The organism is Shewanella canadensis (assembly GCF_003966225.1).
GTDB lineage: Bacteria > Pseudomonadota > Gammaproteobacteria > Enterobacterales > Shewanellaceae > Shewanella > Shewanella canadensis.
Window position 1 is genome coordinate 1 of record NZ_RXNU01000003.1, and the last position, 115,343, is coordinate 115,343.

The 115,343-nt window shown below is 45.3% G+C and carries 97 protein-coding genes and 2 tRNA genes (1 of these 99 running past the window's edge); 68 read left to right on the forward strand and 31 right to left on the reverse strand.

Translation table 11 applies throughout. The annotated features are described in order from the left end of the window. The first annotated feature begins 49 nt into the window (after window positions 1-49). Window positions 50-125, forward strand: a tRNA-Glu gene (locus EKG38_RS06140). 40 nt (window positions 126-165) lie between these two features. Next, window positions 166-241: transfer RNA gene (locus EKG38_RS06145), tRNA-Ala, on the forward strand. Window positions 242-546: 305 nt separating this feature from the next. On the opposite strand, the gene EKG38_RS06150 is transcribed toward EKG38_RS06145, so the two are convergent. Then, window positions 547-2,376 carry an ABC transporter ATP-binding protein gene (locus EKG38_RS06150; RefSeq protein ID WP_126519418.1) on the reverse strand — a complete coding sequence of 610 codons (1,830 nt, stop codon included), beginning with the start codon at window positions 2,374-2,376 and terminating at the stop codon, window positions 547-549. A 179-nt stretch (window positions 2,377-2,555) separates the two neighbouring features. Between EKG38_RS06150 and EKG38_RS06155 the strand changes: the two genes are divergently transcribed. The 8 genes from EKG38_RS06155 (at window position 2,556) to EKG38_RS06190 (ending at window position 11,990) form a co-directional block, all read left to right on the forward strand. Beyond that, window positions 2,556-4,091, forward strand: a complete 1,536-nt coding sequence (locus EKG38_RS06155; RefSeq protein WP_126519419.1) for a DNA-3-methyladenine glycosylase 2 family protein — start codon at window positions 2,556-2,558, stop codon at window positions 4,089-4,091. Then, complete coding sequence (locus EKG38_RS06160) at window positions 4,088-4,714, forward strand: methylated-DNA--[protein]-cysteine S-methyltransferase (RefSeq protein WP_126519420.1); 627 nt, start codon at window positions 4,088-4,090, stop codon at window positions 4,712-4,714. The genes EKG38_RS06155 and EKG38_RS06160 overlap by 4 nt, the downstream gene beginning before the upstream one ends. Window positions 4,715-4,853: 139 nt before the next feature. Continuing rightward, on the forward strand, window positions 4,854-6,152 hold the full coding sequence (locus EKG38_RS06165; RefSeq protein WP_126519824.1) for a DEAD/DEAH box helicase: 1,299 nt from the start codon (window positions 4,854-4,856) through the stop codon (window positions 6,150-6,152). Window positions 6,153-6,243: 91 nt separating this feature from the next. Continuing rightward, window positions 6,244-6,714, forward strand: a complete 471-nt coding sequence (locus tag EKG38_RS06170; RefSeq protein ID WP_126519421.1) for a dual specificity protein phosphatase family protein — start codon at window positions 6,244-6,246, stop codon at window positions 6,712-6,714. A 126-nt stretch (window positions 6,715-6,840) separates the two neighbouring features. Continuing rightward, window positions 6,841-8,364 carry a phospholipase D family protein gene (locus EKG38_RS06175; RefSeq protein WP_126519422.1) on the forward strand — a complete coding sequence of 508 codons (1,524 nt, stop codon included), beginning with the start codon at window positions 6,841-6,843 and terminating at the stop codon, window positions 8,362-8,364. A gap of 93 nt (window positions 8,365-8,457) precedes the next feature. Continuing rightward, the gene (locus EKG38_RS06180; protein WP_126519423.1) at window positions 8,458-9,345 is read left to right on the forward strand and encodes a chemotaxis protein CheV; all 888 of its coding nucleotides are present in this window, start codon (window positions 8,458-8,460) and stop codon (window positions 9,343-9,345) included. A 475-nt stretch (window positions 9,346-9,820) separates the two neighbouring features. Then, the gene (gene sstT / locus EKG38_RS06185) at window positions 9,821-11,044 is read left to right on the forward strand and encodes a serine/threonine transporter SstT (protein ID WP_126519424.1); all 1,224 of its coding nucleotides are present in this window, start codon (window positions 9,821-9,823) and stop codon (window positions 11,042-11,044) included. 544 nt (window positions 11,045-11,588) lie between these two features. Then, window positions 11,589-11,990, forward strand: coding sequence for a hypothetical protein (locus EKG38_RS06190; protein WP_126519825.1), 402 nt, complete (start codon window positions 11,589-11,591; stop codon window positions 11,988-11,990). Between the two features lie 117 nt (window positions 11,991-12,107). Here EKG38_RS06190 and EKG38_RS06195 read toward each other — a convergent pair whose 3' ends face one another. Together EKG38_RS06195 and EKG38_RS06200 are read right to left on the reverse strand one after the other, a co-directional pair. Then, window positions 12,108-12,764 carry an RluA family pseudouridine synthase gene (locus tag EKG38_RS06195; RefSeq protein ID WP_126519425.1) on the reverse strand — a complete coding sequence of 219 codons (657 nt, stop codon included), beginning with the start codon at window positions 12,762-12,764 and terminating at the stop codon, window positions 12,108-12,110. A gap of 113 nt (window positions 12,765-12,877) precedes the next feature. After that, window positions 12,878-13,471, reverse strand: a complete 594-nt coding sequence (locus tag EKG38_RS06200; RefSeq protein WP_126519426.1) for an acyl carrier protein phosphodiesterase — start codon at window positions 13,469-13,471, stop codon at window positions 12,878-12,880. Window positions 13,472-13,632: 161 nt separating this feature from the next. Here EKG38_RS06200 and EKG38_RS24890 point away from each other — a divergent pair, with 161 nt between their 5' ends. The 10 genes from EKG38_RS24890 (at window position 13,633) to EKG38_RS06245 (ending at window position 21,934) form a co-directional block, all read left to right on the forward strand. Beyond that, the gene (locus EKG38_RS24890) at window positions 13,633-13,794 is read left to right on the forward strand and encodes a hypothetical protein (RefSeq protein WP_185826817.1); all 162 of its coding nucleotides are present in this window, start codon (window positions 13,633-13,635) and stop codon (window positions 13,792-13,794) included. 71 nt (window positions 13,795-13,865) lie between these two features. After that, a complete protein-coding gene (gene queA, locus EKG38_RS06205) occupies window positions 13,866-14,903 on the forward strand; it encodes a tRNA preQ1(34) S-adenosylmethionine ribosyltransferase-isomerase QueA (RefSeq protein ID WP_126519427.1) in 1,038 nt (345 codons plus the stop codon). A gap of 172 nt (window positions 14,904-15,075) precedes the next feature. Beyond that, a complete protein-coding gene (tgt, locus tag EKG38_RS06210) occupies window positions 15,076-16,209 on the forward strand; it encodes a tRNA guanosine(34) transglycosylase Tgt (protein WP_126519428.1) in 1,134 nt (377 codons plus the stop codon). A gap of 29 nt (window positions 16,210-16,238) precedes the next feature. Continuing rightward, on the forward strand, window positions 16,239-16,571 hold the full coding sequence (gene yajC / locus EKG38_RS06215; protein WP_012143228.1) for a preprotein translocase subunit YajC: 333 nt from the start codon (window positions 16,239-16,241) through the stop codon (window positions 16,569-16,571). A 17-nt stretch (window positions 16,572-16,588) separates the two neighbouring features. Then, window positions 16,589-18,439, forward strand: coding sequence for a protein translocase subunit SecD (secD, locus tag EKG38_RS06220; protein ID WP_126519429.1), 1,851 nt, complete (start codon window positions 16,589-16,591; stop codon window positions 18,437-18,439). Between the two features lie 12 nt (window positions 18,440-18,451). Continuing rightward, on the forward strand, window positions 18,452-19,399 hold the full coding sequence (gene secF / locus EKG38_RS06225; RefSeq protein WP_126519430.1) for a protein translocase subunit SecF: 948 nt from the start codon (window positions 18,452-18,454) through the stop codon (window positions 19,397-19,399). 219 nt (window positions 19,400-19,618) lie between these two features. After that, on the forward strand, window positions 19,619-19,936 hold the full coding sequence (locus EKG38_RS06230) for a putative signal transducing protein (protein ID WP_126519431.1): 318 nt from the start codon (window positions 19,619-19,621) through the stop codon (window positions 19,934-19,936). A 69-nt stretch (window positions 19,937-20,005) separates the two neighbouring features. Continuing rightward, on the forward strand, window positions 20,006-20,365 hold the full coding sequence (locus EKG38_RS06235; protein WP_126519432.1) for a rhodanese-like domain-containing protein: 360 nt from the start codon (window positions 20,006-20,008) through the stop codon (window positions 20,363-20,365). A 13-nt stretch (window positions 20,366-20,378) separates the two neighbouring features. After that, window positions 20,379-21,290 (forward strand): precorrin-2 dehydrogenase/sirohydrochlorin ferrochelatase family protein, encoded by a 912-nt coding sequence (locus tag EKG38_RS06240; protein ID WP_126519433.1) that lies wholly within the window; start codon window positions 20,379-20,381, stop codon window positions 21,288-21,290. 104 nt (window positions 21,291-21,394) lie between these two features. Continuing rightward, window positions 21,395-21,934, forward strand: coding sequence for a YaeQ family protein (locus EKG38_RS06245; protein ID WP_126519434.1), 540 nt, complete (start codon window positions 21,395-21,397; stop codon window positions 21,932-21,934). A gap of 75 nt (window positions 21,935-22,009) precedes the next feature. On the opposite strand, the gene EKG38_RS06250 is transcribed toward EKG38_RS06245, so the two are convergent. From EKG38_RS06250 to EKG38_RS06260, 3 genes are all read right to left on the reverse strand, one after another. Then, window positions 22,010-23,446: a carbon starvation CstA family protein gene (locus tag EKG38_RS06250; protein ID WP_126519435.1), complete on the reverse strand. Its 1,437-nt coding sequence runs from the start codon at window positions 23,444-23,446 to the stop codon at window positions 22,010-22,012. Between the two features lie 240 nt (window positions 23,447-23,686). Continuing rightward, the gene (btsR, locus tag EKG38_RS06255; protein ID WP_126519436.1) at window positions 23,687-24,397 is read right to left on the reverse strand and encodes a two-component system response regulator BtsR; all 711 of its coding nucleotides are present in this window, start codon (window positions 24,395-24,397) and stop codon (window positions 23,687-23,689) included. Then, window positions 24,394-26,070 carry a sensor histidine kinase gene (locus EKG38_RS06260; RefSeq protein WP_126519437.1) on the reverse strand — a complete coding sequence of 559 codons (1,677 nt, stop codon included), beginning with the start codon at window positions 26,068-26,070 and terminating at the stop codon, window positions 24,394-24,396. Before EKG38_RS06260 ends, btsR begins: the two co-directional genes overlap by 4 nt. Before the next feature lie 163 nt (window positions 26,071-26,233). Here EKG38_RS06260 and EKG38_RS06265 point away from each other — a divergent pair, with 163 nt between their 5' ends. Then, window positions 26,234-26,476 (forward strand): YecH family metal-binding protein, encoded by a 243-nt coding sequence (locus EKG38_RS06265; RefSeq protein WP_126519438.1) that lies wholly within the window; start codon window positions 26,234-26,236, stop codon window positions 26,474-26,476. A gap of 75 nt (window positions 26,477-26,551) precedes the next feature. Here the strand turns inward: EKG38_RS06265 and EKG38_RS06270 are convergent, their stop codons facing one another. The 6 genes from EKG38_RS06270 to suhB form a co-directional block, all read right to left on the reverse strand. Continuing rightward, window positions 26,552-26,902 carry a replication protein RepA gene (locus EKG38_RS06270; protein WP_126519439.1) on the reverse strand — a complete coding sequence of 117 codons (351 nt, stop codon included), beginning with the start codon at window positions 26,900-26,902 and terminating at the stop codon, window positions 26,552-26,554. Continuing rightward, window positions 26,889-27,557, reverse strand: a complete 669-nt coding sequence (locus EKG38_RS06275; RefSeq protein WP_126519440.1) for an AAA family ATPase — start codon at window positions 27,555-27,557, stop codon at window positions 26,889-26,891. The genes EKG38_RS06270 and EKG38_RS06275 overlap by 14 nt, the downstream gene beginning before the upstream one ends. A gap of 100 nt (window positions 27,558-27,657) precedes the next feature. Continuing rightward, window positions 27,658-27,972, reverse strand: a complete 315-nt coding sequence (locus EKG38_RS06280; protein WP_126519441.1) for a PilZ domain-containing protein — start codon at window positions 27,970-27,972, stop codon at window positions 27,658-27,660. A 153-nt stretch (window positions 27,973-28,125) separates the two neighbouring features. Then, window positions 28,126-28,530, reverse strand: coding sequence for a phosphate-starvation-inducible protein PsiE (locus EKG38_RS06285; RefSeq protein ID WP_126519442.1), 405 nt, complete (start codon window positions 28,528-28,530; stop codon window positions 28,126-28,128). A gap of 294 nt (window positions 28,531-28,824) precedes the next feature. Then, on the reverse strand, window positions 28,825-29,997 hold the full coding sequence (locus EKG38_RS06290; protein ID WP_185826795.1) for an NnrS family protein: 1,173 nt from the start codon (window positions 29,995-29,997) through the stop codon (window positions 28,825-28,827). Window positions 29,998-30,245: 248 nt separating this feature from the next. Continuing rightward, window positions 30,246-31,049, reverse strand: a complete 804-nt coding sequence (suhB, locus tag EKG38_RS06295; protein ID WP_126519444.1) for an inositol-1-monophosphatase — start codon at window positions 31,047-31,049, stop codon at window positions 30,246-30,248. Window positions 31,050-31,379: 330 nt separating this feature from the next. On the opposite strand from suhB, the gene trmJ reads away from it, so the two are divergent. From trmJ to EKG38_RS06360, 12 genes are all read left to right on the forward strand, one after another. Beyond that, entirely contained in the window at window positions 31,380-32,144 is a 765-nt protein-coding gene (trmJ, locus tag EKG38_RS06300) for a tRNA (cytosine(32)/uridine(32)-2'-O)-methyltransferase TrmJ (protein ID WP_126519445.1), read from the forward strand. Window positions 32,145-32,158: 14 nt separating this feature from the next. Then, window positions 32,159-32,980: a serine O-acetyltransferase gene (gene cysE / locus EKG38_RS06305; protein ID WP_126519446.1), complete on the forward strand. Its 822-nt coding sequence runs from the start codon at window positions 32,159-32,161 to the stop codon at window positions 32,978-32,980. Between the two features lie 217 nt (window positions 32,981-33,197). Beyond that, complete coding sequence (gene iscR / locus EKG38_RS06310; RefSeq protein ID WP_126519447.1) at window positions 33,198-33,659, forward strand: Fe-S cluster assembly transcriptional regulator IscR; 462 nt, start codon at window positions 33,198-33,200, stop codon at window positions 33,657-33,659. A gap of 75 nt (window positions 33,660-33,734) precedes the next feature. After that, the gene (locus EKG38_RS06315; protein ID WP_126519448.1) at window positions 33,735-34,949 is read left to right on the forward strand and encodes an IscS subfamily cysteine desulfurase; all 1,215 of its coding nucleotides are present in this window, start codon (window positions 33,735-33,737) and stop codon (window positions 34,947-34,949) included. A 36-nt stretch (window positions 34,950-34,985) separates the two neighbouring features. Next, a complete protein-coding gene (iscU, locus tag EKG38_RS06320) occupies window positions 34,986-35,369 on the forward strand; it encodes a Fe-S cluster assembly scaffold IscU (protein ID WP_126519449.1) in 384 nt (127 codons plus the stop codon). Window positions 35,370-35,383: 14 nt separating this feature from the next. After that, entirely contained in the window at window positions 35,384-35,707 is a 324-nt protein-coding gene (iscA, locus tag EKG38_RS06325; RefSeq protein ID WP_126519450.1) for an iron-sulfur cluster assembly protein IscA, read from the forward strand. Window positions 35,708-35,726: 19 nt separating this feature from the next. Beyond that, window positions 35,727-36,251: a co-chaperone HscB gene (hscB, locus tag EKG38_RS06330; protein WP_126519451.1), complete on the forward strand. Its 525-nt coding sequence runs from the start codon at window positions 35,727-35,729 to the stop codon at window positions 36,249-36,251. Window positions 36,252-36,337: 86 nt separating this feature from the next. After that, a complete protein-coding gene (gene hscA / locus EKG38_RS06335) occupies window positions 36,338-38,200 on the forward strand; it encodes a Fe-S protein assembly chaperone HscA (protein WP_126519452.1) in 1,863 nt (620 codons plus the stop codon). Between the two features lie 19 nt (window positions 38,201-38,219). Then, a complete protein-coding gene (fdx, locus tag EKG38_RS06340; protein ID WP_126519453.1) occupies window positions 38,220-38,558 on the forward strand; it encodes an ISC system 2Fe-2S type ferredoxin in 339 nt (112 codons plus the stop codon). Between the two features lie 384 nt (window positions 38,559-38,942). Next, window positions 38,943-39,140: a Fe-S cluster assembly protein IscX gene (gene iscX, locus EKG38_RS06350; protein WP_126519454.1), complete on the forward strand. Its 198-nt coding sequence runs from the start codon at window positions 38,943-38,945 to the stop codon at window positions 39,138-39,140. A 280-nt stretch (window positions 39,141-39,420) separates the two neighbouring features. Continuing rightward, window positions 39,421-39,852 carry a nucleoside-diphosphate kinase gene (ndk, locus tag EKG38_RS06355; RefSeq protein ID WP_126519455.1) on the forward strand — a complete coding sequence of 144 codons (432 nt, stop codon included), beginning with the start codon at window positions 39,421-39,423 and terminating at the stop codon, window positions 39,850-39,852. A gap of 945 nt (window positions 39,853-40,797) precedes the next feature. Further along, window positions 40,798-43,419 carry a TonB-dependent receptor plug domain-containing protein gene (locus EKG38_RS06360; protein WP_126519456.1) on the forward strand — a complete coding sequence of 874 codons (2,622 nt, stop codon included), beginning with the start codon at window positions 40,798-40,800 and terminating at the stop codon, window positions 43,417-43,419. A 159-nt stretch (window positions 43,420-43,578) separates the two neighbouring features. Here the strand turns inward: EKG38_RS06360 and EKG38_RS06365 are convergent, their stop codons facing one another. Continuing rightward, entirely contained in the window at window positions 43,579-43,935 is a 357-nt protein-coding gene (locus EKG38_RS06365; RefSeq protein WP_126519457.1) for a TraR/DksA family transcriptional regulator, read from the reverse strand. 217 nt (window positions 43,936-44,152) lie between these two features. Beyond that, the gene (gene dusC, locus EKG38_RS06370) at window positions 44,153-45,079 is read right to left on the reverse strand and encodes a tRNA dihydrouridine(16) synthase DusC (protein ID WP_126519458.1); all 927 of its coding nucleotides are present in this window, start codon (window positions 45,077-45,079) and stop codon (window positions 44,153-44,155) included. Between the two features lie 446 nt (window positions 45,080-45,525). Here dusC and EKG38_RS06375 point away from each other — a divergent pair, with 446 nt between their 5' ends. From EKG38_RS06375 to EKG38_RS06410, 7 genes are all read left to right on the forward strand, one after another. Then, the gene (locus tag EKG38_RS06375) at window positions 45,526-46,020 is read left to right on the forward strand and encodes an HvfA family oxazolone/thioamide-modified RiPP metallophore (protein WP_126519459.1); all 495 of its coding nucleotides are present in this window, start codon (window positions 45,526-45,528) and stop codon (window positions 46,018-46,020) included. Window positions 46,021-46,191: 171 nt separating this feature from the next. Beyond that, a complete protein-coding gene (locus EKG38_RS06380) occupies window positions 46,192-47,028 on the forward strand; it encodes an HvfB family MNIO-type RiPP peptide maturase (RefSeq protein ID WP_126519460.1) in 837 nt (278 codons plus the stop codon). Further along, on the forward strand, window positions 47,028-47,771 hold the full coding sequence (locus tag EKG38_RS06385; protein ID WP_126519461.1) for an HvfC family RiPP maturation protein: 744 nt from the start codon (window positions 47,028-47,030) through the stop codon (window positions 47,769-47,771). The genes EKG38_RS06380 and EKG38_RS06385 overlap by 1 nt, the downstream gene beginning before the upstream one ends. A 702-nt stretch (window positions 47,772-48,473) precedes the next feature. After that, window positions 48,474-48,842 (forward strand): YbaN family protein, encoded by a 369-nt coding sequence (locus tag EKG38_RS06395; protein ID WP_126519463.1) that lies wholly within the window; start codon window positions 48,474-48,476, stop codon window positions 48,840-48,842. A 217-nt stretch (window positions 48,843-49,059) separates the two neighbouring features. After that, window positions 49,060-49,611 (forward strand): adenine phosphoribosyltransferase, encoded by a 552-nt coding sequence (apt, locus tag EKG38_RS06400; RefSeq protein ID WP_126519826.1) that lies wholly within the window; start codon window positions 49,060-49,062, stop codon window positions 49,609-49,611. Window positions 49,612-49,720: 109 nt separating this feature from the next. Continuing rightward, window positions 49,721-52,633, forward strand: coding sequence for a DNA polymerase III subunit gamma/tau (gene dnaX, locus EKG38_RS06405; protein ID WP_126519464.1), 2,913 nt, complete (start codon window positions 49,721-49,723; stop codon window positions 52,631-52,633). A gap of 84 nt (window positions 52,634-52,717) precedes the next feature. Beyond that, window positions 52,718-53,047 carry a YbaB/EbfC family nucleoid-associated protein gene (locus EKG38_RS06410; RefSeq protein ID WP_012143188.1) on the forward strand — a complete coding sequence of 110 codons (330 nt, stop codon included), beginning with the start codon at window positions 52,718-52,720 and terminating at the stop codon, window positions 53,045-53,047. Between the two features lie 195 nt (window positions 53,048-53,242). Here the strand turns inward: EKG38_RS06410 and EKG38_RS06415 are convergent, their stop codons facing one another. The 4 genes from EKG38_RS06415 to EKG38_RS06430 all read right to left on the reverse strand — a co-directional run bounded on the left by EKG38_RS06415 (window position 53,243) and on the right by EKG38_RS06430 (window position 55,835). Further along, complete coding sequence (locus EKG38_RS06415; protein WP_126519465.1) at window positions 53,243-53,662, reverse strand: hypothetical protein; 420 nt, start codon at window positions 53,660-53,662, stop codon at window positions 53,243-53,245. 106 nt (window positions 53,663-53,768) lie between these two features. Continuing rightward, on the reverse strand, window positions 53,769-54,431 hold the full coding sequence (locus EKG38_RS06420) for an NrsF family protein (protein ID WP_126519466.1): 663 nt from the start codon (window positions 54,429-54,431) through the stop codon (window positions 53,769-53,771). 169 nt (window positions 54,432-54,600) lie between these two features. Continuing rightward, window positions 54,601-55,257: an NrsF family protein gene (locus EKG38_RS06425; RefSeq protein ID WP_126519467.1), complete on the reverse strand. Its 657-nt coding sequence runs from the start codon at window positions 55,255-55,257 to the stop codon at window positions 54,601-54,603. Then, window positions 55,257-55,835: an RNA polymerase sigma factor gene (locus EKG38_RS06430; RefSeq protein WP_126519468.1), complete on the reverse strand. Its 579-nt coding sequence runs from the start codon at window positions 55,833-55,835 to the stop codon at window positions 55,257-55,259. The genes EKG38_RS06425 and EKG38_RS06430 overlap by 1 nt, the downstream gene beginning before the upstream one ends. Before the next feature lie 344 nt (window positions 55,836-56,179). On the opposite strand from EKG38_RS06430, the gene recR reads away from it, so the two are divergent. The 6 genes from recR (at window position 56,180) to EKG38_RS06460 (ending at window position 63,562) form a co-directional block, all read left to right on the forward strand. Then, window positions 56,180-56,779 carry a recombination mediator RecR gene (gene recR / locus EKG38_RS06435; RefSeq protein WP_126519469.1) on the forward strand — a complete coding sequence of 200 codons (600 nt, stop codon included), beginning with the start codon at window positions 56,180-56,182 and terminating at the stop codon, window positions 56,777-56,779. Window positions 56,780-56,974: 195 nt separating this feature from the next. Then, on the forward strand, window positions 56,975-58,891 hold the full coding sequence (gene htpG / locus EKG38_RS06440; protein WP_126519470.1) for a molecular chaperone HtpG: 1,917 nt from the start codon (window positions 56,975-56,977) through the stop codon (window positions 58,889-58,891). 143 nt (window positions 58,892-59,034) lie between these two features. After that, entirely contained in the window at window positions 59,035-59,880 is an 846-nt protein-coding gene (locus EKG38_RS06445) for a tetratricopeptide repeat protein (RefSeq protein ID WP_126519471.1), read from the forward strand. 198 nt (window positions 59,881-60,078) lie between these two features. Beyond that, a complete protein-coding gene (gene adk / locus EKG38_RS06450) occupies window positions 60,079-60,723 on the forward strand; it encodes an adenylate kinase (RefSeq protein WP_012143184.1) in 645 nt (214 codons plus the stop codon). Window positions 60,724-61,087: 364 nt separating this feature from the next. After that, a complete protein-coding gene (gene hemH / locus EKG38_RS06455; protein WP_185826796.1) occupies window positions 61,088-62,083 on the forward strand; it encodes a ferrochelatase in 996 nt (331 codons plus the stop codon). 174 nt (window positions 62,084-62,257) lie between these two features. Beyond that, entirely contained in the window at window positions 62,258-63,562 is a 1,305-nt protein-coding gene (locus EKG38_RS06460) for an inosine/guanosine kinase (RefSeq protein ID WP_126519473.1), read from the forward strand. Between the two features lie 131 nt (window positions 63,563-63,693). Here the strand turns inward: EKG38_RS06460 and EKG38_RS06465 are convergent, their stop codons facing one another. After that, a complete protein-coding gene (locus EKG38_RS06465) occupies window positions 63,694-65,007 on the reverse strand; it encodes a dicarboxylate/amino acid:cation symporter (protein WP_126519474.1) in 1,314 nt (437 codons plus the stop codon). A 216-nt stretch (window positions 65,008-65,223) separates the two neighbouring features. Between EKG38_RS06465 and EKG38_RS06470 the strand changes: the two genes are divergently transcribed. Further along, window positions 65,224-67,740: an Ig-like domain-containing protein gene (locus EKG38_RS06470; RefSeq protein ID WP_126519475.1), complete on the forward strand. Its 2,517-nt coding sequence runs from the start codon at window positions 65,224-65,226 to the stop codon at window positions 67,738-67,740. Window positions 67,741-67,818: 78 nt separating this feature from the next. Here the strand turns inward: EKG38_RS06470 and astB are convergent, their stop codons facing one another. Continuing rightward, window positions 67,819-69,156, reverse strand: a complete 1,338-nt coding sequence (gene astB, locus EKG38_RS06475; protein WP_126519476.1) for an N-succinylarginine dihydrolase — start codon at window positions 69,154-69,156, stop codon at window positions 67,819-67,821. A 530-nt stretch (window positions 69,157-69,686) separates the two neighbouring features. On the opposite strand from astB, the gene topA reads away from it, so the two are divergent. Next, window positions 69,687-72,356: a type I DNA topoisomerase gene (gene topA, locus EKG38_RS06480; protein ID WP_126519477.1), complete on the forward strand. Its 2,670-nt coding sequence runs from the start codon at window positions 69,687-69,689 to the stop codon at window positions 72,354-72,356. A gap of 432 nt (window positions 72,357-72,788) precedes the next feature. Here topA and EKG38_RS06485 read toward each other — a convergent pair whose 3' ends face one another. Next, entirely contained in the window at window positions 72,789-73,562 is a 774-nt protein-coding gene (locus EKG38_RS06485; RefSeq protein ID WP_126519478.1) for a hypothetical protein, read from the reverse strand. A gap of 224 nt (window positions 73,563-73,786) precedes the next feature. Between EKG38_RS06485 and cysB the strand changes: the two genes are divergently transcribed. Next, window positions 73,787-74,761 carry an HTH-type transcriptional regulator CysB gene (cysB, locus tag EKG38_RS06490; RefSeq protein WP_126519479.1) on the forward strand — a complete coding sequence of 325 codons (975 nt, stop codon included), beginning with the start codon at window positions 73,787-73,789 and terminating at the stop codon, window positions 74,759-74,761. A gap of 99 nt (window positions 74,762-74,860) precedes the next feature. On the opposite strand, the gene EKG38_RS06495 is transcribed toward cysB, so the two are convergent. After that, window positions 74,861-76,237 carry an L-serine ammonia-lyase gene (locus EKG38_RS06495; protein WP_126519480.1) on the reverse strand — a complete coding sequence of 459 codons (1,377 nt, stop codon included), beginning with the start codon at window positions 76,235-76,237 and terminating at the stop codon, window positions 74,861-74,863. A gap of 322 nt (window positions 76,238-76,559) precedes the next feature. Here EKG38_RS06495 and nagZ point away from each other — a divergent pair, with 322 nt between their 5' ends. The 3 genes from nagZ (at window position 76,560) to EKG38_RS06510 (ending at window position 79,267) form a co-directional block, all read left to right on the forward strand. Then, a complete protein-coding gene (gene nagZ, locus EKG38_RS06500; RefSeq protein WP_185826797.1) occupies window positions 76,560-77,573 on the forward strand; it encodes a beta-N-acetylhexosaminidase in 1,014 nt (337 codons plus the stop codon). A 92-nt stretch (window positions 77,574-77,665) separates the two neighbouring features. Next, window positions 77,666-78,205, forward strand: a complete 540-nt coding sequence (ycfP, locus tag EKG38_RS06505) for an alpha/beta hydrolase YcfP (RefSeq protein WP_126519481.1) — start codon at window positions 77,666-77,668, stop codon at window positions 78,203-78,205. A 786-nt stretch (window positions 78,206-78,991) separates the two neighbouring features. Beyond that, the gene (locus EKG38_RS06510) at window positions 78,992-79,267 is read left to right on the forward strand and encodes an acylphosphatase (protein WP_012143172.1); all 276 of its coding nucleotides are present in this window, start codon (window positions 78,992-78,994) and stop codon (window positions 79,265-79,267) included. A 131-nt stretch (window positions 79,268-79,398) separates the two neighbouring features. On the opposite strand, the gene EKG38_RS06515 is transcribed toward EKG38_RS06510, so the two are convergent. The 3 genes from EKG38_RS06515 to EKG38_RS06525 form a co-directional block, all read right to left on the reverse strand. After that, entirely contained in the window at window positions 79,399-80,346 is a 948-nt protein-coding gene (locus EKG38_RS06515) for a peptidoglycan binding protein CsiV (protein ID WP_126519482.1), read from the reverse strand. Between the two features lies 1 nt (window position 80,347). Then, on the reverse strand, window positions 80,348-83,821 hold the full coding sequence (gene mfd / locus EKG38_RS06520) for a transcription-repair coupling factor (RefSeq protein WP_126519483.1): 3,474 nt from the start codon (window positions 83,819-83,821) through the stop codon (window positions 80,348-80,350). A 136-nt stretch (window positions 83,822-83,957) separates the two neighbouring features. Continuing rightward, window positions 83,958-84,563, reverse strand: coding sequence for a hypothetical protein (locus tag EKG38_RS06525; RefSeq protein WP_126519484.1), 606 nt, complete (start codon window positions 84,561-84,563; stop codon window positions 83,958-83,960). 97 nt (window positions 84,564-84,660) lie between these two features. Between EKG38_RS06525 and EKG38_RS06530 the strand changes: the two genes are divergently transcribed. The 3 genes from EKG38_RS06530 (at window position 84,661) to lolE (ending at window position 87,969) form a co-directional block, all read left to right on the forward strand. Continuing rightward, window positions 84,661-85,893: a lipoprotein-releasing ABC transporter permease subunit gene (locus EKG38_RS06530; RefSeq protein WP_126519485.1), complete on the forward strand. Its 1,233-nt coding sequence runs from the start codon at window positions 84,661-84,663 to the stop codon at window positions 85,891-85,893. A 124-nt stretch (window positions 85,894-86,017) separates the two neighbouring features. After that, complete coding sequence (lolD, locus tag EKG38_RS06535) at window positions 86,018-86,713, forward strand: lipoprotein-releasing ABC transporter ATP-binding protein LolD (RefSeq protein WP_126519486.1); 696 nt, start codon at window positions 86,018-86,020, stop codon at window positions 86,711-86,713. Continuing rightward, the gene (gene lolE, locus EKG38_RS06540; protein ID WP_126519487.1) at window positions 86,710-87,969 is read left to right on the forward strand and encodes a lipoprotein-releasing ABC transporter permease subunit LolE; all 1,260 of its coding nucleotides are present in this window, start codon (window positions 86,710-86,712) and stop codon (window positions 87,967-87,969) included. Before lolD ends, lolE begins: the two co-directional genes overlap by 4 nt. A 192-nt stretch (window positions 87,970-88,161) precedes the next feature. Here the strand turns inward: lolE and EKG38_RS06545 are convergent, their stop codons facing one another. Then, a complete protein-coding gene (locus EKG38_RS06545; RefSeq protein ID WP_126519488.1) occupies window positions 88,162-88,668 on the reverse strand; it encodes a DUF2062 domain-containing protein in 507 nt (168 codons plus the stop codon). A 31-nt stretch (window positions 88,669-88,699) separates the two neighbouring features. On the opposite strand from EKG38_RS06545, the gene EKG38_RS06550 reads away from it, so the two are divergent. The 4 genes from EKG38_RS06550 to EKG38_RS06565 are packed head-to-tail and all read left to right on the forward strand — an operon-like array spanning window position 88,700 to window position 94,079. Continuing rightward, window positions 88,700-91,003 carry a DNA internalization-related competence protein ComEC/Rec2 gene (locus tag EKG38_RS06550; protein ID WP_126519489.1) on the forward strand — a complete coding sequence of 768 codons (2,304 nt, stop codon included), beginning with the start codon at window positions 88,700-88,702 and terminating at the stop codon, window positions 91,001-91,003. A 32-nt stretch (window positions 91,004-91,035) separates the two neighbouring features. Continuing rightward, window positions 91,036-92,850 carry a lipid A export permease/ATP-binding protein MsbA gene (gene msbA / locus EKG38_RS06555; protein WP_126519490.1) on the forward strand — a complete coding sequence of 605 codons (1,815 nt, stop codon included), beginning with the start codon at window positions 91,036-91,038 and terminating at the stop codon, window positions 92,848-92,850. Continuing rightward, a complete protein-coding gene (gene lpxK / locus EKG38_RS06560) occupies window positions 92,851-93,864 on the forward strand; it encodes a tetraacyldisaccharide 4'-kinase (RefSeq protein ID WP_126519491.1) in 1,014 nt (337 codons plus the stop codon). It begins immediately after the preceding gene. A gap of 32 nt (window positions 93,865-93,896) precedes the next feature. Then, window positions 93,897-94,079, forward strand: a complete 183-nt coding sequence (locus EKG38_RS06565) for a Trm112 family protein (RefSeq protein WP_126519492.1) — start codon at window positions 93,897-93,899, stop codon at window positions 94,077-94,079. 159 nt (window positions 94,080-94,238) lie between these two features. Here the strand turns inward: EKG38_RS06565 and EKG38_RS06570 are convergent, their stop codons facing one another. The 5 genes from EKG38_RS06570 to EKG38_RS06590 all read right to left on the reverse strand — a co-directional run bounded on the left by EKG38_RS06570 (window position 94,239) and on the right by EKG38_RS06590 (window position 104,460). Then, window positions 94,239-95,102 (reverse strand): MBL fold metallo-hydrolase, encoded by an 864-nt coding sequence (locus EKG38_RS06570; RefSeq protein WP_126519493.1) that lies wholly within the window; start codon window positions 95,100-95,102, stop codon window positions 94,239-94,241. Between the two features lie 172 nt (window positions 95,103-95,274). After that, the gene (locus EKG38_RS06575) at window positions 95,275-98,358 is read right to left on the reverse strand and encodes an efflux RND transporter permease subunit (RefSeq protein WP_126519494.1); all 3,084 of its coding nucleotides are present in this window, start codon (window positions 98,356-98,358) and stop codon (window positions 95,275-95,277) included. Beyond that, entirely contained in the window at window positions 98,355-101,618 is a 3,264-nt protein-coding gene (locus tag EKG38_RS06580; RefSeq protein ID WP_126519495.1) for an efflux RND transporter permease subunit, read from the reverse strand. Before EKG38_RS06580 ends, EKG38_RS06575 begins: the two co-directional genes overlap by 4 nt. 13 nt (window positions 101,619-101,631) lie before the next feature. Further along, window positions 101,632-102,711, reverse strand: coding sequence for an efflux RND transporter periplasmic adaptor subunit (locus EKG38_RS06585; RefSeq protein ID WP_126519496.1), 1,080 nt, complete (start codon window positions 102,709-102,711; stop codon window positions 101,632-101,634). Between the two features lie 462 nt (window positions 102,712-103,173). Next, window positions 103,174-104,460: a citrate synthase gene (locus EKG38_RS06590; RefSeq protein WP_126519497.1), complete on the reverse strand. Its 1,287-nt coding sequence runs from the start codon at window positions 104,458-104,460 to the stop codon at window positions 103,174-103,176. Between the two features lie 408 nt (window positions 104,461-104,868). Between EKG38_RS06590 and sdhC the strand changes: the two genes are divergently transcribed. The 9 genes from sdhC to EKG38_RS06635 form a co-directional block, all read left to right on the forward strand. After that, complete coding sequence (sdhC, locus tag EKG38_RS06595) at window positions 104,869-105,264, forward strand: succinate dehydrogenase cytochrome b556 subunit (RefSeq protein WP_086022450.1); 396 nt, start codon at window positions 104,869-104,871, stop codon at window positions 105,262-105,264. Continuing rightward, a complete protein-coding gene (gene sdhD / locus EKG38_RS06600) occupies window positions 105,258-105,605 on the forward strand; it encodes a succinate dehydrogenase, hydrophobic membrane anchor protein (RefSeq protein ID WP_126519498.1) in 348 nt (115 codons plus the stop codon). Before sdhC ends, sdhD begins: the two co-directional genes overlap by 7 nt. Continuing rightward, entirely contained in the window at window positions 105,606-107,372 is a 1,767-nt protein-coding gene (gene sdhA, locus EKG38_RS06605; protein WP_126519499.1) for a succinate dehydrogenase flavoprotein subunit, read from the forward strand. Between the two features lie 10 nt (window positions 107,373-107,382). Further along, the gene (locus tag EKG38_RS06610) at window positions 107,383-108,090 is read left to right on the forward strand and encodes a succinate dehydrogenase iron-sulfur subunit (RefSeq protein ID WP_126519500.1); all 708 of its coding nucleotides are present in this window, start codon (window positions 107,383-107,385) and stop codon (window positions 108,088-108,090) included. 180 nt (window positions 108,091-108,270) lie between these two features. Further along, on the forward strand, window positions 108,271-111,093 hold the full coding sequence (gene sucA, locus EKG38_RS06615) for a 2-oxoglutarate dehydrogenase E1 component (RefSeq protein ID WP_126519501.1): 2,823 nt from the start codon (window positions 108,271-108,273) through the stop codon (window positions 111,091-111,093). Window positions 111,094-111,122: 29 nt separating this feature from the next. After that, on the forward strand, window positions 111,123-112,316 hold the full coding sequence (gene odhB, locus EKG38_RS06620) for a 2-oxoglutarate dehydrogenase complex dihydrolipoyllysine-residue succinyltransferase (RefSeq protein WP_126519502.1): 1,194 nt from the start codon (window positions 111,123-111,125) through the stop codon (window positions 112,314-112,316). 113 nt (window positions 112,317-112,429) lie between these two features. After that, entirely contained in the window at window positions 112,430-113,596 is a 1,167-nt protein-coding gene (sucC, locus tag EKG38_RS06625; protein WP_126519503.1) for an ADP-forming succinate--CoA ligase subunit beta, read from the forward strand. Further along, window positions 113,596-114,468 (forward strand): succinate--CoA ligase subunit alpha, encoded by an 873-nt coding sequence (sucD, locus tag EKG38_RS06630; protein WP_126519504.1) that lies wholly within the window; start codon window positions 113,596-113,598, stop codon window positions 114,466-114,468. The genes sucC and sucD overlap by 1 nt, the downstream gene beginning before the upstream one ends. Before the next feature lie 139 nt (window positions 114,469-114,607). Beyond that, window positions 114,608-115,343: the 5' portion of an AEC family transporter gene (locus EKG38_RS06635; RefSeq protein ID WP_126519505.1), read on the forward strand. Its footprint extends 191 nt past the window's final position; 736 of the gene's 927 nt are visible here — the first part of the coding sequence; it begins with the start codon at window positions 114,608-114,610; its stop codon lies beyond the right edge, outside the window.

A 115,343-nucleotide genomic window follows, 5' to 3' on the forward strand; every position in this document is an offset into this window, starting at 1 on the left:
TACAAAACTTAATGAGTATTCACTCTTTGCAGAGTCTAATGCAGTCCGGGTCCCCATCGTCTAGAGGCCTAGGACACCGCCCTTTCACGGCGGTAACAGGGGTTCGAATCCCCTTGGGGATACCACTTTTTCAAAATTTCATGCTTATATTCCAGTGCATGAAATGGGGCCTTAGCTCAGCTGGGAGAGCGCAACACTGGCAGTGTTGAGGTCAGCGGTTCGATCCCGCTAGGCTCCACCATTATTCTTATTGTTAGTTTTGTATAAATTAACGAGAGACATGAAACCACCTTAGGGTGGTTTTTTTGTACCTGAAATTTGTGTCCAAACAGAGCGTTCAAAAGAGTGTGATGAGACAGTGCATAGCGTGGGTAATAGGTAACATCAGCTTTCTAGCTGATATCGTTATGCTTATGGTATTCGTATCAGCAATATTCATCCGCCGACAGAGCTTTAACTTTCTGCCCACTGAACAGACGATTAATTAAGTTGATAGTTGAAAAAACCACCCAAAGGTGGTTTTTAGATTTAAAGATGAATGGCTGATTAATCGATACCCAAAAAGCCTCCGGTTTGATGCGCCCAAAGTTGAGCATAGATACCACCGGATTGAGTTAACTCATGATGAGAGCCCTGTTCGACAATTTTACCCTCATCGATGACAATAAGCCTGTCCATTGCTGCAATCGTCGATAAGCGATGGGCAATAGCGATCACAGTCTTACCTTCCATTAATTGATATAAACTCTCCTGAATGGCCGCTTCAACTTCTGAGTCCAGGGCTGATGTGGCCTCATCTAGCAGGAGAATTGGGGCATTTTTCAGCAAGACGCGGGCGATGGCGATACGTTGACGTTGACCGCCCGATAGTTTTACGCCGCGCTCCCCCACTTGAGCATCCAAACCTCGATTACCTTCCGGGTCACTAAGGGTTTGAATAAACTCATAGGCTTGAGAGTGTTTAATCGCTTTGAGTAACTCCTCTTCACTTGCATCTGGGTTGCCGTAAAGAATATTTTCACGAACGGAGCGGTGAAGAAGAGAGGTGTCTTGTGTCACCATGCCTATATGTGCGCGCAAGGAGTCTTGTTGTACGTTTTTAATATCTTGTTTGTCTATTTGAATCGAACCTTGTTCGACATCATAGAAGCGCATTAACAAGTTCACCAGCGTCGACTTTCCTGCTCCGGAGCGACCTACCAGGCCTACTTTTTCGCCGGCTTTAATATTCAGATTTAGATTATCTATGATCCCGCTGCTTTCGCCGTAATGAAAACTTACATCGGCAAAATCGATACACCCTTGGGTAACCGTGATTGGCTTTGCATCGATACAGTCTTCAATTTCAGTAGGTTTAGATAAGGTGTTCATACCATCGGTCACGGTGCCGATATTTTCAAACAATGAGCTGATTTCCCACATGATCCATTGCGACATACCATTTAGACGAAGCGACAGGCTGATTGCGATGGCGATAGCCCCTACGGTAATTGCGCTGCTCGTCCATAACCAAATAGAAACAGCAGCTATAGTAAATGCGAGAAGGTAATTGATAATCTGCACGCTGACATTGATGCCTGTAACCAGTCGCATTTGCCGATAAACAGTATTGAGAAACACTTTCATGCTGCCTCGAGCATATTCAGCTTCTTTTTGTGTGTGGGAAAACAGCTTTACCGTTGTGATATTGGTATAGCTGTCTACAATCCGCCCGGTCATGGTTGAGCGGGCGTCGGCTTGCTCAGTAGAGACCTTCTTTAGCTTAGGTAAAAACATGAATTGCAGGCTTATGTATAACCCCAGCCAGATCAGCATAGGGACCATTAGTCTTAGATCCGCATTCGCAATCATGACGACCATCGAGGTGAAATAAACCAAAATATATACCAGTACATCTAAGAGCTTTGTCACGGTTTCCCTGACAGCCAGTGATGTCTGCATGACCTTGGTCGCAATTCTTCCTGCGAAATCATTCTGGTAGAAAGAGACACTCTGTTTGAGCAGATACCTATGTGCTAACCAGCGGATTGACATAGGATAATTGCCAAGAAGTCCCTGATATACAATTAAGGCATGCAGAAGAACCAGGGTGGGGATGATGACTAATACCAAAACAGTCATTCCAATTAGCTTCTGACCTTCTTTCTCAAATAAGGTTTGAGGGTCATTAGCGATGAGCATATCAACCAACTGTCCCATGAAACCAAATAGTGATACCTCTAAAATGGCTAAAATCGCGGTTAAAATCGACATGAGGACAAGAGGAAGTTCAAATCCTCGGGTGTAATGACGACAAAATGCATATATCCCTTTCGGAGGTTGTACCGGTTCTTCAGGAGGCAGGGCATTGACCCAAGATTCAAATCGTTTAAACATCTATGTTCTCAATGATTATTATATTTTGCTAACACTGTTGTTAGCATATCTTAAAAATAAAACATTAGGTTAACATTACTGATTTATATAGAGTTCCGTTTTCCGCTAGTTTAGATAGTCGTTATTAAGTAAAGTAAGGCTTAATCATTTTCCAAATTACGGATTAGGCCCGCTTAAGAATGGATCATTACCTCGAAACCTTAACCGTTGAATCTTGCCGTAAAGCGAGACACTCAAAAGATGCCCGTTTCGATGGCCAGTTTTTTGTTGGTGTGACCACGACGGGAATTTTTTGTCGTCCTATATGTCCTGCTGTATCGCCAAAAGAGAAAAACGTCAGGTATTTTGATTCTGCAATTCGCGCCGTTAATGCCGGATTAAGGCCCTGCCTGCGCTGCCGCCCAGATAGCGCGCCAGATTCATTTGCATGGAAAGGGACACAAACAACAATAGAGCGCGCCTTGAGATTAATTGATACCGGTGTTATGTCTGGTGATAACGGATTGAGTATAGAGGCGCTGTCTGAAAGGCTGGGGATCGGTAGCCGATATTTACGTCAGTTATTCAATAAGCATTTGGGGACATCGCCTAAGAAGTATGCACAATTTCGTCAACTGATGTTTGCAAAACAATTATTGCATCAAACAGATCTACCGGTAATTCAAGTCGGCTTGGCTGCTGGCTACACCAGCATCAGGCGTTTTAATGAAGTATTCAAAGAAACATTACAATTAACGCCAACAGAGTTAAGAAAAAATAGAGGTAATAAACAACCGCTCGCGGTGAAGGACGTTAGCTCAGGTAGAGGGCTCTGTTTAAGTTTACAATTATCATATCGGCCTCCACTAAATTGGAGTCATCTGTCTGAATTTTATCAATTGAGAATGGTTGATGGAATGGAATGGCTGAATGACTCACAAAGCTATGGACGTACTTTTCAATTAGGCTCTGCTAAAGGCTTTTTTGAAGCCGTGCACTATCCTGAAAAAAATCGATTCAAGGTTACTATTCATTTATCAACAGCCCAAGATTTAGCAGTGCTTAAGGATATTGTCATGCAGATCCGTAGGCTATTAGATCTCGATGCGGATATGAATAAGATAGAGAGCTCGCTTGCATCAATCTCATTGATATGTGACCAGATGAATGAGGGGTTAAGGCTACCAGGTACCTGGTCTGCCTTTGAGGCGGGCTGCAGGGCGATATTAGGGCAGCAGGTCAGCGTCATTCAAGCCACCAAATTGCTTAATAGCATGGTAAAGGCAAATGGAGAGGAGTTGAGTCTGTCGGGTAGAACGCTTCGTATGTTTCCTACGCCAGCCAAGCTTGCCAAAGCCAATTTGGATGAGCTTAAGATGCCCGGAGCAAGGAAAGCGGCGATCAATGCCTTTGGTTTATATGTGGCCACCAACCCGGATGCCGATCTTGATGAATGGTTAACCATTAAAGGCATAGGCCCCTGGACGGTAGCGTATGCCAAAATGCGCGGATTAAGTGATCCCAATATTTTATTATGCACAGATCTGGTGGTTAAAAAGAAAGTACTCAAGATGTATGAACTGGATAGGTTATCCGTGAATACAACAAAGTCAGGATATCAACCTGATTCAATGTTGGGTGATGCGGTAGATTATGACACATTGGCAGAGTCACTTCGTCAGCAGGCAACGCCCTGGGGCAGTTATTTAACCTTTCAACTATGGAACCTGACATGACAGTATTAATCACGACCAAAACTGAAAAGCATCTAATTCAGAAAGACTGTGACACTCAAGGAGCCAAATTCAATATGGGATGTTTACTTGTCCCTTTACCCTTCAAAGAGAATGTCGCACCGCTTGCATCGAAAACGTTTTCAACTCCAGTCGGGGAGTTGCTCATTAAAGCCAATCAGTATGGCTTAAGTCACTTAAGCCTGGCTGAGGTTGAAGAGGTATTATGGGTAGATGAAAGTCACCCCTCACATCAGGAGGCTTTAGGGTACTTGTCCCAAACGGAGCTCGAGATTGGTGAGTATTTTTCTGGTTCGCGAGAGACTTTTTCTGTGCCATTAGCGCCTCAAGGTACGGCGTTTCAGAGGCAAGTTTGGCAAGCATTGCTTGAGCTTGGTCATGGCGAATATTGTAGTTACAGTGACATAGCGCAGAAGATCAATAGACCCAAAGCTGTCAGGGCCGTCGGCGCCGCAAACGGAGCCAATCGAATTGCCATCATTATTCCTTGTCACCGCGTGATCGGAAAAAATGGCAAGCTAACAGGTTATGCCTATGGAATAGAGATGAAGCGACAACTGCTTGGCTTGGAAGGCTATGCTGATCAGAAAACTATGACGTTTTAATCCGGGTCTGCTAAGGAACACTTAACGTTTGCTCTGTCTCCCATTCAACCAAGCTCGATAACAGTAAAACATAAGCTTTATAGGTGATTTTAGCGTAGAATATGTGCCATATTTATTTTATGGCACTCACCCCGAATCTATGACACAAGCTCACTCTTCACAAACACCACAGAACACCACCTTCGAACAATTAGGATTAATCCCTGAATTACTGACTCGTTTAACTGAACTTGAGTATGTGACTCCTACACTGGTTCAGACTGGAACGATAGCTGCGGTTCTGGAGGGCAAAGATGTGTTAGCTGGCGCTATCACAGGTTCTGGTAAGACAGCTGCGTTTGCGTTGCCATTAATACAAAGACTGTTATCAAAACAATCTACCTCCGTTAAGGGAAACCAGATTGGAACATTAGTTTTGGTTCCGACTCGTGAGCTGGCTCAACAAGTTGCCGAAAGCTTTAAGAGTTATGCGAAACTGATTAAACCGAGAGTAAAAATAGAGGCTGTGTTCGGTGGTGTTTCTGCCAACACCCAGATGCTTGCGTTGAGAGGTGGGGCGGATGTTCTTGTGGCGACTCCAGGACGCTTGCTTGATCTGCTTTCTAGCAATGCAGTAAAGCTTGGGCAGGTGACCTCTCTGGTACTCGATGAAGCCGACCGTATGTTAAGTCTGGGCTTCGAAGAAGAGTTAACGGAGATTCTGGCCAAATTACCTAAGCATAAGCAAACTTTACTCTTTTCGGCTACCTTCCCCGAAGAAGTTAAGGAACTGACAGACAAGTTATTATCGTCTCCGGTAGAGGTTCAGCTTCAAAGCGAAGAGAAGAGTACGCTGATACAACAGGTTTATACGGTTAACCGGAACCGTAAGACAGCATTACTCGGGCATTTGATTAACGAGAATGATTGGCGTCAAGTCTTGGTTTTTGCCAGTGCCAAAAATACCTGTAACCGTTTGGAACAAAAGTTGGAAAAGCTGGGCATTGCGGCGCAGGTTTTTCATAGCGATAAGGCGCAGGGGGCAAGAACCCGAGTATTGGAAGGATTCAAAAGTGGTGAGATCCGTGTGCTAATTGCCACAGACATTGCCGCGCGTGGTATCGACATTGAAAAGCTTCCAGTGGTGATTAATTACGAGTTGCCTAGAAGTCCTGCCGATTATATGCATCGAATTGGTCGAAGTGGACGAGCCGGAGAAGCGGGGCTAGCGCTCTCTTTGATTTCTCATGATGAGTATCAACATTTTAAACTCATTGAGAAAAAGAATAAGATCAGATTAGTGCGTGAACAGGTTGTCGGTTTTGAAGCCTCTGAAGAAGCGCCGCTTGATTGCCCATCCAGAGAGATAAAACCTATGGCAGCACCCGAAGGTATGGGTAAGAAAAAGCGAAAAAAAGTCCCTAAGGCCAATGCCGAACTGTGGGCCAAAAAGCCCTAATTTATTTGTTAAATATAGGGTGGTAGCGCCACCTTATATTTGAAACATTTTATCAATGTCATTAATAGTCAATTTGTTATAGGTAGAATTTATGCAGCATCTATTTTGGTTAGTTGAAGACAAAATTGCTGGACGCAGTGGGCCTAACAAGGAAGCGTGGGATCTGAAGGAAATTAAGCGTTCAGGTATTGGGGCTATACTCTCTGTAAATGGCGGAGAGGCTTGTGAGCCTGACGCATTTACTCAGGCGGAATTGGCGTATGCGTGTATTCCCTTTTCCAGTAATGTACCGCCTAAAGATGATGACTTGAACTTGTGTGTCGAGCAGCTTCCTAAGGCGCTGGCTTTTATTCGTGAATGTGAAGCTAAAGAAATGCCGGTGATGATCCATTGTCGTTCAGGTAAAGACAGAACGGCATTGTTAATGGCTTATTATCTGATGGAAAATGGAGCCGCGCCTTTGCATGCCGTCAGTCAAGTACGTGCCGCAAGAGACATTGCTTTTAGTGCTGAGGGTTGGGACCAGTTTGCTTTCGATGTACTTTATGCCTTACAGGAATAAAATTATTTAGCCGATAATTCAGGGCGTAACATCGGACAAGGATAGGTTGAGACGAATAGTTTGTTGAGGAGTAGCTTTAGATGAATAGGCTTTTAATTAATAGACTTTTGACTAATAGGCATAGGGATGAAAAGTAGAGTCATTGCCTGTTGGGCAGCTTTCTTTTGTCTGGGGTGCTTATCCGCCTGTGGCTCTTTACCCGATTTTGGTGATAAAGAGCCAAGTTATAAATTACCTGCTTCATCAAATGCCAATCTGGTTCAATTTACCGCGCCTCTCATCGTTAACCATCCTGCCCAAACTGGTGTCGTCCCTTTGACTCATGGACTCGACGCGTTTATAGCAAGGCTGGCCATCATTACCGCGGCAAGTACAAGCGTTGACTTGCAGTATTATATTTATCGCCCCGATGAGACGGGTAAGCTACTCGTTTGGCATCTGCTCGATGCGGCACAGCGAGGCGTCAGAGTTCGTATCTTGCTTGACGATTTGACGACCAAAGAGTTAGACCATGGTTTGATGTTGCTCTCGACGCACCCCAATATTCACATCCGCCTTTTTAACCCTTCATCTTCCAGAGACTATAGAGGGCTTGAGTTTGTTACCGGTTTTTCGCGCATGAATCATCGAATGCATAATAAGTCTTTGACCGTGGATAATTCGGCGACCATTGTCGGTGGACGAAATATTGGTAACGAATATTTCTCTAATAATGAAGATGTTGATTTTGGTGATTTTGACCTGCTTGCGATAGGGGAGGCGGTTGACGAGGTGTCTAATCAATTCGATCAGTATTGGAATGCTGAGGTCACAGTGCCTATTGAAACGCTATCGGACAAACGCTTTACCGAAGAGGAGCTTATCGATGCCGATGACTTCTATCGAGCCGAACGTTTAGCCTTTGAGTCGAACGAGTATCTGGGGCGTCTGGAGTTGAGCCTCTTTTTAGAGGAGCTGAGGGAGCAAAAACTCAAATGGTACTGGGGCAAGGCTGAAGTGGTGTTTGACCCTCCGCAGAAGGCCCAGAAAAAAGATGAACAGCTGTGGCTACTTTCAGATTTATCTACATTTCTTGAAAGTGCTGAAGAGGAGGTGATGATCGTTTCCCCCTACTTTGTGCCAACGTCGCAAGGCACTCAAGATCTGGTCGCGGCATCCCAAAGTGGTTTAAAAATCACTGTGGTCACTAATAGTTTAGCGGCTACCGATGTGCTGGCCGTTCACGCCGGGTATCAGGGATACCGCAAGGCCCTACTCGATGGTGGGGTTACAATCTTTGAGGTGAGAGTCGATCCTGAACATAAACCCTCGGGATGGATGGGAAGTTCGCGCACAAGTCTCCATGCTAAAACGTTTATCTTAGACAGAAAATCAACTTTTGTTGGTTCATTTAACTTCGATCCCCGATCGGCCTGGATAAATACCGAAATGGGGATGATATTTCATCAGGCTGAATTTGCAAATGGCGTTGTCACTGGTATCGAGGCAGGCCTTAAAGAGTCAGCATTTAGATTAAGTATTGAAGAGGGAGAACTTGTATGGTTTGATGATTTAAATGACGTAAAGCTTCATTCTGAACCCGGTGCGGGGTTTTGGCGTAAGTTTATGGCCGATTTTATTTCGCTATTTCCTTTTGAATCACAACTTTGATGACTATTCGCCCAGCCTTTGACCGTCGTCATCTTGTTTTTGCTGTGTTAGGGTTATACTTCAACTAATATTAACATTTTATTTGGTACGAAAATGAAGAGTAAGGCCAACCAATCCCAAGGCTTATTGCTTTTTCGTCTGTCTCAGAGACAACTATTCGCCCTGGGCACGCTAAAGATCCGGGAACTTGTTCCCTATACTCCTTTAAGTGTAATACCTCAGTCTCACCCTACGATCTTAGGGGCAGCGACTATTCGTGGTAATACTATTCCTGTTATCGATATGGCTGCAGCGGTCGGCTATCCCTCTCTTACAAGTGAAGAGTTGAAATCGAGTTATATCATCATCACCGACTGCCAACGAATGGTTATCGGTTTTTTAGTTCGTGCCATCGATAAAATTATTGAGTGTAACTGGCGTGATATAGAGTCTCCTCCAAATAATTTAGGTCCCAATGCCTATTTGACCGGGGTGACTCGCTTTGATGACCAATTGGTGCAACTACTCGATGTAGAACTGCTATTGTCAAAAGTCTTCCCACCTAGTCCTGAGATGAATCGCGCTATATTGACCGATGTTCAACGTGAGAAACTCAAGCCACTGAGTATTCTGTTAGTCGATGATTCTAAGGTTGCCCGTAAGCAGCTTTCAGATGCCCTGGATAGTATCAATATTCCTTATCAAGTGACCTCAGATGGACGTGATGCGCTATCTATTATGGAGAAAGCCGCAAGTGAGGGGACCCCTATCGATCTGCTGGTCAGCGATATTGAGATGCCAGGATTAGACGGTTATGAACTCGCTTTCGAAGTGAAAAATACGCCTGCGTTGGCCGGCGCCTATATTATTTTGCATACATCACTCTCCAGTGAGATCAGCGTAAGTCAGGCTCATCAGGTTGGTGCGAATGAGGCGCTAACTAAGTTTGATGCCCATGAGTTGATTAGTGCCATGTTAAGAGGGGCTGAAACTAAGGAATAGGGGCAACTCACTTCTATATTCTGAGGTCGCAAGCTAGAAGTCATGAACATGTTCTCGATGAGATCACGGGTCATGACTTCTCAATGTGAGATAGCGTTAACTTCCTGCTCAATTCCAGCTCTTTTTGTACACTCATTTTGTGATGTTGGAAACGTCGCGCTATAAGAGACGGGGAGGCGCAGCAGAGACAATTTCACATCATAAATACTGACAAAAGCTCTGTGCCGAGTTCTTATAGGAGACGTGATAAAATGGCTTATGGACGGGCTTGGGTATATACCTTGTTAACATTATGCTACAAACGGGTAATTTAGTCGGCTATTTCCACTCTATTACTAGACATCTTAAGTGAGTTTGGTTAAAACATCTTGTTAAGAAATATTAATTAAACTTATCTCTTCGATTAGTTTATGGCATCGCTTTGAAGGTGCCAGATGCTAACAAGCAACATATTATAATAATGACAGGCCAATCAATGAATCAAAAACAATCTTTATTAGCCAGACTGGCTAATGGCAGCTTAGTGCTGCAAATCCTATTTGGGATAATTGCAGGTATTTCACTGGCGACAATTTCAAAAGATTCCGCACACAGCGTTGCTTTTTTGGGTGAGCTTTTTGTCGGTGCTTTAAAAGCAATTGCGCCTATCTTAGTGTTCATTTTAGTCGCGGCTTCAATTGCAAATCAGAAAAAAAACGCTAAGACCAATATGCGTCCAATTGTTATCTTATATCTATTTGGTACCTTTGCAGCGGCGATGACCGCTGTACTTCTCAGTTTTGCCTTCCCGATCACTTTGGTGCTGACAACGGGCGCTGAAGGGGCTACACCACCGGATGGGATTGGTGAAGTGATTCATACTTTACTCTTCAAACTAGTCGATAACCCAGTTAATGCGGTTATGACCGGTAACTACATCGGAATTTTAGCTTGGGGCGTGGGCCTTGGTTTGGCTCTTCACCATGCCAGTGATTCAACCAAGCAGGTATTTGCCGATGTGAGCCATGGTATTTCACAGATGGTTCGTTTCATCATTCGTTTAGCGCCTATCGGTATTTTCGGGTTGGTTGCAGCGACATTTGCTAAAACAGGCTTCTCGGCTATTGCAGGTTATGGGCAATTGCTCGCGGTTTTACTCGGCGCTATGGCTATTATTGCGCTTATCGTGAATCCATTGATCGTTTTCCTGAAAATAAGACGAAACCCATATCCGTTAGTATTGACTTGCCTACGTGAAAGTGGTGTTACCGCGTTCTTCACTCGATCCAGTGCGGCAAATATTCCGGTGAATATGGCTCTTTGTGAAAAGCTGGAGCTTCATGAAGATACCTATTCGGTGTCTATCCCACTAGGCGCAACGATCAACATGGGAGGGGCGGCTATCACTATTACGGTTCTGACCCTCGCGGCCGTTCATACTATGGGGATTCAAGTCGATATTCTCACCGCGATTTTACTCAGTGTCGTTGCTGCTGTATCGGCCTGTGGCGCGTCAGGGGTTGCCGGGGGCTCACTCCTGCTTATTCCTCTTGCCTGTAGTCTATTTGGGATCTCGAATGATGTTGCTATGCAAGTGGTTGCCGTCGGTTTCATTATTGGTGTTATTCAGGACTCTGCCGAAACGGGTTTAAATAGCTCAACAGATGTACTCTTTACCGCCGCAGCTTGTGAAGCCGCAGAAAGAAAAGAGACGATATAATCTTAATAGATAGAAGGTTCCCGGAGTATTGGCTCCGGGAACTTTCTTATGTTCCAATGATTTAAAGACACCTCAGCTTCTCTGCAACTTCATCTCCTTGCTTTTCTCAGCCTATATTTTCATTCAGCGACTCATACATCGACGCATGCATTAACGGATATGTTGACACTGAGGGGAGCCTATTCTGTGCCCCCACTTCTTCATCGCTATATCATCAACAGCTAAAAAAGGCTGAAACCCCTTTATTGAAAGCGTTAGCCATTCTCTTGATGCGAATCTAGCCGTTAAAAAACAGGCCTGAAAATAATCATTGACCTACACTCATCGGATGAATTAGGTAAATTAATTCATATTGTCTAAAGTAATGCATATAAAGTGATTTAGATCGCGTTTTTATTTTATGCATGCGATACACTTTTTAATGAATTGTTTAGCTAAGTCGCCATAAACCCGATTTAGCCATATGGTGCTAAATAGATAGCATTATAGCTTGTAACTGCCACAAAAAATTAACAAAACATATTTCGATGGAGCTGAATTGAAAATGGATTCAATGGCTGAAGTATTACAAGATGAATGTAGTCAAACTGAAAGTCGAGAATTACTCGAGGTGATTAAAATGTCAGTAGTTGAAAAGCGACAACGCTTAAGTTGGCAGGAAAAGGATGTGGTCAGTCGAGAAGTTGTTGGTCGATGGATAGACGACCGTCATTGTGTGGGAGATAAGATCACACTTTATCGGCAAGGTAATAAAATTTTCCTTGAGACCTGGTACAGCGATGGTTGCCACAGTTTAGATGAGATGATGAGTACTCAAACTGAGGATGGGCTGAAGTTAGAAGATAAAGGCGGGAATATTTTCGGAGAGTACTTCCTGCTATCGGCAGAAAACCATCTACGTTTTTGCAACTCCAGCGAGTGTTTCTATACCGCTAAAGCGGCTTAAGCTCACGGTGCTTAGACTCTGCCTTTAAGAGCAGTTATATCCATAAGACTAGGTATGGTGCTGCCTAGCCTTATGTGAACCCTCATCTGTGATGGGGTGATGGTTGATTTGCGACCATTAACTGAAAGGGTGAGCACTATGAAAGGTCATTGCTTTACCTGAATAGGGGTGAGTAATGCTGAGTGACATGGCATGGAGGCAAAGTCTCTTCGATGCCGCGATAACCTTTTCATCGCCGTAAAAATCATCCCCTAAAATAGGGTGACCCATTGCCAGCATATGCAAGCGTAGCTGATGCGTCCGCCCCGTTACGGGCTTTAACTCAACCAACGTACTGCTTTGCCTATGCTCAAGCACCTTGAAATAGGTCTTAGAAGGTTTACCCTCCTTTGCCAATTTCTGTAGTGGAGGCCGCTCAGTGTCGGGTTTCATGGCTAGTTCTATCACCCCTTCCTCGTCTACGATATGCCCCTGAACTTCTGCGATGTAGGTCTTCTTACTCATCCTGTTTTGAAATTGTGTCTTGATATTGGACTCGGCTTTCTTGTTTAGTGCAAAAACCATAATGCCAGAGGTTGCACAGTCTAATCTGTGAACCAGTATCGCTTCAGGGTAACGCTGAAGAAGACGGTTGATTGCACAATCGAAGGTATTTGCAGCCCGGCCTGGATTTGAGAGTAAGCCAGAGGGTTTATTGATGATAATAATGTCTCTGTCTTTATATCGAATATCTAACCAAGGGATAGAAGGGGGGGTATAAGTAAATATCTGCATGAAATCTCCTGTTGCGGCGAATTCTAGCAAAAAGTGATCAGATTGAGAACGAGTAAGCGAGGTGTTTTGTTGCTTATTGCTAAGAGCTAAGCATGATGCAAAGCCCCAAAGCTCTATAAGTATTCTGCTGGTGTGTTTCGTGTCCAGATCTTGCTGTATGCCATTAATTGAGGGTAGAAGGTTCTAAAGGCTATCTCAATTTCGAGATCCAAGGTTTTCACAGCAGCAGCTGCACCTTTGAATATCTCAGGTTTTGATACCCGTTTGGCCACAGACTCGATGGTTTGGTTTAACCCTTTTCGGTTCTTATAGGCTACCAACCAGTTCTCGCTTCTTATTCTGGGCGCAAGGCTCTGAAGCGGTTCGGGCAAGTCTTCACAACTGTCGATGGCATCATAAGCTTTGAGGGCAAAGTCTTTCAAACTAACATGATGGTATTCGTCCCAGTACTTAGCCAACATATGGTCAAAAGCCAAATCGATCAGTATGGGAGCGGCTCGTTTGAGCTGTTTAGGGAATTTTGACTCTAATTCTTTCGTGAGCTCATGGGTATCTGTAAGTTGGTCTATCTGTCTGTGTAGCCAGATACCTTGCTGCAGGTGCTTGGGGAATCTCTCTATGTTTCCTTTAGCAAAGTCGCCTGCTAAATTGGCGGCGAGGCTGGTTTTACTATTATCTGCAAGATGTAAGTGTGCAAGAAAGTTCATGATGATTTACTAATTTTCTTGGTTAAAGCTCTATTTTCACGTTATCATGTGCATCGATGCTAAGAAAGCCTTTCTCCGACTTTAAATTGAGATTAGGGTTATTTCTTAAGGATGTGCATCACTCAATATATTCTCATCAATTATCGGTTTAAGGATCAAGGATGATGTGGAACTGGTTATCTAAATTTTTTGGTAAACAAGAACAATCTCAACGCAAACGTGTACGGATTGACATTCCTTATGAGCAACACAGTTATCGTAAGGAAGATTTTGACATCGATGATAATAATGTGACGATGGAAGAAGATAATATCGGGAACTAACCCATACACCTTGATCTTCTCGGTCTCTGCAAATAGACTAGCGCCCGATTCATGCTAAGTAGAGACTAACCATGCGCGTTACTGATTTTTCATTTGACCTTCCAGACGAGTTAATAGCTCGTTATCCAATGGCAAACCGGACATCTTCGAGATTACTTTCATTAGAGGGTAATACGGGTCTGCTTGTCGATAATCAGTTCACCGATATTTTGAACATGGTTAATCCTGGTGATCTTATGGTGTTTAATAACACTCGGGTGATACCTGCGCGTCTCTTCGGCCAAAAAATAACGGGTGGTAAGCTGGAAGTCCTTGTTGAGCGTATGCTTGATGACAAGCGAATTTTGGCTCATGTAAGATGTTCTAAGTCTCCAAAAGTTGATTCGATCATCTGTTTAGATGGTGGCTATGAGATGAAAATGCTCGGTCGTCACGATGCATTATTCGAGCTTGAACTTCAATCGGACAAGACGATTCTTGAAGTACTCGAAGAGGTGGGGCATATGCCGCTGCCGCCTTATATCGATCGCCCCGATGAAGATGCCGACAAAGAGCGATATCAGACAGTTTACAATCAAAACCCAGGAGCCGTTGCGGCGCCAACGGCGGGTTTGCATTTCGATGACGCTCTGTTGAAGGCGTTGAGCAACAAAGGTGTGGATACCGCGTTTGTGACTTTGCATGTTGGAGCGGGGACATTTCAACCTGTAAAAGTTGATAACATTCTTGAACACAAGATGCATTCTGAGTGGGCCGAAGTTTCACAAGAGGTCGTCGATAAAGTTGCGCAAACTAAAGCGAATGGCAAACGTGTTATTGCCGTCGGTACAACCTCGGTACGTTCTTTAGAAAGTGCAGCGAAAGCGAGTGAAGGTGAGCTCAAAGAGTTTTGCAGCGATACCGATATCTTTATCTACCCGGGATATGAGTTCAAAGTTGTCGATGCTATGGTGACCAATTTTCATCTTCCTGAATCGACATTAATTATGCTACTCAGTGCATTCGCCGGTTTCGATGAGGTAAAAAACGCCTATCAACACGCGATTGCTCAAAAATACCGCTTCTTTAGCTATGGTGATGCCATGTTTGTGACTAAAAAAGCGAACTAACGGCTAAATTTGGTTTAAAATACCCACCCATCAAAGAGGTGGGTTTTTTTTAACTTCTATTTTCTGGTAAGGGTTGATACTCGATTGTTTGCCCTTATCTCTAGTTATAACGATAGCTTTGTACTGTGTACAAACATTTATGGGTCAGACTGTTTCTCTGGCGAGGTATAAAATGAAATTTGAATTAGATACAACTCAAGGTCGCGCTCGTCGTGGCCGTTTAGTCTTTGAGCGAGGCACGGTAGAAACGCCTGCATTTATGCCTGTTGGTACTTACGGTACCGTAAAGGGGATGACGCCTGAAGAGGTTCGTGCAACGGGTGCTGATATCCTTCTGGGGAACACATTCCATTTGTGGCTTCGTCCTGGCGAAGAGATCATGCGTAAACATGGTGATCTTCATGACTTCATGAACTGGCAAAGACCTATTTTGACAGACTCTGGCGGATTTCAGGTATTCAGTCTGGGTGATATTCGAAAAATCACCGAAGAGGGGGTTCATTTCCGCTCGCCGATTAATGGTGAAAAAATCTTTTTAGATCCAGAGAAGTCTATGCAGATCCAGAACTCTCTTGGTTCTGATGTTGTGATGATTTTTGATGAATGTACACCGTATCCAGCGACAGAAGATGAAGCGCGTAAATCGATGCAGATGTCTCTTCGTTGGGCACAACGTTCACGCGATGAGTTTGATAAGCTTGAAAACCCTAATTCTCTGTTTGGTATCATTCAGGGTGGGGTTTATGAAGATCTGCGTGATGAAAGTCTTAAAGGGCTTGTCGATATTGGATTTGACGGTTATGCCGTTGGTGGTTTGGCTGTGGGTGAGCCTAAAGCTGACATGCATCGCATTCTTGAGCATGTATGTCCTCAAATACCAACAGATAAGCCGCGTTACTTGATGGGGGTCGGTAAGCCGGAAGATTTAGTTGAAGGTGTACGTCGCGGCGTCGACATGTTCGATTGTGTCATGCCTACACGTAATGCTCGAAATGGTCATCTGTTTACCACTGAAGGCGTTATTAAGATACGTAATGCACGTCATCGTGATGACACTTCACCACTCGATGATAAATGTGATTGTTATACCTGTAAGAACTACTCTCGGGCATACCTGTACCATTTAGATCGTTGTAATGAAATTTTAGGTGCTCGTTTAAACACCATTCATAACCTTAGGTATTACCAAAAGTTGATGGAAGGTTTGCGCGGTGCGATCGAGACAGGTACATTAGACGCCTTCGTTGAGGAGTTCTATACCAGTCAAGGACGCGAAGTTCCTGAAGTTCCTGAATTAACCGATTAATTTTTAACTCAAAATAAGAAGAGAACACTATGTTGATTTCAAATGCTTATGCCGCTGATGCTCCTGTAACTGGCGCCGGTGGCACCATGGAACTGATTTTCATGCTAGTTATATTTGGCTTGATATTCTATTTCATGATTTTCCGTCCACAATCAAAGCGTGTTAAAGAGCACAAAAACCTAATGGGCTCATTAGGTAAGGGTGATGAAGTACTCACCAGTGGTGGTATTTTAGGAAAAATTGCAAAAATTAGTGACGAAAATGACTATGTGTTACTGACTATCAGTGAAACAACTGAAATAACGATCAAGAAGGATTACATTTCGGCTGTATTGCCTAAAGGCTCTATTAAGTCACTTTAAGCCAAGAGGGCGATGGTGTGTTAAATAAATATCCAATGTGGAAAAACCTGATGGTGATGATCATTATCGCCGTCGGTTCTTTCTATGCAATTCCAAACCTCTTCGGGGAAGACTATGCGGTTCAGGTAGTGGCTTCTCGTGGTGCAGAGGTTACGGCAACGACCCAGTCGACCGTAAATGATGTTCTTGCAAGTAAGAACATTACAGTAAAGCGTTCAGAGCTTGAAAATGGTCAACTATTGGTTCGTGTGACTAATGGCGATCAGCAACTGTTAGCTAAAGAAGCGATTGCAGAGTCACTAGGTGATAAATACATCGTCGCCTTAAACTTAGCTCCAGCGACACCAGACTGGCTTGATTCATTAGGTGGAAGCCCAATGAAACTGGGTCTCGATCTGCGTGGTGGTGTGCACTTCCTGATGGAAGTGGACATGGGTGAAGCCGTTCGTAAGATGACAGAAGCTAAAATTTCTGACTTCAGAACCGATCTTCGCGGTGAGAAAATTCGTTATGCAGGCATTCGTAACAGTGCTAAAGGCATTGAGATTAAGTTCCGTGATGCTGAGAATCTAGCTAAGGCTGAACGTTTCCTCAAGACTCGCGGTAACGACATGGTGTTTTCCGATATATCTTCGGGCGACAACTATTTCTTAATGGCTAACTTGAGCGAAGCTTACCTTAAGCAGATCAAAGAGGAAGCGTTACAGCAGAACATCACAACGATCCGTAATCGTGTGAACGAGCTGGGTGTGGCTGAGCCTGTGGTACAGCGTCAAGGTGCGGAACGTATTATTGTCGAGCTTCCTGGTGTTCAAGATACGGCACGTGCAAAAGATATCTTAGGTGCAACGGCCTCTATTGAATTCCACATGGTGGATGAAAAAGCCGACGCAGCAGCCGCTGCAAGTGGTAGAGTCTCGCCAAGTTCTCAAGTGTACAATCGCCGTCAGGGCGGACAAGTTGTACTGCATAAGGCAGTTATGTTGACCGGTGACCATATTCAAGGTGCTCAACCGAGCTTCGATGAATACAGTCGTCCACAGGTGAGCATAAACCTTGATTCAAAAGGTGGTTCTATCTTCTCGAATGTGACTAAGGATAACATCGGCAAACCGATGGCAACCTTGTTCATTGAGTATAAAGATAACGGTGATAAGAATCCTGATGGTAGCGTGAAGATGCAGAAGATCGAGGAAGTTATCTCGGTTGCAACGATTCAAGCCCGTCTTGGTCGTAACTTTGTGATCACAGGTCTTGAGCATTCTGAGGCGCAAAACTTGGCCCTTCTACTTCGTGCGGGTGCCTTGATTGCGCCTGTGACTATCGTAGAAGAGCGTACCATTGGTCCAAGCCTAGGTGCTGAAAACATCCAAAATGGTGTTCAAGCGATGATCTGGGGTCTGGCTGTTGTACTTATCTTTATGCTGGTTTATTACCGTGGTTTCGGCCTTATTGCCAACTTAGCGTTGACGGCTAACCTTGTGATGGTTGTTGGTGTTATGTCGATGATCCCGGGTGCTGTACTTACGCTTCCAGGTATTGCGGGTATGGTACTGACTGTTGGTATGGCGGTCGATGGTAACGTACTTATTTACGAGCGTATTCGTGAAGAGTTACGCAACGGTCGTAGCGTACAACAAGCGATTCATGAAGGTTACGGTAACGCATTTTCAACTATTGCCGATGCGAACATCACTACATTTATGACTGCACTTATCCTGTTTGCTGTAGGTACGGGTGCTGTTAAAGGGTTTGCTGTAACACTGATGATAGGTATCGCAACCTCTATGTTTACTGCAATCGTGGGGACTCGCTCAATAGTTAACGCTATGTGGGGTGGTAAACGCGTGAAGAAACTGTCTATATAAGGGTCGTTGATTATGTTTCAGATTTTATCAATAAAAGGCACGATCAACTTCCTTCGCCATGCGGTTCCTATCAGTATCCTCTCTTTGGTACTGGTACTTGGCTCACTAACATCGTTAGCGACCAATGGGATTAACTGGGGATTGGATTTTACCGGTGGTACCGTCGTTGAGCTTGAGTTTTCTTCACCTTCAGATTTAGAAGCACTACGTGCTGAACTAAGTAGTGTTGAGACCGACGGCGCAGTGGTACAGAACTTTGGCTCTAGCCGTGATGTACTTGTTCGTCTCCCTGTTAAGGAAGGCGTAGCGACCGATACTCAAGTTAGCTATGTTATGGATGCTGCACATAAATTGGATCCACAAGTGGTTCAAAAGCGTGTGGAAGTCGTTGGTCCGCAGATAGGTAAAGAGTTAGCGGAGCAGGGGGGCTTAGCCGTATTAGTCGCTCTTATCTGTATCTTGATCTACGTATCATTCCGCTTTGAGTGGCGTTTAGCTTTAGGTTCTGTCGCTGCACTTGCGCACGACGTTATCATTACTCTGGGTGTCTTCTCGCTATTTCAGCTCGATTTCGACCTTACGGTACTTGCGGGTGTCTTGACGGTTGTGGGTTACTCACTTAACGATACTATCGTAGTGTTCGACCGAATTCGTGAAAACTTCCTCAAGATGCGTAAGGGTGAGCCTGAAGAGATTGTTAACACTTCAATTACTCAAACAATGAGCCGTACCATTATCACTACCGGCACAACATTAGTTGTGGTTGTAGCGCTATTCCTTAAGGGCGGCACGATGATCCATGGCTTTGCGACAGCATTGATGATGGGAATATTTGTCGGTACATTCTCATCTATCTATGTCGCGAGTTTCCTTGCTGTTAAGCTTGGAATTAACCGTGAGCATATGATGCCTGTTGAGATTGAAAAAGAGGGCGCTGATCAAGATGCGCTGATGCCTTAAGCTGCTAATTGCTACTTTAAAAAACCACCTTCGGGTGGTTTTTTTATCTCTTGAATTTAAAGGCTTGAGTGGCTCAGAACTGATCCGCTATTTAGTGAGATTGGTATGATTAGCACTCGACAGACTTGCCCGTTTGGCAGTAGGATGTTGACAGTCTGTCTCTTAGTCGAGATAACGCCAAAATTTGCCAGAAGAGCAGTAGTTGTTGGGAGAATTAAAATGGAAGAGCGTCGTCGTTTGGTTGCCGGTGGAAATTTACTTCAAGCTCATACCTGGAAAGGACTTTTAGAGACGAGTGGGGTTGAGGTAGAACTCAGAGGTGAAGCCCTGTTAGGCGGGATCGGAGAGTTACCCGTCGATCTACAAAATGTAGAGTTGTGGGTGTGTGAGTCGCAATATGAGCTGGCTAAGACTCAACTTGAGTCACTTAATGCCGATGGTCCTCAATGGCAATGTGTAAAATGTCATGAAATGAACGAAGACAGTTTTGAGCTTTGTTGGAATTGCAGTGCGGAGCGATGTGTCCAGCACAATTAATCCCGTTCTTATAGTTAGACATAATTAATCTAAACTTACTTATCTATCGCCTTTCCGGGAGACTGTAACATGCAACATAATTCTGCATTTTTAGCTTTGGTTGAGAGCATCTTACCTCAGATCACAGAGGTGACCGTTGAGGAGTATCAAAATGATGATTCTTGGCAACTTATCGATGTTCGAGAGGATCATGAATGGTTGAAGGATCACTTGCCTGCGGCGGCTCATCTTGGTCGTGGGATTATTGAGCGAGATATCGAAGTTCGTTATCCTGATAAATCGACGGCATTACTTCTCTACTGTGGTGGCGGCTATCGCTCAGCGCTTGCCGCGATGAACCTTCAACTGATGGGATATACCCATGTTGCGTCTTTAGCCGGCGGTTATAAAGCTTGGGTACAGAGACAGCTGCCCTTGATACAAGATTAGGAACCAAAGTTAAATGCAGTATTTTCCATTGTTTGTCGATACCTCTCAGTTAAAAGTGTTATTGATAGGTGCCGGTGAGGTCGCGAGTCGTAAGTTAGATCTCTTGGCCAGAACCGAGGCCGATATCTATGTTATCGCTTCCGAGATCTCAGCTGATGTGAAGGCCTATGCCGACAAGGGGCGGATTTCACTCATTGAACGTGCCGCTAAAGATGCCGATATCCAGGGTGTCGATCTGGTCTATCTCGCGACGGCGGACCAAGCCTTGAATACCCAATTGGCCGATGTGGCAAAAAATCGAGGGATATGGGTCAATGTCGTCGATAGTCCAAAGTTATGTCGCTTTATAACCCCGTCTATTGTTGATCGCGGACGTTTGCAAGTCGCGATCAGTACAGCCGGTGCTGCCCCGGTTTTTGCTCGTGAGCTAAGATCCCGATTGGAGTCCTGGCTACCAGGTTCACTGACTGAATTGTTTGATTTTGTAGCAGATAGAAGACTAGAGGTACAGCAAAAATTACCGGTATTTAAACAGAGAAAGTTGTTTTGGGAGCACTTTTTCAAAACCAATGGCGACAAGTTTGATGCTCAAACCCCGACTCATTACGACAACGCATTCCAAAATATCTCAACAGGTGGCGAAATTCTGCTGTTAGATGACGAGACTGAGGTTTCAATGCTTCCCATTGCCGCTATGCCATTACTGCAACGATTAGATCATATCTTTAGTATCGAAGCGCTACCTTTCGAGTTAAACGAGTTGGTGAGGAGAGATGCGAGTCGCGCTCTACTGCCTCCTTTAAGTGAACTTAGCAGGTTGTTCGAACAGGGTAAACGAAGTCTTATCTTTACTGATAGTGAGAAGTTAGCGCAATTGAAGGCACATTTTCCTATGGCTAAACATCTCAAAGCTGGGTCGCTTTAATCATCAAAGTCGAGTTTTTCAACCCTTTAATTTTATATGCTTTAGCTTCATGTGTGACCAAATAGGGTACACTAATGCCAATCTAGATTAATGATGTTAATACGATGGCACCTAAAGCAACAGTTTATAAAGTTCACCTTCAAATCGCAGATATGGATCGTGGTTATTATCACGATCATAGTTTAACCCTTGCACAGCACCCTTCTGAAACAGATTCCAGAATGATGGTCCGTCTGCTGGCTTTTGCTATGAATGCCAGTGATACACTCGAGTTCAGTAAGGGCCTTTGTGTCGAAGATGAACCCGAGCTTTGGGAAAAATCACTTATCGGTGATATAGAGCTTTGGATCGAGTTCGGACAGAGTGATGAGAAATGGCTTAGAAAGGCGAGTGGTCGTTCAAAGCAGGTACAGCTATTTGCCTACGGTGGCCGTAGTGTGCCCATTTGGTGGAAACAGAACGAGAAGACATTTGAGCGTTATAAAAACCTGAAAGTTTGGAATATTCCAGAGGATTCAGTCAAGGAGATGGGGGAGCTGGTTAGTCGAAGCATGTCGCTTCAATATAATATCAGTGAAGGACAAATTTGGGTCTCTAACGATACCGGAAGTGTATTAGTTGAGCCTGAGCTCTTAAAAGAATAAATCTCTCGCCGTAGATATAGCAAAAAGCCAGTCACATGACTGGCTTTTTAATGGGCTTAGCTAAATCGTTAAAGGTTAGACCTCTTCGATTACCTCTTCATCACCTTTGCCCTTAGTCTTGATGATAATCAATGAGGAAATGACGGCAGTAGAGACAAGACCCGCTATGGTTGAAATCGTGATAGGCAGTCCCGCACCTAAGGTGTGCGAGCTTAGCAAGAAGCTAATTACTACCGTAGTCATGAACATGGCCGGTGCCGTACAGATCCAGTGGAACTTGTTGTGTCGCAGTAGGTATGCCGAGGCAGTCCATAGCATCATAACAGCTGTCGTTTGGTTTGCGACGCCGAAGTAACGCCAGATAACGCCGAAGTCAACCTGAGTCAGAACTGCACCCATGATGAATAGTGGGATGGCTAGCATTAAACGCTTAGGTAATTCAGTCTGTGGCATCTTGAAAAATTCAGACAAGATTAAACGAGCCGAGCGGAAGGCTGTATCGCCTGAGGTAATTGGCAGAACAATAACGCCTAAGATAGCCATAAAGCCACCCACGGTGCCCAGAAGTCCTGTTGATGCTTCATATACAACGTTTGCCGGGTTACCCGCCATCCCTTCGTTCAGGCCTTCAACGCCGCCGAAGAAAGAGAGAGCAATTGCACACCAGATAAGCGCGATCACACCTTCACCTATCATGGCACCGAAGAAAACGAAGCGACCGTTAGTTTCATTTTCTACACAACGAGCCATTAGAGGAGACTGAGTCGCATGGAAGCCGGATACCGCACCACAGGCAATGGTAATAAACAGTGCTGGCCATAAAGGCATATCATTCGGGTTAAGGTTAGTCAGGAAGTCACGGGCTTCGAAGCCTGGTAATAGTGTGTACTCACTCGAGACCATGATGGCAATAGTCAGACCTATTGACATGAAGAGCAGAAGCGCACCGAAGAATGGATAGAGTCTACCGATGATCTTATCGACAGGAACGATGGTGGCGATAAGATAGTAGGCAAAGATAATGCCCAGGAAGATTGATACGTCCCAACCGGTAAGCTTTCCTAGTAGTCCAGCGGGCGCCGAGATAAATACTACGCCGACAAGTAACAGCAATATGATGGCAAATACATTCATAAAGTGCTTAGCACCTTTACCTAAATATTTACCCGCTAGGTTTGGTACTGATTGACCGCCATTACGAACAGATAACATACCGGAGAAGTAATCATGAACCGCACCGGCAAAAATACAGCCGAATACAATCCATAACATGGCCGCCGGGCCATAGAGAGCACCAAGAATAGGGCCAAATATGGGTCCCACACCTGCGATATTGAGTAGTTGAATCAGGTAGACCTTGCCCTTGGACATAGGCACGAAATCTACGCCGTCGGTTTTAGTAAATGCCGGAGTTTGGCGTTGAGCATTGATACCGAAGACCTTCTCTACGAAAGTACCATAGACAAAGTATCCACCGATAAGCAGGCCGACACACATTAGAAACCACATCATAATTACTATCTCCTATTTTGAGTTGCCCTCAGTGTAAAGAGATTTGATATTTAGAAAACTGGGGAAAAGGTGAGTGGTCGGATTGAGAGGGTTAGCGGTTTCATATCGACCCTGAGTGGTTTTTGTTTGTTACAGGTCTGGTGGCTTATTTGCCGAAATGTTAAGCGCTAAAGCGTAGAACTCAATAAGAACCGGCAATTATTGATGCTTTCGATACACATTTTATGTTATTTGACTCGACTATAAAAAACCAAACATCTGCTTCAGTGGTTTTAAGTAACGCCTCGAAACCGGAACTTTAGCGCCGGAGACTGTGGTGACTTCGGCGCCGGTTTCCTGAACTTCGATTTCAGATATTGCTTCAGGGCTTATCAGGTATTGTCGATGACATTTGACCAATGCCGTTTTTTCCTCGAGCACTTTCAGGGTTAAGTGGGTATGTGCTTGTTCCCTGTTGGTTGCTACATGGACACCACTGAGATCGCTGAATACAAACTCTACCTCTTTAATCGATATCACCTTTAGCTTACTTCCGGTATAGCAGGGGAGGTGAGTTAACTGTTCAGGGGCGATAATGCTGACAGATTTTGGTTGAAGATCTTTTTTGACCCGGTTTAATGTCTGTTGAAGCCTTTTTTCATCGATGGGCTTTAACAGATAATCGAAGGCGTAGTTATCGAACGCCTTGATAGCAAATTCATCGTAGGCGGTAACGAAAACGATACGCGGCATTATGTCGGGATCCAGCATGCCAATGAGTTCAATACCTGTGATCCTTGGCATTTGGATGTCCAGGAAGATCAACTGAGGCTTAAGTTTTGTGATCATCTGCAATGCTTCGATAGCATTACTGCATTGGCCGATAATCTCTATGTCTGAGCTTTCACTCAGTAGGTCGGCTAACTCTTCTCGAGCAAAAAGCTCATCATCGATAATTAGTGATGTGATCACGTCTGGGTTTCCGTATATGGTAGCTTAATGCTGACTCTGGTGTATTCATCTTTATGGCAATCGACATCGATACCAAATTCAGTGCCAAACTGATTTTGAATTCGTTTATGAACCAAATTCATCCCCAGACCCTCCGAATTGTTATCTGACTGGTATAGCCCCGCATTATCAATTACCTCTAATATTAATAAATCATCGCGTACCTTGCCAGTAACTCTTATAAGACCGTGCTCTAACATATGGCTGGTACCATGTTTTACTGCGTTTTCAATGATGGGTTGTAGGGTAAATGCGGGCAGGCGAAAATGAAGCAGTTGATCAGGGATATCAATCTCAACGTTTAGTTTATCGATAAAACGTGCTTTCTCGATGGTCAGATATGAATCAATATGTTCAAGCTCGTCCGAAAGTGTCACGAGTCCTGTGGTGCGTTTGAGGTTAATTCTTAAAAATTGAGATAATTGTTGGATCAGTTGTCTTGCCTTTAAGGGATCTCTTTTTATGATGGCTGCGATGGTATTGAGCGCATTGAAGAGGAAGTGAGGGTTAACTTGTGCCTGCAATAACTTTAACTCAGCCTGAGTGAGTAGATTTTGTTGACGTTCGAAGCGACCGAATAAGATTTGGTTCGATAATAATCGACCAATTCCCTCACCCAGCGTTCGGTTAATGTTGAGAAATAGCTTGTTCTTCGGCTCGTAAAGTTTAATTGTTCCAATGACCTCATTTTCACATCGAAGCGGGATGACTAAGCTGGAGCCTAGTCGACATTGTGCAGAGATGGAGCAAGAGTATGCCATGTTGACTCCATCGGCAAACATGACACAGTTATTATCTATGGCATCTTGAGTTATTTTTGATGATATCGGAGTGCCTGGAATATGATGGTCGGCGCCGGTTCCGATAAAGGCCAACAGATGCTCTCTATCGGTTATCGCAACGGCTCCAACATGGGTTTCTTCGATAATAATTTGGGCAACCTGAGTACTACTTTCTTGATTGAATCCCTTGGATAACACCCCAACGCTGCGTTCGGCAATTTTTAGTGCTTGAGTTGAGAATGCTGATGAGAGTTTGTCGAACATGGTTTTTTGATCTCTTACCATACTCATAAACAGGGCTGCACCGATAGAGTTCACTAAGAGCATCGGAAGGGCTATCTGTTTAACCAACGCCCATGCATCGGCAAAAGGTTGAGCGACGAGTAGAATAACCCCCATCTGAAGCATCTCTGCACAGAAGGTGACCAGGCAGACCAACAAAGGGGCGTATATCAGTTCACTCTTATCTTGCCTGCGCAAATAGAGGCTGATTATTCCCGCCGAAAACCCTTCGAGAGTCGTAGAAATTGCACAGGCTACATCGGTAAAGCCTCCCATGCTGTATCTGTGTAAGCCTCCCGTGAGTCCGACTAAAAAACCTGTAACTGGCCCGCCTAACAGCCCGCCTAAAACGGCTCCCATGGCACGGGTGTTGGCGATGGCATCGTTAGTCTGTTCACCGAAGTAGGTTGCCATGATGCAAAAGCCGGAAAAAATCAGGTAGATGAATATTTTGTGAGGCAGCCGAGTCGCGGCTTCTGCGAAAAATTTGAATAAAGGGGTCTTACTGACAAGGTAGACCAGCACTAAGTAGAGGCTCATCTGTTGGGTTAAAAGTAAAATCAAAGACATGAATAAGTATCCCAATGAGTCATGTTGGCATTCAGTAGCAAGAAAAGTAGAATTATCAATTCAAATTATGATTGAAATCTATCTGTGAGTGTAAGATCAAAGTTTAATTTCCGAAAATCATTTATAAAGGGATAAATAATTTATACCTTATATGAGGCAACCTATGTCGAACTCGGTACATGGCCATCAAGTCATGGAATTAATGTTAACCCTAGGGAAAGCGATTAGCAAAGAGAAGCTAAAACTCCTGATGCATGAAAAATTCGGAGAGAACGCTTGTTATCACACCTGTTCGGCCAGTGAGATGACTGCTGAAGAGCTGATAGCGTTCTTAGAAAATAAAGGAAAGTTTACTGAGTCGGAGCAAGGCATAGAGACTGCGGCTGATCGTATCTGTAATCATTAGAGCTGTTGTTTTATAAATTAATACTTCGCAGCGATGCGTATCACTGCGAAGTATGTGTCTCAATATAATCGCTGGTTAATGGTCGTCGCAGATAGCAATAATCGAATCTTGTTCAATCTTACTTTTATTCGAAAATTCATGAATTAAGATTCGGATCAGGCGTGATTTAGCGATTTTAGATTGGCTCGCAAGCTTATCCAGTATGCCAATCGATTCCTCTGTTAATGAAAACGTCGCATGCTTATAAATTTTTGTGGAGTGTTTATCTAACCCCTTATGTTTGCCTGTGGTGAGTTTTTTTCTGTTGCGACTAACCACACTGGGTTGTCCGAAGGCATAATTATTTGCGTCTTCGATAAAATCCTCGATAGAGACATTTTTACGAGGTGCTGTCTTCTTTCTTCGCTTTAGGTCAGTTAAGCTCATAGCAATTTTCTGGTTCTATAGCAAAAAGTTCATCCGCAATCGCGTGAATTTCCATTGCAGCCTTTCCTCCGGGATCAATCTCAATGACAGAGGAGCCTTGCTCTTCACTATCATCATAGATATTTCTGCTGAAAGTGACGGCATTTAATACTCTTAAACCGAAGGATTGCACAACCTCTTTCGCCTCCAGTATTCGTTTAAATTGGCTGGGAAGCGAAGGACATTGAGTCATCACGATAGTTGCGACCATCTTGGGGTTGACCATCTTACAGGTACTTAACATATCTTCCATATGAGGAAGAGTCTTAAGATCACGACGTTTAGGCCTTAATGGTAAAACCACATAAGTCGCTACCGACATGGCGGCTCGCATTGCAAGGTTATCTTGTCCACCACAATCGACAATGACATAGTCAAATCTTTCATCTTGGCTCAATAAGTCATTACGAATTTTTCCGTAGAGCTGGATACAGTTAATGGTTGGAAGGGTAGGATCGTCATTACGTGCCTGGATCCAGTCGGATGTTGTGCGCTGGGGATCGCAATCGACCATCAGTACGTTGGCTTGAAATTTTTGAGTAATATGAACAGCCAGATTCTGGGCCATGCAGCTCTTACCTGCACCCCCTTTTTCGCCACCCACAAGCAATATCATAAAAATATCTCCATATCCTTTCGTACCAATTACCCTTGGTTATTAAGTATGTTAAGTATAGAACAGACTCCCAGATACTGCTGAAAACCAGGAAAGCGTATTATTTTTCTTTTGAGATCAGTTGAAGTGCGATATGGAAACTGTTGGGGTTACATTCTGTTGTTCTGCACACTTGCCCTTTGACTGTATGCGCTTTGTCATTATCAGGATTGAATGTGATAGTTAATAGTTCACCCAGGTCGAAACCCTGTTTATAGTCAATTAGCACACCATGTCTGGCAAGATCGATACAGATCCCTTCGTCAGTGTTCAAAACACCTTCTTTATCATGCCAGGAGAGAACGATTCTTTCGGCTTCCATGTCAAGCCTTAAGGAAGTACGTCGCTCATCTAAGTCTTCAACCATATCACTCATCTAAGATCCCCTCTCATTGAAGTAAAAGTAACTTCTTTAAAAGTAGCATAATATATGTTCAATAAGGCAAAAAAATCAAATAGAGAATGCCTCTTTGTTACAGGCAAAAAAAACTCAGCCTATCTGGCTGAGTTTTTATAATATCAATATTGGCTACTGATGATCATCACTCTTTGGGTAAGGTAGCTTCAGCTGTCCCCAACGAATCACAATGACCGTAGAAGCTAATATCAGCGTGGACACGGAAATAGCCAGAATGCGCCAGTCATCCATCGCTTTCATATCTAATATGAGATAACGAGCCAAGGCAACGATGGCAATATAGAGAGGCATGCGGACAGGAAGCTTTCCTGATTCGGCATAATTTGCCACCATGGCCAAGACTTCTAAATAGATAAACAGTAGCAGTAGGTCGGCAAGTGCGACTCTTCCTACTTCAAATATATGGTATATCTCTTGCCCAATGGCAACGATCGTTGCAATTGCAATGATGAACAGAACGAAGTGTTCAACCGCTTTAATGCTTTTTGAACCGTATTGAATGTATCGTTTCCCCATAAAGACCTCTTTGCGTTTTTTTTGCAATGGTATCAAGTATTCAGAACTGTGCTAACTTATCTGTGTGACGCCATTCACATTAATACCATTATAATACAGTTAGGTAGGGCTATTAGGGCCGAAATTTTTGTGATGAAACTGTTATTAATATAGAAGGCATTAGTATTTTAACAAATTGTCGCCGAGGAACTGGGATGGATTTATGGTGGATTCGGAATTTTCTTTAAACGAGCTGGGCGCCAATTCTCGATTCTTTTCTAGTAAAAAATATATTGGCGCCCTGTTGTTTTTTGTTTAACCGGGTTTACCGTCTACTCGGGCTCTAAGTAAAATCGGGGTATAGTGATAAATGAATATGGCGAAAGAGAGCATCCAACAAACGATTGCTGCCTCGAGAAGCGGAAGATAATAACTCATCATTAATCCTGCCAAAATCCGAAATACCGTTGCCAGCACGATGAGTGCGAAGGCAATCGTCACTATTTTAGGCGGGGTTAAGTTTCTGCCTGTGTGACCTAAAGATACCCTTGCCATCATAGCTAAAATCATCCCTCCTAAGCCACCTAAGGTGATCCCATGCAAGCCTGCGGAGAAATTCTCACCCGTAGCGATAAGTAATAAGCCTAGCGGAATGAAAAAATAGCTCACATGGAGTGACCATAACAGGGGAACGCCTGCTGTATGTCTTCCTCCCCAGCGTGACCATCTTATCAGTAAGATTATCCCGGCAATACCTGCACTTATCTGAATAACGAGTGGCTGTTGAAATAATACTGCCAAGATAAGAAAAATAAGGCTGATAAAGGTGATGATTTCGAGCCAAACAATATTCGGGCTCCGTTGCCATTGTGTTGCTCTTTCGGTAAAAAATGGAATCACTCTACCGCCTATTAGCGCCACGACTGTAACCATGAGCAATATAGCGCTGTGTAGAGCCGTTTTAGTTAACGCAGGATCATTAGTTAGCAGACCGTAATAACTCATCGCATTGACTAACATCAGCATCAATAAAATAGGCACGAAGGCAAAATTTCGCCATTGCTTGACCTTTAATACCGATCTTGCCATCAAGAGTGCGGTTAATGGAGCAAAGGCCAGATCTATCGCCATGACGACTTCCAGTGATACCCACTCTTTATTAAGAAGCAATACTCTGGGTAACATCCAAACCAAGACCAGGATCATAAGGGATTTACCTTTAACTCCCGGTTGTCCGGTCCAGTTTTGTACCGCCGTTAGCAAAAAGCCTGCAATGATGGCAATAACGAAGCCAAATACCATCTCATGTCCATGCCACCATATTGGATCGCCATGAGGCGAAAACTGAATATGGCCAAAGAAGAAGCCTCCCCAAATGGTGATGGCCATAAGGCTAAACATGGCACCTAACAGGAAGAAAGGACGAAAGCCTAGTTTAAAAAGTGATAATTTGGGTTGTGTTTGAGTCGGTTCATCGATATTTAACATGACACTCTCTAATAACCTAGTAAATATGTCGGGTATTATAAGATGTATTTAAGATGCAAGTAAATGCTTTTGAATCCTTGAGACGATCTTTTGTTTTTAGGAAACTGTTTTTTTAGATACTTTAGTCTTTAAGAAAGTTTTATCTTTAAGCAAGTAAGAGGTGATAGGTGTTATACGGCTTAGTATCAGAAACAAAAAAGCCATCATAGTGATGATGGCTTCATATTTTACAATCTGTTCTGGGGGGATTAACGTTTAAGTGCTTCGCTTAGTAATGGGCGAGCAGTTTTAACGATTATTGACGTGGCTTTCGGTGAACCCGCAATAATATTACCCGATGCCATGTAGCCATGGTTACCGGTGAAATCGGTTACAGTACCGCCAGCTTCACGAACAATAAGCTCGCCTGCTGCGATATCCCAAGGTTTAAGACCAATTTCGAAGAAACCATCTACGCGACCCGCACCAACATAGGCAAGATCGAGTGCGGCAGAACCTGCACGACGAACATCGGCACATTGAGTGAAAATTTCAGTAAAAATTTTCATGTAAGTTTCAGTATGCTGCTTGGCTTTGAAAGGGAAGCCAGTAGCGATAATTGCATTGCTAAGATCATTTTGCTTAGAAACACGCATACGGAAGTCATTGAACTTTGCGCCTTTACCGCGAACGGCAGAGAAGAGTTCGTCGCGAATTGGGTCATACACAACGGCAACTTCTGTCTTGCCTTTGTATTGAACTGCGATAGAAACCGCAAAGTGTGGGATGCCTTTAACAAAATTGTTGGTGCCATCCAGAGGGTCTACAATCCATACGTAATCGCTGTTTTCGCCTTTATTCTCACCAGTTTCTTCACCAATGATAGTGTGATCCGGGTAAGACTTACGGATTTGATAAGTAATGGCAGCTTCAGCTTCTTTATCTACGTTTGTTACGTAGTCATTAATACCTTTCGCTGTAACCTCAACTTTGTCGAGTTCAGCGAAGGCACGTATAATCGTTTGGCCGGCAGCGCGGGCAGCGCGCACAGCAATAGTCTGCATCGGATGCATTACAATCCCCTGGATTTTAAAGAACAGATATAAAATAATCGGTGCGTATTATACCCCCATGGCCGTAAAGTGCAAGGTCTGTCACCTCGCTAACATCATTGAGTGATGTTGAGCTTCCCGGCATTTGAATTGCTAATTCTAGTGTATCCAGAAGGTTGCGCGGCAAGTATGTCAATTATTCTCATTTCATCAGCCGTTTTATCGCCATCAAAGCTAAAATATGTATTTGCGGTTGCGGAGAGTTAAATGCTGAAACCCCTTAGATGTTTTAACAAAAGAGGGCCTGTGATAATATTGTCATTATGTTCTTCTATCAAAGTAAGTAGTTTCATGCTCAGCAATATTCGTGTCGTACTCGTTGGTACATCTCATCCTGGAAACATAGGTTCCACAGCCCGTGCAATGAAAACCATGGGACTCTCTACATTATATCTTGCCGAACCTCGTGTTGCGCCCGATGGGCATTCGGTGGCTTTGGCTGCTGGGGCATCAGATATCCTGAAACATGCAGTTACTGTCGATAGCGTCGCAGAAGCCATTGCAGATTGCAGTCTGGTCATCGCGACCAGTGCACGTAGTCGTACATTAGACTGGCCAATGTTGGAGCCCAGAGAGGCGGGCGAAAAGTTAGTTGCTTCTGCTTTAGCGGGTCCTGTCGCCATTGTATTTGGCCGTGAAAATAATGGCCTCAGCAATGAAGAACTACAGAAATGTAACTATCATGTCGCGATACCTGCAAACCCGGAATATACCTCGCTTAACTTAGCACAAGCGGTGCAGATCATCTGTTATGAAGCGCGTGTGGCTCATCTTGCTCAGGTTAAGCAAGATTTTGAAAATGCCAAACCTGAAGGCTATGTTGAGCCTGTGTATGAATATCCTTTTGCAAAAGAGCGTGAAAACTTTTTTGGTCACCTCGAAGAGACATTGCTCAATACCGGTTTCATCGTTAAGCAGCATCCTGGTCAGGTAATGACAAAGTTGCGTCGTCTATTTAGTCGAGCCAGACTGGAAAGGCAAGAGATGAATATCCTGAGAGGGATGTTGACCTCTATCGATAAAAAAGTGGCACCAAAAGACAATAACGAAGCATAAGGAACGAGAATCATATGGGAGTTATCGCTCGACTTAAAGATGATATTGCGTCCATCTATCATCGAGATCCGGCAGCACATGGTACATTTGAGGTGTTATTAAACTACCCTGGAATGCATGCTATCTGGATCCATAGAGTGAGCCATAAGCTATGGAAGCGAAAGTGGCGTTTAACCTCCCGTTGTCTCTCTACATTTGCCCGTTGGATGACTGGAATTGAGATCCACCCCGGTGCGACAATCGGTGACCGATTTTTTATCGACCACGGAATGGGTGTGGTCGTAGGTGAAACTGCTGAGATTGGTCATGATTGTACCCTCTATCATGGTGTCACATTAGGCGGGACCACGTGGCAGGCAGGCAAACGTCATCCCACCTTAGGGAATAATGTCGTCATCGGAGCGGGCGCTAAAATATTGGGACCTATCACCATGAATGACGGGGCCAGAGTCGGTTCTAATTCTGTGGTTGTCAAAGATGTCCCAAAAGACACGACGGTCGTGGGTATTCCTGGCCGGGTTGTGTCAACGCCAAATGAAGCCAGTAAAGAAAAGTCCAAGCGACGAACTGAGATGGCTAAGAAGTATGGCTTCGATGCCTATGCCGTTTCGCCCGATAATCCCGACCCGGTTGCTAACGCGATTGGCCAGATGTTGGACCACATGCACCTGATGGATTCAAAGGTCCAGGAAGTGTGTCAGGCGGTTCAATCTATGGGCGGCAGTGTGTGCACCGATAAGCTTCCTGAACTTGAAGTCGATGACTTCAGTGATGTCGAATTAGCCGCTGCACAGAAGCGTAAACAGTCAATTGATGAGTTCGATCCCATAATCTGATCTTTTAGTGCGCTAAGTTGTAAACATTCATTGAATCTTTTAAGAGAAACAGGTTAAATACCCCACCAAAGTGGCAGGGTATTTTTTGCTAATGAATGCCCATTTATACCCTGTCTGGAAATAGACTTAATACTTGAGTAAATTATAAGGTCTAATACTTGACTAAAATAGTCAGGTATGTTTGAATTCCCTTATGCATTTTTGGGAGCTGGTTGCTATGAAACTTACATCGAAAGGTCGTTATGCTGTGACAGCCATGTTAGATGTTGCTATGCATTCTACATCGGGTCCAGTGCCATTGGCCGATATTTCTGAGAGCCAAGGGATCTCTCTTTCCTATCTTGAACAACTTTTCGCAAAACTGAGAAAGCATGGACTGGTTTCAAGTGTTAGGGGCCCGGGTGGAGGTTATCGTCTGGGTGCCGATGCTGAGGAAATTTCAGTTGGTATGGTCGTACGTGCAGTTGATGAATCCGTCGATGCTACACGTTGTCAGGGACAAGGTAACTGTCAAAGTGGTACGCGCTGCCTGACTCACTCGTTATGGGGTGATCTGAGTAAACAAATTTCTGATTTCTTAAATGGGATCAGTCTTGCTGGCCTAATGAATAAACGTGACGTTCAGTTTATATCGGTTAAGCAAGATGAATTGCAACAGGAACAAAGAGTAACGATATAAGTTAACTTTGTTATTATTAAATAATTTTTTGTACTTTGTTGAGCCCTTTTAGAGGCTGTAAGTACGGAGTGTGTGATGAAGCTTCCTATCTATTTAGATTATGCTGCGACAACGCCGGTTGATCCTCGTGTTGCAGAAAAAATGATGCAGTGCATGACTATGGACGGCATATTTGGTAACCCTGCGTCTCGTTCTCACCGTTATGGTTGGCAGGCTGAAGAGGCGGTCGATATCGCCCGTAATCAAGTTGCTGAGCTGATCAATGCCGATCCGCGAGAAATCGTTTTTACATCGGGTGCAACTGAATCTGACAACTTGGCGATTAAGGGTGTTGCTCATTTCTACCATAAGAAAGGCAAGCACATCATCACAAGCAAGACAGAACATAAAGCCGTATTGGATACTTGTCGTCAACTGGAGCGTGAAGGTTTCGAAGTGACCTATCTTGCACCTGAGTCTAATGGTCTTATCCCGCTTGAAACGATCGAAGCTGCGATGCGTGAAGATACCATTCTTGTCAGTATCATGCATGTGAACAACGAGATCGGTGTTATTCATGATATCGCAGCGATAGGCGAGCTATGTCGTAGCAAGAAGATTATTTTCCATGTCGATGCAGCGCAGAGTGCGGGCAAATTACCTATCGACGTTCAGTCGATGAAAGTTGATTTGATCTCTATCTCAGCCCACAAGATGTATGGTCCTAAAGGTATCGGAGCACTTTACGTGCGTCGTAAGCCACGCATTCGTCTTGAGGCGACTATGCACGGGGGCGGCCATGAGCGTGGTATGCGAAGTGGTACGCTTGCGACTCATCAAATTGTTGGTATGGGTGAAGCGGCTGCGATAGCAAAAGCTGAAATGACAACAGAGAATGCGCGTATCAGAACCTTACGTGACAGACTTTGGGATGGCGTTAAAGGAATCGAAGAGACTTACATTAACGGTGATTTCGAACAGCGCTATTGTGGCAGCTTAAATGCCAGCTTTAACTTCGTTGAAGGTGAGTCATTGATGATGGCGCTGAAAGATCTTGCTGTCTCATCAGGCTCGGCATGTACATCGGCAAGTTTAGAACCAAGCTACGTGCTAAGAGCACTTGGTTTGAATGATGAAATGGCGCATAGCTCAATTCGTTTCTCTATCGGTCGTTTTACGACTGAAGAGGAGATCGATCATGCAATTGAGACTATTAACAAGTCAATTGGCGACTTACGGGAGATGTCTCCATTATGGGAGATGTTTCAAGATGGTGTTGACCTAGATAAGGTTCAATGGGCACATCATTAATCCGGTTAAAACGAATATAGAGAGTGGAGCAGTACCATGGCTTATAGCGAAAAAGTACTAGAACATTATGAGAACCCTAGAAACGTAGGTTCTTTCGATAAAGATGATCCATCAGTCGTTACCGGTATGGTCGGCGCACCCGCTTGCGGCGACGTGATGAAGTTACAGCTAAAGATTGACGAAAATGGCATGATTGAAGATGCCAAGTTTAAGACTTACGGCTGCGGAAGTGCTATTGCATCGAGTTCTCTTGTTACCGAATGGGTTAAGGGAAAAACTATCGAAGAAGCTGCAGCAATTAAGAATACTGATATTGCAGAAGAGCTTGCATTGCCACCTGTAAAAATTCATTGCTCAATTTTGGCTGAAGATGCAATTAAAGCAGCCATCGATGATTATAAGTCAAAGCAAACTAAGTAATTTCCGGAGTTAAGATGGCTATAACAATGACTCCTGCGGCAGAAGAACGTGTAAAAAGCTTTCTTGTGAGTCGCGGCAAGGGGATTGGATTGCGCTTGGGGCTAAAAACATCAGGTTGCTCTGGTATGGCTTATATCCTCGAGTTTGTAGATGATTTGAATGATGATGATGAAGTTTATGAAATTGGTGAAGTGAAAATTATTATCGATGCCAAGAGCTTCATCTATCTTCAGGGTATAGAGCTCGACTTCGTAAAAGAGGGGCTCAATGAAGGTTTTCAGTTTAACAACCCTAATGCAAAAGGGGAGTGTGGCTGTGGTGAGAGTTTCACAGTCTAACCGTCAAAAGAATTGAGTCATGAACTATTTTGAGCTGTTTAGTTTTACACCTTCCTACGAAATTGATACCGCCTTACTTGCAGAACGCTACCGCGAACTGCAAAGGGCGGTTCATCCCGATAAGTTTGCTAACTCCAGCGAACAAGATAAACGTATTGCCGTTCAGCGTACCGCCCAGGTAAACGACGGCTTTTCGACGTTGAAAAATCCAATTTCAAGAGCCGAACATATTCTTGCGTTAAATGGATTTGATCTTCAACACGAGTCGACGACGGTTAAAGATACTCATTTTTTAATGCAGCAGATGGAATGGCGTGAATCCCTCGAAGATATCGCTCATAGTAGCGATCCCCATGAGATGATTGCCGGACTATACGAGTCATTTTCAGTTTATGCTAAGAAGATTGAGCAAGATTTAGCTCCATTGCTTCTAAGCGACTCTGAGGAAGCGCTCTCAAGAGCTGCAGACCTTATTCGAAAATTGAAATTTATGGCTAAGTTAAACATTGAACTTGAACGTGCGGAAGATGTTCTGTTTGATTAGGCTTAGGCATACTTTTCAGTTTGTTAATTATTTTTTATTTGATTAGCTTTAGCACCATATTGGCTAATACTTAGGTTGGAATTTTTATGGCTCTTTTGCAAATTGCAGAACCTGGACAGACTGCAGCCCCTCATCAACATAGGTTGGCTGTAGGTATTGATTTAGGTACCACAAACTCACTGGTTGCTGCTGTACGTAGTGGTGTTGCAAATACCCTATCAGATGAGAATGCCCAACATTCACTGCCTTCGATAGTTCGTTATACCGATACTGGCATCCAAGTCGGTTTTGAAGCCGAGGCACATTCGGCTAAAGACCCACAAAATACTATCGTATCGGTGAAACGTTTTATGGGCCGAAGTCTTGCCGATATTCAAGCGGGCGTACAAGATCTGCCTTATCATTTCCAAGCCAGTGAAAATGGTCTGCCCTTGTTCGTTACCGAGCAGGGCACAGTTAATCCAGTTCAAATTTCTTCAGAAATTTTAAAGCCGTTGATTTCAAGGGCTGAAAGCACGCTAGGTGGCGATCTTGAAGGTATTGTCATCACGGTTCCGGCTTATTTCGATGATGCTCAACGTCAAGGCACTAAAGATGCGGCAGCTCTGCTAGGGGTGAAAGTATTACGTTTATTAAATGAACCTACAGCGGCCGCAATCGCATACGGATTAGATTCAGGGCAAGAGGGTGTCATTGCCATCTATGATCTTGGTGGCGGTACCTTCGACATTTCAATTTTAAGGCTCAATAAAGGGGTGTTTGAGGTGTTAGCTACCGGTGGTGATTCTGCACTGGGTGGTGATGACTTTGACCACTTGCTACACCATCACCTCCTGCAAGAGTGGCAACTCGCTTCTCCATCTGCATCGATTAGTCGACAGTTATTGATTGAAGCAAGACGGGTTAAAGAAGCGTTAACCGATGAGAGCGAAGTGACAGCGACACTTTTATTGGATGATGGCGCGACACTCACTCATGTCGTGACAAAATCACTGTTTGACTCTCTTATCACAAGCCTGGTTAAGAAGACGGTTGCCAGTTGTCGTCGTGCACTTCGTGATGCAGGAATTAAAGCGGATGAGGTGCTTGAAACCGTCTTAGTTGGTGGTTCGACAAGAGTGCCATTGGTCAGAGAACTCGTCGAAGGCTTCTTTGGTAAAACGCCATTGACTTCTATCGACCCAGACCGGGTTGTGGCAATCGGTGCGGCAATTCAGGCTGATATTTTAGTGGGTAACAAGCCTGAGTCAGACCTCTTATTACTCGATGTTCTCCCTCTGTCACTGGGTATCGAGACCATGGGAGGCTTAGTCGAAAAGGTGGTTTCACGTAACACGACAATTCCTGTGGCTAAAGCGCAAGAATTTACTACCTTTAAAGATGGTCAAACCGCTATGGCATTCCATGTCGTACAGGGGGAGCGGGAATTGGTCGATGACTGCCGCTCTCTGGCGCGTTTTACTTTGAAGGGGATCCCGCCATTGGCTGCGGGCGCTGCACATATTCGTGTCACCTTCCAAGTCGATGCTGATGGTTTATTGAGTGTGACGGCGATGGAGAAATCCACGGGTGTGCAATCCAGCATCCAGGTTAAGCCCTCTTTTGGCTTAACAGATGAAGAGATCGGGTCCATGTTGAAGGATTCTATGGCGAATGCAAAAGAAGATATCACTCGTCGTATGCTTGCAGAACAGCAAGTAGAAGCTGCAAGGGTACTCGAGACGTTAAGTGCCGCATTGGCGAAGGATAGTGAGCTGTTAACGGCTGACGAACGTAATGCGATTGAACAGAGCATGGCTGTATTGGTTGAAGTTGGTACTCAGGATGATGCCGATGCGATTGAAAAAGCCATCGAAGCATTAGATGCTAGCACGCAAGATTTTGCGGCTAAGCGTATGGATAACTCTATTAGATTGGCATTAAAAGGCCAGTCAGTTGATAGTATTTAGATAAGAGATAGGTAAAGCGATGCCGCAAATTGTATTTTTACCCCACGAAGAATTGTGTCCCGATGGGGCTGTTATTGAAGCCAATGTAGGTGAATCAGTTTTAGATGTTGCTCTGAAAAATGGCATTCATATTGAACATGCTTGTGAGAAAGTTTGTGCATGTACTACCTGTCATGTCATTATCAGAGAAGGGTTTGATGAGCTTGAAGAGAGCGATGAACTCGAAGATGACATGCTGGATAAGGCGTGGGGTCTGGAACCTGAAAGTCGTCTTTCGTGCCAGACCAAAGTACCTGACTGTGACTTGGTTGTGGATATTCCCAAGTACACCATCAATATGGTGAGTGAAGGCAATTAGTTAATAGCGTGTAGTTTTAAATAAGGGCAATAGCATCGTATGTTATTGCCCTTTTTTGTTTATACCAATCGGTTTAAAGATGTGATCGCTCAGCGAGAATTTAGCGCTTCTGAGGCAAGGCAACGAGTGAAGAGCATCGTTATTCTACGTTTAAGCTCGTTAACGCAGCAACAGACACGCTAAAACTCGCCTTTCAGGAGTATTTTTGGCTGCCTACTTCTGCGTTGAAGGACATCACAAGGGAGCACCATTCCATCATCCATTCGCCTTGAATTAGTTTGCCAAAAAAACTCTGAGTAGATAACTTTCTTATACCGATTGGTATTAGTCTCTAAAAATGCTGTCTATACTTTTACTAAACTTAAAGTAATGCCGGAGATTAAGATGTCACTAAAATGGATAGACTCACTGGATATAGCATTAGACTTATTGGAGAAGCATCCGGATGTAGATCCTGAAAAAATCCTGTTTACCGATCTGCGAGAATGGATCTTAGCACTGGACTCTTTCGACGATGATCCCGCTCACTGCAATGAGCGTATCTTAGAGGCCGTACAAGCTAACTGGATAGCCGAAAGTTGAACGAGGTTACCATCTTCTTATAGGACCACATTACCTGTCTATTCAATCCTCGTTATACCGAGCACTTGAGCTGATAACCATTAGCATCTAGATATGCAGTGGCCTCTGCTTAACTGTAACTTTCGGTGGTTTTTTGAGAGAAACGTGCCTTCGATCTGCTTACTCAATATCACTCTTTGATGGATATCTCACACCTTGGACTATAAAGGTAGGATTTTCCCGATAAATTTCGTATAATCCGCGCGAATTAAAAACCTGATTATAAAAAAGGAAGCTTCTCATGGCTATCGAACGTACTTTTTCTATCATTAAGCCCGATGCAGTTGCAAAGAACAACATTGGTGCTATCTACAACCGTTTTGAAACTGCTGGCCTGAAAATCATCGCTTCTAAAATGATCCACCTAAGCAAAGAGCAAGCTGAAGGCTTCTATGCTGAGCACAGCGAACGTCCTTTCTTTGGTGCACTAGTTGCGTTCATGACTTCTGGTCCAATCATGGTTCAGACTCTTGAAGGCGAAAATGCAGTTCTTGCTCACCGTGAGATCTTAGGTGCAACAAACCCAGCTGAAGCGGCTCCTGGTACTATCCGTGCTGATTTCGCTGAAAGCATCGATGAAAATGCCGCTCATGGTTCTGATTCTGTTGCTTCTGCAGAGCGTGAAGTTGCATACTTCTTCAGCGCTGAAGAGTTATGCCCACGCACTCGTTAATTCGAATGCTGGATGAAGAAAAGAAGCCTAATGGCTTCTTTTTTTTGATCTTAAGTCGGCTTATTCGCTCTCTATCTCTATCTTCGTCAAATGCGGAGTTAAATCCTTTCTTTAAATCCTATACGATGCCATGTCACCTCAAAACAGTGCTTATACCGATTGGTATTAGATGCACTCGTTTCATCTGTAAACGCTCTTAGCGACCAACTGATATGTTTAAGGTTTAATCTTGATATCAGGCTCTGATCCTCATCTTGAAACGTTCCATAAACTGTCATGATTTTACAGTCTGATGGTCAGCTTTTGATAGATAAGCTGTTACGGAAATTAACGTAGAGACTGTGTAATGACATTAAAGCTTGCCTGGATATGATTTTATTCTTTGAGTTAGTCGTTTAAGTTGGAAACAGCTGTTAATAATATGTAATTGGATGCCCTTGTTGTTAGCTGAGTATATTGATTGGATTTGGTGTGCATGATGATGGATTTTATTTATTGTTTCTGCACGCTGGTGTGGGGTTGGTATATATTCTTCTTGTTATTTACGATGCCTGAATTTATTGCTTGCCCAGTTTTTCATTGAATTTTTACTTAACCGAATTCATACAGTCGTATCTTGTTGTAACAACCCTCCACCTCGTGAATCAGTATATTTTAAATATCACTAGTTTAATTGCTTTTATTTTAAAGTATTGATCTGGTGTGTTTTTTCTGTCGTTAAGGCTGCGCTGGTGCTGGTTTTGTTAATCTATTTGTATCAAATCTTTTCACTAAGGTTATTTAATTGTGATCTCTGTTGACTTGCGTAGCATATTTTAACAATATTTAAAGGGAGGTAGTTAACCTTTGGTTTACCTTTAGTTTAAAGCCTGAACAATAAAACAATAATTATTATTAAATTGTTACCTGCTTATTTATTGAGTGGTTAATGATGAGGGAGAAAATATGAACTCTTTGACCTTAACAGCAAAAGCCGTACGCACTACTTTAATCGCTGCCGCTGCAACCAGTGTTGCTTTCTCAGGATTAGCGTTTGCTGAAGAGCAGAGCGAAGGTGCTAAAGTCGAACGAATTGAAGTGACAGGTTCTCGAATTCAAAGAACCGACATGGAAACGGCAAGTCCGGTTACCGTGATTGATGCCAGCGCAATCAAAGCTGCCGGTGCAATTTCTATCGATGAAGTACTACAAAAGATGACCGCCACTGGTGGCGCAATGACAAATCCAGGTATCAATAATGGGTCTCAAGGTAACGCCTCTATCAATTTAAGAGGCTTAGGCTCACAACGAACCTTAGTATTGGTCAATAACCGCCGTATGGTTAATTCGGGTACGGGCGCCGCTTCAACGGTAGATTTGAACACCATTCCTGTGTCTATGATTAAACGCATCGAAGTACTAAAAGATGGTGCTTCTTCGGTATATGGTTCCGATGCTGTAGCCGGTGTTGTGAACATTATTCTTAAAGATGACTTCGAAGGTTTAGAGGCTAATGTTCAAACAGGTGTTTCCGGTCAGGGAGATGCAAACAAAACCAGTTTCGATCTCACCATGGGTGGCAGCTTTGACCGCGGTAACGTCGTTATGGGTCTGCAGTACATGGATCGTGGCGAAGCGAGCATGGCAGACCGCGACGCAACACAGTGTGACTATGCCGAGCGTGAAGATGCCAATGGCAATCTAGAGCTGTATTGCGGTGGTAGTTCATATACCCCTGGTGGCCATATTTGGGGACCTGAAGGTCGTGATTCTTTGCAGGGTAGTCTTGATGGAACTTGGCATGAATTTACCGACGATGATAAGTATAACTACAATGCGTCGAGTTACTTATATACACCAATGCAGCGTCTTAACCTGACTGCTTTAGGTAACTTCGAACTTACGGATTCGATTAATCTGTTCAGTGAAGCTATGTACTCTAAGCGCTGGTCTGAGCAACAGATGGCACCACAGCCGATATGGACTGACACATTCGCCTATACCGAAGCCATGGGAGATAGCCTATTAGAGCACGGTTACGAATATGGTGATGAATTAGACTATGGACGTCGTATGGCCGATGTCGGAAACCGTGAATTTTCTCAGGTTGTTGATACGGTTCGCGTTGTCGTTGGATTGGACGGTATGTTAGACAATGGTTGGATCTGGGATACCTCTGTTAACTACGGACGTAATGACTCGGTTGACCGTCTAGCAAACCTTATCAATATGGGCTCTGTAAATACTGGTATTGAAGAGGGGACGTTTAATCCACTAGATCAAGCTTCCTGGTCCCAAGAAAATATGACTGAGTATTTATATACCGAGCTTAATTCCGGTGGTAGTGAGATGTTTATCGTATCCGCTAACCTTTCTGGTGAGGTTTTAGAGTTGCCTGCGGGCTACCTGGGCTTTGCAACGGGACTAGAGCATAGAACGGAAAAAGCGTGGTTTATCCCTGATTCTTTAACATCGCAAGGTATGGCAAATGACCCTAAAGTCGAGCCAACGGGTGGGGAATATGATGTTACTGAAGCGTATTTAGAGTTAGCTATTCCATTATTGTCAGGCGTATTCTTAGCCGAACAAGTCGATCTGAGTGCGGCGGTCAGATATTTTGATTACAGTACTTTTGGTAGTGATAGCACCTGGAAACTGGGTTTGACCTGGCGTGTGACCGATGAATTTATGCTTCGTAGTGTAGCTTCAACGGCATTCAGAGCTCCATCAGTCGATGAGTTATATTCGGGTAAGTCACCCTCGTTCGATCAAGTTGAACATCCGGTAGGTCAAGACCAAGCGGAAGTGACGCGCGGTGGTAACCCTGATCTGACACCGGAAGAGGCTGAAACCTTTACCGCAGGTTTTGTCTATTCACCTTCATGGTTTGATGGTTTCTCGGTAACAGCGGATTACTATGATATCTCGATAACTAACTCAATTGCCTTGGTTGACTCGCAGTACATTGTTGATCAGTGTATGGATGCACAGGGTAACCCAATCAATACAGAAACAAGTCTGTGTCAGTCTGCCGATATCAAGATGGGCGGTGGTAATCGAATCATCTTTAACAACCAGCTACAGAACATTGGTGCTGAAAACACTTCAGGTATTGATATTAACTTAGCTTATGCCTTCGATGCTGTTGGACTTGCATGGACAACGAGTTTAGATTCGACTATTTTGCTCGAGAACGAATCTATTATCTTAGGTGAGTCTATCGATTATGCGGGTCTTATCACGTCAGGTAGTGGCGGGTTTGCAAAGTATAAGACTAATTTTGACTTAGGTGTAGAAGGGGATAGTTGGGGCGCACACTATCAGGCACGATATATCTCTGGAATGGACAGTTATGCGTGTCAAAGTGAGCCATCTTCTTGTTATGCACCATCGACAGATAGCATCATCTATCACGATGTTTCAGCTACTTACTTCCTTCCTCAAGGATGGACGCTGTCAGCTGGCATAAATAACTTATTCGATGAAGAGGCTCCATATTACACAGGTAATAACGATGCCAACACAGATCCCTACACTTACGATACGTTAGGACGCTATTTCTTCTTGCAAGCGAGCGTAAAATTATAATCTAGTTCGTTACAACATAAACATAAAAAGTCGGCTTAACCGCCGACTTTTTTATGTTGTAATTAACATAATCTGTAGCTGGCTATAACGATTAATCACAGGCACACGGAAGAGCAATGAGAGTTCAAAGTCGAAAGGAAAATCTCCGGCTTGATGAGGCTAATGCGTCAGCCTAAGCTCTTGTCTGTGTTCGTGCTCATACTGCTCGGCACAATTTTCACATCTTTGCTCTATTGGATCCTTGGCTAAACGTTCAGGCTCAATCACGCTTTCGCAATCAGAGCACAAACCATAGAGTCCAATATCTAATTGGCAGATGGCCGCATCCAGTTTCGTCAATTTTAAAAATAGCGGATTATCACATAAGGTGGCTTTGGTAAGTACCTCAATAATTTCGCAAAGAGAGGATGCTTCAGTGTCCAGAGATACCTGATTGATTTCTGCAAGCGCACCAATCTCTTTCCTGAGATGTGTTTCAAGCTGCGACAGTTCATGTCTGATATGGGATATGCTCACGAAAATATGCCTAGTTATTGACTTACGGACATTAAGTCTAAACAGGTGAGGCTGTTTGACTATGACTAAGATCAAGACTCAGTCATATTTTCTCCATGAAAATCCCTTATCGGCACAGATCTGACCTCTCCGGTTGGGATAATTTGTCCTATGTCAAAGAATAAGCGAACAAAATTACCATATCAGCCGACAATATGAGATCGAATGATTTTTATACTCAGGCTTTTAATGCCGCTAAAATATCGGTCGTTTGTTTCATGACTCTAACTTGCCTGAACAAGAGGTCGGCTTCTTCATACTGCAGGACGATAAACCTAAGCCACTGTTTAATTCGTGCCGGGTAGTATTTCTCTTTTGTACTGACTATTTCATATTCAGAATATTGAAGCAGAAGTTGCTTCACCTCATCCCATGGCATGATTTTCTGTGACCCTTTTAGGACGTGAGCAAGGTTGGGAACGGCTAATGCTCCGCGACCCACCATGACATCACTGCAACCACTCACTGTCTGACATTTTTGGTAGTCTTCCAGGTTCCAAATTTCGCCGTTGGCAATGACAGGAATAGAGATAGCCTCTCTGATTTGGTGGATATATTCCCAGTGAGCAGGCGGCCTATAGCCTTCCTCTTTGGTTCGGGCGTGTACTGTCAACTCTGTCGCTCCGGCGGCTTCAATTGCCTGTGCAATTTCGACACAACGGCTTTTATCATCCCAGCCTAACCTTATCTTGGCCGATACTGGATGATTATCTGGTACAGCCTCTCTCACTGACTGCGTCACCTGATAGATAGTCTCAGGCTCTTTAAGCAGGGCTGCACCGCCATTACTGCGGTTAACCATGGGAGCCGGACAACCAAAATTTAGATCTACGCCACGAGAGCCTAGCTCAATTGCGCGATTGGCATTTTCAGCCATCCAGTTGGGGTGTTGCCCCAAGAGTTGCAGTCGTACCGGTGTTCCGGCCTGAGTTTTGCTGTCGTTGGCCAGTTCCGCGCATAATCGATAAAAGACTTTCTCTGGGAGGAGTTGATCTACGACGCGAATAAACTCACTGACCACCAGATCGTATCCGCCTACGCTGGTGAGTAGTGAACGCATCGGTGCATCGGCAACGCCTTCCATCGGAGCAAGTATTACGCGCATTGTATAACTCTTCTTTGATTAACTAATTTTAAAGGTGAGCCGATTCTCTTGCGGATAACTCAGAGAAGGTCGCAGTCGACTATTTCTGTAGACCGTTTCCTTTTAGTATCAGGAGTCACGGTGCAGTCTGGTTATTCGAAGACCGAGTATTTTAGCACTCTGAAAGATAACGCCCCCCTTCAAACGGCCGAGCATTCTACCTTAAGCGTGCAGGCGATACAAAAGTTGCCTATGCAGGGACAAACCTCAGAACATTTTTTCGTAATACGATGCTTTGTTAGGCAAAACCCAAAAGTTGCGCTTATGCTAATAATGCGTCATAAGCGTGACCCCGGTAAAATTTTTGAAATAAATTTGAAGTGTGTCGGGTCTATTATTGCGAGCCAGCTAACAACATTTTGGTTGGTAACCCAAATCTAATATTTTTAATTTGAAAGGAAGACATTATGAATTTAGTTAAAAAGACCGCTATTGCTGCAGCCTTAGGCACTGTTGTTATCGGTTCAGCATTTGCTGCTGAGGTTCAAGCTAACCCATTCGGTTATAGTCAAATGGAAGCGGGTTACCAGCTTGTTGATAGTGAAGGCAAGTGTGGCGGCGATATGAAGAAAGGCAAAGAGGGCAAGTGCGGTGAAGGGAAGTGCGGCGAAGGCATGAAGAAAGGCAAAGAGGGAAAATGCGGGGAAGGCATGGCTAAAGGCAAAGAGGGCAAGTGTGGTGAAGGTAAGTGCGGCGAGGGGATGAAGAAAGGGAAGGAAGGCAAGTGCGGGGAAGGCATGGCTAAAGGAAAAGAGGGCAAATGCGGTGAAGGTAAGTGTGGTGAGGGCATGAAAAAAGGCAAAGAAGGTAAGTGTGGTGAAGGAATGAGTAAAGCCAAAGAGGGGAAATGTGGCGAAGGCATGAAGAAAGGCAAAGAAGGTAAGTGTGGCGGCGACATGTAAAGCAACCCGAAAGAGCGGTCACTTTGCCCATCGTATCTGATGCTGGCGTACGGGTGAGGCTTGTTGGTGTCATTAAGGCCGGTATCTACTGGCCTTAATCGTCTTCGGGCATCGAGTTTGTTTTATTTTTTGTTTTTGTCTTGAGTAAAGTGAGCATAATTGGGAGAGGCTATGAGTGAACAAGCCAAAGTTGGCCTTGGTCTAAGACGTGAAATGTTAGATGAGTTTTGCGACTCAATTCCTGAATCCATTGATTTTTTTGAAGTGGCCCCCGAAAATTGGATGACGCTAGGTGGAAAGTTTGGGCGACAGTTTAAGCAACTGACCGAGCAAAAGCCTTTTTATTGTCATGGTTTGTCATTGTCTATAGGGGGGCCATCGCCACTCGATATTCAGTTTGTTAAAGATATAAAAGCTTTTATGGATCTGCATAATATCTCTATCTACTCTGAACATTTAAGTTATTGTTCAGGTTCCGGGCATATGTATGATCTCATGCCGATCCCTTTCACCCAAGAGGCGGTCATGCATGTTGTAAAAAGGGTCAAGCAGGTTGAAGATATTCTTGAAAGGCCGTTGATTCTAGAAAATGTCTCTTTTTATGCGGCTCCGGGAGCTGAGATGACGGAGCTTGAATTTGTTAACGCTGTTCTAAGTGAAGCTGATTGTAAGCTCTTACTCGATGTGAATAACATCTATGTTAATTCGGTTAACCATCACTATGATCCCTGTCAGTTTTTAAGGGCTATGCCGACCGAGCGTATTGCTTATTTACATATTGCTGGCCATTACGAAGAAGCTAAAGATCTTATTGTTGATACTCATGGAGCCGATATTGTCTCGCCCGTGTGGCAATTACTCCAAACGTGTTATGAGGCTCATGGGGTGCATCCCACTCTTTTGGAGAGAGACTTCAATATTCCCACAACCTCTGTATTACTCAATGAAATAGATCAGATCCATGATCATCAGCATGCACAGTCAGGGCTACTATCGAGGAGTGCATAATGGGTTTTAGTACCGTACAGCAATCTTTTATGGACTATATAAAAGAACCTTCCAGACCGCTTCCGATAGGAACAGAAGCAAGAAGGATGAAGGTTTATAGAGATCTGTTTTTCAATAATATCGATGGCTTTATTTCCAGCGGTTTTCCCGTCCTGAAGAGCTTGTATTCTCACGATGCTTGGCAGGCACTGGTACAGGACTTCTTTGTTACTCATGACTGTCAATCACCCATCTTTGTCGATATTGCTCAAGAATTTGTCATTTTTCTTCAGTCAGAGTATGAGTTAAAGGAAGACGATCCCAGGTTTTTACTCGAGCTCGCCCACTATGAATACATGGAGCTGGTTATATCTATTGCTAAAGATAATCCATCCCAAGTGAAAATAACGGGGAGTGTCGCTACTGAGTGTCTTTGTCTGTCCGATACCGCTAAAGTTCTGCAGTACTCCTATGATGTTGAACATATATCTGAGCAGTACCAGCCTGAATTGCCGACGCCAACACCACAGTATTTCTGTCTGTATCGTGACAGTGAAGATGAGGTCGTGTTTTTAAGGCTTAATCCGCTAGCAGCCCAGGTCTTAGGTTACTTATCTCAGTCTGAAAGTGTTACCTTTGACACACTAGTGGCTTGGTTATTTTCAGCATATCCGGATATGGAAGAAAGTATACTCATTAAGGGATGTCGGGAGATGATAGAGGGCTTGGCGAATAAAGGCGTCATTAAAGAAGGTAAGCAATAACTCTCTGCACAGGAAGTATTAGCATAGGGGATATTAGCGGGAGTGGTACTAGTACAGGAGATACTTGCACTGGAAACATTGGTACTGAACATATGAGCACCGGAAATAGTTGAAATCCCCTTTCTATTCGACAAACATCACTCTATAATGACGCGAAAAATTGATCTAGATCAATAAATCCATCCCTGAATTTGAGTGAGGAAGTATGAGTCAGCCTTTTAAAGATCCATTTAATGTTTTTTATTTTATTGGTTTTATTCTAGTTTTATTATTACCGACCTTACCAGCTACCCTATCTTGGTTAAAGCTGACCGATTTACTCTAAGTTTAATCATTTATGCTTTGACCAATCTGGCTTATTCGGATCGCAGTGTCAAGGATGACAAAGCGTTCTCGTTTCGTATCACTTTAAATGGTTTTTTATTTATACCAATTGCATTAAGTACTTGACCATTCAGCGAGAATTCAAAGCTCTGTAGGCAAATTGATTTCATTTCGCAGCCACTCCTTATCAATCATTTCAAGTCTATAAACTCTCTAATCGTCAAAGCGCCATCTGTATTGGAATACTATGTCGGTATGTTATGCCAGAATGTTATCAAGAAGAGGAGCCCTTGTTCAGTCGTGGCCTGCTATTTCCGGGTATTCACCCAAGAGACATTCGGGTATTATGGCTCTTCATTATCGTTTCTGAGGAATAAAATGGCGTTGAAGCGTGGGGTATATTTAATTTGTGGATTGTGCAGTTTAGCCCTGGGTCTACTCGGGATCCCTCTGCCTATCTTACCAACCGTCCCTTTTATTCTTTTGGCCGCTTTCTGCTTCGCTCGTTCGAGTGATAGTTTACATCGATGGCTAATGGAGCATCCCTGGTTTTCTGATGCTTTGAGTCAGTGGGAAAGTGCACGTGCGATTCGAAAAGGTTTGAAACGAAAAGCGTATATTGTCAGTGGGCTAAGTTTTGCGTTGAGCATCGCAATTGTGCCTATTGTTTGGGTTAAATTTATGCTGCTTTTCTTTGCTATTGGTCTGGGACTATATCTTAGAAATATCCCGGAGTTAGAGGATTAATGCGCTGTCTAAAACGTTTTATATGCGATTTTTATTCGTGTAATATTCTCCATGAACCTTGTCGGTATTTACCTATATAATTTGTCAAAGTGTGACTTTATCCCTCGATTCTTGTTGGTATTAGCTACAGAGTTTGTTGCAACTCATGGTAAAGCGGCTTAAGCTTTACCCCGATTTTTTACAAGTCAGCTCCGAGAGCAGGCGAAACCAAAAGATGATATCGATGAATAACGACACCTTAGCAGTGATAAAACAGAGCATAAAAACCATTCCAGATTATCCAAAACCTGGGATCCTTTTCCGAGATGTGACAAGCTTGCTTGAAGATCATACCGCTTATAAGGCGACAATGGATATCTTGGTAGAGAAGTATAAGGACCAAGGGTTCACAAAGGTTGTTGGCACTGAGGCGCGTGGTTTTCTATTTGGTGCGCCTTTAGCCCTCGAACTCGGTCTGGGTTTTGTTCCTGTCCGTAAACCGGGTAAGTTGCCTCGTGAAACGATTTCAGAAAGCTATGAGCTTGAGTATGGTCACGATGTATTAGAGATCCATGTCGATGCTATCAATGAAAATGATAAAGTGCTTGTTATCGATGATCTGCTTGCGACAGGTGGCACAATCGAAGCCACTGTTAAATTGATCAGAAGCTTAGGCGGTAAGGTTAACCACGCTGCGTTTGTGATCTCTTTGCCGGATCTCGGCGGTGAGAAGCGCCTTCACGCGATGGATCTTGAACTCGTTAAATTGTGTGAGTTCGACGGCGAATAATCATCCGTAAAAATGTTCCTCGGTAGCGAGTTTTTACATGGCATGTTATTGTGCCACTATCCGAGGAGCATGCTCCCGAAATTGATAAAGTGACACTTTGGGGAGTTCCATGTCATATCAGGTGTTGGCCAGAAAATGGCGCCCTGCTACATTCGAGCAAATGGTTGGCCAGTCGCATGTTTTACATGCCCTAACCAATGCTCTTTCTCAGCAAAGATTACATCATGCCTATCTCTTTTCCGGTACACGTGGTGTAGGAAAAACAAGTTTAGCGCGTTTATTTGCAAAAGGACTGAATTGCGAGAAGGGCGTTACCGCTTCTCCATGTGGTCAATGTTCCAGTTGTACTGAGATCTCTGAAGGACGTTTTGTCGACCTCATTGAAGTCGATGCAGCCTCGAGAACCAAAGTCGATGACACCCGTGAACTGTTAGATAACGTTCAGTACCGACCCAGTCGAGGACGTTACAAGGTTTACCTTATCGATGAAGTTCACATGCTTTCCAGGAGCAGTTTTAATGCCCTGTTAAAGACACTCGAAGAACCTCCCGAGCATGTTAAGTTTCTGCTAGCGACGACTGATCCACAACGACTTCCTGTCACTGTGTTGTCTCGTTGTCTGCAATTTAACTTAAAGAGCTTAACGCTGTCAGAAATTGAACAGCAGTTAACCCACGTGCTTTCTCAAGAGCAATTGAGTTTTGAACCCCAAGCACTGAAATTATTAGCCAAATCAGCCAATGGTAGTATGCGTGATGCACTCAGCCTGACCGATCAAGCGATTGCCTTTGGTGCGGGACAAGTCAAGCTTACTCAAGTACAAACTATGCTGGGCAGCATCGATGAGCATCATGTTATTACCTTGCTTAATGCTTTGATTCAAGGTGATATTGAAAATCTGATGCAGGTGACGGCTAAGGTGCTCTCCTTTGGGGCTGACCCACAGGAAGTACTTCGTAGCTTACTTGAGCTGTTACACCAGATTACGCTAAGTCAGTTTGCGCCGGCCGCTGCTCAACTGTCTATTTACAGTGAACAGATCACCGCTTTCGCAGAGCAGATAAGTCCCGAGCAGATCCAACTTTATTATCAATTGTTATTGACGGGGCGCAAAGATCTTCCCCATGCGCCAGATCCCAAGTCCGGACTCGAGATGGCCCTGCTAAGAGCCGTGACCTTTGTGCCGGAAGTGCCCGTCAAGCGATGGTTGGTAGCAAATCCTGCAACGATTTCCATTCCTGAAGCGAAGCCAGCATCTCAGCTGGAACATGGAGATGTTAATACGAGCTCTTCACAGAGCCAGAGGCTAGATTGTCCCACCGTAGAGCCGACATCCAAACCTCCTGTTCCGGATCGTCAGTCGGTAGTACAAGCATCTAGTGTAGGTGTTTCACCGGTTAAGCCGCCAGTTACTGCCGATATGAATGAACAGCGCCCTGAGTCTGTCACTTCAGTTGATGAAGATGATATTTCAGGTGAGTCTTTAGATGATTCTAATTTACTCAATAGCCTGAACAGTGAGCAAGCCTTGATATTGAGCCAGGCTTCGAGTCATGGGATGGAGCAGGCTGTAGCCCTAGTGTCACCACCTGAAGCCGCGACGGCCCAAGATTTAGCATCAGAAGCGCCTAACAGTATTGAGACACAAGCTGTTGAAGTCGAGCCTAGCGCTAATACAGTACATAACGGTATCGAGTCTCAACCGCAGTTGGTGGAGTCCTCTGTTGCAGACAGTCAATCAGATATTACCAGGCGCACAGAGTCTCAGCTGGCACCAGAAAGTATGCCTGAGCCGAGTGTTCCTGAGCCAAATACTCCTGAGCAGGGTGTGACGTCGCCTGATTCCATGCCCGATGAATATTACGCCGCTCAAGCCGCTCAACTAGACGCACAAACTGATGCTTATGATGATCAACCGCAGCAGATGGATGAGTATCTTCCTTTCGACTCCTTAGCACAAGGGAGCCCTGGAACAAGCGATAGTGAGTTAAATAGGGGCAATAACGGCGCGGTTACATCACCCGTATCTGATGCCGCAGAAGATGATATTTTAGATGCCGTCTTGGCTGCCCGCGACTCATTGCTAACTGAATTGGTTGAGAGTGAGCCTAAGGAGAGTGGTGGAAAAAAGCCTAAAGCGGAACGCCAAGGCTTTGTGCCGCCGACTCGAAAACCGGCTCTTCGTGATCCCGAAAAACAAAATTCTGTCGATAATGGCCTGCATGATCTGAGTGACCAGCTTGAGACTCTGGAGAGTGAGGTTACCGAGAGTCAGATTGAAGACCTACCTCCATGGGAGGAGCAAGAATCGGCTGTCTCATTAAATGATGACTCAAAGGTTGAAACTGAGACGCCAGATAAGCCAGATAAGCTTCATTATGATGCTGCCACTGGGGAGGGGAGTCACCTCGATCAAGTGGGAGGAACTCAAAAGCAAACGCAGAGTCAAACCCAAACTCAAAGCGATACATCAACGGCTGCCTCAAACAGCAGTGAGTCACAGGTTTGTGTTGAGCAGATGCCCGCTCAAGTGGTTGTATCAGGCGATGGTGAAATCACAGGCCACGATATCGACCTTAAATGGTACCGTTTGATGTCGGCACTGGATGTGGGCGGAAGGGTCAGGCAACTCGCGGTTAATTCAGTTTGTCATGAGTTTATTTCCCCCATACCACTGTTATTGAAGCCCAATCAAAAGCATTTAGCTGCTGATATCGCCATTGTTCAGCTGGAAGAAGCCTTGAGCCGTGCACTTGGAAACGAAACCAAGGTGGCGATTGAAGTGGGTGTCGATGATGTACATGAGACACCATTAGAGATACGTCAGCGCTTTCATAGAGAGCTGCTTGCTCAAGCCCAACAAGGCTTGATGAGTGATAGCAATATCCAATGGTTGATGAGTCAGATGGATGCTGAATTTGAAAATGATAGTTTAAGTTACAACCCCGAATTGTTGAGTTTAAAAGGAAATACCATTGAGCTTATCGATAAGTCGAACTTTAAGACGCTAACTGAGTCATAAGTTTGTACGACTTTAATTGATTCTCAGTATTATTTTAGTAAGATGAGCCAACTTTAATCGACCCTTAATTGAAGAGAAATAGATATGTTTGGAAAAGGCGGTATGGGTAACCTGATGAAGCAGGCCCAGCAGATGCAAGATAAAATGGCGAAAGTTCAGGAAGAGATCGCACGTATGGAAGTGACCGGTGAAGCCGGTGCTGGTCTTGTTAAAGTGACAATGACAGGTTCTCACAGTGTACGTAAAGTGGATATCGATCCAAGCCTGCTAGAAGACGATAAAGAGATGTTAGAAGATTTGATTGCAGCAGCTTGTAATGACGCTGCTCGTCGTGTCGAGGAGAATCAGAAAGAGAGAATGGCTGAAGTTACTGGAGGCATGCAGTTGCCACCAGGAATGAAGATGCCGTTTTAATCTAAAAGTACCGATGTAGCTACCCTTTCGGGACTCCAGGAATTGCCAGGGGTCAAATAGGGGACAAAATGGACTCAGGGTTACCCCTTGGTCCATTTTTTGTTTTTGTGCCTGTTAGAATATTGGCTAGAGCGTAAATAGCGTCATTATGGCTGTGGCCAATATAAGTTGACCACAACATGGAGGTCAGTGAGATTAAAGAGCAACTCTACCTGGGCCTAACAATGGGCACAGGAAGTAAAAATCTTCTGCATCCATAACGCCATTTGGATTGGCATCTACCCACCAACGACCGCCATAATAACCCGTATCCGTAGGGCCAAACTCTGTTTGTACTCCCGTCGGACCATCCATTTCCAGATGCTGAAAGTTTTCAGTTTCGTTGTAGGGCAACTCTTTAAGTAGCAGCGTATCGTAATACAAAGCCTGAGAAGTGACGTAGATGACAGGTATTCCAGGTGCTCCTTTCCCCGTTGTCCGCTCCTTGGCTACTACGCTGGTGGTCGCCAGCCCAATAATGCTTGCAAGGGCAATTGTGGTTACTAGTTTAGATGTGTTCATAATTAATCTGTTCATAATAGTGCCTTCCTCTTGAGTCATTAATGTGCTTTTCATTAAGCTGGTTCACTAACCCTTTATGGGTTTGAAACAGATACGTCAGCCAAACCAAAATAGTTACAGGTGAATAAAAATAATTATTCTTATTATTCCTAAAGTGGGTTCAAATTTGAGTTGCGTTGGGCGCATTACGGTGGGGGAGCCATAACATGGCGATGGCAGCGCCCGTCGGTACCATCAGCAAGCCCGGCAGTATATGATAGGTGAGGATGTGTGAAGGCTCGTACATACAGGCGAGTTGCATATAAAGGGCTGGCATCATACCCGCTGCTAGGCTGACCGACATGGCCGTGCGTATGGGGCGCAGGGGATAGAGTCGACGAACGAGCAACTGACCTGACAAGATCAGTGGTAATGAATAGAGCATCGTTTCAAAGAAACAGTGACCGCGCTTACCCGCCATGGAGGGGTCCAGCGCCGGACTGCCCAATCCAATCAGATATTGGGCCAGCCACAATACCATCAGCATAATACCAAAGGCGAAAAATTTATCAGTTAAGGCACCCGGTATTGCGGCGCGAAAAGCCGATTGGCATATCCAGATTATCGCTGTAACTCCCATTAAGGACTCCAGCAAAAATCGGGGCTCTTCGACCAGTTGTGCAAATGCTCCGGGTCGAACTGGCCCCATCAGGTGGATAATCACAACCACAAAAATCGCACTCAAACAAAACCAGAACATGGCCAGCCTGTTGATATTAGGTGCAGGTGGCACAGGCGCCAAGTTGCGACTGAGGTTTGCGATTAGCAAGTCGTGCTTATTCATCAATCACGCGCCTCCATCAACAAAAGCAATTTAACTGTTTCTGAAAAGCCCTCGAGTCACCCAAAGCGACTCACAGTTAAGGTAGGCTTTATTATGGATACGTCAGCCAGGCTTAAAAAGTTACAGGGGATTAGAAATCATTTTTTACTATGGTTGCAGCGAGTATTTTTTATTTCCCGTTGGGCGTATCGCGATGGGGTCGCCATAACTTGGCGATGGCGGCGCCAATCGGTACCATCAGCAAGCCGGGCAGAATATGATGGGTGAGGATATGTGAAGGCCCATACATACAGGCGAGTTGCATATAAAGGGCTGGTAACATACCCGCTGCCAAGCTGATCGACATGGCCGTTCGTACGGGGCGTAGAGGATAGAGACGACGAATGAGGAACAGACCTGACAAGATCAGCGGCAGTGAATAGAGTAGTGTCTCGGTGAAACAATGATCGCGCTTACCTAACATGGATGGCTCTAGTGCAGGACTGACAAAGCCAATCACGTATTGGGCTACCCAAAATACCATCAGCATGATACCAAAGGCATAAAACTGCTTGGTTAAGGCACCCGGTATCGCGTCGCGAAAAGCCAATTGGCAAACCCAGATTATCGCGGCCAGCCCCAGTAAGCACTCAAGCAAAAAACGAGGCTCTTTGAGGAGTTGTGAAAATGCCCCCGGTCGAACAGGCCCCATCAGGTGGATAAGTACGACCACAAAAAACGCACTCAAACAAAACCAGAGCATGGCCAGTTTGTTGATATTCGGGGGAGGTGGAACAGGCGCTAAGTTGCGACTGAGATTTGCGATCAGCGAGTCGTGGTTGTTCATTATTCGTCAGCCTCCAATAACAGCTGTAATTTGTGGATAGCACGGTGGATCCGCACTTTGACAGCACTTTCTGATATACAGAGTTTTTCTGCTGTTTCGGCAATACTGTAACCGATGAATTTGGTAAGAATTAACGCCTCTCGGTGCTGTGGTGACAGTGACACGAGTATGTCGCCCTTGGAAATCTCATTTTCCGCTTCATTATGCTGGCAGCTCAGAGACAAAACCTGCTGATCGCCTCGATAGTCATTGATGACTTTTTGTCGATGAGTTTGATTACGTAACGTATCTATTGCCTTGTGGCGCACAATTGCAAACAACCATGGACGGAAAGGCCGTTGAGGATCATAGGTATGGCGAGCCTGATGTATAGCAATCAGGGATTCCTGCACACAATCTTCAGTGAAGTGCTGGTTACCGAAATGACTGCGCAGGAAATGGGAAATAACGGATGATAACTCAGTGAGTAATAAACGGTAGTCGGACTCGTTACCCGCTTGTGCGCTCACCATTAATCTTGACCAACGCTGTTCATCTGATCCCTGAGTCACTGCGATGCCTCTGGTTGAAGTTCCCAATTTAACAGGCCTATTCAAACTGAAACAGACCGAAGACGGTTAACAAGCTATGTGGATAATCATAGCAAAGAAGTTTAACCAATCAACTTTTGCAGTACACAGCTAAAATAAGCTATTGACGCCATAGTCGTTTGTTGGCTGTAATGGTGATAAACCTTCAGAGTCAATTGTTAGCAAAAGGACTTATGGGGTCAAATAGGGGGGCTAATTTTTAGTTCTGTATGGTACTCTTCTGTTCTGAAAATGCTATGAGGGCTGTAAGAGGTTGTATTCGTCACTTAACAGCACTGCTCATAGCTCCAAAAGTATCAGGCATGAAGATGCCGTTGAAATCCGGATGAAAAATGAAATTTAGCCCCCTTGTTGATGAACTGATCCAGTCATTGAAATGTCTCCCCGGAGTGGGTCCCAAGTCAGCACAACGTATGGCGTTTCAGTTATTGGAACGTGATCGTAAGGCCGGACAGACTCTGGCACAGGCTTTAGCTTCAGCGATGAGCGATGTAGGGCATTGCCGCTCTTGTCGTACCTTTACGGAGGAGAGTCATTGCCCTATTTGTGCCAGCAATAAACGGGGACAGTCTGATCTTATCTGTGTCGTAGAGACGCCTGCAGACGTGTTGGCAATCGAAGCGGGTGGTCATTTCAGTGGTCGATATTTTGTCCTGTTGGGTCACCTGTCGCCACTCGATGGCGTCGGGCCTGAAGAGTTAGGGTTATCCCGACTCGAAGAGCATCTTTGTTCCGGTGGGGTTTCAGAGCTTATCTTAGCGACGAATCCAACGGTTGAGGGTGATGCCACGGCTCACTTTATCGCAGATATGGCTAAAGTTCACAATGTCTCTGTGAGCCGAATCGCACATGGTGTCCCCGTTGGGGGCGAGCTTGAGTACGTGGATAGTACGACATTGGCACTCTCTTTTAATGGACGTCTGCCAATTTAACGTACAACGCGTACCAGTGCTTGACGGCGCAGGTAACCGAATCGAATTCCAGTGTTTGCTATGCAGGCGCTGGTTTTTTTTGATATATCGAATTATTAAACCTCATAACCCCTTTTCCCCTTGAAAAGCAAAATTCCAGCCCCATCTCTACTTGCATAAAGAAAAACGCTTTGTGAAATACAGAAGGAATAATCCATGTCACAACAAGAAACTCACGGCTTTCAAACTGAAGTCAAGCAACTCCTAAACTTGATGATCCACTCTTTGTACTCAAATAAAGAGATTTTCTTGCGTGAATTGGTATCTAACGCAGCCGATGCGGCAGACAAGCTGCGTTATGAGGCACTGACTAACGATGCTCTCTATGAAGGTGATGGCGAGCTGCGCGTTCGCATCAGTACCAATAAAGAGAAAGGCACAGTAACGATTGAAGATAATGGTATCGGTATGACCCGCGATACTGTTATTGAGCACTTAGGTACCATTGCAAAGTCAGGCACGGCAGATTTCTTTAAAAACTTATCAGGCGATGAGTCAAAAGATTCACAACTTATCGGTCAGTTTGGTGTGGGTTTCTACTCTTCATTTATTGTGGCCGATAAGGTTACCGTTCGTACCCGCGCCGCTGGACATGCTCAGGACGAAGGGGTGAAATGGGAATCGGCGGGTGAAGGTGACTTTACCGTAGACACCATAGTGAAAGAAACTCGCGGTACAGAGATCGTACTGCACCTTCGTGAAGAAGAGAAAGAGTTTGCTGACGATTATCGTCTTCGTTCAATCATTACTAAGTATTCAGATCATATCTCTGTTCCCGTTGAGATGTGGGAAGAGGGGACGCCTGCCATTGAGGCGACTGAAGAGCAAGAAGCGGTTGCAGCGACTGACGGCCAATGGCAATCGATGAACAAGGCGACTGCACTTTGGACTCGAAACAAGAGTGATGTGTCTAAAGAGGAGTATGAAGAGTTCTACAAGCATATCTCCCATGACTTTACCGATCCGCTACTGTGGAGCCACAACCGAGTAGAAGGTAAGCAAGAGTACACCAGCTTGCTTTATATCCCTTCGAAGGCACCGTGGGATATGTGGAACCGTGACCGTAAGCATGGTCTGAAGCTATTTGTTCAACGTGTATTTGTAATGGATGATGCTGAGCAGTTTATGCCTAGCTATCTTCGATTCGTTCAGGGTCTTATCGACTCTAATGATCTGCCGTTAAACGTATCGCGTGAAATTTTGCAGGACAACAAGGTCACGACGGCACTTCGTACGGCAGTGACTAAACGTGTGCTTGGCATGTTAGAGAAACTGGCAAAGAATGATGCTGAGAAATATCAGACGTTCTGGGCTGAATTTGGTCAGGTACTAAAAGAGGGACCTGCCGAAGATATGGTAAACAAGGAGCGTATTGCTGGCTTGTTACGTTTCGCATCGACCCACACTGAAGATGCAGCTCCTACGGTATCGCTTGCCGATTACGTGAGCCGTATGCAGGAAGGTCAGAACAAGATCTATTATATCGTTGCCGACAGTCATGAAGCTGCTGCAAACAGTCCGCACTTAGAGCTTCTTCGTAAGAAAGGCATCGAAGTTGTATTGATGTCAGAGCGTATCGATGAGTGGTTGATCAATCACCTGACAGACTTTGATGGTAAACAGCTTCACTCTGTGACTCGCGGCGATCTTGAGCTTGGCGAGCTGGAAGATGCCGGTGAGAAAGAAGCGCAAGAGAAGCTTGAAACTGAGTCTGAAGGCTTAGTTAAACGTATTAAAGATTCCCTGGGTGAGAAAGTGTCGGCAGTTAAAGTGACGACTCGTCTGACCGATACGCCAGCCTGTGTCGTTGCTGGTGAAGGTGAGATGTCTACTCAGATGATTAAGTTGATGGAGGCTGCGGGTCAATCTGTTCCTGAAAGCAAACCAACATTTGAAATTAATCCAGAGCATCCACTGGTTGCTCGTCTTAACGATGAGCAAGATGAAGCGTTATTCGCTCAGTGGAGTGATTTGCTACTTCAGCAAGCACAGCTCTCTGAAAAAGGCAGTTTAGTTGACCCTTCGGCCTTCATTAAGCTGATGAATGAGATGCTGTTAGCTAACCTGAAGTAATATTAGGGACAATATCAGCGATAATATCAGCGACAATATGAGGCAGGACGTCTGATACCTGAGTGTATATGGACAAGGTTCTGCCTCTTTTTTATACCTAAATAGAAGATCGTGGTTTATTAAGGCTCATCTCAAGGATCGTTATGGAAACCGTTTTGGAACTGACTAAAGAGAATATTCAGCAGATAGTAGATGTTTCAATGAAGCAGCTGGTTGTCTTATCTTTTTGGTCTCAACAGAGCCCCGAAAGTGTCGGCCTGTGTCAGGTGTTAACTTCGATGGCACAGAAGCAATCCGGGCGTTTTGTTTTGGCGAAGGTTGATTGCGATAGTGAGATGGAGATCGCTAACTATTTTCAAATTCAAAATGTACCGACCACGCTTGTTTTGAGCGAAGGAAAGCCTATCGATGGATTTGCCGGAAGTCAGGATGAAGGGCAAATATCGGCTATGCTCGACAAGCACCTGCCTGCAGAGTGGGAGTTGCAACTAAATCAGGCAAAGAACCATCTTGCTGTGCATGAATTTGAACCTGCGCTGGTGTTGTTAAAACAGGCGTTCGCCGAGTCACCCAATGCTGAAGTGGCTCTGGTTTATGCCGATGCGCAACTGATGGCGGGAGAGCTTGTTACAGCGGCCCAGCTCTTGGATAGTGTCGGCCTTGCCGATCAGGACAGTTATTATCAAAGTTTAAAAGCTAAACTTGCGCTTGCATTGGATGCGGCCGATACACCAGAGATAAGGCAGCTACAGCAAGCTGTCGAAAGCGAACCATCAAATATCGCAGTCTTGATGGAGCTGGTAAAAGCACTGCATCAGGCCAAACGAAACGAAGAAGCGCTGGCGTTGTTGTTTGCCCCATTATCGAAAGATATCGCGATTGAAAATGGCGATGCCAAAAAGCTGTTTTTGGAGATATTGACTGCGCTGGGGCAGGGTAATGCACTGGCCAATCAATACAGACGAAAATTGTACAGTTTACTTTATTAGGTCATGTTTGGTGTTTTAGTACAAAAGATCGACATAATTGCCGGTTAGTCATTTTATCGGTAAAAAATTCTTGTCTATCAGGCTAAAGTCTAACTAAATCCAGCCTAAAACTCATTCAAAACCCTTCAAAAGGGCGGCCAATTGTGCGAAGATCGCCGCCCAATGATAAAAACTATGTGAAATAAGAGGACTCTCGAGATGCGCATCATGTTATTAGGTGCCCCAGGTGCCGGTAAAGGTACCCAGGCCCAGTTCATCATGGAAAAGTACGGTATCCCGCAAATTTCAACAGGTGATATGTTACGTGCAGCGGTTAAAGCTGGCACACCTCTTGGTTTAGAAGCTAAGAAAGTGATGGATGCAGGCCAGTTGGTCTCAGATGAGCTGATCATTGGTTTAGTAAAAGAGCGCGTAGCTCAAGATGATTGTGCGAAAGGTTTCCTGCTTGACGGTTTCCCGCGTACGATCCCACAGGCCGATGCGATGGCTTCGAGTGGGATCAGTATCGACCATGTCGTTGAGATCGACGTACCCGATGAAGAGATCGTTAAACGTATGGGTGGCCGCCGTGTTCACCCGGGTTCTGGTCGTGTTTATCATATCGTTTTCAATCAACCAAAAGTTGAAGGAAAGGATGATGTGACAGGCGAAGAGTTGGCTATTCGTCCCGATGACGAAGAGAGCACAGTTCGTAAGCGTCTGGCTATTTACCACGAGCAGACTAAGCCACTCGTTGAATATTATGGCAAGGTTGCGGCAGCAGGCCACTCTACATACAGCAAGTTTGACGGCACTCAGAGTGTTGCTGCTGTGAGTGAGCAGATTGTTACAGCGTTAAGCTAACCACAATCTAATCGCTTGAGTCAAAGCCATGACTAAATGAGCTAGTTCTCATATTTTAAAAAGCTCACTTAAGTGGGCTTTTTTTATGGGGTTTTGGATGCTAGCCTAGATGAGTTTACGGGGGCCCATCTTGATGGTATTTATGTGTGGTTGCCCTTTGTGCGGGTTAGATATACAAGAGGAATTTCTATTAATAATGACTAAAATTGTGATTATTAACGGTTATCGGCATTGGTTTCTGTTATGCCGCTCTTCTGCGTTCCCGCAGACACGATTGCGAACATTCTTTTCGCTGCTATTGGTGGTTCCAACCGGTAGAAGAATTAACTATTAAGTACAATTGGTATTTTAAATGAATACAACGATGAGCGAGACAACCCCGGCATTTGGTGTACTCTTGGTGAATTTGGGGACCCCAGATTCTCCAAGTGCGAGTGACGTTAAACGTTTTCTTAAGCAGTTTCTAAGCGATCCCCGTGTTGTGGATCTGAATCCATTGATTTGGAAACCGATTTTAAATGGCATCATTTTAAATACTCGTCCCGCTAAAGTCGCAAAATTATATCAAGCTATTTGGTCTGATGAAGGCTCTCCGTTAATGGTGGTCAGTCAGCATCAACGGGAGAAGGTCGCCAGCTTACTGCAAGAGCAGCTTGGACAAGCGATCCCTGTGGAGCTGGGGATGAGTTATGGCAACCCCTCTTTGGCTTCCGGTTTAGAAAAACTGAAGCAACAAGGTGTCAAACGGATAGTCGTACTCCCACTTTATCCGCAATATTCATGTTCGACCGTCGCACCGGTTTTTGACGCCATTGCAGCCGAGTTTAAAGGTTGGAGGGATATTCCCGAGACCCGGTTTAATAAAGAGTACTATCAAGATCCCACTTATATTCAGGCATTGGCCTCCTCTGTGAAGTCTCACTGGAAGCAACATGGTCAGGCCGATGTTCTATTGATGTCCTTTCATGGCGTGCCGGTAAGATATGTTAATGAAGGGGACCCTTATCAAGCGCAGTGCCAGGCTACGGCACTCCTACTTGCTCAGGCCTTAGGATTGAAGGATGAACAGTGGAAGCTCTGTTTCCAGTCACAGTTTGGAAAGGAGGAGTGGTTAACGCCATATACTGACAAGTTATTGGAATCACTCCCTGAGAAAGGCGTGAAATCAGTCGATATTATGTGTCCTGCATTCGCCGCCGATTGCTTAGAAACCCTTGAAGAGATCTCTATCGGTGGTAAAGAGAGCTTTATCGAATCGGGTGGTGAACGCTATCGCTTTATTCCCTGCCTTAATGACAATGACCCTCACATTGAATTGTTAGCTAAGCTCATCACTGAGCAAGCATCTCAATGGGTTTGAGCTTAATTTAAAAAACTTGACTTGCTTACTGGTGAAATTCACTGTGTATGTTAGGATCTGCCGCCATTTATATTGGCTCTCAGCACGCCGTGGGTCAATATAGTGGTTGTGTTGCCTTTTAGGCCAGGCTCACATAAGCCAATATCCCTTGTTGCCAAATAGCGAGATCATAAAATGAAGTTTCCAGGTCAGCGAAAGTCCAAGCACTATTTCCCCGTAAAAAATCGTGACCCATTATTGGCGCAAATGACGCAACAGCCTCGACGCTTTCCAACATACATAACCGGTATCGACCAGACTTTGGTGGATATCGAAGCAAAAGTCGGTGATGAACTTCTTGAGCGATATGCGTTGCCTAAAGGTAACTCTACACTTATCGATGATGAAAAAGCCCATGCGCTGTATTCAGAGTTGAAAACCAATAAACTGGTCAGCGATGAGTTTGCCGGCGGTACCATAGGCAATACGGTCCATAATTACTCGATCCTTGCCGATGACAGATCTGTGCTATTTGGTGTGATGAGCAATAATATTGAGGTAGGCAGTTATGCCTACCGCTATCTGTGTAATACCTCTTCAAAAGTCGATCTTAACTATCTGCAGCCTGTTAGTGGGCCGATAGGTCGTTGTTTCACCCTTATCTCAGAATGTGGTGAGCGTACCTTTGCCATCAGTAAAGGCGCGATGGATAAATTGACACCCGAATATATCGATAAAGATATTGTTCAGGGGGCATCGGCCTTGATATTAACGGCCTATTTGATGAGAGCCTGTGACGGCGATCAGATAACTGATGCGGCACTTAAAGCCATCGAGTATGCAAAAGAAGCAGATGTACCGGTTGTATTAACTTTAGGGACACGCTTCTTGATCGAAGAAGACCCTAGCTGGTGGAAGTCGTTTATCAAAGATAATGTCACCATCTTAGCGATGAATGAAGATGAAGGGGAAGCCTTGACCGGTTTCAAAGATCCGTTACAGGCCAGTGAGGCGGCGCTTGAGTTGTGTGATCTGGTGTTAACTACGGCTGGCCCTCTCGGACTTTATATGGCGGGTTATACGGAGGACTCGGAGAAGAGAGAAACCACTCATACTCTTCTGCCAGGTATGATCCCTGAGTTTAACCGTTACGAGTTCTCTCGTCCCAAGTTAAAATCTGCCTGTGATACACCGATTAAAGTGTATGCTCATATTTCTCCCTACATGGGAGGTCCGGAGAAGATCCGTAATACCAACGGTGCCGGTGATGGCGCACTTGCAGCTTTACTGCACGATCTGGCATCGAATACGTTCCATAAAGCCAATGTTCCGGGATCAAGCAAACATATGCGTGATGGCTTGTGCTACTCATCGTTTTCTCAAGTTTGTAAATATGCTAACCGAGTGGCGTACGAAGTGCTGGCTCAGCATAGTCCTCGTCTGTCCCGCGGCTTACCTGAGCGTGAAGATAGCTTAGAAGAGGCGTACTGGGAAAGATAACCGGCACTAATACCTCTGTCGATGTAATCAATGTCAGAATGAATAGATAGAAGAAAGGCGTCCAATTGGACGCCTTTTTTATGTTTACCTAATAGGTATCTCGTCATCAGATATCGAGTTTTTGACCATCGCTATGATTTAGCGTGAAGTTGATCGTTGAAGTTACCAGCGGTCTTACCCGCTTGAGTATCATTGAAAGTCTCTTCGTTGAACTCTTTTTCTGATTTAGCAATGACCACGGTCGCCACAGTATCGCCGGTGACATTGACGGCCGTTCGCACCATATCCAGTAATCTATCGACACCGATAATCAATGCAATGCCTTCGACGGGCAGCCCGACCTGATTCAGTACCATGGCTAGCATGATAAGGCCTACACCGGGAACCCCCGCCGTACCGATCGATGCCAGAGTCGCTGTGACAACCACCATGGTGTAATCGGTGATAGTAAGGTCTATGCCATAGACCTGCGCGATAAAGACGGTAGCAACGCCCTGCATAATCGCCGTGCCATCCATGTTGATGGTGGCGCCCAGTGGCAGTGTAAACGATGCCACCTTGTTATCGACGCCCAATCTGTGCTCGGCAGTTTCTATCGTGACGGGTAGTGTCGCGTTAGAACTCGCGGTACTGAAGGCAAACAGCTGTACATCTCTCATCTTTCGGATAAAGGTGAATGGGTTTAATCCGGCAATGATCTTCAATAGGGATGGATAGACTACGAAGGCATGCAGCAATAACACGCCTAATACTACGAAGAAATATTTAACCACACTACCAAAGGTCTCTAATCCTAATGTCAGAGCGAGTTTTGCCATCAGCGCGAAGACACCATAAGGGGCGAGCTGCATAATAAGGGTCACCACGCGCATGATCACCTCATTAAGGTCGTTGAACAGCGCAGCAACACGCTTTCCTCGTTCGCCGATATGAGAGATTGCAAAACCGAAGATCACCGCAAAGAGGATGATCTGCAGCATATTACCTTCACTCATGGCCTGTAGAGGGTTGGTCGGAACTATGTTGATCAGAACCTGAGACAGGCTGGGGGCTTCTTTTGCGTTAAACACTAAGCCATCGCTGACCAGAGAAGCGTTGCCAGGATGAACAAGAATGGCAACTGAGATAGCCATAGAGAGGGCGATTGCCGTGGTGAAAAGATAGAAGGCGATAGTCTTACCACCTAGGCGTCCCAACTTGGACGGATCGCTCAATGAGCAGGTTCCGCAGACCAGGGAGATAAATACCAAAGGCACGACGATCATTTTCAGACCCGAGACGAAAATAGTACCGATAACGTTTAAGAATCCCTCGGTGACATAGTTTTCGATGAATGTGCTTTCAGGAAATAGGTTTCTAAGAAGTAGTCCGAAAAGTATACCGGCTCCCATACCGATAAGGATTTTGCTCGTCAATCCGAGCTTTCTTGCTTGAGTTAAAGCCATAGTGCTTCCTGTATAATTATTATGCTTTTCAATTTGCACAGTAAGCCTAGCAAGAAAGGTCTGGCGATGAAATGGCCAAATAGTTAAAGTTTTTCGCTATTTTAACGAAATAAAATAAGATAGTTATGGAAAAGTAGCGGGAAAATTATGTAATGTTGAGCTATAAGTAATAAGCGCTTTGCTTAAAATTACATTCTGAGTAACAGGGAGTCTGGCATGAAGTCAGCTTATCAAGTTTTGGTCGCATTTATCTGTTCGTTTTTTATCGTTGCTTGTAGTGGAGGAGGAGACATCGTAGATGATGGTGGTGGAGGGACTACTCCTCCCGCAACCATTACAGTTGAGTTAGCCGTTAATAACACTCAAGTGTCGGTTGCAGAACCCGCAACGATTACGGCAACGGTGAAAAGTTCGACTGGAGCTGCAGTTAGCACGTTAGTTTCTTTCACTCTAAACAATGACAGTTATGGAACATTTGCCCCCGGTACAGGGGAAGTGGCTACCAATGCCGATGGTGTGGCAACTATTCAATTGAATACCGCTGAGATCAACACCGGAGCAACAATCACGGCAACCATTTCATCCGGTGAATCGGCCTCTTTGAATGTCACTATGGTAGGTGATGGTGGTGAAGCTGGTGGCGGCGCTCAGGTCTCATTGGTGCTAACAGATACTTCCGGTAACCCAATTCAAACAATTAGCACTCTATCGCCAGGTAGGTTAACGGCGACAGTGACAGGAATTAATAAATCTGTAATTGTAACTTTTGAGAGTCCTATCGGTGATCTGCCTATTAAAAGCGCCGTAACCGATGCCGAAGGTAAGGCTACGGTCGATATCTATGCCGGTAGCTCTTTGGGGGCTGGTGAGGTAACGGCAAGTTTGTCGACTAATGAGGTTGGTAAAACGATTGTTGTCGTTGGCGCAACCAATGTTGTGATGGGAAGTGGTACCCCCTTCGAAGAAGGCGTCGCGGATGTAAGTACAGTTAATTTGTCTGCCGGAGGCACGGCAACCATCTCTGTACTCATTCAAGACGACCAGGGAACCGCGTTTACCCAGCCTGTTGATGTGAATTTCTCGTCAACTTGTGCGACGAAAACGCCGGCACAGGCTCAAATAAGCTCTCCTGTATCATCGAGTAATGGTGTTGCGACGTCGACCTATTTAGCCCAAGGGTGTGTGGGAGAAGATCAAATTCATGTTACCGCTGACGCTGGCGGCATCAGCCTATCTGCTGTTGGTATCATAAACGTGCTTCAAGCCGATGTGGGGAGTATTATTTTTGTCTCGGCCGAACCGGAAAATATTGGTATTTTAGGTACGGGAGGAACCGAGTCCTCAACGGTTAAGTTTCAGGTTCTTGATAAAAACAGTAATCCAGTTAGCAATCAGAATGTAATTTTTGATCTGAATACTAACGTCGGTGGCGTCGATATCAGCCCTGCTGCTGCGACTACTAACAATGAAGGTATCGTTCAAACCGTTGTGACCACAGGTACTGTGGCGACATCGGTCAGAGTGACCGCGACAGTGGATGATAACTCTAATCCGGTGATTTCTAGTCAATCTAAACAACTTATTATTTCTACAGGTATCCCGGATCAGGACAGTTTCTCACTTTCAGCTGAAGTGCTGAATGCCGAGGGCTGGGATCGTGACGGTACAGAGGTGAAAGTCACCGCACGTATGGCCGATGCCTTTAACAACCCGGTACCCGATGGAACAACGGTTTCATTTACTACTGAAGGTGGTGCGATTGAAGATGCTTGCCAGACTGTGAAAGGTGCTTGTTCGGTTACTTGGACGAGTCAATTAGCGCGACCTGAAGGGCAATCATTATTCAATGAGCAAGGACTTCAAATACGCAATCCTACCGCGGAGTTAGGATGTTATGTTCTTAAAGTTAATGAAGCTGATTCCGCTGTCTGTGATATTGCTAATAATGCACAGACTCGAGTCTACGGTAACATCTATGGTCAGAAATATGGCGGCCGCGCAACGATAACGGCAACGGCGATTGGTGAAGAAACGTTCCCGGATCTCAATGGTAATGGCCGTTTTGATGCCAGTGAAATGAGTGAGTTTTTAACTGGTAAGGATGTCACTGGCGAGTCATTCGATCTCGATGATGCATTTAACGATTACAACGAAGACACTATCTTTAACCCGCAACCCAGTGGTCAGTTAATAGGTCACGCAGGTGGTGCTTTAGAAGAGTTAGTCGATTTTAATTCAAATGGTATATTTGATTTAAAAGATAGCTTATACAATGGTGTGCTTTGTTCTTTACCGGCTCACGCTGGCTGTGCTGATGGTACTACCGATTCTAAATCTTTATATGTACGCCGAAGCTTAACTATGGTGATGTCAGGTAGTAGTGCTGTGGCTACTAAGCATGAAGATATTGTAATCGTTGATAAAGATGGTGTACATAATCCCGGAAGGATTACCATAGTAGGTAAAGGCTCTGCTTCCGTGTACTTTACTCTTTCAGATCTTCATAACCAGCAGATGCCGGCAGGAAGTAAGGTAAAATTTATTGCAACGGCTGGCTCCGTGGTCAGTGGAAGTGAATATATATGGCCGAGCAGTAACCATAATGGCGGTCGTGGTTTTTCTGTCACAATTAAAGGAGAAGATGAGCCAAACTCAGGAACCTTCTTAGTTCAAGTTGAGACTCCTAACGGGTTCGTGACTGAAGTTATCGCTATCGGAATTACGATTGAATAAAATCTAAGGTTTAATAAAAAACCCAAGGTATAACCTTGGGTTTTTTATTGGCCGGGTAAAAATTTTTGTAGCTAATTCCTACTTCTGGAACTGGTACACACTGCCCAGTTTCATTATCTGTGTCAGTTCATCCAGTGCGGTACGGGATTCGATGAGTACCTGCGGATCGGCCAGGTCATCGACGCTGAGACGGTCACGGTAATGCTTATCGACCCAGGCGTTCAGACGGGTAAACAGGGCATCATTCATCAAGGTATGCTGGTTAACCGCCGCCAGCTCCATGTCGTTCATCGCCACACGTAATCTCAGGCATGCCGGGCCGCCACCATTTTGCATACTTTGCTTCACATCAAAATAGTTAACCTGCTTAATCGGCGACCCTAATGTGACCACCTCGTTAAGATAGGCGTGAACGGCTTCATTCTCCTGGCAGTTAGTTGGCGCTATGATGGCCATCTCACCCGATGGCAGAGTGATGATCTGAGTATTAAACAGATAACTCTTCACCGCATCTTGTATGGCAACTTTACTGGTCGGGACTTCGATAAAGTGAAGTTCACTGTCGCCGAACTTATGTTTTATCTCATCGAGTTTGCGTTTGGTATTGAGAAAGGCTTGCTCGTGGTAGAACAAGACATTTTGGTTACCGACGGCAATGACGTCATTATGAAAAACGCCCTGATCGATGACATCCGGGTTTTGAGAGATAAACACCGTGTTCTCATCATCGAGCTGATGAAGACGGGCGATGGCCTGTGACGCTTCCAGAGTTTGTCTGGCAGGATATTTTGATGGTTTGGGAGCGGCTGGGTTCGTCGCTTCCTGGCCATAGACAAATAGTTCAACACCGGCATTGCCATAATTTTTGCAAAGGCGGGTGTGGTTGGCAGCCCCTTCGTCACCGAAGCTGCTGTGTTCCGGCAGATGTTGGTGATGGGCAAAGTGACGCGAATTATTAAATGTCGCGGCGAGGATATTGCCGGTGGTCTCTGGCTCTATGCTGCGGTGCAACTTATCAACCAGGTTTGCAGGCGTAAAGTGTAGCTTGCCATCATGGGTATCGGCGCTTGGCGATACGGTGGCCGCGTTGGCTGTCCACATGCTCGATGCGCTACAACATGCTCTTAGCAACGCAGGAGCCTCTTTAGCGGCTTTATTTAAAATTTCTGCATCAGTACCTGAAAAACCAATTCTACGCAGTGTGTGAAGATCTGGGCGCTCCTGAGGGGCTAACATGCCTTGGACCATTCCCATATCTGCGAGTGCCTTGGCTTTTTTCAAGCCTTGTTTAGCCGCCGCTCTTGGGTTTGAGGTGGCCGCCGCATTATTGAGGGAGGCGACATTGCCAAAAGAGAGCCCTGCGTAGTTGTGAGTCGGTCCAACCAGTCCATCAAAATTCGCTTCAAAGTGCTTCATTATTTTTCCTTTTAGGGTCGCGATATTTTTTTATCCATTGAAATAAAGGTGGGGCACATTATTTTCATTTTTTTACCGACAAGGCTGAGTGTAAATTGCCGATTGAGTCCCATATTTACCCAATATATTATTTTTCTTTGCTCAAAATGTATTAAAGCAGGCTCACCACAGGTGCAGAACAAGGCATAAGTGGCTATCATTGCGTAAATTCGATCGAATTATTACTCATTTTTACGCTATTTCGCGCTCAGTATACTTGAGGTATTTGGGTTAACAAGGTAGGTGAAAATAGCAATTTTGTGATTTTTGCATCGAAATGCACAACAATTACTTGCTAGATGACTAATAATGAAATATTAGTTTTTAATTACGCATTTATTTTTTCACACTTATTTTAGAAATAGTCCAAAACGGTTAATTATTGGCTCAACGATACAAATAAAAGAGGGATTTGCTTGAAAGTATCGAGACAACCCTCTATATATGGAGCCAATTGACAAATTTTGAGACTTTTTGGCGCAGATCATTCTATGGGTAAATCGCTAGTTATTGTCGAATCACCGGCCAAAGCCAAGACTATTAATAAATATCTCGGCAAAGATTACATCGTGAAATCGAGTGTGGGTCATATTCGTGACCTGCCAACATCATCCAGTACTGAAGCTAAAGTGGCGACGAAAACGCCGGCTGAAGTGCGAAAAATGGCTCCTGAAGAGAAAGCCATCTACAAGAGTATAAAAGCCAAGCAAGCACTCGTTGCTCGTATGGGAATCGATCCTGATAAAGGCTGGAAAGCCAATTATCAAACACTTCCCGGCAAAGAAAAAGTGGTTAAAGAGCTGCAAAAATTAGCCGAGTCCGCCGACCAAATCTTTCTCGCAACCGATTTGGATAGAGAGGGGGAGGCCATTGCATGGCATCTTCAAGAGGTCATTGGTGGTGATGCGTCACGTTATCAACGTGTCGTCTTTAATGAGATCACTAAATCTGCGATTCAGGATGCGTTTAGTAAGCCTTCGAGCTTAGACACGAATATGGTTAACGCTCAACAGGCGCGTCGTTTCCTCGATCGCGTTGTTGGTTTTATGGTCTCTCCACTACTTTGGAAAAAAGTGGCGCGGGGACTCTCTGCCGGACGCGTACAATCGGTAGCGACCAGACTCGTTGTCGAAAAAGAGAGCGAAATTAAAGCCTTCGTTCCTGAAGAGTTCTGGGATATTCATGCTCAACTGGAAACCCTCAACAATGCCGCATTAAAGATGCAGGTTGTTAAGTTTCAGGGTAAGGCATTTAATCCGGTTACAGAGTCACAGGCCCAAACGGCAACCTCGGCCCTATCTCAGTCAAGTTTTGTTGTCGCGGCTCGTGATGACAGAGCAACATCGAGTAAACCTTCGGCGCCCTATATCACTTCTACTTTGCAGCAAGCTGCGAGTACACGTTTAGGTTTTGGTGTTAAGAAAACCATGATGATGGCGCAACGTCTCTACGAGGCGGGTCATATCACTTATATGCGTACCGATTCGACCAACTTGAGCCAAGAGGCTCTCGATGGTGTGCGGGAGATGATTGGTAAAGAGTTCGGGGATAAATATCTGCCTGAAGCGCCAATTCGCTATGGTAGTAAAGATGGTGCTCAAGAAGCTCACGAGGCGATACGTCCCTCGGATGTAAGCGTACAGGCTGCATCCATGAAAGACATGGAGAGAGATGCTCAGCGCTTGTATGAGTTGATCTGGCGCCAGTTTGTTTCTTGTCAGATGACACCAGCTAAATATGATGCGACTCGATTGACCGTTAAAGCGGGTGAGTACGAGCTAAAGGCGACGGGGCGTACATTACGCTTCGACGGTTGGACTCGTGTTCAGACAGTTGTGAAGAAGAAAAACGAAGAGGATAACACGCTTCCTGTCGTTGCACAGGGTGACAAACTCGACTTGCAAGAGTTAATGCCTAAGCAGCACTTTACCAAGCCGCCTGCGAGATACGGTGAAGCGTCACTGGTTAAAGAACTTGAAAAACGTGGTATTGGCCGTCCTTCGACCTATGCAACCATTATCTCGACCATTCAAGACCGTGGCTATGTGAAAGTTGAAAACCGCCGCTTCTATGCCGAGAAGATGGGTGAGATCGTCAGCGAAAGCCTTGTTGGTAGTTTTAAAGAGTTAATGAGTTATGACTTCACCGCCAGCATGGAGCAAACCCTCGATGATGTGGCGCAAGGCGAACTCAAGTGGAAAAAGGTCTTAGATGGTTTCTACAAAGATCTGACGAAACAGATTGAGCAAGCCGAGTTGGCACCTGAAGAGGGCGGTATGCGTCCTAACGAGATGGTGCTAACGGACAACATTAAGTGTCCGACTTGTGATAGACCTATGGGTATTCGAACGGGAACGACGGGTGTATTCCTGGGCTGTTCCGGTTATGCCTTACCCCCCAAAGAGCGTTGTAAGACGACGATGAATCTCACTCCCGGCGAAGAAGCCGTGAGCGAAAATAGTGAAGATGCAGAGACTGATGCATTGAGAGCTAAACACCGTTGTGACGTGTGTGGGACTGCGATGGATAGTTACCTCATAGATGAGAAGCGTAAGCTTCATGTCTGTGGTAACAATCCTATTTGTGGTGGCTATGAAGTCGAACAGGGGCAGTTTAAGATTAAGGGCTATGAAGGTCCTATTATCGAATGCGATCGTTGTGGCAACGATATGGAGCTCAAAAATGGCCGCTTCGGTAAGTACTTTGGCTGTACTAACACCGAGTGTAAGAATACTCGTAAGTTACTTAAGAGCGGAGAAGCTGCGCCGCCAAAAGAAGATCCTATTCATCTTCCTGAGCTGAAATGTACTAAGTCAGATGGCTACTTTGTGCTTAGAGATGGTGCTGCGGGGATCTTTATGGCTGCCAGTACTTTTCCTAAGTCACGTGAGACACGTGCGCCGTTAGTGGAAGAGTTGGTCACATATCGTGAGCTTCTGTGGCCTAAGTACGCTTATCTGGCCGATGCACCCGTTACCGATGATGATGGCAACAAGGCAACGGTTCGATTCAGTCGTAAGACGAAAGAGCAATATGTTGCTACCGATGTCGATGGCAAAGCGTCTGGCTGGACATCTAAATTCATTGACGGTAAATGGGTTTCTGAGTCTAAGAAGAAAGCTAAGCCGAAGGCAAAGGCTAAGCCTAAAGAGAAAAAGTAACCAGCTAATTGATTAGCGTTTACTTTTGATTACATGAAAGCCTCGATTTGTATCGGGGCTTTTTTTATGTAAGAGCGGCTTCAGCCGCGAAGCTGTTGAGGCTCAATTATTTGTTGAAGTAGATTTTAGCACTATGTAGGAGCGGTTTTAGTCGCGAAGCTGTTGAGGCCCTATTATTTGTTGAAGTAGGTTTCAGCCCTATGTAGGAATGGCTTCAGCCGCGAAGATGTTGAGGCCCTATTATTTGTTGAAGTAGGTTTCAGTCCTACGTAGGAATGGCTTCAGCCGCGAAGCTGTTGAGGCCCTATTATTTGTTGAAGTAGGTTTCAGCCCTATGTAGGAGCGGTTTTAGTCACGAAGCTGTTGTGGTTCAATTATTTATGGCACAAAAAAACCAGCATAAATGCTGGTTTTAAATGAAGGTTTACAGGCTTACCACTTCTTCTTCGGTTGAAACAGGACATCGATATCCTCTTCATCCCTCTCCTGCTTGATTACTGGACTCGCTTCTTTCTGGGCACCCATAATTTCATCTAACATGGCTTTCGCTTCATCGACCTTACGGGCAATGAAAGGATCGTTTGGAGTTTGAGCCTTGATTGCATGTAGCGTTGAAAGCGCTTTGGTTACCATCTGTTTTGCTGAGCCGTACTGCTTCATAAAGCAGGCTGCTCTGCTCCTGGATAGCATAGAGTCGACATTGATCCTTAATTGAAGGCTATCGATGCGCCCCTCCTCTTCAGAAAAAACCGCGGGCTCAACTTTTCCCTTATTATGCTCGGCTCTCAGTATCGCTTTGAGCTTTTTAAGCACCTGAACCAGAGTCAGGATCTGTTTATCGTTATCGGGTAGGCGAAAACCTTCAATCGGAGGCGAAGTTTTGGGGTTGGATTGAAGGGTATCAATTTGAGCCTTGATATCGATGGCCCGGCGTTGATAATCTCCTGCCTGATTGGCAGCATTTTTAACGGCCAAGCCTAATGCATCCTGGACACGCTTATATAACACCAGAACAATTTGAGAAGAGCAGGGGAACATGCCAGTGTGAGACAAAACCTCTTCAGTTTCGTCAATTATAGCTCGCTGCCGTGCCAGCTCGGTTCTCCGCTCGGCTTCAGCACGTTCTTTCTGCTGCTGTATGATATTAATTCCGATAACGAGTAATAATAGCGCACCGATAAGGATCAGAACCAAAGTAAATATCATAGGTCTACCGTTAATTATGCAATTCTGTTAATGCTACTATAAATCAACACACTAGCATAGCTATCTTAGCTCATGAATTGACTAATGTCGTGTGATTGACTTTAACACTATGTTATATTCCATATTGATTTAATTTTTACGTTGTACTATAACTATTTATTATACTTAAATCCCCATTCCAGACCCGAGAAAGTGTCGTCAGAGGTCGAATCGAAGGAACAAAGATGAAGCTGCAGCAACTCAGATATATTGCAGAGGTGGTTAATCATAACCTTAACGTGTCAGCAACCGCGGAAAACCTTTACACCTCTCAACCTGGAATAAGTAAACAGGTACGAATGCTGGAAGATGAGTTAGGTATTCAAATCTTCGGTCGCAGTGGTAAACACTTAACCCATGTTACTCCTGCCGGTGAGCAGGTAATAAGTATAGCAAATAATATTTTAGGCAAAGTTGAAAGTATTAAAAAAGTTGCCGAAGAGTACACTAAGCCCGACCAAGGCGAATTAAATATTGCGACTACCGATACGCAAGCCAGGTATGCCTTGCCTAATATCATTCGTGGCTTTATCGACAGGTACCCGAAAGTAAACCTGCATATGCATCAGGGGACGCCATCTCAAATCAGCGAACTCGCGGCAAGAGGTGATGCCGATTTTGCTATTGCAACCGAGGGTATGCACCTCTATTCAGATCTGATTATGTTGCCTTGTTATCATTGGAATCGCTCTATCGTCGTTACCCGCGATCACCCTTTAGCGTCTCGCAGTAATATCAGTATCGAAGATCTGGGCCGTTTCCCGCTGGTGACGTATGTATTCGGTTTCGATCGTGAATCGGAAATTGAAAAATCATTTAATCGGGCCGGACTGGAACCCAGAGTCGTTTTCAGTGCCACCAGTGCGGATGTATTGAAAACCTATGTCAGGCTGGGACTCGGTGTCGGTGTTATTGCCTCTATGGCCATAGATCCAATTATGGACAGAGATCTGGTGGCTATCGATGCAAGTCATCTGTTTGCTCACAGCACGACTAAGATAGGCTTTAGGAAAGGTAACTTCTTAAGGACTTATATGTATGAATTCATCGAACACTTCGCACCTCATCTAACAAAAGAGGTGGTTGAGAAAGCGGTGGGTCTCAGAGATCCTCAATCAATAGAAAATATGTTTGCCGATATCGAACTGCCGGTTAAATAGTCGGATTTGAATCTGTAGCTGTAAAAACAGAAAACTCGCCAATGGGCGAGTTTTCTGTTTTAGCTGATATGATCAATTCGCTTAGCTAAAGCCGTGGCATTAACATTCTACGATATTTACTGCTAACCCACCCTTTGCCGTTTCCTTGTACTTGCTTCTCATGTCTTTACCTGTGTCCATCATGGTTTTTATGACTTTATCCAGCGAGACTTTATGATTTCCGTCACCGCGTAGTGCCATTCTGGAGGCGTTGATCGCCTTTACAGCGCCCATGGCATTTCGTTCTATACAGGGGACTTGTACCAAGCCACCGACAGGATCACAAGTTAAGCCTAAGTTATGCTCCATACCTATCTCAGCGGCATTTTCGACATGCTCGATAGTGCCACCCATAATCTCGGTCAGTGCTCCGGCGGCCATCGAGCAGGCGACGCCCACTTCACCTTGACAGCCGACTTCGGCACCGGAAATTGAGGCATTTTTCTTATAGAGAATACCGATTGCAGCAGCAGTTAACAGATAGCGGCAGCAGACTTCAATATCGACCTCTTCGACAAAGGCATCGTAATAACACAGTACCGCAGGAATAATTCCGGCCGCCCCGTTTGTTGGAGCCGTCACGACTCTATCGCCCGCCGCATTTTGCTCATTTACCGACAGCGCGAACAGATCCACCCAATCCAGAGCCGTCAAAGGATCGATATTACTCTTACTTTCAGCCTTTAACCTGCGATACATTGCAGGAGCACGGCGTCTTAATTTCAAGCCTCCGGGCAATATTCCCTCTTTTTGGTAACCACGCTCGACACAATTTTTCATTGTCTGCCAAATGTGCCAAAGCTGCTCTCTTACCTGACTCTCGGGGGCCACACTGAGCTCATTTGCCATCATGAGCGAAGAGATACTCAAACCATTTTCAGTGCATGCAGCCAGAAGTTCACTGGCACTATTAAAATCGTAGGGTGCAGATTGAATTGGCGCCGCAGGAGAGGCATCTTGAGCCTTGATTTCATCTTCGTCTAAGATAAAGCCACCCCCTACCGAATAATAGGTTCTCTCATAGATACACTTGCCTTTTGAGAGCGCAAATAGCGTCATGGCATTGGCGTGGGCGGGTAAGCTTTTACGTCTATGGTAGATGACTCCGGCGTCACGGCTAAAAATGACGTTTGTTCCATTCGCCATCTTCAACTGTTCTGATTCGCTGACCTCTTTGAGTACCTTGTCTATGATATTGGTATCGACGGTATCCGGGGCTTCGCCCATGAGTCCAAGGATCACCGCTTTGCCGGTGCCATGGCCTTTTCCTGTTTGGCCTAAAGAACCAAATAGTTCAGATCTTAATTCATCGGTAGATTCAAGAAGTCCTTTTTTATCAAGATCATTAATAAAGATGTTGCCAGCCTTCATAGGGCCCACAGTATGAGAGCTCGATGGCCCTATGCCAATCTTGAACATGTCGAAAACGCTTATCATGATGAAACCCTGTTTGTTATTGTTCTGCCCACACACTTCATATTAGATTAAATTTCCCTTTGTTATTAAAAATAGGTTTAAAATTCAGGGGAAATGGCTGCGGTATGATAATCTAATCTGCTTTGTGGCTGTTATATCTGAAAGTATCCCATACTTTTCTTCATGGCTTATCATGAGATTTTTTAATTAGCGCTTTCAGATTAGTTAAGCTAGGGCTAGGGTTCGGGTTACTCAAAAAGATTTAGCCACCTTTTGTTTTTTTCTGCAAAAAAACCATCAATTTTTTGGCTGGTTCTATTTTTCGTAATGTTAGGGAGTCTGTGTGAGTTATTTAATGCTTGATCTATTATCGACCCAAGCGTCAGAGGAGGAACTGTCACAGCTTCAGCACCCTATGGTCGGTGGCGTGATTTTATTTAGTCGAAACTACAGTGATAGAGCACAGCTTATCGACTTGATTAAGCAAGTGCGTTCCGTACGGCCTGATATTCTCATCGCCGTCGATCATGAAGGTGGCAGGGTACAAAGATTTAGAGACGGTTTTACCGGTATTCCAGCGATGGGGGATATATTGCCCTATGCCGATGGCGACAAGATGTTGGCCAAATCCTGGGCGGTAGAGCTCGGCTACCTTATGGCGATTGAACTCCTTGCCTGTGATATCGATTTAAGTTTTGCGCCAGTATTAGATTTGAATGGCATAAGCAAGGTCATAGGGAAAAGAGCATTTGGTAGCGAGCCGGATGTGGTTATCGCGTTGGCCGGTAGTTTTATCGATGGTATGGAGCAGGCTGGCATGGCGGCAGTCGGTAAACATTTCCCTGGTCATGGTAGCGTTGAAGCTGACTCTCATTTCAATCAAGCGGTGGATAACCGCACCAAGCAGCAGATTATCGAATCAGATATGCTGCCTTTTAAACAGCTTATTGGTCAGGAAAAGCTACATGGAGTGATGCCAGCTCATGTTATCTATCCTAATATAGATCCTAATCCTGCAGGTTTTTCCAGATATTGGTTGAAGCAGGTGTTGAGAAATGAGCTTGAATTTAAAGGTGTCATCTTTTCTGATGATCTTGGTATGGAAGGGGCTGGTGTCGTTGGGGGCTATAAAGCGCGTGCTCAAGCGGCGCTTGATGCAGGGTGTGATATGATTTTACTTTGTAATGATGCAGCCGGTGCGACCGAAGTATTAAACGAGTTAGTGTGGCCTGAAACACTTCCTGAACGGCCTGCGAGCTTATTAAAACCCAGATTACATGTCGTTACCAAGGCGTTAGAGGATGATGCTCGATGGGCAAGAGCAAAAGAGATTGCCGGAAAGTTTCCAAGTAATTAAAATTTACAAACAATAAAAAATTGATGTTGCTCAATATTCAACTTCAATAAATTAGATAACTTAATGTTCTGATATTTTTTATAGGTGGCGAAATGATCCTCTATTTACATGGTTTTGATGCAACGAGTCCCGGTAACCATGAAAAAATGCGTCAATTGCAGTTTATTGACAAAGATGTACGTTTAGTCAGTTACAGTACCTTACATCCTAAACACGACATGCAACACCTGCTTAATGAAGTGAGCAGGCAACTGCAGCAGTCTGATGATTCAGACCCTATCATCATAGGTGTTGGTCTGGGAGCTTATTGGGCTGAACGTATCGGTTTTTTAAATGGTATCCGTTCGGTGCTCATTAATCCGAATTTGAACCCTCAAGATAATATGGTCGGCAGAATCGATAGACCCGAAGAGTACTCCGATATTGCCGGGAAATGTGTGTCTGAATTCAGGGGGAAAAACCAAGGGAAAGCTTTGGTGATCCTTTCTCGTAAGGATCAAGTTAATGACAACCAAAGTGTGAGCGAGCAGCTTGGCGGATTTTACCAAATTTGTTGGGATGAAGAGCAGCCTCATAAATTTCCGGTATTAGCGAGCCACCTTCCTCAGATAAACTCCTTTAAGCAAGTTTAATTGTCTCGGGTACTACACTGCAATTACAGCGGTGTAGTACTGTTAAGGCTTTATCGTATAGGGCTACGCCGATTGGTATTATCCGACCTTAAAATCCCACTTTTTATGAAAAGCCCCGTTGACTTTCTATCTTTGCGTTAAATTCTCCGTTCGCACCTTTCTCTTCCTGAGAACAACCTAAACTCTCACTAATCGCTTCATGATACCTAACTGGTACTACAGTATAAGATACTGTTTTTGTCGGCATATTTACCATCAAAAAGATAAATGGCGTTGGTTTTTAGCTTAAATAACTGTTCGTTGCTTGCATCTTGATATTGGCAGTGTAAAGTGGCCTTCAAAGTTCTGGTGTGATACAAGTTGATACATAATGAATTTGTTTTCTCCCAGGCCTAACCAGTTTGCGTATGTCGCCCGATGCAGCTAACAAACTCTTAGTTAGCTGTTTTTTTTTGCGTAATACCAATTGCGTTAAGTACCTGACCATTCAGCGAGAATTCAAAGCTCTGTAGGCAAGTAGGATGATTGAAGCTAATAGTTATTCTATATCGAAAGCATCCAGTGCAGCATAAAGGGCTTTGAAGCTCGCACTACGTGAGTCCCTCAGGCTTCCCACTTCTGCTTTGCATTGACTTAAAAGGGAATAACCATTTCTTCATCAATGCGCCTTGAATTGAAAAACCTGAGGGGCTCTGAAGTGGTTAATTATTTAATGCAATTGGTATAAATTTTGCCCATTGCTCAGCTTTGCGTTATCTTCAAAAGAGTGGATATGAGGATACCAAGATGAAAAGAGTACTGATCAATGTAAATGGCAAGGTACAAGGGGTATGTTTCAGACGATTTGCGTTATCTAAAGCTCAAGAGTTGGGTTTGACTGGCTATGTGTCTAATATCGAGGACGGTTCGGTTAATATTCTCGCTCAAGGGGCATTTCCGTCCGTAGACTCTCTAATCGATTGGTGTCACATCGGTTCACCACAAGCTCAGGTCACCAGAGTGCTTGTCGAAGAGGACGAGGCCGATGAGATCTACCTCGACTTTTCGATTGTACAATCTTAATTTTTAATTCCGGTAAGTTTACTATTTTTTACTAGAGCTACCCGCCTTTAGCATTTGCTAAAGGCGAGAACATTGACAAATTTACCAAGTATATCTCTATTCAAATCGCCTTTCTCTATGGGAAGACCCGCTCAATTAACGTCTATTGAAACGGCTTCGGAGACTCTGTCTATAGGCTGTTCCATTTTTCTTATCTGCAGGATCATCCCCATATTCGGGTGATCAAAATAATGTATTTCATCACTTCTCACTCTGCGGTTTTGTGTCATCGGAATCGCAAAAAGAAATGGAGTGGTGACTGACTCAAGGGTTTCGTTGAGGTGTGTATTATCCATCATTATTCCCACCGTCTTAATGCCCTCTTTTCTGAGATTAAGTGCTGTCTCCACGTACAGGTAATGGTTCAGATAGATATTCAACGTACCATCAAGTTTCCACACGGGCTTAGGCGTATCATCGGACGGTGTTTCACCAAAAAAATCAAATTGAGGAATGAGGGATTCTGTTTGATGCGTCTGGACCGTTTGACCACTGAGTTCGTATCGTGATGCGTAATCCTGCCCCGAAAATAGTCGGACGGCCTTAGCTTTATGTCTTGGCAGCATAGATTGTTGCCATGTCATATGAAGCAGACTTTTGTTGCCGCGCTCTCGGGATAGTTTATTGATAATTTCCTGAAATTGATTCTGGCTGTCAGAGAGTAATACCGCAGGTCCTCCGGGAACACCATATTGGGGCTCCGGGGCAAAGATACTACTCGGAATTTGCGACAGGTGATTCACCTGTGTCGATTTAAGTTGTTGATTACATTCGTCTGCATTTGTCGCCCAATCGCGTGACGAGCATCCTTCGAGACCAATACTTGCTCCTGTAATATTGGTGCTGAATAGGGGAGAGATCAGATCGACAGCCTTGTTGGTTTTGGTCAACCGAACCTGTTGCGGCGCTTGCTCCTGTGGATCCGCATTGCTCCGTTCAAACAGGTAAACCTCTACCTCAAACCAACGCTCATCTTGGGCATAGGCTAGCTCAGTGAAAGAAAGAAAGCCCAATAGGACTAAAAGAGTTTGTCTTAACACATTATTCTCCAAGACGGTGTTGTGATAATTGCCCTAGTAACAACTTGACCAGGGCTAGCCTGTCAGAGTATGACTCTGCAGGGATGATGAATTTTAACTTACTCGGGCCATCCATTCGATAGTTTTGTGGTTGGCTCTGGAGTAATCCGATGATAAAACCAGGATCGACCTTATGATCATCGTTGAACTCCAGACTTCCGCCCTTAGCATGCATCTCGAGCTTTTTAATGCCTAGTGCCGTAGCTTGATGTTTATAAAGGGTTAACTCCATCAAGTTCTTGGTGGGATCTGGGAGTAAACCGAAACGGTCGATCAATTCCACTCTTAGTTCGTCCAGCGCCTGCTCAGTTTCACAGTTTGCTATCCTCTTGTAGAGCGATAGCCTGATGTTGACATCGTGAACGAAATCATCGGGAAGCAGGGCGGGAATACGAAGCTCGATTTCACATTGGTGCCTTAGCATCTGATCGAGTGAGGGTTCTTTCCCCTCTTTGAGTGACTTCACTGCGTCCTCGAGCATCTCCATATAGAGAGTGAAGCCAATTTTCGAAATATGGCCGCTCTGTTCATCACCTAACAGTTCGCCAGCCCCACGGATCTCCAGATCTTGAGTGGCCAATAAAAATCCGGCTCCCAGGTCTTCTAATGCGCCAATCGCCTCAAGCCGCTTGACTGAATCTTTTGTCATGCGCTTAGGGTGGGGCGTCATCAGGTAGGCATAGGCCTGGTGATGTGAGCGTCCCACACGCCCCCTGAGTTGATGCAGTTGCGCCAGACCAAACTTATCAGCACGTTCGATGATAATGGTGTTCGCAGAGGGGACATCGATGCCCGTTTCGATAATGGTAGTACAGACTAAAACATTAAATTTTTGATGGTAGAAGTCGGACATCACTTTTTCAAGTTCACGCTCACGCATCTGACCATGAGCCGTGACAACACGCGCCTCAGGAAGCAACTCGCTTAACTCACTGGCACGCTTTTCGATTGACTCGACATTGTTATGCAAGAAGTAAACTTGTCCACCACGTAAGATCTCGCGTTGCAGAGCCTCTATCACGGTCGTATCGTCATACTCCCTTATGAAGGTTTTTACCGATAACCGCTTCGCCGGAGGCGTTGCGATAATTGACAGATCCCGCATCCCGGACATTGCCATATTGAGTGTTCTTGGGATCGGAGTCGCAGTCAGGGTTAAGATATCGACATTGGCTCTTAAGGCTTTGATTTTCTCCTTCTGTCTTACGCCAAATCGATGTTCCTCATCGATCACCAATAATCCCAGATTTTCGAATTTAGCATCGGACTGGAGTAACTTATGGGTGCCAATAACAATGTCGACTTTCCCATTGGCTAACTCCTCCATAACATGTTTTTGCTCTTTAGCCGTTTTGAAACGCGACATGACCTCTATCTTTACCGGCCAATCGGCAAACCTGTCTTTGAAATTTTCGTAGTGTTGTTGAGCCAGCAGCGTCGTCGGCACTAATATGGCGACCTGTTTGCCGTCATTGACCGCGACAAAAGCCGCGCGCATTGCCACTTCAGTCTTTCCGAAACCTACATCACCACATACGAGTCTATCCATGGCTATCGGGGAGCACATATCGGTCATGACAGCGTTAATTGACGTTTCCTGATCGACGGTTTCCTCGAAGGGAAAACTATTAGCAAATTGCGCATATTCCTCTTCGATGACCTTGCAAGCATCTCCGGGTCTTGCCTGTCGTGTGGCATAGACATCGAGTAACTCTGCGGCGACATCACGGATCTTCTCGACCGCTTTTCTCTTCGCCTTTGCCCAGGTCTCGTTGCCGAGTTTATTGAGGTTCGCCTCTTCATCGGGCCCTACGCTATAGCGGCTGATAAGGTGAAGAGATGAGACGGGGACATAGAGCTTATCACCACCGGAATACTCTAACATCAGGTACTCGGCGATTAAGCCACCGGTATCTAAGGTTTCGAGTCCCTTATATCTGGCGACACCGTGATCCAGATGAACGATGGGTTGACCCACTTTTAACTCGGCCAGGTTTTTGACCAGAGCGTCACTGCTGATCTGCCTTTGCTTGTCCCGGCGTCGCTTTTGCGAAATCTTGTGTCCGAAGAGCTCAGTTTCACAGATGAGACTGAATTTTGCCCCACGTGATTTTTCGACAATACACCCCTTAGATAGGGGAGATACGATCAAGCCAAGCTTAGCGTTTGAAAGGACAAAGTCATCGAAATGGGCGAATAATTTGGGCTTTATGTCGATTTTACTCAGCAGCTCAAACAAGGCTTCACGTCTGCCCTCTGATTCGGCGCTGAAGAGTATATTGCCTGCTCCCTCGCTAAATTCTTGCAGTAAACTCAGTGGCTGCTTGAGTTTGTGGTTAGCAGTCACATCAGGTAAAACCTCGAGTTTTGCCTGATGACCTGACTCCTGAGCATCACCGACTTTAAGCAGTGTTCTGGGGTGTTGCTTAAATTCCGAGAAAATCTGCTCAGTGAGTAGATAGAGTTCTTTTGGAGATAATAATGGTCGCAGTGGATCGACTCGCCTATTCTCATAGCGGATCTCGATCTCCGCCAGGTGCGCTTTTACAGCCTGCTCCAGATCGCCAATGTTTACCAGTTGTGCATCACCGGGAAGGTAATCAAATAAGCTGGCTGTATCGTCGAAGAAAAGGGGCAGGTAGTTTTCTATTCCTGCGGGGAGCAGTTTTCTACTGACCATCTGATAGACAGATTCGGGCTCTTTAACCAGAGCCTCAAATCGACGGCGGTATCTTTGTCTGAACCCCTCTATCGCCGCATCGTTGGTTGGGAACTCTTTTGCGGGCAGCAAGCGTACGGAATCTATGGTGCCACTGGAGCGCTGAGTCTCAGGATCAAAATAGCGAATCGACTCTACCTCGTCGTCAAACAGCTCTATGCGGTAGGGCTGAGTCGATCCCATAGGGAAGAGGTCGATGATAGACCCCCTGACGGCAAATTCGCCATGCTCATAGACTTGCTCCACCATATGGTAACCGGTATCGACCAGTTGCTGTTTTACATCCTGCAGGCAGTAGTTATCGCCTTTAGTTAACAGCAGTACATTACCGGCCAGAAATGATTTAGGTGGCAAACGCATCATCAAGGTTGTAATGGGGACGATGACCAGACTCTGTTTTGCATTGGGGATCCGTGACAGGGTCTCCAGTCGCTGTGACACCAGGTCTTGATGCGGCGAGAAGTTGTCGTAAGGCAAGGTTTCCCGGTCTGGAAAAATCCATACCGGAATATCTTTATCCTTCAACAAATAGGTTAATTCAGTTTCCAGTAAAAGAGCCGTGGGAGTGTCGTTGGTCACAGCCAAGGTCAAGCCATCATGCTTTTGGACTATATTGGCTAAGGTGATGGCTTGAGACGCGCCACCTAAGGTAAATAGTGTTTGCGCTCTGGTTGCGCTTTTTACTGCTGGCGGAGTCAATACTGAAAAAGGTTTCATTAATAACAGGCAAAAATTAACGACAAAGATGCCTGTTATTGTAGAGGCTTACACTCATCAGTGCTAGGGGCTGTTGACCTTTCATACTTGTTTTTGCTGCTGTCTTATCCTGAAATTTACAGACTCTGGATGAAACTTAAGGCGCTTTCTGTGCTAATTTTCGATATTTCAGGTACTTCTGCTGTACGCTGAGGCTAGCTTTGACCAGCTGTTCGACATCGGAGTCGAGTATCTGAGTAAACTCTAATTCTGTTATATACCGGGCACTTTCAGCGGCATTACTCGCATCATCACTGGCGTCGGCAACTTGATTTGAGGTGACTTTTACAAAACACAGTAGTGCGATCAACTCCTCTTTGATATGCAAAGTGATCTTGTACTGGTTTCCGACTTCGAGCTCTGCATTACCAATAATTTTGATGCCACTTCCACCAAATGATAACCCATGATGTTGCTCTCCCTCGTGCTGTTCCTGCTCGATGACATGTTGCAGAACAAGGTCAATCTTTCTCGATTGAAGCTTAAGGTAATCGACAATTGATTTAGCTTCATCGTCGAAGTGTCTGAGTTGCATTAAACAGTCGGCTTCAAGCGCTTTAACATCACTAATCAGCAGCAGGCTTGTCGGCAACATAAACTTCAGCTCACTCTCTGATGGCAGCGGGGAGTCATCTGGCCATAGGGTCAGATAGACGGTAAAGTCATGCATAACACTAAAATAGGGCGTTGAATCAGTGAACAAGGGATTTCCTCTTGTTTTTTTGTAGCTATTACCCCTATTATCATGCGCATCTTAATGATTTAGCAAGGCTCTATAGTTAATGAGTCTGTGGGCAACTATGAATTTTGCGTTATCTGCACATATTGGGTTCCGTTATTGGCGAGCCAGAAAGGCCAATACGTTTGCCTCCTTCATCACATTTTTTGCCGTTTCGGGGATTTTACTCGGCGTGGCCGCACTCATTATTGTCAGCTCTGTGATGAATGGACTCGAAGGTCAATTAAAGCAGCGAATATTGGGGGCCGTTCCTCAGTTAACGGTACATGCGAGCCAACCACTAACCGATTGGGAAAAGCAGGTTCAGGGATTAAAAAACTTACCCGGAGTGTTGGGGGCTACCCCCAGTATTGCGACCCAGGCCATGGTTCAGTCGCAAACTAATATCAGTGCCGTTCAGGTATACGGTATCTACCCTGCTTATGAGCAAGAATTATTAAGAACAATGAAACGAAGTTTCAATGGCAGCTTCGATAAGTTAGAACCCAGACAATATCGCGTCATCCTTGGCGCAGAATTAGCCAGACGATTAGATGTTGTAGCCGGCGATACGGTGAGACTCCTTAGCGGTGAAGGTGTGGTGTATTCGCCGTTAGGACCCGTGCCTAGTCAGAGAAAGTTTATTGTAGCCGGCATATTTGAGATGGGCTCACAAGTCGACGCCAATCTTGCCTATGTCCATTATGAAGATGCGCAGCGGCTGATGCGACAAAAACCCGGTGAGATAAAACATCTCAGGCTCTATCTGGTCGATCCCTTCAATGCCGCCAGTTTAACCTCTAAAGTTGTCGAGCAGTTCGAAAAGCAGGGTATCGAGGTCACTACATCCGATTGGCGAGAGTCCTACGGCCACTTATTCAGTGCCGTTAAGATGGAAAAAAATATGATGTCACTGATGCTTAGCCTTATTATTGCCGTTGCGGCTTTCAATATTGTCTCGGCGTTAGTCATGATGGTCGTCGATAAGACAACCGATGTAGCCGTATTAAAAACACAGGGGCTGTCGACATTGACCGTGATGGGGATATTTATGATCCAAGGGTCATTGAATGCCATTCTAGGACTGATATCCGGTTTGTTGGTTGGTATCGGTTTATCGCTTAATCTCAATAGCATACTGAACACGCTTGGGATCTCAGTATTAGGTGCGGGCCAGTCATTGCCGGTGCAGATTGAGTGGACACAATTGGGCTGGATTGTTGTCGGAACCTTGATCATTACCTTTTTAGCCACCGTTTATCCGGCACTGAGAGCCGCAGGAGTACAACCTGCCAGCGCATTAAGATACGAATAAGTCATGCTTTTTAAGCAAATGCTTTTTAAACAAATAGTTTTAACCAAGATTAGACATCACATTCAGTGCTGGCAATAAAACCATATTGGCAGTGCGTTAGATACGATTAGATGAGTAACAAAATATGCAAGAGCTACTGTTAGAAGTCAAAGGGGTGAGTAAAAGGTATCACGAAGGGAGTGTAGATACTCAAGTGCTCAACTCTGTAGACCTGCAAGTATTCAAGGGAGAACAACTCGCTATCGTAGGCACGTCGGGTTCGGGTAAGAGTACTTTACTGCATATCATGGGGACGTTAGACAGCCCAACGAGCGGCAGCGTGAACATGTTAGGCGAGGACCTATATGCGCTTTCGGCTCGCCGTCAGTCAGCTATCCGCAATCAGGATTTAGGCTTTATTTATCAGTTTCATCACCTGCTCCCTGAATTTACCGCCCTGGAAAATGTCTCTATGCCAGCCCTGATACAGGGAAGAAACAAGAAAGAGGTCGAGTCTGAAGCTAAAGCCTTGCTTGAGAGGGTAGGGCTGGGGCATCGATTAGCGCATACCCCATCTGAGATGTCCGGTGGTGAGCGGCAGCGTACGGCTATTGCCAGAGCATTGATCAACAAGCCTAAGTTGGTACTCGCTGACGAGCCGACCGGTAATCTGGATGCCAGTAGCGGCGAAGCCGTTTATGAATTGATTCAAGAGCTTGCCACCCAGTTAGGCACGGCTTTTGTGGTGGTGACTCACGATACCAAGCTTGCAGCGCGGATGGACAGACAGGTTCAGATGAAGGATGGCGTTTTGCTTAACGGTGAAGGAATATCTTCATGAGTCAGTTGCTCTCTTTCTGGGTTGGCTGGCGCTTTTATCTGGCCCGCCAGTCTAATCGATTCATCAGTTTTATCTCCTTTGCTTCGACAGCGGGTATCGCCTTAGGCGTTGCGGTATTGATTATCGTACTCTCTGCGATGAACGGTTTTGAGAATGAACTCGAAACAAGACTACTCGGGGTCGTTGCACACGCCGAATTGAGTGGTGTCAATGAACCTATACACAGTTGGCAAGCCATCGCCAATGATGCTAATAAGATCCCCGGCATTGTGGCGGCGGCCCCCTTTATACGACTTCAAGGGCTAGTTCAGAAGCCGGGAGGGTTTCAAGGTCTCAGTATTCTGGGAATCGATACCATCGAAGAGGCGAAGGTATCAAAAATTTCTGAGTTTATGTCGGCATCGACATGGTCAAAATTGGCTCAACATGATGCGAATAATATCGTATTAGGCAAGAGTCTGGCCGAATCTTTAGGGTTAAACGTCGGCGACGCCCTCAGTTTATATATGCCTGATATCAGTGGTAAAAACAGAAGCGGCTCTCGAATTGGTGCGGCAAAAAGTTATCGATTTACCGTTGCTGGTGTGTTTGAACTCGGTGGATCATTGGATCTCACCACCGCCTATATTCCTATGCAATATGCCGCTTCAATACTTAAGATGGGCGACGATGTTTCAGGTGTCAGAATTAAAACTGAACAGGTATTCGATGCGCCAAGATTGATCAGAGAACTGGGTTATAGCCAGGAGCAATATCTCTACCTCAATGATTGGACCCGTACTCAGGGGAATTTGTATCAGGACATTCAGCTGGTGCGCGCCGTTATGTATCTGGTACTGGCACTCGTCATTGCGGTTGCCTGTTTTAATATCGTATCGACCTTAGTGATGGCCGTACGTGATAAGCAGTCTGAAATTGCCATTTTGCTCACTATGGGAATGAAGCGTATTTCAATCATGAATATCTTTATCGTGCAGGGAGCGCTAAACGGTCTTTTAGGCTGTGTGATCGGTGGAGGGCTTGGTGCCATTATTGCTGAAAATCTCAGTGTTATCGCCAAGACAATTGAAAGTGTTTTGGGCATTCAGCTGCTATCTGCAGATGTCTATTTTATTGACTTTCTGCCTTCACAGCTGCATCTGTCAGATGTGGCTTTAGTGATATTACTGGCCTTCATCATGAGTCTCATCGCGACGCTCTATCCTGCCTGGAAAGCCAGTCAAACCGCTCCGGCACGCGCATTAGCGGGCAGATAGACCACGTTATAGAAGATTGATAATTCGGGACGTCACATCTGTGTGATGCTCCCGGAATCCTCTCCCCCGCAATATCCTTTCTTGCTTCTTGCTTCTTGCTTCTTGCTTCTTGCATCTTGCATCTTTATCGAGGTTAAGGCTGAAAGAGCCTGAATCAAACTGTCAATTAGTCTTGGCGCGGCTCTGTTGAGCTTAATTTTTGCGCTTGATCCATTTAAACAATATGGAGTATTTCCACAGCGTTTTTATTAAGAAGAAGCCTACGATAGCAAAAATCGTCCCCAGAACCAGACAGCCTAAGAGAAATGGAGGGCCAATGGTCGATATTGAGGCCTCTACCCATTGCCAGGTGGCTTCGAAAGCAAAATCCTGTGTGGGGTGATTCAGGATTTTAGCGCCTAACAGGTAAGCCGCGTAGAACATAAATGGCATTGTGAATGGATTGGTTATCCATACCAAGGCCACAGCAATGGGAATATTGCAGTTGAAAATGATCGCTAATGCTGCAGCGAGCACCATCTGAAATGGCATAGGTATCCAAGCCACAAACAAACCTACCGCGAATGCAGCCGGCGCTGAACGTCTGTTTAGCGCCCATAAATTAGGCTTGTGGAGCCATTTTCCAAACATCTGCAAATGCTTGTGATTCTGCAGTGTTTCGGGTTTTGGCATAAACCTTTTAATTAATTTTTTTGGCATAAATTGTTATTGCTGTCTTAACTTATTCAGTATGAACCGATTTATGTTTGGCTTCAGTGCCATAATTCTCAGTGCGATGCTATGGCCGTCACTGCCACCTCTACTCTCGCTTCCCGCATTTGCGTTGAGCGGAATTATCTTGCTTAGGCGTCTGCCTATTATCGCGGGAGCATTGCTGGCTGTCGCTTGGGTATCAATCTATGCCCAGCAATTACTGACATGGGAACCGCTAAATACAGAGCAGAATCTCATCGTGAAGGGCGAAATCATATCACTAGTTAGTCAAAACAGCGACTGGCTTAGTATGGATATTCGGTTGTTGAGATCAAAGTCGAGTGAATTATTGTCAAAAAACTTACGAATAAGTTGGAAGAAAGCACCAAAAATAGAACTCGGAGAGCTCTGGGAGTTTGAGATTAAAGCCAAGCCTATTACCAGTGTACTGAACCAAGGGGGATATAATCAGCAAAGAGCGCTTCTGGGTCGTCATATTGTGGGGAAGGGGAGTGTGCAAGAGGGGAGACGATTGGGTGTCAGTCACTCGCTTAGGGCTAAAATCATCACAGAGCTCATGCCGCATCTCAAATTATTAGACAGTGGCGATCTGATATTAGCCCTATTACTCGGTGATAAGAGCCTTATCGATAGTCAGCGCTGGCATTCTCTGAGGGTGACGGGCTCCGGTCACCTAGTTGCGATCTCGGGACTGCATCTTTCGGTTGTTGCCGCCTGGGTTTTTATGGGGGCGTTTTCCCTGCTCAGTTATTGCTCGCCTCAGCTAGGTCGGCGTAACTTGCTGCTTGCGGCTATGTTATCTGCGGTGATCTGTTCGATGTACGCCTATCTTGCCGGATTTGCCTTGCCAACCCAGCGTGCTTTGGTGATGCTGCTGTTGTTACTGATACTAAGCATGATAAAACGATTCTCCTCGCCCTGGGAGCGGCTGTTAGCTGCGATGTTTCTGCTGTTACTCTTCGACCCTTTCTGCTGTTTGAGTGCCGGTTTCTGGCTCTCATTTTTAGCCTTATCGATTATTTTACTCACGATAAGTCGCACACCATTATCAATTTCAAATATTAATACCGAGCACTCGAGGTGGCAGGGCTTTAAGCAAAAGCTCACTCTTTTCTGGTCAATTCAATGGCGACTGAGCTTAGGTTTAGGGCTGTTACAAGCCCTGTTTTTTGGGGGTATGTCGCCTTATGGTTTACTGTTTAATTTTCTGTTTGTTCCCTGGTTCAGCATAGTGGTGATCCCACTATCTATCCTGAGCCTTGTTATGTGGGGCGCAGCTATGGCTATAGGATTTGAGCTAAGTGGTCTCTTCGCTATTGTCGATATCAGCTTGGCTCCAATGCTTTATGCTTTCACCATCTTCGAGCAGTTACCGTCGGCCTGGTTTCCTATCTCTGACAAGATGATTATGGCGTTTGCATTGGGTCTTATGGGCTTGTGGCTCATCACACATTCGATAAAACTAAAGTGGAAGCTCGTCTCTTTAGTTTTTCTCTTGCCTGCGTTGTTAACCCTATGGAGCCGACTCGTCCCTATGACTCACCATGAATGGCGAGTTCATCTGCTCGATGTAGGCCAGGGGCTCTGTGTTGTGATAGAAAAAGCGGGTCGGGCATGGGTATACGATACCGGGGCGGCCTATGGTGACAATTTTAGTTATGCCGAACGAGTCATTCTTCCCTTCCTCAATTCCAGAGGGATAAGCGATCTAGATTATCTTGTGCTTAGCCACGGTGATAATGACCATGCCGGTGGTGCCGATAAACTCATCGAAGCATATCCAAGTGTCAAAGTTGTCAGCGACCTTGTTGAGTTTTCGGATATAAATTGTCGTCCCAAAGTATTCAACTGGTATGGACTCAACATTGAAGTTTTGGGGCCGAAACAGGCCCGGGGAGGCAACGATGGTTCATGTGTATTGAGTGTAAGCGATCGCTATCACAGTTTGCTTCTGCCCGGAGATATTGAGGTGCGAGGCGAGTGGGCGATGCTAAATGAAGGTTTGTCATTACAAAGTGAAGTGCTTATCGCACCTCACCATGGAAGCCGAACCTCCTCTACTCAGGCATTTATCAAGAGTGTCTCTCCTGAGCTGGTATTATTCCCATCAGGGTTTAATAATCGCTATGGTTTTCCTAAGCAGGATGTCGTTAATCGATATAAAGTGAGTGGAAGTGAGATGCTTATCTCGGGAAAAGAGGGGCAGGTTAGCGTGATTTTCAAACCGGGGGAGCGGGAAATTAAATCATATCGGTCAGATCTTGCGCCATTTTGGTATAACGGATTGTTTAGGTTTGGCGAGTTGGCCGATCCAGAGTAGAATGCTCGTTTTCCATCTTTATAGAAGCATCAATGACAAAATCAACTAAAAGTGAAGTTTGGACCGTTTTTAGACGGTTACTCGGTTACCTGAAGCCATTAAAGGCAGTGTTTGCTTTTGCCGTGCTTGGACTGACAACATACGCACTTGTTGATGCGACATTCATTGCGGTCATAAAACCTTTTATCGATGAAGGCTTCGGTGGCCAAGCGGGTCAAGCGACCTCAAGCATCAATACTTTAGATCTGGGTACGAGTGGCGGCTTTAATGCCAACAATGAAGTTCTCTTTTATGCACCTTTTGTCGTGATAGGGCTCTTTACCCTGCGCGGTTTAGCTAACTTTGTCTCGACCTACAGTATTTCGTATATGAGTGCCAGACTCATTATGGACATGCGTCAGCAGGTATTTGAACATTATCTCACGTTACCCGTAAGCTATATGGACAGTGAGAATACGGGTAACCTCATCTCCAGAGTGACCTACGATACAGAGCAGATTGCCCGTGCGACAGGCAGTGCGATGATCACCATCATTCGTGACAGTATCACTGTGATTGGTATGTTGGGGATCATGTTTTATTACTCCTGGAAACTCTCGCTTTGTATCTTAGTCATCGGACCGATAATCGGTTATGTGATCGCTACGGTCAGCAAACGCTTCAGAAAAGTCTCTAAAAATATTCAGGCGGCAATGGGAAGTGTCACCGCCGCCACAGAGCAGATGCTCAAAGGGCACAAAAATGTGCTTTCATTCGGTGGGCAAGAAACTGAAGCTGCGCGTTTTTGGAAGGTCAACGATCAAAATCGTTATCAGACAATGAAGCTAGCGATGGCGCAATCTGTAAGCCAGCCATTGGTGATGATCATTGGGTCATTCGCCTTAGCATTTGTTCTGTATGCAGCCAGCATAGATAGCCTCAAAGCGGAGCTAACCGCCGGAACATTCGCGACCATTCTCGGTGCCATGTTAGCCATGCTTCAACCGATTAAAAACTTAACGCGAGTCAATGCCGAATTTCAGCGTGGTATTGCGGCATGTACGACGGTTTTTGAGTTATTGGATACCTCTCCTGAGGTCGATAACGGGACCTACCAAGTTGAGAGAGTCCAAGGCGATCTCAGCTTTAATCAGGTTAACTTCAGCTATCCCGGGCAAGAAAAGGCTGCGTTGAAGGATATTAACTTTACCGTCGAACAGGGGAAAACGATTGCTCTGGTTGGCCGCTCCGGTTCCGGTAAATCGACCATTGCAAATTTAGTCACCCGTTTTTACACCGGGCTGAGTGAAGGTAAGATCACATTGGATGGCGTCAATATCGATGATTACACGCTTACCTGTTTGCGGGACCAAGTGGCATTGGTATCCCAGCAGGTGACGCTGTTTAACGACTCCATTGCGAATAACATTGCCTATGCTTATTCTGGTGAAGCGACGAAAGAGCAGATCATTGAGGCGGCGACATTAGCTCATGCGATGGAGTTTATCGAGCAACTGCCTGAAGGCTTAGATACCCAAATCGGTGAAGACGGCGTGATGCTGTCCGGGGGACAGAGGCAACGTATCGCTATCGCGAGAGCCATCCTACGTAACTCACCGGTACTCATTTTAGATGAGGCAACATCGGCCCTGGATACCGAATCGGAGAAAGCGATTCAATTGGGGCTGGATAATTTAAGACATAATCGCACCTCGATTGTGATTGCTCATCGCCTGTCTACCATTGAAAGTGCCGACCAAATTCTGGTTGTGGATCAGGGGCAGATTATTGAGCGTGGAAACCACCAATCACTGCTCGAGCAAGATGGCATGTACGCTAAGCTTTATCAGATGCAGTTCGGCAGCTAAATGCAGGCATTTGTAAATCGTTTATGGTATCCGAAAGGTTTTTTAGACACTCAGTCTAAAGGCCTTTTTTTGCTGATAAAATTAATTCAACTGCTGTTGTGGCCACTCTCTCTCCTGTTTGCTGCGATAACCGCTCTGCGTCGTAGCTTATTTAAGCTTGGGATCAAAAAACAATCCAGATTACCTGTGCCTGTCATCGTTGTCGGCAATATCACGGTGGGGGGAAGTGGTAAGACGCCCACGGTTATCTATTTGGTTGAGCTATTAAGGCTACATGGGTACAAACCTGGGGTTATCAGCCGCGGATATGGGGTTAACTTTGAAGGGGTAAGAAGCGTATTACCTTCGATGGCGGCTCGGGATGTGGGTGATGAACCCGCCATGATCGTTGGCCGAACCGGAGTGCCCATGGTGATTGGTCGCAATCGAATCCATGCGGGAAAGCATTTGCTTACCCATTTCAATGTCGACGTCATCATCAGTGATGATGGCCTTCAACATTACGCTTTAGGGCGAGATATCGAGTTATTGATCTTAGATGGAGATAGACGCTTCGGAAACGGCTCACTATTGCCCGCAGGACCCCTTAGAGAAGGGCTGTGGCGCGTTAAACAAGTGGATGCCGTCGTGGTCAATGGCGGTCAGAGTATTGAGGGGGAGCACGCTATGAGCCTGGTACAGGGTGCATTAAAGCCTGTCGCCCATTCAAATGAACAAGCTCCGGCTCTCAATGACGCTGTGGTTGCCATTGCCGGTATCGGTAATCCACAACGTTTTTTTACCTCACTGACTAACGCGGGTTTTAATTTAAATCGCGTTAAGGCGTTTGAAGATCATCAAGCCTATTGCGAAAATGAACTCACAGAACTCTGCGGTGATCTCCCCATCATAATGACTGAGAAAGATGCGGTTAAATGTCGCGATTTTGCAAAACAAAACTGGTGGTATCTTCCCGTTGATGCGAAGCTATCCTCAAATTTCGATCGGCTGATATTAGATAAACTAAAACGTTAGCAGTCGTCATATTTATACCAAAAGGAATAACAATGTCGTTTGATAAAAAACTGTTAGAGATCGTGGCTTGTCCTGTGTGTAAAGGTAAGCTTGATTATGAGAAGTCATCACAGCGACTCATCTGTAAGGCTGATCATCTGGCTTATCCGATCAATGATGGGATCCCAGTCTTACTGGAAAATAAAGCCGAACGCTGGCAAGAAGCCGAATCTTAATTGTTTTTATCGTGGCTTGGGTTAACAGAGCTTAGGCTACATAATCTCGGCTTCGACATTTAGGTTATAAGAAATAGGTTATAAGAAATAGGTGATAAGAAAAACGCCACATTCGATGGCGTTTTTTTGTATTTATAAGCTTAGTCGGCGCTCTCTCCGTTAGCGTTTTAGTCCTTCATATAAGGTGGCTATCCATTTCTCTTCTGAAATAAACGACCAGCCCCAGTGCTTCCATTGCTCAGGTAGCCCCTTCTCTTGGATCTGCTGGAGTGCTGCCCCATCAGATAATTGACTCTCCATCCAATCGATCGACCCATCGAGCATATGCTTGAAGCGAATAAGATCGTCTTTAGTCGCAAGTTCCCCGTGTCCCGGGATCACCTTAGTCTGTGAGTCGATTTGGTCGATAACGATAGCCACATTGTCCCGGTAGCCCTTCACCGAACCGCCAGCTTTAAGATCAATATAGGGATACTTGTCTTTAAAGAACAGATCGCCCATATGGACTACACTCTTATCCGCCCAAAGCACAATACTATCCCCATCGGTATGACCGGGTCCCATATGAAGCAGCTGTAAGCTGTCCCCATTGAAATGGATTGTGGTGCCCTCATGATAAGTGATACTGGGTAGAGCGCTCGGCTGGTAGCTTGTGTTTGAGGATAGACGTTTAAGTACATTGTGATGGGCAAAAATAATCCCACTTATGCCGAAGAGGTTGTTACCTCCGGTATGGTCTCCATGATAGTGAGTATTAACCACGTACTTAGGTGAGCCGGGTTGGATGCTTGACAGGGCGGCGGTGATCTTATCCGCTAATGGAGCAAATTGATTATCAATAATGAGGATGCCGTCTTTACCCGCCGAGACACCAATATTGCCCCCTGAGCCGGTAAACATATAACTCGTTTGCGAGAGCTTTTGTGGTGTGATGACAACGTCTTTGAATCTGTCGTCATCGGCAAGAGCAAGTGGCGAAAGTAAACAGCCTATCGATAGCAATGTCAGTATTTTCGTTTTCATTATCTTAGCCTTGAGCTATGCCTTTTGGTTAGCTTATCATCAAATATCGCTTTGCATGACAATAATTTAACAAATGTACGCGATGAAAAAGCCAGTAGCTGATAGCTACTGGCTTTTAGAAAAATCATCTCAGTATTTTAGGGCGTGACAACCTATCTATTTTATCTTTTCATTATTGTGCCCATGGTAGCAGACGTTTGGATACGCGATCGGCCTGACCGAGTTTAATCGCCGCACGGAATCGCATTCTGTATAGCGCCTGATAGCAAAGGGGAACCAGATATAAGCTGGTCACGGTTGAGAACGTCAATCCACCTATGATAGCAATGGCCATGGGTGAATATGATGGACCGCCGCCACCTAGCTGGGTATCTCCCATGGCCAGAGGCACGAGTCCGAGCACTGTCGTGCCAACGGTCATTAACACCGGACGCAGACGTGAGTGACACACCTCACTGATGGTATCAGATAGCTTGTCTAAATCGGGTGAGAGCTGATTGATTTGGTCAACCAAAACGATGCCGTTGTTCACGACAATGCCCATCAAGATTAATATCCCTATCATAGCCATAATAGACATCGGGGTGCCGGTAAACAGCAGTGCCCAAAAGACACCGGTTATTGAAAACAGAATAGAGGTGATAATCGCAGTCGGTAGCAGTAAAGATTCAAACAGGGCCGCCATAACGATGTAGATCATCGCAATCGCAAGCAGCATATTCGTTGCCATTACCGCCTCATCTTCATCTTGTTTCTGAAAACCGCCTCTGAGGGAGTAGCCGTATCCAGCCGGAAAGTTTATCGTCTCCAACGCCTGAGTGATCTTCTCCTGCGCTTCTTCCGTGGTTAAGTCGTCAAGATTGGCCCCGATCGATAGCGCCGTTTGTCTGTCATAGTGTCTGATGGTGTCAAATCGAGGCAATATCTCAATTTTAGCCAAACTGTCCAGAGTATAAACACGGTTATCGATTCTGATCACCGGCAGTTGTTTCAATTTCTCAAGCGACAGACGCCATTGCTGTTCGAACGACATCTCGATACGCAGTTCTCCATTGGGATCGTGACGGAAAGAGCGTAGCTGCGTCCCACGAAGCGCCATAGAGATACTCGAGGCGACTTCATTGAGCTTAAGGTCTAGTCTGGCAGCCATCTCACGATCGACACGGATGACCACCTCTTGCTGTGCACCGCTGAGCTCAGATCTCACATCGGTTAACCCCTCTATCGAAGACAGTAACGGGATAACTTGTTCACTTAACTTAATCAGGTCGCTGGTTGAGCGGCCGGTTAGCGAGACCCTGAGTCCGTTATTGTCACTGCCCCAACCGAATTGTGGTTTAGCAATCGAAAACTTCGGAAAGCCTTCTCGTATGCTTTTCTTCAGTGCCTTCATGTCGATCTCAACATCTTCATTGAGGATCAGGGTCGATTGGCCGCGGTCGGCCGAGAAGTAGCTGTAAACAGAATCTATCTGAAACTTATCTTGATTGGCATAAAGATACTTTTCCATCTTGGTGATCATAGCTTCGGTGACATCTAGGCTGTGACGGCCTTCGACCTGATAATTGATGTAGAGTTTATTGTTCCCTTCACCGTCAGATTGATCTTGCTTAACCATGTTGAGTGGTAATGCCGTTGAGGCAAGCATTAACAGAGCGATGACGCCAGATATGCGCGGGTGAGATAAAATCCAATTCAGGCTGCGATGATAATAGCTTCGAAGCTTACTCTCCTTCTTCTGAGGATCGATCTCAAAATTCATACGGCTCAGCATGAGAGGCAGTAAGGTTTTAGCCACTAACAGTGAGGCGGCGAGAGAGATACAGATGGCAATTGCCACATGCTCGAGGAAGATGGTCAGCTCGACCTTCACCCCGAAGATATTGGGCAGGAACACGATAGCCGTAGTGAGCGTACCGGCGAGTACCGCGAGGGCGACTTTATTGACACCCGTGAGTACTGGATCATTGTCTTGCTCATCACCGGAGTCGATACCTTGTCCCAGAGATTGTCCCTCGGCTTGTGCCTGTTTCTCCTGCAATACACTCTCTGTCACCACCACGGCATTATCGATAAGCATGCCCACGGCCAGCAGTAATCCCATCATAGAGAGAATATTCAGGCTGTAGCCAAGCAGATACATGGCCGCAAGTGTCATGCATATCGAGATTGGCACAGAGGTCACGACGACTAAGGTCATCTTTAGGTTGCGTAAAAACAGATAGAGCACGGCAAATGATAATAGGGCACCGATAAGGCCTGCGGTGAGCAGGTCTTCCAGTGACGAGGTCACGCCATAGGCCTGATCTTCCATGACATACAGTTTGATGCCTTGAAACTGTTGATCTTTCTTCGCATTCTCGATGACTTTCATCACGCGTTTTGAGACTTCAACCAGGTTGGCACCGGACTCTTTAAATACATCGAGACCGACGGCATAGTTTTGATCTAAGTGACGACCATCCAGACGCTCCGGCAGAGAGAAGCTGACCGTGGCGATATCGCCTAAGGTCACGCCTGGGGTGAGGACTAAGTTGTTAATCTCATCGAGGTTTCTGAACTCTCCTTTAGGGGAGACCTGATAGACGCGGGAATCGGTTCTCAATATTCCGGCGCTGATGACAAAGTTTTCTTGCTGCAGCCTGCGCGTCAGAGCTTGAATCGAGATGTTACTCGCAGATAACTTATCCGCATTAACCCGTATCTCGATCTGTTTCTGTTCGACGCCATAGAGGGTCACCTGAGACACGCCCTCGACGCGCTCCAGGGGACGTTTGAGCTGCTTGTCGAGTAGATCGAAGGCACCGGAAAGTTCGCGGTCACTGGATATTCTTAAATTAAGCACCGGCATATCGGCAGTAGAGAACTGCCTGATAAAGACGCGCTCCACATCTTTAGGCAGCAGATGCCTGACGGCATCAATTTTCTCTCTGGCTTCCAGGCTCTTAGTGGCGACGTTTTGTCCCCACTTCATTCTCAGTTCAATTTCGGCGCCATTTTGTGAAGAGCTGGATCTCAGCTCTTCGATTCCGCTCATGGTCGCCAAAGATTCCTCGAGCACCCTGGTGATGTCGCGCTCTACTTCGGCCGGGGTAGAACCTTTGTAAGGCACCTCAATGTTAACCTGAGGCATGTCGATACCGGGAAACATCTCCAGGGGTAATAACCGGCTGGAAGCGAGCCCAAACAGTAAAATGGCCACGAAAAACATGCTGGTGGTAACGGGCCTCTTAATGGCTAAACGGGTTAAGTTCATGCCTGACCTCCAAGCGTTGCAGCCTCTGGGCTCGCGTCACTCTTCTTCACCTTGAACTCTTTGCGATCGAAAAGTGCATACAGTACTGGGATCACCACTAAGGTGAGCAAGGTTGACAGCGTCAGACCAAAAATAACCGTGATGGCCATCGGGGCGCGAACTTCTGACCCATCTCCCAGACCCAGGGCCATAGGCGATAAACCCAGTGCCGTCGTTAAAGTCGTCATGATAATCGGGCGAAGGCGTGATTTTGCCGCTTCAGATATGGCATCCATCTTATCGCGTCCCTCCTGCCTGAGTTGGTTAATCCTGTCTACCAGAACGATGGCATTATTCACTACGATACCCGCGAGCATGATAAGACCGATAAACACCACGACACTCAAGTGAGTCTGAGTGATATAGAGTCCGAACACACTCCCTCCAACCGCCATAGGTACGGCGATAAGAATAAGTAGTGGGTGTAATAATGATTCAAACTGACTCGCCATGACGAGATAAACTAAGAACACGGCCAACACGAGTGCGATTTGCAAGGATTGGAAAGAGTGCTCCATCTCCTCGTTTTGGCCACCAAAGCGGGCTTGAATCGAAGTCGGTAATGTCTGCTGAGCGAGAATATCTCTGGCTTCCAAAACGGCTTCGTTAAGATCGCCATAGGCCAGATTAGCGGAGACGATTGCCACTCGTTGCTGGCTGATACGGTTGATCGCCGATGGGCCCAGCTTTAAGCTGACATCTGCCACGGCGCTCAGAGCAATAGGATGGTTACTATCAGGGTTGACAATCATTGAGTCGATGTCGCTTATCTGATCGCGCTCTTCGATTGCACTTCTGACCAAAATATCTATTTTACGATCTCTTACTGTGTATTGGCTGGCAATGGTGCCACCGATGCGTTGTGCAATTCGGTTCGCGACCGTGGGCGCATCCATTCCCAGCGCGGCTAACCGCTCATGGTCAAAACGAATGCTAAGCTCAGGTTGACCGTCACGCAGACTGGTATTGATATCGGCAAATCGGTCAGAGTCGGAGAGGGCATCAACCAGATTGTCAGCGGTATTTTTCAGCTGAGCCAGCTCATAGCCGATCAACTCTATCTCTAACGGTGTTTTAAAGCTAAATAGCTCAGGATGTTGAATTTGAGCCTCCAGCTCCGGGATGCGCATCGCGGTTGTACGCAATACCGAAGCTACGGCATCAAAGGCGTTGTGATCGGCGAGTACGACCTGTAGGCGTCCCCAATTTTCGCCACCACGAGAGGTGTCCGACGTCATCAGGCCGCCACTACCCGCTTGGCTATAAGCGTGTTTAACATCTTCCCTGTCTTTAATCGATAGGGCGAGCTTGCGTAATATCTTATCAGTTTCAGTGACCTCAGTGCCTGGCGGTAATAAAATTTCGACATAAAATTCACCCTGGTTCATCGGTGGGATCAGCTCCATTCCCAATTTGGGAAACAGTGAGGCTGCACCAAGGGTGACTAGAATTGCGATGCTCAATGTCAGCACTTTAAACTTAAGTGCCTGAGCGAGCAGAACATGATAGACAGATTCTAACTTCTGGTAGAGCCAGTTGAAACCGGAGCTCAGTGGACGCATAACCAGCCCGGTTAACCAAGAGACGAAGCGACCGATGAGTAGGGCCAATGTCAGTAATAGACTCGGCAGATAGCTAAACAGCAGAACAAACGGGAAAGAGAACACGGTTGCACTGTAGTGCTTGAGCTTGGCGACTCGGGTTTCAGGCTTAGGTTTGACTACTTTCTCAACCATAGGTGGGAGTGCCTTAAATCCTTCCCGGGATGCCAACATAGGAATAGTGGTTAATGCCACGAGCAATGAGGCTAACAGTGCGAAGGTGACGGTCAATGCCTGATCAGAGAACAGTGCACCGGCCACGCCGTCGACGAAGACCAATGGCACAAATACGGCCAATGTTGTCAACGTAGAAGCGAAGATGGCTCCAGCGACCTCTTTGGTTCCTGTTACAGCCGCATCGAGTTTATTCATGCCAAGGGAGCGACATCGGTCGATATTTTCGAGGACCACAATGGCATTGTCGACCAATAAACCGACCGCCAGCGCTATGCCTCCCAGTGACATGATATTTAAGCTGATGTCGGCGAAATACATCATGTTGAAGGTGGCAATAACCGAAAAGGGTATCGAGATTGATATGATCAATGTTGGAATGATATCTCTCAAAAACAGATAGATAATTAACATCGATAGCAAGCTACCTATCAAGGCCGCTGAGGTAACTTCACTGACGGCACTTTCAATAAATTCTGATTGATCGTAGATAACCTTGAGTTCAGATTTACTGCCTTGTTCATTTAACGTCTCTAGTGCAGCAGTGACTTTACGGGCAACGGCCACGGTGTTTGCATCACCCTCTTTGTAGATAGCGAGTTCAATCGACTCCTGATCACCTATTCGGGTTATGTCGTTACGCTCTTTGTGTGCGTCGACAATTTCGGCGACTTCGAACAGTCGAACTAATGTCTGCGCGTCACGATACACAACGATTTGGCCTAACTCTTCGAGGGAGTTGAACTGGTTTAGCGTCCTGACCAGATACTCTTTGTCCCCTTGGATCACTTTACCTGCCGAGAGGTTAATATTTTCTTCGGCGATACGGTTGCGGATAAGTTCCGCATTTAAGTTAAGTTGAGTCAGCTTTTCCTGATTGAGTTGTATATGAACCTCTTGCTGCAAACCGCCGGATAACCGGACCGCAGCCACGCCAGATAATGACTCTAACTGTCGCTTAAGCTCCTCTTCAGCGTAGGTACGCATCTGCTTAAGGTCGGTATCGCTGGCATCGGGTACCGAAAGGGCCAGGCGAACGATAGGGTCCAGGTTTGGATTAAAGCGCAGCAGTAGCGGCTTTTTTACATCTAACGGGAGTTCTATGGTATCGATTTTCTCTCTGACATCCAGGCTTGCCATATCCATATCTGTGCCCCACTCGAACTCGAGTACGACATCTGACATGCCAGAGCGGGAGATGGAACTGATCTTACGCAGCCCTTTTACGATACCAGCAGACTCTTCGATAGGTTTTGAAACCAACTGTTCGACTTCAACGGGAGCCGCGCCGATATACTGGGTTCGAATTGTGATAGTGGGATAGCTCAAGTCTGGCAGTAGCTTTACCGCCAGACGAGAGAAGCCAACCATACCGAACAAGATAACCGCAAACATGAACATCCATACGGTGACAGGTCGGTTTACTGATGTTTTTATAATAGACATAGACCTTGCTCCGTTATTTAGTTGCAGATGCTAAGTCTAATGATCCAATCACTTCGACAAGGGATTGATCTTTCAGGTTCTGGTGGCCTCTGATGACGATCTGCTCACCGGGTTCGATACCTGCGATTATCTCTACGGTATCGGCCTCACGGTAACCTAACGAAACAGCGCGGCGGTTCGCGTTATCGCCATCAATCACATACAGGGCAAACTCATTATCCTGATTAACCACGGCGTTATATGGAACGGTAATAACGTTATTGTGTGTGTCATACCTGAGCTCAACACGTGTGAACATGCCGGCTTTTAAGGTGGCATTTTTGTTTGGCACCGACAGGGTCACTTTGAACGTACCGCTTTGAGCATCGACGACCGGACTGATACGAAGCACTTTGGCGTGAACCGTTTGATCTGTATGTTTGTTAGCAAAAATTTGAGCGTCTTGTCCTAAGCGAAGACTCTGTAGTTGTTGCTCCGGTAGGTGAACGATGCCATAGAGTTCATCCTGATTAACAACATAAAACAGTTCATCAAATTCTTTGGCCATATTGCCGGCTTTTACAAATCGCGTCGCTACCACACCATCGATTGGGGAGCGAACCATACTTTCCTGAACCTGAAGTGCGGCTAAATCTCGCTTGGCGAGAGCGGCCTGCAGGTTGTACTCGAGTTTGGCCATAGAGTCCGCGCTGAAAAACTCTTTGTTGCTCATCTTTTTAAGGCGGTTTAGCTCTTGCTCGATAATTTCAACTTCGGCTTGTGAGCGGGCAAGTTCAAATCTCTGTCTCTTTGCATCGATTACAGCAAGGAGTTGCCCCTTGGTGACCCGGTCACCCTCTTCAACGTTAATACTTTCAATTAAACCGGAAATACGTGTGACTACGTTAGCTTCTTGTGGGGCTTCTAAGGTCGCAGTTGTACTGTAAAATGAGGATACATCTCCCTGGAGGACGGTTGTAATTTCAACCGGTACCGCATATTTTTCCTCTTCCTTAACTTCCTCTTCTGCGCCACAGGCACTTAATACGGCGACTAATAGCAGTGGAAGGGCGATTTTGAAACAGTTATTAGCGCGTTTGTTTAGAGAGTCCATGTAAGTTTACCTATGTTTTTTGATCCAATTAACATCAATAAAGCACAAGTTGTGCCAAAGTTAATAACCTATGTTTTTCAGTGGTTTAAATTCGAAGATTGAGCATGGGTTAACTCGAATGCAAACTTTGTAGCGAAAATGTTTAAAAAATGATGTTTTTGACTATAGAGAGATCTGTGCGTAAATGGGTGACTGAAATAATTCTAATTGCAACAAAATGTACCAGAGCAATAACGGCACCTCTGCACAACAATGAGTAATACCTATCGGTATAAGAGAGATTGTTCAGAAAGTTTGGTGGAGGAAGAATCGATCATGATGAAAATACAACCCTGTTTATGGTTGCTTTGACCGCAAAGGAGTCGATTAGGGTCGCTCGCATTGAGCACACGTCAGATACAAAAAAGGCACTCGATGAGTGCCTTTTTTCAGGTTCTAGGTTCTAGCTCCTAGAAACTTACATTAACGATTCTCTTTTGAAACAAAGTCACGCTCTGCTGCACCGGTGTAAAGCTGACGGGGTCGGCTGATCTTATGACCAGGCTGATCCAGCATCTCTTTCCAGTGAGCAATCCAACCGACAGTACGCGCAAGTGCGAATAGTACGGTGAACATGCTGGTTGGAATACCGATAGCCTTCATGATGATGCCTGAATAGAAATCAACATTTGGATACAGCTTCTTAGAGACGAAATATTCATCTTCAAGGGCAATACGCTCGAGTTCCATAGCGACATCAAGTAGTGGATCGTTAACTTTCAACTCACCTAAGACTTCATGACAGGTCTCACGCATCACTTTAGCTCGCGGATCGAAGTTCTTGTAAACGCGATGTCCGAAGCCCATCAGACGGAAAGGATCTTCTTTATCCTTAGCTCGTGCAATAAACTCAGGAATACGATCAACACTGCCGATCTCTTCCAACATCTTCAAACATGCTTCGTTTGCGCCGCCATGAGCAGGTCCCCATAGTGATGCGATACCCGCTGCAATACATGCAAATGGGTTAGCACCTGAAGAACCGGCCAGACGAACGGTAGAGGTCGATGCATTTTGCTCATGATCGGCATGCAGAATAAAGATGCGATCCATAGCGCGTTCGACGATTGGATTAACTTTGTACTCTTCGCAAGGTACAGCAAACATCATGCTGAGGAAGTTGCCTGCGTAGCTCAAATCATTGCGTGGATAAACGAATGGTTGGCCGATAGAGTACTTGTAACACATGGCTGCGATTGTCGGCATTTTTGAGACAAGACGGAATGCAGCGATTTCGCGGTGACGCTCATCGTTGACATCCAAAGAATCTTGGTAAAATGCAGATAACGCTCCTGTGACACCACAAAGCATTGCCATGGGGTGAGCATCACGTCTGAAGCCTCGGAAAAAGGCGACAAGCTGTTCGTTCACCATAGTATGGTTTTTTACAGTATGACAAAAATTTTCATACTGAGTTTTAGATGGTAACTCTCCGTAGAGAAGCAAATAACACAGATCTAAATAATCTGAATCAATGGCAAGTTCACCAATAGGGTAACCGCGATGAAGCAGTATCCCCTGGTCGCCATCAATGTAGGTAATTGCTGATTCACAGGAAGCTGTTGCGAGAAATCCTGGATCAAAGGTAAAGTGACCTTTACTACCTAGCTTACTGATGTCAATAACATCAAATCCCGCCGTGCCCTTTTTGACTGGCAGATCGATTGATTCATTCCCTGGTAGTTCCAATTTGGCTATATTATCAGCCATACCCGTTCTCCTTACTTCATTCTTATGTGAGTGCGGCTTATCAACGACAATACTTTACAGTGAATCTAGATCACATTTCAATTTAAATAAGTGTTTAAATTCGTTAGACCATGGTCTTATTTTGCTCAAACCCCATGCTAGAACAGCAGCTTGGCAGATTTTTTTACCAAAAAAACAAAATTTGCATAATGTGATGTTTGTATTTGACATTTGCCCCTTGTATACTTGCTCCGGCTCTACAGAGCTGCATTCATTACTATTTAGTTAATACTTTTTTACATGCTTAATTAGTAAGATCTAAATTGTTAAATGTTTGTTTAAACTTTTCTTTTGCGCAGACCTTGATCGTGACCTGTGTCACGGTTGAAAATTGAACGAAAGCGTTTCGTATAACAAAAATATAGCTCAATAGAGCAGAGTGAGCAGAACGTGAAAAAGCAAAGACCTGTCCATTTAGATCTGCAGACCATTCGCTTCCCTGCAACAGCGATTGCGTCCATTCTTCACCGTGTATCCGGTGTCATCATGCTGTTTGCTGTCGGTATTCTAATCTGGTTGTTAAATGAATCTTTAGCATCACCAGAGAGTTTCGCAGCGACACAATCTCTTTTTGATAATTTGTTGGTTAAGTTTGTCATATGGGGAATTCTTACCGCTCTCGGTTATCACCTTATTGTTGGCGTTCGCCATCTAATAATGGATACCGGACGCTGGGAAGAGTTGGCCTCTGGCATCGCTTCAGCAAAGGCCGCGTTTGCACTGTCAATCGTGTTTTCAATCATAGTGGGGATTTGGGTATGGTAACTAACGCAGCAAGTCTTGGTCGCAGCGGTGTCCATGACTTTATTCTTATACGTGCAAGTGCAATTATCCTAGCCTGTTACACCATCTTTCTGGTTGGATTCGTTGCGTGTAGCTCTCCACTGACTTACGACGCATGGCATGGCTTATTCAGCGCATTGTCGATGAAAGTCTTTACCTTGCTAGCCCTGGTCTCAGTGTTAATTCACTCGTGGATTGGCATCTGGCAGGTACTGACCGATTATGTCAAGCCACTGGCTCTACGTGGTGTACTTCAGTTTGTTTTTGTCGTAGCGGCCTTCTCTTATTTGGCGGCAGGCATTTTGATAGTGTGGGGTGTTTAAGTGAGTATTCCAGTTCGCGAATTTGATGCAATTGTTATCGGCGCTGGTGGCGCGGGTATGCGAGCCGCATTACAGATTTCTAAAGAAGGTAAGAGCTGTGCGCTGTTATCAAAAGTATTCCCGACACGTTCTCATACGGTATCTGCGCAGGGCGGTATTACCGTTGCGTTAGGTAACGCCCATGAAGATCATTGGGAACAACACATGTACGATACGGTTAAAGGTTCCGATTTTATCGGTGATCAAGAAGCCATTGAATTTATGTGTAAAACCGGTCCTGAAGCGGTTATCGAACTCGAGCAGATGGGTCTGCCTTTCTCTCGCTTCGAAAATGGTACCATTTACCAACGTCCTTTCGGCGGTCAATCTAGAAACTTTGGTGGTGAACAGGCTGCACGTACCGCAGCAGCGGCTGACCGTACAGGTCATGCGCTCCTACACTGTCTTTACCAGCAAAATGTTAAGCACAAGACTGAAGTCTACTCAGAGTGGTATGCACTGGACTTAGTGAAAAACGAAGATGGCGCTATCGTCGGTTGTACTGCAATCGATATCGAAAGCGGTGAAATTGTTTACTTCAAAGCTAAGGCGACGGTACTTGCTACCGGTGGTGCAGGGCGTATCTTCGCGTCTACCACAAATGCTCATATTAATACCGGTGATGGTGTTGGCATGGCGATGCGCGCAGGCGTGCAGATGCAAGACATGGAGATGTGGCAGTTCCACCCAACTGGCATCGCTGGCTCTGGTGTACTTGTGACTGAAGGTTGTCGTGGTGAAGGCGGATACCTGCTGAACAAAGACGGCGAGCGTTTCATGGAGCGTTATGCACCTAATGCGAAAGATTTAGCATCTCGTGACGTGGTTGCACGTTCGATGATGACTGAAATTCGTGAAGGTCGTGGTCTCGATGGCCCATTAGGCCCACACTGTCTCCTTAAGCTCGATCATCTGGGTAAAGAAACGCTCGAAGCGCGTCTTCCGGGTGTGTGTGAACTGTCTCGTACGTTCGCCCATATCGATCCAGCCGATGGTCCTATTCCAGTACTTCCGACTTGTCACTATATGATGGGTGGCCTACCGGCTAAAGTTAGCGGTCAGGTGATACGTAAGAATACAGATGGCACTGAAAGTGACGTTATTGGTCTATTCGCCGTCGGTGAGATTGCCTGTGTATCTGTACACGGCGCTAACCGTCTGGGTGGTAATTCACTACTCGATTTGGTTGTATTTGGTCGCGCTGCGGGTCAACACTTAGGTAAAGCCTTAGATGAGACTGCAACACCAAGCGATGCGACAGAGGCTGACATCGCTAAATCCCTTGAGCGTCTCAATCGTTGGGAAGGCAATAAGGACGGTGAAGATCCTGTTCAAATCCGTAAAGATCTGCAGCTTTGTATGCAGCTTAACTTTTCAGTATTCCGTAGGGGCGACGCGATGGCTGAAGGCTTGAAAGAGCTTAAAGCAATCCGTAAGCGTTTGGACAATGCGAAACTGTCTGATAACTCAACCGAGTTCAATACTCAGCGTATTGAGTGTTTAGAGTTAGACAACCTGATGTCAACGGCGATAGCTACGGCCTATGCGGCAAACTATCGTACCGAGAGTCGTGGTGCGCACTCACGTGAAGATTATCTGGACCGTGATGATGAGAACTGGTTGTGTCACAGCCTGTTTGACCCTGCAACCGAAGAGATGGATCGACGACCTGTAAACATGGAGCCTAAGCTTCGTGATGCATTCCCGCCGATTAAGCGTACTTACTAAGGAAATTGAGATGAATTTGAATATCGCAGTTTATCGCTATAATCCTGATGTAGACGCTAAGCCTTACATGAAGGATTACACATTAGAAGTGGCTGAAGGTACCGATATGATGGTCCTTGATGCCTTGATTCTTCTAAAAGAGCAAGATCCAACGTTAGCTTTTCGCCGTTCATGCCGTGAAGGTGTGTGTGGGTCCGATGGCTTGAATATGAATGGTAAGAATGGTCTGGCTTGTATCACGCCAATCTCTACTTTTAAAGGTAAAAAACTAGAGATCAGACCACTGCCGGGAATGCCCGTTGTTCGTGATGTTATTGTAGACTTATCACAGTTCTACAAGCAGTATGAGAAGATCAAGCCTTACCTGATTAACGATGAAAAAGCGCCTGCGCGTGAACATCTGCAATCACCTGAACAGCGTGAACATTTAGATGGTTTATATGAATGTATCATGTGTGCTTGTTGTTCGACCGCTTGCCCATCTTTCTGGTGGAACCCTGATAAATTTGTCGGACCAAGCGGCTTATTGCACGCCTATCGCTTCTTGATCGATAGCCGTGATACAGCAACTGAAGAGCGTTTGTCTGAACTCGATGATGCGTACAGCGTATTCCGTTGTCACGGCATCATGAATTGTGTGGATGTCTGCCCTAAAGGCCTTAATCCAACGAAAGCAATCGGACATATCAAGTCTATGTTGCTGAAGAGAGCAGTGTAAATGCAGGACATAGAGCTAACAGCAATAATAATATAGCTCGGACTGAGTCACTTCTCATTTGAGAAGTGGCTCTTTTATGTAAAGGAATTACCGTATGATTGTGTACTTCTTGGACGAACTCAAAGAGTGCACATTTAAGACTTTGGCTAATACAGTGTATAAAGTTTGAAAGGAATAGAAATGCACCAAGGCATCATGAAAGCCTGGCTCGAATCATCACATCTAAGTGGTGCTAATTCGTCCTATGTAGAAGAGATGTATGAAGCCTATCAAGAAGACCCTCAGTCTGTTTCCCAAGACTGGCAAGTGGTGTTTGATAACCTCCCTTACTCGAACGGCGCGTCGAAAGATGTGCCGGAAGCAGCTCACTCTAAAGTACGTGATTATTTTCGTAGTTTAGCCCTCGAAGGTCGTCAGAAGGGCTCAGCCCGAGTGACAGATCCGGAAGTTGATGCTAAGCAAGTTAAAGTCCTACAGATGATCAACGCTCATCGATTCCGTGGTCACCAGAATGCTAATTTAGATCCTCTGGAGCTTTGGAAGCGTGATCAGGTCTCTGAACTGGATCCAGCCTTCCATGGTTTAACTGGCGAAGATATGCTGCGTGAATTCAATACTGGTTCATTTGCTCATGGTGGTGACACCATGCAGCTTGGCGAACTTGTTAAAGCCCTTAAAGCGACATATTGTGGCTCTATCGGTGCTGAATACATGCACATTACCGATACCGATGAGAAACGCTGGATACAGCAAAGGTTAGAACCTTCTTTAGGTAGAGCTCATTACGACAAATCCGTTAAAACACGTATCTTATCCGGCTTAAATGCCGCCGAAGGTATGGAGAAGTATCTGGGGGCTAAGTTCCCTGGTGCCAAACGTTTCTCACTGGAAGGTGGCGATGCGTTAGTGCCTATGATGCGAGAGATTATCTATCGCGCAGGTGAAGCCGGAACGAAAGAAGTGGTTGTGGGTATGGCTCACCGAGGTCGACTCAACTTACTTATCAACGTGTTAGGTAAAAAGCCTTCAGAATTGTTTGATGAATTTGCGGGTAAACACAGCGATGAACTTAATGGTTCAGGCGATGTTAAATACCACCAGGGTTTCTCATCAGACTTTGAAACGCCGGGCGGAAATGTTCACCTTGCATTGGCGTTTAACCCATCTCACCTGGAGATCGTCAACCCGGTTGTTATGGGCTCAGTTCGCGCTCGACTCGATCGCCACGGTTGTGAAGAAGGGCTTAAAGTATTACCTATCACTATTCATGGTGACTCTGCCATTACCGGTCAAGGCATAGTGCAAGAGACATTTAACATGTCTCAAACACGTGGCTTCAAGGTAGGCGGAAGCATTCGTATCGTGATTAATAACCAAGTTGGTTTTACGACTAACTTGACCGAAGATGTGCGTTCGACCGAATACTGTACCGATATCGCTAAGATGGTGCAGGCACCTATCTTCCACGTTAATGCCGACGATCCAGAAGCGGTTGCCTTCATCTCTCAGCTTGCCGTCGATTATCGAAACGAATTTAAGCGTGATGTGGTTATCGATCTGGTTTGTTACCGCCGCCATGGTCATAACGAAGCGGATGAGCCCAGTGCGACTCAGCCATTGATGTACGCAAAAATTAAGAAGCATCCTACGCCTCGTAAAATTTATGCCGATCGATTGATTGCCGAGCAGACCTTAGGTGCCGATGACGTCACCTCTATGGTCAACGATTATCGAGATGCGCTGGATCACGGTGATTGTGTCGTGTCTGAATGGCGTCCGATGACATTGCATTCGGTTGACTGGTCTCCCTATATCAACAGAGAGTGGGATGAAGATTATCCGGCTCAGATGTCGATGGCGAGAATCAAGAATTTAGCCGAGAAGATCAGCTATGTTCCTGAAGGTCATAAGCTTCAGTCCCGTGTAGCCAAGATCTACAAAGATCGAGCATTAATGGCTAATGGTGAAAAACTCCTCGATTGGGGTTTTGCCGAGACTTTGGCTTACGCGTCGATTGTTGAAGATAAGAAACGTATTCGTATTACCGGTCAGGATTCTGGTCGTGGTACCTTCTTCCACCGTCATGCGGTTCTGCATAATCAAAATGATGCGACGGCATATTTGCCACTTCGCAACATTACCGATGATCAGGGTCCCATCGATATTACAGATTCAGTCTTGTCAGAAGCCTCTGTATTGGCGTTCGAATATGGTTACGCTACCGCCGAGCCAGGTGGATTAACACTTTGGGAAGCGCAATTTGGTGACTTTGCCAACTGTGCTCAAGTGGTTATCGATCAGTTCCTGTCATCGGGTGAGCAGAAGTGGGGCCGATTATGTGGTCTGACGATGTTACTGCCTCATGGCTACGAAGGTCAGGGCCCGGAGCACTCGAGTGCTCGACTAGAGCGATTCCTTCAGCTTTGTGCTAATCACAACATGCAAGTCTGTGTGCCTTCTACTCCGGCGCAGGTTTACCATATGCTGCGTCGTCAGGTTGTCAGACCTATGCGTCGTCCATTGGTTGTGATGTCTCCTAAGTCACTGCTACGTCATCCATTGGCAGTATCTAGCATGGAAGAGCTTGCCGAAGGCTCCTTCCAGAACATCATCCCTGAGATGGAAAGCTTAGATCATGCAAACGTTGACCGTGTGGTTTTCTGTAGTGGTAAAGTTTACTTCGAACTATTAGAAAAGCGTCGCAAAGAGAATGTGACTAATGTCGCCCTTGTTCGTGTGGAGCAGTTATATCCGTTCCCTCATGACGATATGCAGACGATTTTAGCCGATTATCAGCACGTCAAAGATTTTGTCTGGTGCCAGGAAGAGCCTCAAAACCAAGGTGCCTGGTACTGTAGTCAGCATCACTTCTGGAGCTCAATTCCAGCGGGTGCCCTGTTAACTTACGCCGGACGTGAAGCTTCTGCTGCACCAGCCTGTGGTTACCCGGCATTGCATGCACAGCAACAAGAATCTTTGATTAATAGCGCATTAAAACTGTAGTAATAGATAATTTAAAAGGATAGCTCCCCATGAGTATCGAAATTAAGGTACCCGTATTGCCAGAATCAGTTGCCGATGCAACTATTGCTACTTGGCACGTTCAAGCTGGTGAACAAGTTTCTCGTGATCAAAACTTGGTTGATATCGAAACGGATAAAGTTGTACTCGAAGTTGTGGCCCCTGAAGATGGTCAAATAGCGGAATTCTTAGCCGAAGAGGGGGACACCGTCCTCGGTGAAGCCGTTATCGCTAAATTTGTTGCCGGCGCCGTAGCGGGGCAGGAAGTGACTAAAGCGGAAGCCGAAGCCGCGACTCCGGAGGCTTCTGAAGATGCTAATGACGCACTAAGCCCATCGGTACGCCGCCTGATTGCCGAGCATAATCTTGATGCCGGCAAGCTTAAAGGTACGGGTGTTGGTAATCGTATAACCAAAGAAGATGTCGAAGCTTTCGTTAAAAACGCAAAAGCAACGCCAGCTCCTGCTCCAGCAAGCGCACCAGCGGCTGTTGCACCGTTAGCTGAGCGTAGCGAGAAGCGTGTTCCGATGACGCGTCTTCGTAAGACGATTGCTAACCGTCTGCTTGAAGCTAAAAACTCGACAGCTATGCTGACGACGTTTAACGAAGTTAACATGAAGCCAATCATGGATATCCGTAAGCAGTACCAGGAGATCTTTGAGAAGCGTCATGGTATTCGTTTAGGCTTTATGTCTTTCTACGTAAAAGCGGTGACAGAAGCACTGAAACGTTTCCCCGAAGTTAACGCCTCTATCGATGGCGATGACTTGGTGTACCACAACTACTTCGACGTTAGCATCGCGGTATCTACGCCTCGTGGCCTGGTAACCCCGGTACTTCGTGACACAGATACGATGAGCCTGGCCGATATCGAACGTAATGTTCGTGAATTAGCCATCAAAGGCCGTGACGGTAAGCTAACTGTAGCCGACATGACCGGCGGCAACTTCACCATCACTAACGGTGGTGTATTTGGCTCACTCATGTCGACACCTATTTTGAACCTGCCACAAAGCGCAATCTTAGGCATGCATGCCATTAAAGATCGCCCAATGGCAGTCAATGGGCAGGTTGAAATCCTGCCTATGATGTACCTGGCACTATCTTATGACCACCGTATTGTCGATGGTCGTGAGTCTGTTGGATTCTTGGTTGCCATTAAGGACTTCCTCGAAGACCCAACTCGTTTACTGCTTGATTTATAATAATAGCGCAGTGACACCCTACTCATTATCTCAATGAGATAATGAGTAATACCCTCGTTACTGGCCCCAAAAGAGCCAGTTGGATTTGATAAGAAGTATACGGATAGATCATCATGAATTTGCATGAGTATCAGGCAAAAGCCCTATTTGCCGAATATGGTTTACCAGTGTCAGAAGGTTTTGCTTGTGACACACCTCAAGAAGCAGTTGAAGCGGCAGGCCGTATTGGCGGAGATATGTGGGTTGTTAAGTGTCAAGTACACGCAGGCGGCCGTGGTAAAGCAGGTGGCGTTAAAGTTACAGGCTCTAAAGATGAGATCAGAGCATTTGCTGAACATTGGTTAGGTAAGAACTTAGTTACTTACCAGACTGATGAGAAAGGCCAGCCAGTCGCTAAGATTTTAGTCGAAAGCTGTACTGACATTGCGAATGAATTGTACCTAGGTGCAGTTGTAGACCGTTCAACACGTCGTGTTGTGTTTATGGCGTCTACCGAAGGTGGTGTTGAAATTGAGACTGTGGCTGAAGAAACGCCAGAGCTTATTCACAAAGCCATCATCGATCCTCTAACGGGCCCTCAGCCTTACCAGGCACGAGATCTTGGATTCAAGCTAGGTCTAAACCCGACTCAAATGAAGCAATTCACTAAAGTCTTTATGGGTTTAGCGAAAATGTTTGAAGATCATGATTTTGCACTGCTTGAAATCAACCCATTAGTGATTACTGACGAAGGCAATATTCACTGTCTAGATGGTAAGATTGGTATCGATGGTAATGCATTGTTCCGTCAAGAGAAGATCCGTGACATGCACGATCCATCACAAGATGATGCTCGTGAAGCTCATGCGGCTAAGTTTGAACTTAACTATGTTGCACTAGACGGAAACGTGGGTTGCATGGTTAACGGTGCAGGCCTGGCTATGGGTACGATGGACATCGTAAACCTACATGGTGGCAAGCCAGCTAACTTCCTCGATGTTGGTGGCGGAGCGACTAAAGAGCGTGTAGCTGAAGCATTCAAGATAATCTTGTCAGATGACAATGTTAAAGCCGTATTGGTTAACATCTTCGGTGGCATCGTTCGTTGTGACATGATTGCTGAAGGTATTATCGGCGCAGTGAAAGAGGTTGGTGTAACTGTTCCTGTTGTCGTTCGTCTTGAAGGTACTAACGCCGATCTTGGTCGTGAAGTATTGGCTAGTTCAGATCTCGATATCATCGCAGCTACAAGTCTAACTGACGCAGCTGAGCAAGTTGTTAAAGCTGCGGAGGGCAAATAATGTCTATCTTAATCAATAAAGATACTAAAGTTATCTGTCAGGGTTTCACTGGCGGTCAAGGTACTTTCCACTCTGAGCAAGCTATCGATTATGGTACTCAGATGGTCGGTGGTGTATCACCAGGGAAAGGCGGTCAGGTTCACTTAGGTCTTCCGGTATTTAATACTGTGAAAGATGCCGTAGCTGAAACAGGTGCAACAGCATCAGTTATCTACGTACCGGCACCATTTTGTAAAGATGCGATTCTTGAAGCGATTGACGGTGGCATTGAGCTGATCGTTTGTATCACCGAAGGGATCCCAACCTTAGATATGCTTCAGGTCAAAGTTAAGCTTGAAGAGACTGGCGTTCGCATGATCGGTCCTAACTGTCCGGGCGTTATCACACCGGGTGAGTGTAAGATTGGTATCATGCCTGGTCACATCCATAAGCCTGGTAAAGTCGGTATTGTTTCTCGCTCTGGTACGCTTACGTATGAAGCGGTTAAGCAGACTACCGATGAAGGTTTTGGTCAGTCTACTTGTGTTGGTATCGGTGGCGACCCAATTCCCGGTACTAACTTCATCGACGTTTTGGAGATGTTCCAAAATGATCCGCTAACCGAAGCTATCGTAATGATTGGTGAAATTGGTGGTACTGCTGAAGAGGAAGCGGCTGAATATATCCAGGCTAACGTGACTAAGCCTGTTGTTTCATACATTGCCGGTGTTACTGCACCTGAAGGTAAGCGTATGGGCCACGCTGGCGCGATTATCGCCGGCGGTAAAGGTACGGCTGAAGACAAGTTTGCCGCTCTTGAAGCCGCAGGCGTGACTACGGTTCGTTCACTTGCTGAAATCGGTAAAGCGTTACGTACTAAGACGGGTTGGTAATCTTTATTACTCGTTAAAAAAGGCGCCTTTGGCGCCTTTTTTGTTACTTCAACACTAGATGTTTTTAATCTTGATAGGGCCTCTCGGCACTCATCAGGAAACATAATATACCGTTTTTAACTGCTTATTTGGCTTTTTGATGACAATTTTTTCTATCATCTTTCCCCTGTTGTCTATGGTGACTTTGGGTTATTGGGCTACGCATTTTCAATTTTTCACCAAGGCGCAAATCAGCGGGATTAGTAAGTTTGCCTTTAACCTGAGTATTCCTGTTTTTCTTTTTTTAAACATGTACCAGGCACCATTGGGTAAAAGTTTCGATATAAAGGTCTTGGCTGCATTTTACCTGCCAGTGCTGATTGTTTATCTTACAGGCTTCCTGTTTAGCCGCTACCTGTTAGACAGGAGAGGGGGCTCAGATGCAAGCAGTGGTGTGTTTGCCTTAGGTTGCAGCTATTCAAATACGGTTCTGGTTGGCCTGCCCATTATCATTGCGGCACTGGGCGAAAAGATGATGGGGAGTGTCTTTGCCATCATCACGTTTCATAGTGCCGTCTTGTTTTCATTAACCTTTATGCTTTCGGCAAAACACGCTGGTGGCGCATTCTCATGGCGACACTTTACCAAGTCGATGGTATTGAACCCTGTAGTATTGAGTATCACCTCAGGATTGTTTTGTAACGCAATCGCTCTGCCGATACCGGAGGATTTAATGGCTGCTCTGGCACTTATCTCACAGCCTGCATTAGCGTGTGCACTCTTTGTCTTGGGGGCTAATCTCAGTGTTTATAAAATTGCCGATGACTGGCTAGCCTCAATCGTAGCGAGTATATTTAAGCTATTGATATTACCTGCTTTGGTATATCTGTCCGCTA

What these genes read in the sequence shown, in the direction of transcription:
- EKG38_RS06190 (WP_126519825.1), top strand. Translation starts at nt 11,589, where the DNA reads ATGGATTCAATGGCTGAAGTATTACAAGATGAATGTAGTCAAACTGAA.
- sdhD (WP_126519498.1), top strand. Translation starts at nt 105,258, where the DNA reads ATGGTAACTAACGCAGCAAGTCTTGGTCGCAGCGGTGTCCATGACTTT.
- odhB (WP_126519502.1), top strand. Translation starts at nt 111,123, where the DNA reads ATGAGTATCGAAATTAAGGTACCCGTATTGCCAGAATCAGTTGCCGAT.
- sucD (WP_126519504.1), top strand. Translation starts at nt 113,596, where the DNA reads ATGTCTATCTTAATCAATAAAGATACTAAAGTTATCTGTCAGGGTTTC.
- hscA (WP_126519452.1), top strand. Translation starts at nt 36,338, where the DNA reads ATGGCTCTTTTGCAAATTGCAGAACCTGGACAGACTGCAGCCCCTCAT.
- EKG38_RS06230 (WP_126519431.1), top strand. Translation starts at nt 19,619, where the DNA reads ATGGAAGAGCGTCGTCGTTTGGTTGCCGGTGGAAATTTACTTCAAGCT.
- lolE (WP_126519487.1), top strand. Translation starts at nt 86,710, where the DNA reads ATGAGTCAGTTGCTCTCTTTCTGGGTTGGCTGGCGCTTTTATCTGGCC.
- EKG38_RS06290 (WP_185826795.1), bottom strand. Translation starts at nt 29,997, where the DNA reads ATGTTAAATATCGATGAACCGACTCAAACACAACCCAAATTATCACTT.
- tgt (WP_126519428.1), top strand. Translation starts at nt 15,076, where the DNA reads ATGAAATTTGAATTAGATACAACTCAAGGTCGCGCTCGTCGTGGCCGT.
- iscR (WP_126519447.1), top strand. Translation starts at nt 33,198, where the DNA reads ATGAAACTTACATCGAAAGGTCGTTATGCTGTGACAGCCATGTTAGAT.
- EKG38_RS06150 (WP_126519418.1), bottom strand. Translation starts at nt 2,376, where the DNA reads ATGTTTAAACGATTTGAATCTTGGGTCAATGCCCTGCCTCCTGAAGAA.
- dnaX (WP_126519464.1), top strand. Translation starts at nt 49,721, where the DNA reads ATGTCATATCAGGTGTTGGCCAGAAAATGGCGCCCTGCTACATTCGAG.
- iscU (WP_126519449.1), top strand. Translation starts at nt 34,986, where the DNA reads ATGGCTTATAGCGAAAAAGTACTAGAACATTATGAGAACCCTAGAAAC.
- EKG38_RS06165 (WP_126519824.1), top strand. Translation starts at nt 4,854, where the DNA reads ATGACACAAGCTCACTCTTCACAAACACCACAGAACACCACCTTCGAA.
- EKG38_RS06375 (WP_126519459.1), top strand. Translation starts at nt 45,526, where the DNA reads ATGAATTTAGTTAAAAAGACCGCTATTGCTGCAGCCTTAGGCACTGTT.
- lolD (WP_126519486.1), top strand. Translation starts at nt 86,018, where the DNA reads ATGCAAGAGCTACTGTTAGAAGTCAAAGGGGTGAGTAAAAGGTATCAC.
- EKG38_RS06180 (WP_126519423.1), top strand. Translation starts at nt 8,458, where the DNA reads ATGAAGAGTAAGGCCAACCAATCCCAAGGCTTATTGCTTTTTCGTCTG.
- EKG38_RS06170 (WP_126519421.1), top strand. Translation starts at nt 6,244, where the DNA reads ATGCAGCATCTATTTTGGTTAGTTGAAGACAAAATTGCTGGACGCAGT.
- hemH (WP_185826796.1), top strand. Translation starts at nt 61,088, where the DNA reads ATGAGCGAGACAACCCCGGCATTTGGTGTACTCTTGGTGAATTTGGGG.
- EKG38_RS06240 (WP_126519433.1), top strand. Translation starts at nt 20,379, where the DNA reads ATGCAGTATTTTCCATTGTTTGTCGATACCTCTCAGTTAAAAGTGTTA.
- EKG38_RS06465 (WP_126519474.1), bottom strand. Translation starts at nt 65,007, where the DNA reads ATGGCTTTAACTCAAGCAAGAAAGCTCGGATTGACGAGCAAAATCCTT.
- EKG38_RS06395 (WP_126519463.1), top strand. Translation starts at nt 48,474, where the DNA reads ATGGCGTTGAAGCGTGGGGTATATTTAATTTGTGGATTGTGCAGTTTA.
- EKG38_RS06265 (WP_126519438.1), top strand. Translation starts at nt 26,234, where the DNA reads ATGTCGAACTCGGTACATGGCCATCAAGTCATGGAATTAATGTTAACC.
- EKG38_RS06570 (WP_126519493.1), bottom strand. Translation starts at nt 95,102, where the DNA reads ATGAAAACGAAAATACTGACATTGCTATCGATAGGCTGTTTACTTTCG.
- EKG38_RS06425 (WP_126519467.1), bottom strand. Translation starts at nt 55,257, where the DNA reads ATGAACAACCACGACTCGCTGATCGCAAATCTCAGTCGCAACTTAGCG.
- EKG38_RS06200 (WP_126519426.1), bottom strand. Translation starts at nt 13,471, where the DNA reads ATGAACTTTCTTGCACACTTACATCTTGCAGATAATAGTAAAACCAGC.
- EKG38_RS06160 (WP_126519420.1), top strand. Translation starts at nt 4,088, where the DNA reads ATGACAGTATTAATCACGACCAAAACTGAAAAGCATCTAATTCAGAAA.
- trmJ (WP_126519445.1), top strand. Translation starts at nt 31,380, where the DNA reads ATGCTCAGCAATATTCGTGTCGTACTCGTTGGTACATCTCATCCTGGA.
- EKG38_RS06235 (WP_126519432.1), top strand. Translation starts at nt 20,006, where the DNA reads ATGCAACATAATTCTGCATTTTTAGCTTTGGTTGAGAGCATCTTACCT.
- EKG38_RS06510 (WP_012143172.1), top strand. Translation starts at nt 78,992, where the DNA reads ATGAAAAGAGTACTGATCAATGTAAATGGCAAGGTACAAGGGGTATGT.
- iscA (WP_126519450.1), top strand. Translation starts at nt 35,384, where the DNA reads ATGGCTATAACAATGACTCCTGCGGCAGAAGAACGTGTAAAAAGCTTT.
- EKG38_RS06590 (WP_126519497.1), bottom strand. Translation starts at nt 104,460, where the DNA reads ATGGCTGATAATATAGCCAAATTGGAACTACCAGGGAATGAATCAATC.
- EKG38_RS06360 (WP_126519456.1), top strand. Translation starts at nt 40,798, where the DNA reads ATGAACTCTTTGACCTTAACAGCAAAAGCCGTACGCACTACTTTAATC.
- EKG38_RS06315 (WP_126519448.1), top strand. Translation starts at nt 33,735, where the DNA reads ATGAAGCTTCCTATCTATTTAGATTATGCTGCGACAACGCCGGTTGAT.
- EKG38_RS06610 (WP_126519500.1), top strand. Translation starts at nt 107,383, where the DNA reads ATGAATTTGAATATCGCAGTTTATCGCTATAATCCTGATGTAGACGCT.
- EKG38_RS24890 (WP_185826817.1), top strand. Translation starts at nt 13,633, where the DNA reads ATGATGTGGAACTGGTTATCTAAATTTTTTGGTAAACAAGAACAATCT.
- EKG38_RS06460 (WP_126519473.1), top strand. Translation starts at nt 62,258, where the DNA reads ATGAAGTTTCCAGGTCAGCGAAAGTCCAAGCACTATTTCCCCGTAAAA.
- ndk (WP_126519455.1), top strand. Translation starts at nt 39,421, where the DNA reads ATGGCTATCGAACGTACTTTTTCTATCATTAAGCCCGATGCAGTTGCA.
- fdx (WP_126519453.1), top strand. Translation starts at nt 38,220, where the DNA reads ATGCCGCAAATTGTATTTTTACCCCACGAAGAATTGTGTCCCGATGGG.
- astB (WP_126519476.1), bottom strand. Translation starts at nt 69,156, where the DNA reads ATGAAGCACTTTGAAGCGAATTTTGATGGACTGGTTGGACCGACTCAC.
- EKG38_RS06260 (WP_126519437.1), bottom strand. Translation starts at nt 26,070, where the DNA reads ATGTCTTTGATTTTACTTTTAACCCAACAGATGAGCCTCTACTTAGTG.
- iscX (WP_126519454.1), top strand. Translation starts at nt 38,943, where the DNA reads ATGTCACTAAAATGGATAGACTCACTGGATATAGCATTAGACTTATTG.
- EKG38_RS06385 (WP_126519461.1), top strand. Translation starts at nt 47,028, where the DNA reads ATGGGTTTTAGTACCGTACAGCAATCTTTTATGGACTATATAAAAGAA.
- EKG38_RS06270 (WP_126519439.1), bottom strand. Translation starts at nt 26,902, where the DNA reads ATGAGCTTAACTGACCTAAAGCGAAGAAAGAAGACAGCACCTCGTAAA.
- sucC (WP_126519503.1), top strand. Translation starts at nt 112,430, where the DNA reads ATGAATTTGCATGAGTATCAGGCAAAAGCCCTATTTGCCGAATATGGT.
- adk (WP_012143184.1), top strand. Translation starts at nt 60,079, where the DNA reads ATGCGCATCATGTTATTAGGTGCCCCAGGTGCCGGTAAAGGTACCCAG.
- EKG38_RS06155 (WP_126519419.1), top strand. Translation starts at nt 2,556, where the DNA reads ATGGATCATTACCTCGAAACCTTAACCGTTGAATCTTGCCGTAAAGCG.
- hscB (WP_126519451.1), top strand. Translation starts at nt 35,727, where the DNA reads ATGAACTATTTTGAGCTGTTTAGTTTTACACCTTCCTACGAAATTGAT.
- EKG38_RS06285 (WP_126519442.1), bottom strand. Translation starts at nt 28,530, where the DNA reads ATGGGGAAACGATACATTCAATACGGTTCAAAAAGCATTAAAGCGGTT.
- yajC (WP_012143228.1), top strand. Translation starts at nt 16,239, where the DNA reads ATGTTGATTTCAAATGCTTATGCCGCTGATGCTCCTGTAACTGGCGCC.
- htpG (WP_126519470.1), top strand. Translation starts at nt 56,975, where the DNA reads ATGTCACAACAAGAAACTCACGGCTTTCAAACTGAAGTCAAGCAACTC.
- EKG38_RS06530 (WP_126519485.1), top strand. Translation starts at nt 84,661, where the DNA reads ATGAATTTTGCGTTATCTGCACATATTGGGTTCCGTTATTGGCGAGCC.
- dusC (WP_126519458.1), bottom strand. Translation starts at nt 45,079, where the DNA reads ATGCGCGTAATACTTGCTCCGATGGAAGGCGTTGCCGATGCACCGATG.
- EKG38_RS06470 (WP_126519475.1), top strand. Translation starts at nt 65,224, where the DNA reads ATGAAGTCAGCTTATCAAGTTTTGGTCGCATTTATCTGTTCGTTTTTT.
- EKG38_RS06550 (WP_126519489.1), top strand. Translation starts at nt 88,700, where the DNA reads ATGAACCGATTTATGTTTGGCTTCAGTGCCATAATTCTCAGTGCGATG.
- EKG38_RS06485 (WP_126519478.1), bottom strand. Translation starts at nt 73,562, where the DNA reads ATGATATTTACTTTGGTTCTGATCCTTATCGGTGCGCTATTATTACTC.
- suhB (WP_126519444.1), bottom strand. Translation starts at nt 31,049, where the DNA reads ATGCATCCGATGCAGACTATTGCTGTGCGCGCTGCCCGCGCTGCCGGC.
- cysE (WP_126519446.1), top strand. Translation starts at nt 32,159, where the DNA reads ATGGGAGTTATCGCTCGACTTAAAGATGATATTGCGTCCATCTATCAT.
- EKG38_RS06410 (WP_012143188.1), top strand. Translation starts at nt 52,718, where the DNA reads ATGTTTGGAAAAGGCGGTATGGGTAACCTGATGAAGCAGGCCCAGCAG.
- queA (WP_126519427.1), top strand. Translation starts at nt 13,866, where the DNA reads ATGCGCGTTACTGATTTTTCATTTGACCTTCCAGACGAGTTAATAGCT.
- EKG38_RS06585 (WP_126519496.1), bottom strand. Translation starts at nt 102,711, where the DNA reads ATGGACTCTCTAAACAAACGCGCTAATAACTGTTTCAAAATCGCCCTT.
- recR (WP_126519469.1), top strand. Translation starts at nt 56,180, where the DNA reads ATGAAATTTAGCCCCCTTGTTGATGAACTGATCCAGTCATTGAAATGT.
- cysB (WP_126519479.1), top strand. Translation starts at nt 73,787, where the DNA reads ATGAAGCTGCAGCAACTCAGATATATTGCAGAGGTGGTTAATCATAAC.
- EKG38_RS06275 (WP_126519440.1), bottom strand. Translation starts at nt 27,557, where the DNA reads ATGATATTGCTTGTGGGTGGCGAAAAAGGGGGTGCAGGTAAGAGCTGC.
- sucA (WP_126519501.1), top strand. Translation starts at nt 108,271, where the DNA reads ATGCACCAAGGCATCATGAAAGCCTGGCTCGAATCATCACATCTAAGT.
- EKG38_RS06415 (WP_126519465.1), bottom strand. Translation starts at nt 53,662, where the DNA reads ATGAAAAGCACATTAATGACTCAAGAGGAAGGCACTATTATGAACAGA.
- msbA (WP_126519490.1), top strand. Translation starts at nt 91,036, where the DNA reads ATGACAAAATCAACTAAAAGTGAAGTTTGGACCGTTTTTAGACGGTTA.
- ycfP (WP_126519481.1), top strand. Translation starts at nt 77,666, where the DNA reads ATGATCCTCTATTTACATGGTTTTGATGCAACGAGTCCCGGTAACCAT.
- EKG38_RS06495 (WP_126519480.1), bottom strand. Translation starts at nt 76,237, where the DNA reads ATGATAAGCGTTTTCGACATGTTCAAGATTGGCATAGGGCCATCGAGC.
- EKG38_RS06565 (WP_126519492.1), top strand. Translation starts at nt 93,897, where the DNA reads ATGTCGTTTGATAAAAAACTGTTAGAGATCGTGGCTTGTCCTGTGTGT.
- topA (WP_126519477.1), top strand. Translation starts at nt 69,687, where the DNA reads ATGGGTAAATCGCTAGTTATTGTCGAATCACCGGCCAAAGCCAAGACT.
- EKG38_RS06175 (WP_126519422.1), top strand. Translation starts at nt 6,841, where the DNA reads ATGAAAAGTAGAGTCATTGCCTGTTGGGCAGCTTTCTTTTGTCTGGGG.
- EKG38_RS06445 (WP_126519471.1), top strand. Translation starts at nt 59,035, where the DNA reads ATGGAAACCGTTTTGGAACTGACTAAAGAGAATATTCAGCAGATAGTA.
- EKG38_RS06380 (WP_126519460.1), top strand. Translation starts at nt 46,192, where the DNA reads ATGAGTGAACAAGCCAAAGTTGGCCTTGGTCTAAGACGTGAAATGTTA.
- mfd (WP_126519483.1), bottom strand. Translation starts at nt 83,821, where the DNA reads ATGAAACCTTTTTCAGTATTGACTCCGCCAGCAGTAAAAAGCGCAACC.
- EKG38_RS06420 (WP_126519466.1), bottom strand. Translation starts at nt 54,431, where the DNA reads ATGAATAAGCACGACTTGCTAATCGCAAACCTCAGTCGCAACTTGGCG.
- EKG38_RS06280 (WP_126519441.1), bottom strand. Translation starts at nt 27,972, where the DNA reads ATGAGTGATATGGTTGAAGACTTAGATGAGCGACGTACTTCCTTAAGG.
- EKG38_RS06545 (WP_126519488.1), bottom strand. Translation starts at nt 88,668, where the DNA reads ATGCCAAAAAAATTAATTAAAAGGTTTATGCCAAAACCCGAAACACTG.
- lpxK (WP_126519491.1), top strand. Translation starts at nt 92,851, where the DNA reads ATGCAGGCATTTGTAAATCGTTTATGGTATCCGAAAGGTTTTTTAGAC.
- EKG38_RS06245 (WP_126519434.1), top strand. Translation starts at nt 21,395, where the DNA reads ATGGCACCTAAAGCAACAGTTTATAAAGTTCACCTTCAAATCGCAGAT.
- sstT (WP_126519424.1), top strand. Translation starts at nt 9,821, where the DNA reads ATGAATCAAAAACAATCTTTATTAGCCAGACTGGCTAATGGCAGCTTA.
- EKG38_RS06195 (WP_126519425.1), bottom strand. Translation starts at nt 12,764, where the DNA reads ATGCAGATATTTACTTATACCCCCCCTTCTATCCCTTGGTTAGATATT.
- secF (WP_126519430.1), top strand. Translation starts at nt 18,452, where the DNA reads ATGTTTCAGATTTTATCAATAAAAGGCACGATCAACTTCCTTCGCCAT.
- EKG38_RS06580 (WP_126519495.1), bottom strand. Translation starts at nt 101,618, where the DNA reads ATGTCTATTATAAAAACATCAGTAAACCGACCTGTCACCGTATGGATG.
- EKG38_RS06575 (WP_126519494.1), bottom strand. Translation starts at nt 98,358, where the DNA reads ATGAACTTAACCCGTTTAGCCATTAAGAGGCCCGTTACCACCAGCATG.
- EKG38_RS06250 (WP_126519435.1), bottom strand. Translation starts at nt 23,446, where the DNA reads ATGATGTGGTTTCTAATGTGTGTCGGCCTGCTTATCGGTGGATACTTT.